General features: G+C 70.3%; 108 protein-coding genes, 3 pseudogenes and 1 riboswitch (1 of these 112 only partly in view). Of the genes and pseudogenes, 61 read left to right on the forward strand and 50 right to left on the reverse strand.

The window, feature by feature from the left end:
* Positions 1 to 71: 71 nt before the first annotated feature.
* From ACLQ28_RS06910 to ACLQ28_RS06930, 5 genes are all read right to left on the reverse strand, one after another.
* Positions 72 to 716, reverse strand: a complete 645-nt coding sequence (locus tag ACLQ28_RS06910) for a response regulator (protein WP_425685366.1) — start codon at positions 714 to 716, stop codon at positions 72 to 74.
* Positions 707 to 1,882: a sensor histidine kinase gene (locus tag ACLQ28_RS06915; protein WP_425685367.1), complete on the reverse strand. Its 1,176-nt coding sequence runs from the start codon at positions 1,880 to 1,882 to the stop codon at positions 707 to 709. The genes ACLQ28_RS06910 and ACLQ28_RS06915 overlap by 10 nt, the downstream gene beginning before the upstream one ends.
* A 230-nt stretch (positions 1,883 to 2,112) precedes the next feature.
* Positions 2,113 to 2,940 carry a DedA family protein gene (locus ACLQ28_RS06920; protein ID WP_425685368.1) on the reverse strand — a complete coding sequence of 276 codons (828 nt, stop codon included), beginning with the start codon at positions 2,938 to 2,940 and terminating at the stop codon, positions 2,113 to 2,115.
* A gap of 140 nt (positions 2,941 to 3,080) precedes the next feature.
* The gene (locus ACLQ28_RS06925; RefSeq protein WP_425685369.1) at positions 3,081 to 3,647 is read right to left on the reverse strand and encodes a GNAT family N-acetyltransferase; all 567 of its coding nucleotides are present in this window, start codon (positions 3,645 to 3,647) and stop codon (positions 3,081 to 3,083) included.
* A 38-nt stretch (positions 3,648 to 3,685) separates the two neighbouring features.
* Positions 3,686 to 4,081, reverse strand: a complete 396-nt coding sequence (locus ACLQ28_RS06930) for a helix-turn-helix domain-containing protein (RefSeq protein WP_425685370.1) — start codon at positions 4,079 to 4,081, stop codon at positions 3,686 to 3,688.
* Between the two features lie 217 nt (positions 4,082 to 4,298).
* Between ACLQ28_RS06930 and ACLQ28_RS06935 the strand changes: the two genes are divergently transcribed.
* The 4 genes and pseudogenes from ACLQ28_RS06935 to ACLQ28_RS06950 all read left to right on the forward strand — a co-directional run bounded on the left by ACLQ28_RS06935 (position 4,299) and on the right by ACLQ28_RS06950 (position 6,569).
* Positions 4,299 to 4,493, forward strand: a complete 195-nt coding sequence (locus ACLQ28_RS06935) for a hypothetical protein (protein ID WP_425685371.1) — start codon at positions 4,299 to 4,301, stop codon at positions 4,491 to 4,493.
* An 11-nt stretch (positions 4,494 to 4,504) separates the two neighbouring features.
* Positions 4,505 to 4,924 (forward strand): annotated as a pseudogene (locus tag ACLQ28_RS06940) (SGNH/GDSL hydrolase family protein); the annotation flags it as partial.
* A 26-nt stretch (positions 4,925 to 4,950) separates the two neighbouring features.
* Positions 4,951 to 5,334 (forward strand): hypothetical protein, encoded by a 384-nt coding sequence (locus ACLQ28_RS06945; RefSeq protein ID WP_425685837.1) that lies wholly within the window; start codon positions 4,951 to 4,953, stop codon positions 5,332 to 5,334.
* Between the two features lie 902 nt (positions 5,335 to 6,236).
* A complete protein-coding gene (locus ACLQ28_RS06950) occupies positions 6,237 to 6,569 on the forward strand; it encodes a hypothetical protein (protein ID WP_357099310.1) in 333 nt (110 codons plus the stop codon).
* Between the two features lie 88 nt (positions 6,570 to 6,657).
* Here the strand turns inward: ACLQ28_RS06950 and ACLQ28_RS06955 are convergent, their stop codons facing one another.
* Together ACLQ28_RS06955 and ACLQ28_RS06960 are read right to left on the reverse strand one after the other, a co-directional pair.
* A complete protein-coding gene (locus tag ACLQ28_RS06955; protein ID WP_357302993.1) occupies positions 6,658 to 7,137 on the reverse strand; it encodes a DUF1772 domain-containing protein in 480 nt (159 codons plus the stop codon).
* Complete coding sequence (locus ACLQ28_RS06960; protein WP_425685372.1) at positions 7,130 to 9,289, reverse strand: MMPL family transporter; 2,160 nt, start codon at positions 9,287 to 9,289, stop codon at positions 7,130 to 7,132. Before ACLQ28_RS06960 ends, ACLQ28_RS06955 begins: the two co-directional genes overlap by 8 nt.
* 125 nt (positions 9,290 to 9,414) lie before the next feature.
* Here ACLQ28_RS06960 and ACLQ28_RS06965 point away from each other — a divergent pair, with 125 nt between their 5' ends.
* Positions 9,415 to 9,867 carry a MarR family winged helix-turn-helix transcriptional regulator gene (locus tag ACLQ28_RS06965; RefSeq protein WP_425685373.1) on the forward strand — a complete coding sequence of 151 codons (453 nt, stop codon included), beginning with the start codon at positions 9,415 to 9,417 and terminating at the stop codon, positions 9,865 to 9,867.
* 56 nt (positions 9,868 to 9,923) lie between these two features.
* On the forward strand, positions 9,924 to 10,508 hold the full coding sequence (locus tag ACLQ28_RS06970) for a DUF4240 domain-containing protein (protein ID WP_357099309.1): 585 nt from the start codon (positions 9,924 to 9,926) through the stop codon (positions 10,506 to 10,508).
* Here ACLQ28_RS06970 and ACLQ28_RS06975 read toward each other — a convergent pair.
* Complete coding sequence (locus ACLQ28_RS06975) at positions 10,499 to 11,116, reverse strand: pyridoxamine 5'-phosphate oxidase family protein (RefSeq protein WP_425685374.1); 618 nt, start codon at positions 11,114 to 11,116, stop codon at positions 10,499 to 10,501. The genes ACLQ28_RS06970 and ACLQ28_RS06975 overlap by 10 nt on opposite strands.
* 168 nt (positions 11,117 to 11,284) lie before the next feature.
* Between ACLQ28_RS06975 and ACLQ28_RS06980 the strand changes: the two genes are divergently transcribed.
* Genes ACLQ28_RS06980 through ACLQ28_RS06990 form a run of 3 tightly spaced genes read left to right on the forward strand, consistent with a single transcriptional unit; the run spans position 11,285 to position 13,454 of the window.
* Positions 11,285 to 11,788 (forward strand): DUF2231 domain-containing protein, encoded by a 504-nt coding sequence (locus tag ACLQ28_RS06980; protein ID WP_425685375.1) that lies wholly within the window; start codon positions 11,285 to 11,287, stop codon positions 11,786 to 11,788.
* The gene (locus tag ACLQ28_RS06985; RefSeq protein ID WP_425685376.1) at positions 11,788 to 12,339 is read left to right on the forward strand and encodes an Hsp20/alpha crystallin family protein; all 552 of its coding nucleotides are present in this window, start codon (positions 11,788 to 11,790) and stop codon (positions 12,337 to 12,339) included. Before ACLQ28_RS06980 ends, ACLQ28_RS06985 begins: the two co-directional genes overlap by 1 nt.
* A gap of 8 nt (positions 12,340 to 12,347) precedes the next feature.
* Positions 12,348 to 13,454 carry a glycosyltransferase family 9 protein gene (locus ACLQ28_RS06990; protein ID WP_425685377.1) on the forward strand — a complete coding sequence of 369 codons (1,107 nt, stop codon included), beginning with the start codon at positions 12,348 to 12,350 and terminating at the stop codon, positions 13,452 to 13,454.
* A 1-nt stretch (position 13,455) separates the two neighbouring features.
* Here the strand turns inward: ACLQ28_RS06990 and ACLQ28_RS06995 are convergent, their stop codons facing one another.
* Positions 13,456 to 14,334 carry a glycosyltransferase family 2 protein gene (locus ACLQ28_RS06995; protein ID WP_425685378.1) on the reverse strand — a complete coding sequence of 293 codons (879 nt, stop codon included), beginning with the start codon at positions 14,332 to 14,334 and terminating at the stop codon, positions 13,456 to 13,458.
* Positions 14,331 to 16,178, reverse strand: coding sequence for a D-glycero-beta-D-manno-heptose 1-phosphate adenylyltransferase (gene rfaE2, locus ACLQ28_RS07000; protein ID WP_425685379.1), 1,848 nt, complete (start codon positions 16,176 to 16,178; stop codon positions 14,331 to 14,333). The genes ACLQ28_RS06995 and rfaE2 overlap by 4 nt, the downstream gene beginning before the upstream one ends.
* A 169-nt stretch (positions 16,179 to 16,347) precedes the next feature.
* Here rfaE2 and ACLQ28_RS07005 point away from each other — a divergent pair, with 169 nt between their 5' ends.
* On the forward strand, positions 16,348 to 16,887 hold the full coding sequence (locus tag ACLQ28_RS07005) for a type 1 glutamine amidotransferase domain-containing protein (protein WP_425685380.1): 540 nt from the start codon (positions 16,348 to 16,350) through the stop codon (positions 16,885 to 16,887).
* A 118-nt stretch (positions 16,888 to 17,005) separates the two neighbouring features.
* Complete coding sequence (locus tag ACLQ28_RS07010) at positions 17,006 to 18,682, forward strand: MDR family MFS transporter (protein ID WP_425685381.1); 1,677 nt, start codon at positions 17,006 to 17,008, stop codon at positions 18,680 to 18,682.
* Positions 18,683 to 18,727: 45 nt separating this feature from the next.
* Here ACLQ28_RS07010 and ACLQ28_RS07015 read toward each other — a convergent pair.
* Positions 18,728 to 18,874: pseudogene (locus ACLQ28_RS07015) on the reverse strand (transcriptional regulator); the annotation flags it as partial.
* Positions 18,875 to 18,927: 53 nt separating this feature from the next.
* Between ACLQ28_RS07015 and ACLQ28_RS07020 the strand changes: the two are divergent.
* Positions 18,928 to 19,044: pseudogene (locus ACLQ28_RS07020) on the forward strand (FAD-dependent oxidoreductase); the annotation flags it as partial.
* 24 nt (positions 19,045 to 19,068) lie between these two features.
* Positions 19,069 to 19,377: a hypothetical protein gene (locus ACLQ28_RS07025; RefSeq protein ID WP_425685382.1), complete on the forward strand. Its 309-nt coding sequence runs from the start codon at positions 19,069 to 19,071 to the stop codon at positions 19,375 to 19,377.
* 177 nt (positions 19,378 to 19,554) lie between these two features.
* Here ACLQ28_RS07025 and ACLQ28_RS07030 read toward each other — a convergent pair whose 3' ends face one another.
* Positions 19,555 to 20,046 carry an NUDIX domain-containing protein gene (locus ACLQ28_RS07030; protein WP_425685383.1) on the reverse strand — a complete coding sequence of 164 codons (492 nt, stop codon included), beginning with the start codon at positions 20,044 to 20,046 and terminating at the stop codon, positions 19,555 to 19,557.
* Between the two features lie 70 nt (positions 20,047 to 20,116).
* On the opposite strand from ACLQ28_RS07030, the gene ACLQ28_RS07035 reads away from it, so the two are divergent.
* Positions 20,117 to 21,751, forward strand: coding sequence for a fatty acid--CoA ligase (locus ACLQ28_RS07035; RefSeq protein WP_425685800.1), 1,635 nt, complete (start codon positions 20,117 to 20,119; stop codon positions 21,749 to 21,751).
* Between the two features lie 183 nt (positions 21,752 to 21,934).
* Here the strand turns inward: ACLQ28_RS07035 and ACLQ28_RS07040 are convergent, their stop codons facing one another.
* From ACLQ28_RS07040 to ACLQ28_RS07065, 6 genes are all read right to left on the reverse strand, one after another.
* Positions 21,935 to 22,945, reverse strand: coding sequence for an NADPH:quinone reductase (locus ACLQ28_RS07040; RefSeq protein WP_425685384.1), 1,011 nt, complete (start codon positions 22,943 to 22,945; stop codon positions 21,935 to 21,937).
* A 28-nt stretch (positions 22,946 to 22,973) separates the two neighbouring features.
* Positions 22,974 to 23,663, reverse strand: coding sequence for an HAD family hydrolase (locus ACLQ28_RS07045; protein WP_425685801.1), 690 nt, complete (start codon positions 23,661 to 23,663; stop codon positions 22,974 to 22,976).
* Positions 23,660 to 24,487: an SCO6745 family protein gene (locus ACLQ28_RS07050; RefSeq protein WP_425685802.1), complete on the reverse strand. Its 828-nt coding sequence runs from the start codon at positions 24,485 to 24,487 to the stop codon at positions 23,660 to 23,662. The genes ACLQ28_RS07045 and ACLQ28_RS07050 overlap by 4 nt, the downstream gene beginning before the upstream one ends.
* A gap of 187 nt (positions 24,488 to 24,674) precedes the next feature.
* Complete coding sequence (locus ACLQ28_RS07055; protein WP_425685803.1) at positions 24,675 to 25,391, reverse strand: FKBP-type peptidyl-prolyl cis-trans isomerase; 717 nt, start codon at positions 25,389 to 25,391, stop codon at positions 24,675 to 24,677.
* A 111-nt stretch (positions 25,392 to 25,502) separates the two neighbouring features.
* Positions 25,503 to 26,141 carry a DUF4241 domain-containing protein gene (locus tag ACLQ28_RS07060; RefSeq protein WP_425685385.1) on the reverse strand — a complete coding sequence of 213 codons (639 nt, stop codon included), beginning with the start codon at positions 26,139 to 26,141 and terminating at the stop codon, positions 25,503 to 25,505.
* 73 nt (positions 26,142 to 26,214) lie between these two features.
* Positions 26,215 to 27,243, reverse strand: a complete 1,029-nt coding sequence (locus ACLQ28_RS07065) for a Ku protein (RefSeq protein ID WP_425685386.1) — start codon at positions 27,241 to 27,243, stop codon at positions 26,215 to 26,217.
* Positions 27,244 to 27,328: 85 nt separating this feature from the next.
* Here ACLQ28_RS07065 and ligD (ACLQ28_RS07070) point away from each other — a divergent pair, with 85 nt between their 5' ends.
* The 4 genes from ligD (ACLQ28_RS07070) to ACLQ28_RS07085 are packed head-to-tail and all read left to right on the forward strand — an operon-like array spanning position 27,329 to position 30,616.
* The gene (gene ligD / locus ACLQ28_RS07070; RefSeq protein ID WP_425685387.1) at positions 27,329 to 28,270 is read left to right on the forward strand and encodes a non-homologous end-joining DNA ligase; all 942 of its coding nucleotides are present in this window, start codon (positions 27,329 to 27,331) and stop codon (positions 28,268 to 28,270) included.
* Positions 28,260 to 29,174 carry a non-homologous end-joining DNA ligase gene (gene ligD / locus ACLQ28_RS07075; RefSeq protein ID WP_425685388.1) on the forward strand — a complete coding sequence of 305 codons (915 nt, stop codon included), beginning with the start codon at positions 28,260 to 28,262 and terminating at the stop codon, positions 29,172 to 29,174. The genes ligD (ACLQ28_RS07070) and ligD (ACLQ28_RS07075) overlap by 11 nt, the downstream gene beginning before the upstream one ends.
* A 33-nt stretch (positions 29,175 to 29,207) precedes the next feature.
* Entirely contained in the window at positions 29,208 to 29,726 is a 519-nt protein-coding gene (locus tag ACLQ28_RS07080; protein ID WP_425685389.1) for a SigE family RNA polymerase sigma factor, read from the forward strand.
* A 5-nt stretch (positions 29,727 to 29,731) separates the two neighbouring features.
* Entirely contained in the window at positions 29,732 to 30,616 is an 885-nt protein-coding gene (locus tag ACLQ28_RS07085) for a hypothetical protein (RefSeq protein WP_425685390.1), read from the forward strand.
* Between the two features lie 340 nt (positions 30,617 to 30,956).
* Here ACLQ28_RS07085 and ACLQ28_RS07090 read toward each other — a convergent pair whose 3' ends face one another.
* Both ACLQ28_RS07090 and ACLQ28_RS07095 read right to left on the reverse strand, forming a co-directional pair.
* Positions 30,957 to 33,263 (reverse strand): esterase-like activity of phytase family protein, encoded by a 2,307-nt coding sequence (locus ACLQ28_RS07090; RefSeq protein ID WP_425685391.1) that lies wholly within the window; start codon positions 33,261 to 33,263, stop codon positions 30,957 to 30,959.
* Between the two features lie 54 nt (positions 33,264 to 33,317).
* Positions 33,318 to 34,373, reverse strand: a complete 1,056-nt coding sequence (locus ACLQ28_RS07095) for a hypothetical protein (protein WP_425685392.1) — start codon at positions 34,371 to 34,373, stop codon at positions 33,318 to 33,320.
* Between the two features lie 145 nt (positions 34,374 to 34,518).
* Between ACLQ28_RS07095 and ACLQ28_RS07100 the strand changes: the two genes are divergently transcribed.
* A complete protein-coding gene (locus tag ACLQ28_RS07100) occupies positions 34,519 to 35,271 on the forward strand; it encodes a TIGR03089 family protein (protein WP_425685393.1) in 753 nt (250 codons plus the stop codon).
* 158 nt (positions 35,272 to 35,429) lie between these two features.
* Entirely contained in the window at positions 35,430 to 36,380 is a 951-nt protein-coding gene (locus ACLQ28_RS07105; protein WP_425685394.1) for a zinc metalloprotease, read from the forward strand.
* A 57-nt stretch (positions 36,381 to 36,437) separates the two neighbouring features.
* Here the strand turns inward: ACLQ28_RS07105 and ACLQ28_RS07110 are convergent, their stop codons facing one another.
* A complete protein-coding gene (locus tag ACLQ28_RS07110; RefSeq protein ID WP_425685395.1) occupies positions 36,438 to 36,695 on the reverse strand; it encodes a hypothetical protein in 258 nt (85 codons plus the stop codon).
* Between the two features lie 482 nt (positions 36,696 to 37,177).
* Here ACLQ28_RS07110 and ACLQ28_RS07115 point away from each other — a divergent pair, with 482 nt between their 5' ends.
* Entirely contained in the window at positions 37,178 to 37,387 is a 210-nt protein-coding gene (locus tag ACLQ28_RS07115) for a winged helix-turn-helix domain-containing protein (RefSeq protein WP_425685804.1), read from the forward strand.
* 255 nt (positions 37,388 to 37,642) lie between these two features.
* On the opposite strand, the gene ACLQ28_RS07120 is transcribed toward ACLQ28_RS07115, so the two are convergent.
* Both ACLQ28_RS07120 and ACLQ28_RS07125 read right to left on the reverse strand, forming a co-directional pair.
* Entirely contained in the window at positions 37,643 to 38,086 is a 444-nt protein-coding gene (locus tag ACLQ28_RS07120; RefSeq protein ID WP_425685396.1) for a type II toxin-antitoxin system HicB family antitoxin, read from the reverse strand.
* Positions 38,087 to 38,101: 15 nt separating this feature from the next.
* Positions 38,102 to 38,239, reverse strand: a complete 138-nt coding sequence (locus ACLQ28_RS07125; protein ID WP_425685397.1) for a type II toxin-antitoxin system HicA family toxin — start codon at positions 38,237 to 38,239, stop codon at positions 38,102 to 38,104.
* Between the two features lie 410 nt (positions 38,240 to 38,649).
* Here ACLQ28_RS07125 and ACLQ28_RS07130 point away from each other — a divergent pair, with 410 nt between their 5' ends.
* Positions 38,650 to 43,635, forward strand: coding sequence for a carbohydrate-binding protein (locus ACLQ28_RS07130; protein ID WP_425685398.1), 4,986 nt, complete (start codon positions 38,650 to 38,652; stop codon positions 43,633 to 43,635).
* A 184-nt stretch (positions 43,636 to 43,819) separates the two neighbouring features.
* Here ACLQ28_RS07130 and ACLQ28_RS07135 read toward each other — a convergent pair whose 3' ends face one another.
* Positions 43,820 to 44,191: a DUF4267 domain-containing protein gene (locus ACLQ28_RS07135; RefSeq protein ID WP_425685399.1), complete on the reverse strand. Its 372-nt coding sequence runs from the start codon at positions 44,189 to 44,191 to the stop codon at positions 43,820 to 43,822.
* A gap of 88 nt (positions 44,192 to 44,279) precedes the next feature.
* Between ACLQ28_RS07135 and ACLQ28_RS07140 the strand changes: the two genes are divergently transcribed.
* Positions 44,280 to 44,852 (forward strand): TetR/AcrR family transcriptional regulator, encoded by a 573-nt coding sequence (locus tag ACLQ28_RS07140; protein WP_425685400.1) that lies wholly within the window; start codon positions 44,280 to 44,282, stop codon positions 44,850 to 44,852.
* 184 nt (positions 44,853 to 45,036) lie between these two features.
* Here the strand turns inward: ACLQ28_RS07140 and ACLQ28_RS07145 are convergent, their stop codons facing one another.
* Positions 45,037 to 46,716: a DNA repair helicase XPB gene (locus tag ACLQ28_RS07145; RefSeq protein WP_387116126.1), complete on the reverse strand. Its 1,680-nt coding sequence runs from the start codon at positions 46,714 to 46,716 to the stop codon at positions 45,037 to 45,039.
* A gap of 172 nt (positions 46,717 to 46,888) precedes the next feature.
* Here ACLQ28_RS07145 and ACLQ28_RS07150 point away from each other — a divergent pair, with 172 nt between their 5' ends.
* Both ACLQ28_RS07150 and ACLQ28_RS07155 read left to right on the forward strand, forming a co-directional pair.
* Complete coding sequence (locus ACLQ28_RS07150) at positions 46,889 to 47,770, forward strand: L,D-transpeptidase family protein (protein ID WP_425685401.1); 882 nt, start codon at positions 46,889 to 46,891, stop codon at positions 47,768 to 47,770.
* Between the two features lie 97 nt (positions 47,771 to 47,867).
* A complete protein-coding gene (locus ACLQ28_RS07155; RefSeq protein ID WP_425685402.1) occupies positions 47,868 to 48,104 on the forward strand; it encodes a hypothetical protein in 237 nt (78 codons plus the stop codon).
* A 47-nt stretch (positions 48,105 to 48,151) separates the two neighbouring features.
* Here the strand turns inward: ACLQ28_RS07155 and ACLQ28_RS07160 are convergent, their stop codons facing one another.
* Positions 48,152 to 50,638 carry a helicase-associated domain-containing protein gene (locus tag ACLQ28_RS07160; RefSeq protein WP_425685403.1) on the reverse strand — a complete coding sequence of 829 codons (2,487 nt, stop codon included), beginning with the start codon at positions 50,636 to 50,638 and terminating at the stop codon, positions 48,152 to 48,154.
* Between the two features lie 84 nt (positions 50,639 to 50,722).
* On the opposite strand from ACLQ28_RS07160, the gene ACLQ28_RS07165 reads away from it, so the two are divergent.
* Both ACLQ28_RS07165 and ACLQ28_RS07170 read left to right on the forward strand, forming a co-directional pair.
* Entirely contained in the window at positions 50,723 to 51,346 is a 624-nt protein-coding gene (locus ACLQ28_RS07165; RefSeq protein ID WP_425685404.1) for an HAD family hydrolase, read from the forward strand.
* Positions 51,347 to 51,373: 27 nt separating this feature from the next.
* Entirely contained in the window at positions 51,374 to 51,760 is a 387-nt protein-coding gene (locus ACLQ28_RS07170) for a cold-shock protein (RefSeq protein WP_425685405.1), read from the forward strand.
* Here ACLQ28_RS07170 and ACLQ28_RS07175 read toward each other — a convergent pair.
* Positions 51,721 to 52,569 carry a 1,4-dihydroxy-6-naphthoate synthase gene (locus ACLQ28_RS07175; protein WP_425685406.1) on the reverse strand — a complete coding sequence of 283 codons (849 nt, stop codon included), beginning with the start codon at positions 52,567 to 52,569 and terminating at the stop codon, positions 51,721 to 51,723. The two genes, ACLQ28_RS07170 and ACLQ28_RS07175, sit on opposite strands and share 40 nt — an antisense overlap.
* Before the next feature lie 622 nt (positions 52,570 to 53,191).
* Here ACLQ28_RS07175 and ACLQ28_RS07180 point away from each other — a divergent pair.
* Positions 53,192 to 54,058, forward strand: coding sequence for a GNAT family N-acetyltransferase (locus tag ACLQ28_RS07180; protein ID WP_425685407.1), 867 nt, complete (start codon positions 53,192 to 53,194; stop codon positions 54,056 to 54,058).
* On the opposite strand, the gene ACLQ28_RS07185 is transcribed toward ACLQ28_RS07180, so the two are convergent.
* Both ACLQ28_RS07185 and ACLQ28_RS07190 read right to left on the reverse strand, forming a co-directional pair.
* Entirely contained in the window at positions 54,059 to 54,709 is a 651-nt protein-coding gene (locus ACLQ28_RS07185) for a futalosine hydrolase (RefSeq protein WP_425685408.1), read from the reverse strand.
* Positions 54,706 to 56,319, reverse strand: coding sequence for an MFS transporter (locus tag ACLQ28_RS07190; RefSeq protein ID WP_425685409.1), 1,614 nt, complete (start codon positions 56,317 to 56,319; stop codon positions 54,706 to 54,708). The genes ACLQ28_RS07185 and ACLQ28_RS07190 overlap by 4 nt, the downstream gene beginning before the upstream one ends.
* An 88-nt stretch (positions 56,320 to 56,407) precedes the next feature.
* Between ACLQ28_RS07190 and ACLQ28_RS07195 the strand changes: the two genes are divergently transcribed.
* Positions 56,408 to 57,247, forward strand: a complete 840-nt coding sequence (locus ACLQ28_RS07195) for a DUF3027 domain-containing protein (protein WP_425685410.1) — start codon at positions 56,408 to 56,410, stop codon at positions 57,245 to 57,247.
* A gap of 38 nt (positions 57,248 to 57,285) precedes the next feature.
* On the opposite strand, the gene ACLQ28_RS07200 is transcribed toward ACLQ28_RS07195, so the two are convergent.
* Complete coding sequence (locus ACLQ28_RS07200; RefSeq protein ID WP_425685411.1) at positions 57,286 to 57,531, reverse strand: DUF2530 domain-containing protein; 246 nt, start codon at positions 57,529 to 57,531, stop codon at positions 57,286 to 57,288.
* 88 nt (positions 57,532 to 57,619) lie between these two features.
* Between ACLQ28_RS07200 and ACLQ28_RS07205 the strand changes: the two genes are divergently transcribed.
* The 5 genes from ACLQ28_RS07205 to thpR all read left to right on the forward strand — a co-directional run bounded on the left by ACLQ28_RS07205 (position 57,620) and on the right by thpR (position 62,271).
* Positions 57,620 to 59,098, forward strand: a complete 1,479-nt coding sequence (locus tag ACLQ28_RS07205) for an NCS2 family permease (RefSeq protein ID WP_425685412.1) — start codon at positions 57,620 to 57,622, stop codon at positions 59,096 to 59,098.
* 115 nt (positions 59,099 to 59,213) lie between these two features.
* A complete protein-coding gene (locus tag ACLQ28_RS07210; RefSeq protein ID WP_425685413.1) occupies positions 59,214 to 59,663 on the forward strand; it encodes a MarR family winged helix-turn-helix transcriptional regulator in 450 nt (149 codons plus the stop codon).
* A gap of 72 nt (positions 59,664 to 59,735) precedes the next feature.
* Positions 59,736 to 61,019, forward strand: coding sequence for an MFS transporter (locus ACLQ28_RS07215; RefSeq protein ID WP_425685414.1), 1,284 nt, complete (start codon positions 59,736 to 59,738; stop codon positions 61,017 to 61,019).
* A gap of 150 nt (positions 61,020 to 61,169) precedes the next feature.
* Positions 61,170 to 61,679: a hypothetical protein gene (locus ACLQ28_RS07220; RefSeq protein WP_425685415.1), complete on the forward strand. Its 510-nt coding sequence runs from the start codon at positions 61,170 to 61,172 to the stop codon at positions 61,677 to 61,679.
* A 7-nt stretch (positions 61,680 to 61,686) separates the two neighbouring features.
* Entirely contained in the window at positions 61,687 to 62,271 is a 585-nt protein-coding gene (gene thpR / locus ACLQ28_RS07225) for an RNA 2',3'-cyclic phosphodiesterase (protein WP_425685416.1), read from the forward strand.
* A 13-nt stretch (positions 62,272 to 62,284) separates the two neighbouring features.
* On the opposite strand, the gene ACLQ28_RS07230 is transcribed toward thpR, so the two are convergent.
* Complete coding sequence (locus tag ACLQ28_RS07230; RefSeq protein ID WP_425685417.1) at positions 62,285 to 63,046, reverse strand: helix-turn-helix domain-containing protein; 762 nt, start codon at positions 63,044 to 63,046, stop codon at positions 62,285 to 62,287.
* Between the two features lie 240 nt (positions 63,047 to 63,286).
* On the opposite strand from ACLQ28_RS07230, the gene ACLQ28_RS07235 reads away from it, so the two are divergent.
* Both ACLQ28_RS07235 and ACLQ28_RS07240 read left to right on the forward strand, forming a co-directional pair.
* Entirely contained in the window at positions 63,287 to 63,952 is a 666-nt protein-coding gene (locus tag ACLQ28_RS07235) for a DUF4097 family beta strand repeat-containing protein (protein ID WP_425685418.1), read from the forward strand.
* A gap of 37 nt (positions 63,953 to 63,989) precedes the next feature.
* Positions 63,990 to 64,820, forward strand: coding sequence for an alpha/beta fold hydrolase (locus ACLQ28_RS07240; RefSeq protein WP_425685419.1), 831 nt, complete (start codon positions 63,990 to 63,992; stop codon positions 64,818 to 64,820).
* 55 nt (positions 64,821 to 64,875) lie between these two features.
* On the opposite strand, the gene sepH is transcribed toward ACLQ28_RS07240, so the two are convergent.
* The 3 genes from sepH to ACLQ28_RS07255 form a co-directional block, all read right to left on the reverse strand.
* Positions 64,876 to 65,955 carry a septation protein SepH gene (sepH, locus tag ACLQ28_RS07245; RefSeq protein ID WP_425685420.1) on the reverse strand — a complete coding sequence of 360 codons (1,080 nt, stop codon included), beginning with the start codon at positions 65,953 to 65,955 and terminating at the stop codon, positions 64,876 to 64,878.
* Positions 65,956 to 66,140: 185 nt separating this feature from the next.
* On the reverse strand, positions 66,141 to 67,268 hold the full coding sequence (gene serC, locus ACLQ28_RS07250) for a phosphoserine transaminase (protein ID WP_425685421.1): 1,128 nt from the start codon (positions 67,266 to 67,268) through the stop codon (positions 66,141 to 66,143).
* A 200-nt stretch (positions 67,269 to 67,468) separates the two neighbouring features.
* The gene (locus ACLQ28_RS07255) at positions 67,469 to 68,575 is read right to left on the reverse strand and encodes a citrate synthase 2 (RefSeq protein ID WP_425685422.1); all 1,107 of its coding nucleotides are present in this window, start codon (positions 68,573 to 68,575) and stop codon (positions 67,469 to 67,471) included.
* A gap of 279 nt (positions 68,576 to 68,854) precedes the next feature.
* Here ACLQ28_RS07255 and pdxH point away from each other — a divergent pair, with 279 nt between their 5' ends.
* The 7 genes from pdxH to ACLQ28_RS07290 all read left to right on the forward strand — a co-directional run bounded on the left by pdxH (position 68,855) and on the right by ACLQ28_RS07290 (position 74,936).
* The gene (gene pdxH / locus ACLQ28_RS07260; protein WP_425685805.1) at positions 68,855 to 69,484 is read left to right on the forward strand and encodes a pyridoxamine 5'-phosphate oxidase; all 630 of its coding nucleotides are present in this window, start codon (positions 68,855 to 68,857) and stop codon (positions 69,482 to 69,484) included.
* Positions 69,481 to 70,779 (forward strand): MFS transporter, encoded by a 1,299-nt coding sequence (locus ACLQ28_RS07265; RefSeq protein ID WP_425685423.1) that lies wholly within the window; start codon positions 69,481 to 69,483, stop codon positions 70,777 to 70,779. The genes pdxH and ACLQ28_RS07265 overlap by 4 nt, the downstream gene beginning before the upstream one ends.
* Before the next feature lie 18 nt (positions 70,780 to 70,797).
* Positions 70,798 to 71,727 carry an aldose 1-epimerase family protein gene (locus tag ACLQ28_RS07270; RefSeq protein WP_425685424.1) on the forward strand — a complete coding sequence of 310 codons (930 nt, stop codon included), beginning with the start codon at positions 70,798 to 70,800 and terminating at the stop codon, positions 71,725 to 71,727.
* Positions 71,727 to 72,329 (forward strand): nitroreductase family protein, encoded by a 603-nt coding sequence (locus tag ACLQ28_RS07275; protein ID WP_425685425.1) that lies wholly within the window; start codon positions 71,727 to 71,729, stop codon positions 72,327 to 72,329. Before ACLQ28_RS07270 ends, ACLQ28_RS07275 begins: the two co-directional genes overlap by 1 nt.
* Positions 72,330 to 72,516: 187 nt before the next feature.
* Entirely contained in the window at positions 72,517 to 72,822 is a 306-nt protein-coding gene (locus tag ACLQ28_RS07280) for a type II toxin-antitoxin system VapB family antitoxin (RefSeq protein ID WP_030329612.1), read from the forward strand.
* A 44-nt stretch (positions 72,823 to 72,866) separates the two neighbouring features.
* A complete protein-coding gene (locus ACLQ28_RS07285; RefSeq protein WP_425685426.1) occupies positions 72,867 to 74,030 on the forward strand; it encodes an acyl-CoA dehydrogenase family protein in 1,164 nt (387 codons plus the stop codon).
* Between the two features lie 99 nt (positions 74,031 to 74,129).
* The gene (locus ACLQ28_RS07290) at positions 74,130 to 74,936 is read left to right on the forward strand and encodes a DUF4230 domain-containing protein (protein ID WP_425685427.1); all 807 of its coding nucleotides are present in this window, start codon (positions 74,130 to 74,132) and stop codon (positions 74,934 to 74,936) included.
* A gap of 193 nt (positions 74,937 to 75,129) precedes the next feature.
* Here ACLQ28_RS07290 and ACLQ28_RS07295 read toward each other — a convergent pair whose 3' ends face one another.
* Positions 75,130 to 75,339 (reverse strand): PspC domain-containing protein, encoded by a 210-nt coding sequence (locus ACLQ28_RS07295; RefSeq protein WP_425685428.1) that lies wholly within the window; start codon positions 75,337 to 75,339, stop codon positions 75,130 to 75,132.
* A 443-nt stretch (positions 75,340 to 75,782) separates the two neighbouring features.
* Here ACLQ28_RS07295 and ACLQ28_RS07300 point away from each other — a divergent pair, with 443 nt between their 5' ends.
* The 9 genes from ACLQ28_RS07300 (at position 75,783) to ACLQ28_RS07340 (ending at position 88,466) form a co-directional block, all read left to right on the forward strand.
* Entirely contained in the window at positions 75,783 to 77,153 is a 1,371-nt protein-coding gene (locus ACLQ28_RS07300; RefSeq protein WP_425685429.1) for an L-serine ammonia-lyase, read from the forward strand.
* A 72-nt stretch (positions 77,154 to 77,225) separates the two neighbouring features.
* A complete protein-coding gene (locus tag ACLQ28_RS07305) occupies positions 77,226 to 78,053 on the forward strand; it encodes an ABC transporter permease (protein ID WP_425685430.1) in 828 nt (275 codons plus the stop codon).
* Between the two features lies 1 nt (position 78,054).
* Entirely contained in the window at positions 78,055 to 78,801 is a 747-nt protein-coding gene (locus ACLQ28_RS07310; RefSeq protein ID WP_425685431.1) for an ABC transporter ATP-binding protein, read from the forward strand.
* Positions 78,798 to 80,756: a DUF5941 domain-containing protein gene (locus ACLQ28_RS07315; RefSeq protein WP_425685432.1), complete on the forward strand. Its 1,959-nt coding sequence runs from the start codon at positions 78,798 to 78,800 to the stop codon at positions 80,754 to 80,756. The genes ACLQ28_RS07310 and ACLQ28_RS07315 overlap by 4 nt, the downstream gene beginning before the upstream one ends.
* A 15-nt stretch (positions 80,757 to 80,771) precedes the next feature.
* Positions 80,772 to 82,982, forward strand: a complete 2,211-nt coding sequence (locus ACLQ28_RS07320) for a bifunctional glycosyltransferase/CDP-glycerol:glycerophosphate glycerophosphotransferase (protein ID WP_425685433.1) — start codon at positions 80,772 to 80,774, stop codon at positions 82,980 to 82,982.
* A gap of 123 nt (positions 82,983 to 83,105) precedes the next feature.
* The gene (locus ACLQ28_RS07325; protein WP_425685806.1) at positions 83,106 to 84,404 is read left to right on the forward strand and encodes an ABC transporter ATP-binding protein; all 1,299 of its coding nucleotides are present in this window, start codon (positions 83,106 to 83,108) and stop codon (positions 84,402 to 84,404) included.
* Between the two features lie 65 nt (positions 84,405 to 84,469).
* Positions 84,470 to 84,997, forward strand: coding sequence for a hypothetical protein (locus ACLQ28_RS07330; RefSeq protein ID WP_425685434.1), 528 nt, complete (start codon positions 84,470 to 84,472; stop codon positions 84,995 to 84,997).
* A 284-nt stretch (positions 84,998 to 85,281) separates the two neighbouring features.
* Positions 85,282 to 86,091 (forward strand): HAD family hydrolase, encoded by an 810-nt coding sequence (locus ACLQ28_RS07335; RefSeq protein ID WP_425685435.1) that lies wholly within the window; start codon positions 85,282 to 85,284, stop codon positions 86,089 to 86,091.
* The gene (locus ACLQ28_RS07340; protein WP_425685436.1) at positions 86,088 to 88,466 is read left to right on the forward strand and encodes a glycoside hydrolase family 65 protein; all 2,379 of its coding nucleotides are present in this window, start codon (positions 86,088 to 86,090) and stop codon (positions 88,464 to 88,466) included. Before ACLQ28_RS07335 ends, ACLQ28_RS07340 begins: the two co-directional genes overlap by 4 nt.
* Positions 88,467 to 88,515: 49 nt before the next feature.
* On the opposite strand, the gene ACLQ28_RS07345 is transcribed toward ACLQ28_RS07340, so the two are convergent.
* A complete protein-coding gene (locus ACLQ28_RS07345) occupies positions 88,516 to 88,695 on the reverse strand; it encodes a hypothetical protein (RefSeq protein WP_204943110.1) in 180 nt (59 codons plus the stop codon).
* 168 nt (positions 88,696 to 88,863) lie between these two features.
* Between ACLQ28_RS07345 and ACLQ28_RS07350 the strand changes: the two genes are divergently transcribed.
* Positions 88,864 to 89,517, forward strand: coding sequence for a dienelactone hydrolase family protein (locus tag ACLQ28_RS07350; protein WP_425685437.1), 654 nt, complete (start codon positions 88,864 to 88,866; stop codon positions 89,515 to 89,517).
* Here ACLQ28_RS07350 and ACLQ28_RS07355 read toward each other — a convergent pair whose 3' ends face one another.
* Entirely contained in the window at positions 89,518 to 90,621 is a 1,104-nt protein-coding gene (locus ACLQ28_RS07355) for an AI-2E family transporter (protein WP_425685438.1), read from the reverse strand.
* On the opposite strand from ACLQ28_RS07355, the gene ACLQ28_RS07360 reads away from it, so the two are divergent.
* Positions 90,620 to 92,095, forward strand: coding sequence for an FUSC family protein (locus tag ACLQ28_RS07360; protein ID WP_425685439.1), 1,476 nt, complete (start codon positions 90,620 to 90,622; stop codon positions 92,093 to 92,095). The two genes, ACLQ28_RS07355 and ACLQ28_RS07360, sit on opposite strands and share 2 nt — an antisense overlap.
* 11 nt (positions 92,096 to 92,106) lie before the next feature.
* Here the strand turns inward: ACLQ28_RS07360 and ACLQ28_RS07365 are convergent, their stop codons facing one another.
* From ACLQ28_RS07365 to eccB, 8 genes are all read right to left on the reverse strand, one after another.
* A complete protein-coding gene (locus ACLQ28_RS07365) occupies positions 92,107 to 92,751 on the reverse strand; it encodes a C39 family peptidase (protein ID WP_425685440.1) in 645 nt (214 codons plus the stop codon).
* A 342-nt stretch (positions 92,752 to 93,093) separates the two neighbouring features.
* Positions 93,094 to 93,501 (reverse strand): pyridoxamine 5'-phosphate oxidase family protein, encoded by a 408-nt coding sequence (locus ACLQ28_RS07370; RefSeq protein WP_425685441.1) that lies wholly within the window; start codon positions 93,499 to 93,501, stop codon positions 93,094 to 93,096.
* 31 nt (positions 93,502 to 93,532) lie between these two features.
* A complete protein-coding gene (locus ACLQ28_RS07375; RefSeq protein ID WP_425685442.1) occupies positions 93,533 to 93,874 on the reverse strand; it encodes a hypothetical protein in 342 nt (113 codons plus the stop codon).
* Positions 93,875 to 93,907: 33 nt separating this feature from the next.
* The gene (locus ACLQ28_RS07380; protein ID WP_425685443.1) at positions 93,908 to 94,705 is read right to left on the reverse strand and encodes a hypothetical protein; all 798 of its coding nucleotides are present in this window, start codon (positions 94,703 to 94,705) and stop codon (positions 93,908 to 93,910) included.
* A gap of 150 nt (positions 94,706 to 94,855) precedes the next feature.
* Positions 94,856 to 95,215, reverse strand: a complete 360-nt coding sequence (locus ACLQ28_RS07385; protein WP_425685444.1) for a hypothetical protein — start codon at positions 95,213 to 95,215, stop codon at positions 94,856 to 94,858.
* 207 nt (positions 95,216 to 95,422) lie between these two features.
* Positions 95,423 to 96,733: a WXG100 family type VII secretion target gene (locus tag ACLQ28_RS07390; protein WP_425685445.1), complete on the reverse strand. Its 1,311-nt coding sequence runs from the start codon at positions 96,731 to 96,733 to the stop codon at positions 95,423 to 95,425.
* Positions 96,726 to 97,094, reverse strand: coding sequence for a hypothetical protein (locus tag ACLQ28_RS07395; protein ID WP_425685446.1), 369 nt, complete (start codon positions 97,092 to 97,094; stop codon positions 96,726 to 96,728). The genes ACLQ28_RS07390 and ACLQ28_RS07395 overlap by 8 nt, the downstream gene beginning before the upstream one ends.
* 88 nt (positions 97,095 to 97,182) lie before the next feature.
* Complete coding sequence (gene eccB, locus ACLQ28_RS07400; protein WP_425685447.1) at positions 97,183 to 98,802, reverse strand: type VII secretion protein EccB; 1,620 nt, start codon at positions 98,800 to 98,802, stop codon at positions 97,183 to 97,185.
* A 269-nt stretch (positions 98,803 to 99,071) separates the two neighbouring features.
* Between eccB and ACLQ28_RS07405 the strand changes: the two genes are divergently transcribed.
* A complete protein-coding gene (locus tag ACLQ28_RS07405) occupies positions 99,072 to 100,151 on the forward strand; it encodes a type VII secretion protein EccE (protein WP_425685448.1) in 1,080 nt (359 codons plus the stop codon).
* 22 nt (positions 100,152 to 100,173) lie between these two features.
* Here ACLQ28_RS07405 and eccD read toward each other — a convergent pair whose 3' ends face one another.
* Complete coding sequence (gene eccD, locus ACLQ28_RS07410; protein ID WP_425685449.1) at positions 100,174 to 101,571, reverse strand: type VII secretion integral membrane protein EccD; 1,398 nt, start codon at positions 101,569 to 101,571, stop codon at positions 100,174 to 100,176.
* A gap of 166 nt (positions 101,572 to 101,737) precedes the next feature.
* Between eccD and eccCa the strand changes: the two genes are divergently transcribed.
* From eccCa to ACLQ28_RS07425, 3 genes are all read left to right on the forward strand, one after another.
* A complete protein-coding gene (gene eccCa / locus ACLQ28_RS07415; RefSeq protein ID WP_425685450.1) occupies positions 101,738 to 105,703 on the forward strand; it encodes a type VII secretion protein EccCa in 3,966 nt (1,321 codons plus the stop codon).
* Positions 105,704 to 105,907: 204 nt separating this feature from the next.
* Positions 105,908 to 106,216 carry a WXG100 family type VII secretion target gene (locus ACLQ28_RS07420; protein ID WP_425685451.1) on the forward strand — a complete coding sequence of 103 codons (309 nt, stop codon included), beginning with the start codon at positions 105,908 to 105,910 and terminating at the stop codon, positions 106,214 to 106,216.
* Between the two features lie 25 nt (positions 106,217 to 106,241).
* Positions 106,242 to 106,529 (forward strand): WXG100 family type VII secretion target, encoded by a 288-nt coding sequence (locus ACLQ28_RS07425; protein ID WP_425685452.1) that lies wholly within the window; start codon positions 106,242 to 106,244, stop codon positions 106,527 to 106,529.
* Positions 106,530 to 106,627: 98 nt separating this feature from the next.
* Here the strand turns inward: ACLQ28_RS07425 and mycP are convergent, their stop codons facing one another.
* Both mycP and ACLQ28_RS07435 read right to left on the reverse strand, forming a co-directional pair.
* Positions 106,628 to 107,869, reverse strand: coding sequence for a type VII secretion-associated serine protease mycosin (gene mycP, locus ACLQ28_RS07430; RefSeq protein WP_425685453.1), 1,242 nt, complete (start codon positions 107,867 to 107,869; stop codon positions 106,628 to 106,630).
* 9 nt (positions 107,870 to 107,878) lie between these two features.
* Positions 107,879 to 108,256 carry a helix-turn-helix transcriptional regulator gene (locus ACLQ28_RS07435; RefSeq protein ID WP_425685454.1) on the reverse strand — a complete coding sequence of 126 codons (378 nt, stop codon included), beginning with the start codon at positions 108,254 to 108,256 and terminating at the stop codon, positions 107,879 to 107,881.
* Between the two features lie 221 nt (positions 108,257 to 108,477).
* Here ACLQ28_RS07435 and ACLQ28_RS07440 point away from each other — a divergent pair, with 221 nt between their 5' ends.
* Positions 108,478 to 109,200: a carbonic anhydrase gene (locus ACLQ28_RS07440; protein ID WP_425685455.1), complete on the forward strand. Its 723-nt coding sequence runs from the start codon at positions 108,478 to 108,480 to the stop codon at positions 109,198 to 109,200.
* Positions 109,201 to 109,255: 55 nt separating this feature from the next.
* On the opposite strand, the gene ACLQ28_RS07445 is transcribed toward ACLQ28_RS07440, so the two are convergent.
* Positions 109,256 to 110,275, reverse strand: coding sequence for a coiled-coil domain-containing protein (locus tag ACLQ28_RS07445; RefSeq protein ID WP_425685456.1), 1,020 nt, complete (start codon positions 110,273 to 110,275; stop codon positions 109,256 to 109,258).
* Between the two features lie 4 nt (positions 110,276 to 110,279).
* A riboswitch (cyclic di-AMP (ydaO/yuaA leader) is annotated at positions 110,280 to 110,410 on the reverse strand.
* A 318-nt stretch (positions 110,411 to 110,728) separates the two neighbouring features.
* Positions 110,729 to 111,025 carry a metal-sensitive transcriptional regulator gene (locus ACLQ28_RS07450; RefSeq protein WP_030329541.1) on the reverse strand — a complete coding sequence of 99 codons (297 nt, stop codon included), beginning with the start codon at positions 111,023 to 111,025 and terminating at the stop codon, positions 110,729 to 110,731.
* A gap of 95 nt (positions 111,026 to 111,120) precedes the next feature.
* Between ACLQ28_RS07450 and ACLQ28_RS07455 the strand changes: the two genes are divergently transcribed.
* Together ACLQ28_RS07455 and ACLQ28_RS07460 are read left to right on the forward strand one after the other, a co-directional pair.
* A complete protein-coding gene (locus tag ACLQ28_RS07455) occupies positions 111,121 to 111,330 on the forward strand; it encodes a heavy-metal-associated domain-containing protein (protein WP_184180969.1) in 210 nt (69 codons plus the stop codon).
* 13 nt (positions 111,331 to 111,343) lie between these two features.
* A protein-coding gene (locus tag ACLQ28_RS07460) for a hypothetical protein (RefSeq protein ID WP_425685457.1) crosses the window boundary here: on the forward strand, positions 111,344 to 112,092 show its 5' portion. Its footprint extends 208 nt past the window's final position; only the first 749 of its 957 coding nucleotides appear in the window; the start codon lies at positions 111,344 to 111,346; the stop codon falls past the right edge of the window.

Genomic DNA, 112,092 nt, shown 5'->3' on the forward strand with positions numbered 1-112,092 from the left:
CCAAACGAGCCCACTACGCTCGCCGCCTCACCCTCGAACTCCAACCATGATCACGAACGGCGGCTGCCGTACTAGGAGCCGAGGTAGTGCAGGATCGCCAGGACTCGGCGGCTGTAGCCGGTCGCGTGGGACAGGTCGAGCTTGTCGAAGATGACGTTGACGTGTTTCTCGACCGCGCTCTGCGACACGTGCAGACGTTCGGCGATGGCGGCGTTGGTGTGCCCCTGAGCCATGTAGTGCAGCACGTCGCGTTCCCGAGGGGTCAGGCGATTGAGCGGGTCGCTGTGGCTCGTGGCGGACATGAGCTGCCGGACGACCTCGGGGTCGAGCGCCGTGGCACCGGCGGCGACGCGGTCGAGCGCGTCGAGGAAGTCTTCGACCTGGGCGACGCGGTCCTTCAGGACGTAGCCGACGCCTTCGGACCGGTCGGCGAGGAGCTTCGCGGCGTAGCGCTTTTCGACGTACTGGGAGAGGACGAGCACGGCGATGTCGGGCCAGCGGCGGCGGATCTCCAGCGCGGCCCGCAGCCCATCGTCGGTGTTGGTGGGCGGCATGCGGACGTCGGTGACGACGACGTCGGGGCTGTGCTGCTCGACGGCGGTGACGAGTTGGTCGGCGTCCGCGACGGCGGCGACCACCCGGTGTCCCTCGTCGGCGAGGAGGCGGGTCAGCCCTTCACGGAGCAGGGTGGAGTCTTCGGCGAGGACTATGCGCACGGCAGCTCCGCCCGGATCGTCGTCGGGCCACCGGCCGGGCTGTCCACGTCAAACTGGCCGTCGAGCGCGGTGACCCGGCGGGCAAGTCCCTGCAGGCCGCTGCCGTGCGGGTCGGCGCCGCCGAGGCCGTCGTCCCGTACGCGCATCTTGATTCTTGCGTCCCGCACCTTGATCTCGATGGTGATCATGCTAGCTCGGGCGTGTTTGGCTGCGTTGGTGAGCGCTTCGCAGGCGACGAAGTACAGCACGGTCTCGATCGGTCGGGCGGGCCGGACCGGTACGTGGTAGGTGATTTTGACGGGGATCGCAGATCGTTGCGCCACCATGCTCAGCACCTCGTCCAGGGTGGTGTGGTCGAGGGCGGAGGGGTACACCCGCCAGGCCACGTCCCGCAGGTCGTCGACGGCGCGTTGGGCGTCCTCGTGTGCCTGCGCGAGAAGTTCGCGCGCCTTGTCGGGGTCGCGGGTGCGACGTGCCCGGCCGAGCAGCATGCCGAGTGCGACGAGGTGTTGCTGCAGCCCGTCGTGGAGGTCGCGTTCGATGCGCTGACGCTCGGCGTCGACCGCGGCGATGACGCCGGCCCGGCTGACGGCCAGTTCGCTGATCCGCCGCTGCAGCGCCTCGCGGGAGTTGGGTTCGAGCAGGCTGCGGGCCAGCCACCGATCCAGCGTGGCCACGCTGACTATCGCTTGCAGGTTCACCAGCAGCAGGGCGGCCCCGATGAGTCCCTGCAGCAGGAAACCGACTGCGGTCATGGTGCCTGCGACGAAGGAGCGCACCACGATGGCGGCGAGTACGGCACCGACCACGAGGAGGCCGGCGGTGAGCAAGCCGAGCGCCGCCGGTAGGAGGCGGGCGGCGAGGTAGCCGAGCACGCGCGGCCCGTTCGCCCGGACCGGGGGCGGGGATGGTTCCGAGGCGATGACGGCCAGGCGGTGCCGCTCCCACTCGGTGATGCGTTGGGCGTACCGGACGATGATGGTGCCGATGCGGCGGCGGGCCGCCGGCGCTGGCGAGACCGCGACCACGACGAGCCCGGCGAGGAGCAGGAACAGCACCTCGGCCGCAGCGGTGAGGACGCCGACCTCCACGCCCGCCACCGGCCGGCCCCACCGGGCCACGGCGTCGATCCACGACCGCCGACCGTGCACCGCGGGTTCTGCCACCAGACCGTCCCTCCATGGCTCATGTCGTCTCGGATCCATCTCGTCTCGGGTCGTTGGCGGCCGGTCAGGAGCACCGCGTGCCCGGCCGCCCACCCCACCTGGCTACCGGTCCCCGACAGTCATGATGACCTGTGTAATGGCCTCCAGCAGCGGTCCAACCCGCACGTCTGCGTCGTTCGCCGCACGCCGTTGGCGGCGCCCCGCCGGTGCGTGGTCCTCAAAACCCGGCGTCACCAGCCATCGTCCGACCGGCGCGGGGTTCCGTACACGTTGCCGCGTACGGCTCGGGCCGGGTTATCGGTCCCGGGTTGCCCGTACGGATCGACAGGTGTGCGCGACCCGTACGGTTCGGACTTGTTCGGTGCCAGCCCGTTGTCCCGCGCCGATCGCCTCCGGCGCATCTTGATCAGGCGGGAGACGACGAAACACCCCACGCCGAGCGCGCAGACCGCGATGACGACGTTCTGGAACGTCCCGACGTACGACTCGACGGAGTGCCAGTTCTCCCCGAGTAGGTAGCCGGCCATCACGAACACGGTGTTCCAGATCAAACTGCCCAACGTGGTGTAGAGCAGAAACGTAGCGATTGGCATTCGCTCCACACCGGCCGGAATGGAGATGAGGCTGCGGAAAATCGGGATCATCCGCCCGAAGAAGACGGTCTTCACCCCGTGCCGGACGAACCATGTCTCCGTCTTGTCGATGTCGCTCAGCTTTATCAGCGGCAGCCGCGCCGCGATCGCGCGGACCCGGTCACGCCCGAGCGCGACGCCGACGTAGTACAGCGCCACCGCGCCCACCACCGAACCGATTGTGGTCCAGATGATCGCGGCGAACAGGCTCATCTTGCCCTGACTGGCGGTGAACCCGGCCAGCGGCAGGATGACCTCGCTCGGGATCGGCGGGAACAGATTCTCCAGCGCGACCGCCAAGCCGGCGCCGGGGGCGCCGAGCCGCTCCACCAGGTCGGTCACCAACCCGACTAGGCCGTCCGACGGCGGATCAGACTCCTGGGCCAACAGGCCAGCGTGCATCGGTACATGCCACAAAGGGATCATGCCGTTAACGCTATGAACTCACTGCGGCCCGGACCATGAGGTCGACCGTCGACCTCAGCAGGCAAACCTCAAGCGCCGGGGTGTGGAAAACCGCACCCCCACCGAACACCTCGCAGTGAGGCCAGACCTCTCGGCGTTCTTCAGGCATCTCTGCGCCGTGCATGCAGATGGCCGTCGAGCGGGAATGCGGGCGGCGCTGCGGGCAGGACTCTGTCGAAGTCGTATCGGCTTTTCTCCGCCACTCGGCACGAGGCCGAGTTGTCCACCTGATGCAGGAGTTCAAGACGCTTCAGCCCAGCCGGCCCCAGAGTGTCGAAGGCCCAGCCGGTGAGAGCTTCCAGAGCGCGCGGCGCCACACCCTTTCCGCGAGCGTGCGCCGCCGTCCAATAGCCCACCTCGGCCGACGGTTTGCCGGGGGCTATGTCCTTCAGGACCACGTTGCCCACCAACTGTCTGTGGGGTGCATCGGGGCTCGTTTCGAGGACCGCGAAGCCAAGCCGGTTTCCCGTCGCCCAGCCCCGCTGCTGGGCCCGCACCCATCGCGTCGCGTCCGCGTCGTTCTCCACCGCGGGGCTCGCCCAGAGCCGCATCGCGGGGTCCTGGCACACCTCGACCAGTGCGGGAACGTCGTCCATGTGCCAGGGGCGAAGCACGAGAGCGGGGGCGGTCGGCGTCGCGACCGTGTGCAGTACGACTGTGTCGTTCACCGGTCGAGCGTAGGGCGGCACCGTCGCCGGACCCGTGGCTACCTCCGACGCGCCAGGTGTTGCAGCGTCGCCCGGATGACTGTCTTCTCCTCCGCGGAGACGCTGGGGTCCATCAGGATGCGCGCGACTGCCCGCAGGTCCGGGTCGGTGCTCGGGTCAGGTGCGGGTGAGGGCGGCGCTCCGTCCCAGCCCAGAATCTGCGAGGCCACCGTTCGCGGGATGCCAAGACCGTCGCAGAACTGCTGGACCTGGGTGCGCTGCGGGTTGGCTATCTCGGCACGTCGCCAACGGTAGATCGTCGAACGACCAATGCCGGTGCGCTGTTCGACATCCTCAATGGACATGGCGCGTTCCCGTACGGCCTCGTCGAGGGCGCGTTTGATGAACCGCGCGAACGCGATGACGCGGGGGTCCTGGCTGGCACTTGCGGGCACTGGCTGATCGTAAGTGCCGTCTATGGGACTCCGTTGCCGGACCCGCATCCAGTGCCACATCTGGCATCCGACTCTCGTCGCGCCGTGGCAGCGCGAAGCCATCCTTGCAAGCTTATACGCGGACTACGCGCGGTCTGGCGGGCTCAAGCGCCACGAACCAAAAGTACGCTCGTTGCCACACTTGGCACTGAGTGGTTGACGCGATACCGTCAGTGCCATGAATGGCAACGACAGTGCCAGATCTGGTTCTCGTCCGCTCTTCGATCGGCTCGCCCGCCTACCGGCCGAGGGCGGCCCCGCTCCACACGGCCGCCTCGGGCTGCCCATCCACCCATCCCCAGCGGGAGTGCCCAGCATCACCGCGACCAACGACGAGCAAGCCGCCGGTTCGGTGGCAGAGGAGGCTCGATGAAACTCCGTCCCATGCTGTTGGGTGCCCTCGCCGTCGCTCTCGTGGCGGTCGGTCAGTCTGTCCCCACGGGCGCACCCGTCGCCGCCCAGGCCGCAGCCGCCGCCTGTCCCGTGCCGGGGCGTCCCACGCTGAAGATTCTGACCGTGGGCGATTCGATCACCGCGGGCGCGACGATGGCCGGATCGTCCAGCGCCGGCTACCGCGCTGAGCTGGGGCGCCTGCTCGACCAGAGCTGCGTACCCCATCAGTTCGTCGTCGCGGCCGTCGGCGGCGTGACCTGCAACTACTGGTCGTCGCGGATGGCGGGCCTGGTCACCACGCATCGACCTGACCTCATCCTGCTGAACTGCGGGACCAACAACAACCTGTCGAACGCCACCGCGGCCCAGATCGCCGCCTTCGAGGGCACCTACCGGGCGCTCTTCGACACTGCGCTGGATCTGGACCGGACGTCATCATGTACCCGTCCTGGGTGCAGTACAGCTCCGGGCATGGCACCACCGGCTGTACGACCCCACCGGGCCCGAGTCCCGCCTGGCTCCCGGCGAGTGAAGCCAAGGTCAATGACGCGATCTATCGCAGCATGTTGGTCATCGACGAGTACGGCGACCGCGTACCAACCTGGATCGACTACCAGTCCATCCCCGAGGGGTATCTGGACCAGTGCGGCGTGCATCCCACGCCGGGCGGTTACGACGTGATGGGCCGGCTGGCCTTCAACACCATCGCTCCTCGGCTGGGCGTCGGGCCGGCGCCGCTGCCGTGCGGGTTGGTGGGCCGTCGGCCGGGCTTCTCGGTCGGTCAGTGGGTGCCCTGCGCAACGATGAACCTCAACCCGTGAGGACCGTCCGCTCACTGCGGTGATCCGACGCGCGCCACTGGGGCAGCGACCCTCTCCTGCCGGCTCTGCCCATCCTGGGTGGGGCCGGCTTCGTCGTCGGCGGGTGGGTGCAACCGGCCCTTCGGGTCAGTGCAACCAGCCCTTGGAGAAAGGCGTGTGTCCGTGAAGTGGGCTCGCTTCAGCTCGATGGGTGCGAGATCATGTTCGTCTGCCGATCTCTCCGCCGGCTCACCCCCGGCAGGTCAGCGCGGCAGCCCGAAACCGTTCGTGGATCGGGACGACGCCTACCGGGGGGAGGCTGCGTGTGGCGCAAGCAGGGCATCGCCCGCACCGCGCTCCCCTGTATGGCATCGTCGCAGCGGCCTGGTGCGCCCGCGGTGCCTCCATCTCGGGTGATGCACCCGACGGCGTCGGGCGTGATCGACTCAATATCGCCGAGGTTGCGGTATCCCGCTTCACGGATACCGCAACCTCGGCGAAGCGGAGTGGATCACGCTCGGACGCCCACTCTGCGGGAGCGCCAGGCCGCCGGTTTGTTCTGTCTGGGGCGTTTCGTCCGGTGGTTGGGGTCACCCTGGCGGTGGAATCGGGGCGGCAGGTCGGCCGCCGTCGAACGGTCTGATGCCGAGGGCAGGCGGCACGGCGACCGCGCCGCCCACACGTCGAGCGTCCTGGCTGCCGTGTTCGTCCCGTCCTTTGGCCAACGTCTCCATCAACTGCTGCCCCGCTCCGACGTCCCGCAGGTGGCATGACCGGTCCTGGGCTCCCACCCGGCCTGATCTGGCTCACCCGCCACCCGACGGGTGGCGTGACCGATGCCAGCCGCCCGGTGCGCGCCCGGTTGGAGGTGACCCGACCGCAGATCTCCTCGTACCGCCGCCCCAGCCCAGATCGGAGCCATCGTGGAAACTCGCACTCAGTCAAAGACCGCGAATGTCATCATCGCCGTCGCAGGATTGTGCTGGCTGGCCACCGTGCTGGTCGCCGCGATCGATTGGAATGGCGCGGTGTCCGGCCGTGCCTTCGCCGTCGGCGCAATCGCCGCAGCCGTCTCGGTCGCCGCTCTGATCGTCAACAGCCGGCAGTTGGCCGGTGGCATCAAGGTCGTGGTCGTTTCGGTGGCCCGGGCGCCGCAGCAGGCGTACTGGCGTGGCTATCAGGACCGCGGCATCGACAGTCGGCCCGGTGGTGGTGGCGACGACGACACCCCTGACCTGATGAGCGTCGGCTACTGATCCCGCCCCACCGGACGCGGTGTCTGGCGCCCGGTGGACGGATCGGCGAAGTCTCCGGGGTGCGACTCTGCGCCGTGGGTCATCGAATTCAGGTGTTCATCTGCGTCGCGATCGTGCGTGTCTTGTCGACGAGGACGATCAGCAGTACGAACGCGGCGACTGCGGCGGCGGTGCGGATGTTGTGGTAGAGCTCCCAGCGGTGGAGAAGCTCGGCGTGGTCGGGTGGCAGCGAGCTCGCCGACCACGTCTTGATCCTCCCGTTGATGGGCACGTTGCCGAGGCGGGTGACGAGCAGCGAGGTGAGCGCCAACAAGCCCGCTCCGACGGCGTACCAGCGGGTGGGGGTGCGCAGGGTTATTGCGAGCCAGGAGCAGGTGAGCAGGCTGATCGCCATTAGGGCCTGCATGACGATGCCGTTCATGTGCATCAGGGCCGTGCGGAACTGCAGGTGGACGTCGAGCGGAACCGCCTTGAAGGTAGGCACGATGGAGAACAGGGCGTAGGTGAAGGCTCCGGCGAGCAGCCCGGTGGACAAAAGGGCAAGCGCTTGAGCGAGGCGCCTAGGCACTGGTCACTCCTGTCTGCTGAATTCGCGGTTGGGCGTCGGGCGTGGGTGGTCTCAGGAGGAAGCGGGCCGCTGAGGTCGGAAACCACCAGCTGGCCCGGCCGAGGAGGGCGACAAGGGCTGGGGTGAGCACTCCTCGTACCAGGGTGGCGTCGATGGCGATGCCGGCGGCGAGGGCGGTCGCGAGGATCTTGACGTCGGTTACCGGAATGGTGGCCAGCGCCGTGAATGCGAGGAAGAGGATGAGTGCGGCCGAGGTGACGAGCCGGCCGGTACGGCTGATGCCGGTCACAACGGCGGACACGGTTGCTTTCGGTTGGTGTTGCTGGAGCAGGCCCGTGTGGACTTCGCGGATGCGGTGCAGGATAAATACCTCGTAGTCCATGGACAGGCCGAAGAGGAACGCGAAGACGGCCATCGGGACCCAGATGGTGATCGCGCCGGTGGCCGGGGTGTTGAACAGTGTTTGGCTGCCGTATCCCTTCTGCCAGATGAGCACGACCACGCCGTACGCAGCGCTGGTGGACAGGATGGTGAGGGCCAGTGCCTTGAGGGGCAGCAGTATCGAGCGGAGGCTGCGGGCGAGCACGACAAAGGTGAGCAGGGCGACCACGAGCAGGACGACGGGCAGGGAGCCATAAACCGCGTCGACGAAGTCGGCGTCCAGCGGCGGCCCGCCCCCCGCCTCCGCGCCGTCCTGTGCCTGCACGGTGGTGACGATCGCGGCGACGGTTCGTCGTCCGCGATCGTCGGCCGGGTCGTGAAGGGTCCAGGCGTCGATGAGCCGGTATCCGTTGCCCGACCAGGAGTCGGGGGTGACGACGGCGGCTACGCCGGGCAGGGCTCGTAGCCGGTTGGCGACAGCGGTCGTGTCGCCCTGGACAAGCACCTCGACCGGGCGGGCGATGCCCGCGCCGAACCCGGCACGTACCAGTTCGGCGTACGCGGCGGCCGGCGGCCCGCCGTGGCCGAGCGTGCCGATGTCTGGCTGGCCGAGTCGTATTGCCAGTGCCGGGCCGGCCAATGCCATCAGCAGGGCGCCGCTGACCAGCGCGCTGAGGAGGGGACGTCGAGTCGTGCCGCGAGCGATACGGGTCCACAACCCGCTGTCGGGGTGGTGTCTGCGGCGTGGCTGGTCGAGCCAGCGTCCCCAGGAATACAGCAGAACGGGCAATAGGGTCAGGGCGACCGCCACGCTCACCAGCGGAATCAGCAGCCCCGCGTATCCGATGCTGCGCAGAAACGGGACCGGCAGGACGATCAGTGCGGCCAGGGAGATAGCGACCGTGATGCCGCTGAGTGCGACGGCCCGTCCCGCACTCGCCGCAGCCCGCACGATGGCGTTCGTCCGCTGTTGCGGATCGGTGTCGTCCAGCCCGGCGCGCTCTTCCCGCCAGCGGGTGACGACCAGCAGCGTGTAGTCGATGGCGATACCCAACCCGATGAGCGCGACCAGGTATTGAACGATGAACGACACGTCGGTCACGCCGGTCAGCAGACGCACCAACAGGAACGTGGTCGGAATCGTCACCGCAGCCATGAGTAGCGGTACGACGGCCAGACCGCTGGCGAACACGGCCACGAGGACGATCAGTGCGCCGACGGCCCCGATCAGCGTTTCCACGATGGGGCTGCGGGCCGCGCCGCTTTCACGGCCGGACAGCACGGGCAGCCCGGTCAACTTGACCGGTTCACCGGCGATCGTGGTGTTCGCGATCGCTTGTTGGATGCCCGGCAGGGCGGCCGTATAGGGGGCGGGGCCGGCCACCGCCCGCGGATAGATCAGCGCAACTGTCGTCCGCCCGTCCCTGGAGAGTAGGGCGGGCGCGTCGGAGTAGGAGGCGCTGCGGCCTTCGCTGGGCGTGGCCCGGGCGACCACCTCGTTCCATTGGCCGGCGTACGGTGCCGAGTCGACGCGGACACCCTCCGGCACGGTGACCGTCAGCAGCAGCGGGGCACTCCTTCCGCCGGTGCCGCCGAAGCGTTCGCTGATCACGTCGTTGGCGAGTTGCGCGGGTTGCCCCGGCAGGCGCGACTCGCTGCTGAGCCGCTCGATCGTGCCGGCAACGGTGACGCCACCGGTGACCATCAGGATCAGCCAGACAACCACTACCTGTGAGCGGTGTGACAGCACCCACCGCGTCAGCATCTCCATCGGCACCCTCTCTGTTCGCGTGCGGTCCGGCCATGCCGGTCGCTCCATCGCGACCACACCGTAGCAAATACTCTCTATGGAGAAATTCTCTGGAGAGAGTGTCTAATATGAGTAGACTCATGCCCGTGCGGGATTCGGACAGTGTCGGCACCGATATCGGGCGCCTGTTGGCCATGGCGCACAAGCGCGCCACCAGCACGTTCGCCCACGCGCTTCGAGCTCTGGATCTCGACGGTCGGCTGTTCGGGGTGATGAGTACGCTCGCGCGCGTAGGGCCCGCGACGCAGGCGCGACTGATCGTCGAGCTACGCAGTGACAAATCGGTGATGTTGCGTGCTGTTGACGATCTTGAACGGCTCGGTTTGACCACGCGCGAACCAGTCCCGGAGGACCGCAGAGCGCGGGTCGTCACACTCACCGACGCTGGTCGGCAACGACTCGTCGCGGCTACCGAGATCGCCCATCAGGTCTCTGAAGACCTGTTCGGCTGGATGAGCGCCGCCGAGCAGAAGGTTCTGCGTGACCTGCTTGAACGGTTCGTCGATCAGGAGCCCGCCGGCCGGCCGGCCGAAGACTGATCGGTGCTCGAACCGGCAGCGCGGAAAACGTCGGTCGTGCTGGCTACGGTCTGGCGGTGACCGTGCCGATCGATGCCGCTGGAACGTTGCCCACCCCGGCCGAGGAGGCCCGGTTCTGGGCGCTCATCGAGTCGGCGTGGGCCGAGGTCGGCCCACAGCCGTTGGCGCTGCGGCGGGCACTCATCGAGGGTGACCCCGACGGCAGTGGGGACGACAATGCCGAGTTGTACGCGATCGAGGCCTGGCTGGATCCGCTGCTGGATCGCCTCAGACGTCTCAGCGTCGAGCTGTCCGCCCAGGAGTTGACCGACCTCGATCGGGTGGTGGAGCGCAAGCTGCACGACATCGACCGGGAAGACATCCATGAGGTGACCGACGGCTCTGACGACGGCTTCCTCTACTGCCGGGGCTTCATCGTCGCCCTTGGTCGGGAGTACTACGAGTCGGTTCGCGCCGATCCTGCCCGCGCCCTGATCGACGCCGAGTGCGAGGCCCTCTGCTACTTTTTCGCCCACCTGCACAACGAGCTGTTCGGCACCTGGCCGGAGACCGGCTCCGGCATCTCCCGGGAGTCGTGCAGCAATCCCGTCGGCTGGTCGGACTGGGCAGGCCGAGACGTCGAGGAGCGGGATCAGGCGTAGATGCTCTTGACGTACTCCGGGCCGTAGTGCCGTTCCAGGTCTTCCAGGCTCTCCACCGGCGCCTCGACCTCCTTGATCAGGCGTGCTCGGGACGGCAGCAGCTCCGGCTGCCAGGTCTCCGGCTTCCACAGCGCGGCCCGGAGGAACGCCTTCGCACAGTGGTAGAAGATCTGCTCGATCTCCACCACCACGGCGAGCACCGGCCGGTGCCCCTTGACCACCATGTCGTCGAACCATGATGCGTCGCTCACCAGGCGGGCACGCCCGTTGATCCGAAGGGTGTCGGTCCGCCCGGGAATCAGGAAGAGCAACCCGACGTGCGGGTTGTCGAGGATGTTGCGGTAGCCGTCGGCCCGCTTGTTGCCCGGCCGTTCGGGCAGCGCGATGGTCGTGTCGTCCAGCACCAGGGCGAACCCGGCCGGGTCGCCCTTGGGTGAGACGTCGCAGCTGCCGTCCGCGCCGGCAGTGGCCATCAGGCAGAACGGCGAGGCGGCAAGCCAATCCCGGTCCCGTTCGTGCAGGCGGGGGCGGTCCTTGTTGGCGGCCCGCGCGTGTGGCACCCCGAGCAGGTTGCGCAGCTCCTCGTGTGTGGTGATCTCCACCGTCACGTTGATCCTCCCTCAACCGTTGACCCGGTGGCGGGCACCACCATTCGTGAGCCTAATCCGCGGTGACCAGCGCGAGGTTTGTGCCTGGTTCGTCGGGGGTACGGCCCTCTCGACGCGCCCGCCGAAACGAGACCGTTGTGCAGGACGCCGACCAGTGGAGGCCGGGACATGGAGAGCCGACTCAAGGTGCTGGGTCATCCAGTCCATCCGATGCTTGTCATGTTCCCGGTGGCCCTGCTGGCAACGGCGGTGCTGTTCGACGTGGTCGACACCGTCGGTGGTCCCGATTTCCTCGGCGAGGTCGCGTACTGGAACATCACGGTCGGCCTGATCGGCGGCCTCCTCGCGGCGGCGGCCGGCTCCTTCGACCTGCTCGCGATCCCGACCGGCACCCGCGCCAAGCGGGTAGGTCTGCTGCACGCGGGTGCCAACGTCGCGGTGATCCTGCTCTTCGCCGCCGTGTGGGCCGTCCGGCTCAACGCGGACTCCCGGGCCGCCGGCGGCGCACTTGTCGCCATCGAGGTGGTCGCCCTGGCGATCCTCGGCATCAGCTCCTGGCTCGGCGGTGAGCTGGTCGACCGGCTGGGCGTGGGAGTGGACGAGGACGCCGGCCTGGACGCGCCCAGCTCACTACGGCCGCCCACGGCCACCCGGCGGATCGGAGAGGTGTGATGAGCGAGCAGCAGGCCGGCGGCTTCGGCCGGGGTTGGCGGGGCGGCCGGCAGCAGGGCTGGGACCCGATGGGGGAGCTGCAGTCGCTGCGCGCCGAGCTGAGCCGCCTGGTCGGTGGTCGGGCCGGGGCGTCCGACGTCGAGTTGACCGAGACCACCGATGGCTGGGAGGTCGTCGTCCGGCTGCCCGGGGTGGCACCGGAGGAGGTGGCCGTCGAGCTGGACGATCGCGAGTTGTGCGTGCGGGCCCGCTCCGAGGCTGAGGTCAACGCCGACCAGGGCATCCCCGGTGGTTTCGAGACCCGCGGCTTCGAATACCGCATCAACCTGCCGTCTCGGGTCGACCCGGAGGCCATCGACGCGGTCATGGACCACGGCCTGCTCCGGGTCCGGTTGCCCCGGGCGACCCGGCCCACGCCGCGCACCATCACCGTCGGCCGCACCGGGCCGCGCTCCGGCGACCTCTCCACTGGTACGCCGATGCCGGCCGATCCTGCCGCGGACCGGGAGTTGCACCGCCCGGACACCGTCGGCGAGATCGACCGACAGTAGCGGGCGGCGTGGTCACTGCGTCCGTGCTCGGCCCGATCGCCGAGCGCCTTCCCGACGTGCAGCGGATCGCTGTGCTGCGCGCCAACGCGCTCGGCGACTTCTTGTTCGTCCTGCCTGCGCTTGACGCGTTGCGTGCCGCGTACCCCTCGGCGGAGATCGTGCTGCTCGGCGCGCCGTGGCACGCGAAGCTCTGGCGCGACCGGCCCGGCCCGGTGGACCGGGTGCTGGTGGTGCCGCCGGCGCCCGGCATTCGAACGCCGGAAGCGGGCGAGCCGGAGTCGTCGATGGACGACTTCCTGGCCGCAGCCTCCGGTGAGGGCTTCGACCTGGCGGTGCAGATCCACGGTGGTGGTGCCAACTCCAACCCGCTGATCAGTCGCCTTGGCGCCCGGGTGACCATCGGCCTGCGCGCCGAAGACGCGCCGCCGCTGGACCGCTGGGTCCGCTACGTCTACTACCAGCACGAGGTGATCCGCTACCTGGAGGTGGTGGCCCTGGTGGGAGCGCCGGCGACCACCATCGTGCCGACGCTTACGGTGACCGACGCCGACCGGGCCGAGGCGGCCCAGGTGCTCGGCCCGGCGGGCCGCCCCCGGGTGGCGCTGCATCCGGGTGCCTCCGACACCCGCCGCCGCTGGCCCGCCGAGCGCTTCGCCGAGCTGGCCCGTGAGCTGCACGGTGACGGCTTCGAGGTGCTGGTCACCGGCACGCCCTCCGAGCAGGAGGTGGTTGACCGGGTGGTCGCTGCGGCGGGGGTGCCGGTCCGACCGCAGGTGGGCACGCTCAGCCTCGGCGGGCTGGTTGGTTGCTACGCCGACTGTGCGCTGGTCGTCTCCAACGACACCGGCCCACTGCATCTCGCCGCTGCGGTCGGCGCGTCGACGGTGGGCATCTTCTGGGTCGGCAACCTGATCAACACGGCCAACCCGTTGCGGGGTCGGCACCGGCCGATCTGCTCCTGGACCGTGCACTGCCCAGTCTGTGGGGTGGACTGCACGCCGGGCATCTACCCGCACCGGCCCGGCGACGGCGAGTGCCCGCACCGGGACTCGTTCGTCACCGACGTGCCGGTTGTCGAGGTGCTGGAAGCCGCCCGGGAGCTGCTCACCCCGTAGTTCAGGCCGGCTGCGGGCTGTCCTCGTCGGCGAGGACGACCTCCCAGGCCTCCACGTCCCGGTCGGTGACCGTCGTGGGGGACTCCAGGTGGTACGCGCCGCTGGGCAGGATGCCCGCCCCGCCAAAGCGGGCCAGCACCGCGAGCTGCGCGGCCACGTCCTCGCCCTGGTGCTTCTCCTGCAACCGACGCCAGAAGTCGAAGCCACCAGCGTCGACGAGCTTGGCCCGGTCGTAGAGCACGCACCCACCGATCCAGGAAACCCTGTACGCCCGCCACGCGCCCGGCGGCAGCGCCAGGTGCTCGGTGATGTGCAGCAGGTTTGCCGCCGAGTGGATCCGGGCGCGATTCCACTCCGGGGTGTCGGGTCGGATCCGCTCGGGTGTGGGCGGACCTGTCCACTCCTCGTAGTGCCCGTGCGATTCCGGCCGCACGTCGTCGGTGTAGGAGAGCCCGTGCACGCCGTTGCCGACGAAGCCGCAGCCCAGCTCACCGATCGCCGTGACCAGCCGGTGCAGCGCCCCGGGTTCCAGCCAGACATCGTCGTCGAGGCTGAGGACGTACCGGGCGGTCGAGGCGGCGAGCAGGTACGCCCGGTGCTCGGCCAACCCTCGTCGGGGCAGCCGGCGGGTCAGCAGCACCGGGTGACCCCGACCGCGCAGCACCCGGACCAGGGTGGCGGCGGCGGGATGCGCGTACGCCGGCTCGCCGTCGGACTGGTCGCTGACGACGACCCCGAAGCCGGGCACCCCGTCCTGAGCGGCGAGCCCGCCCAGGGTGACCGCCAGCTCGGCGGGCCGGTTCCGGGTCGGAATCAGCACGTCGACCAGCCGGTCGGTCCGGAACTTCTCCGGGGTGCCGAGGTCGAGAGGGCGGTTCACGACGTCTGGGTGCGGGAGCTGAGCGACGGGTCGGGTGCCCGGTCCGCTGTTTGTGGAGACGGGTCCTGGCTGTGTGACCGGATCCGCTCGATGATCGCCGAGGTGGATCGGTCCGGCACGTAGCCCAGGGTGTGCACCTGGCCGCCCAACCGGCGCACCAGCGGCGCCTCCGGCACCAGCTCCGGCGGGTAGTCCCCGCCCTTGACGTAGATGTCCGGCCGGACCGCCTCGATCAGGGCGGCGGGCGAGTCCTCCTCGAAGACCACCACGTGGTCCACGCAGGCGAGCGCGGCGAGCAGGGCGCCCCGGTCTTCGACCGGGTTGACCGGCCGGTCCGGGCCCTTCAGTCGGCGTACGCTGTCGTCCGAGTTGACCGCCACGATGAGCAGGTCACCCAACGCGCGGGCCTGCTCCAGATAGCGCACGTGCCCCCGGTGCAACACGTCGAAGCAACCGTTTGTGAACACCACCGACCGTCCCGCCTCGCGGTACTCGGCGACGATCGCGTCCAACTCGTCACTGCCGACCAACGCGGGGTGGCTCATGGTCCGGGTCGGCTGGTCGAGTGCGGTGAGCAGGTCCTCTCGCCGGCACACGCAGGTGCCGGTGTCGGAGACGGTGATGGTGGCCGCCAACTGGGCGAGTTGGGCGGCGGTGGGCAGCGGCGCGTCAGCGGCCAGGGCCAAGGTCATCGCCGCCAGGTACGCGTCGCCCGCGCCCACGGCGTGGCTCGCCGGGACCGGGGTGCTGTGGCTGCGTCGTGGCTCCCCGTCGGCGCCGCCGACCACCGCGCCCTCGGTGTCCAGGGTTACCGCGACCACATCGGCGCCGGTGTGCGCGCGCAGCTCGGCCAGGCGCGACTCGGCCAGGACGGCCCGGTCGACCCCCTCCCCTGCCCGGGTGTTCACGGTGACGCCGGTGCCGGTGACGCTGAGCCCGTCGCCGGTGAGGGCCACCCGGCCCTCACTTGGGGTTGGCTCACCGATCGGCCCCGGCCGATCGGCTCCTGACGGCTCCAGGGCCGGCCGGTCGATGGCGGCGTCGGCGCGTACCCCGCCCGGGGCCGCGCCCACTGTCAATTCGGATGGGCCGTCGGCCGGGTCGTCGTGGGGGTGTTCCAGGTGCAGTTCGGTCCCGGCAGCCGGTCGGGTCGCGCCGCCGGCACGGGCCAGTAGTCGGGTCGCCTCGGCGAAGCTGGGCGTGACCACGGTCGGCGCGAGGCCCCGCCAGTCAGCCAGGTCGTGGGCGTCCAGCGCGACCGTGGCGTACCGCTCGCGTTGCTCGACCAGCCACGCGCGGACCGGCGCGGGCAGCGCGCCCAGACCGTAGTCGCAGACCACCAGGGTGGGCGCTTCCCCGCCGGCGGCGGCACGGAGCTCCTCGGTGGCGCAGTTCAGGGCGGTGAGCAGCCGCGTCACGCCCTCCGGGTCGAGTGCGTCGTCCGGGTCGCCGGAGTCCTCGCGCAGCAGGATCTGATTGCCGGCCAGCATGCGCCGCTTCACCGGGGTGGGCCGTCCGGGCTGGTTGACCGTACGGTCCCAAACGCCTGCGCGGTCCAGACAGTCGTGCAGTTCGTCGCCGGCCACGTCAGCGCCGACCGGTGCCACAAGCACCGCCCGGCCGCCGAGGGCGGCGACGTTTACCGCGGTGTTCGCGGCCCCACCGGCGGCGGAGATCCGCCGGCGCAGGGTGAGGACCGGGGCGGGTGCCTCCCTGCAGAGCCGGTCTGAGTCGGCGAACCGCCAGTCGTCCAACATGGCGTCACCGACGATCAGGACTGGGCGTCCGAGCCAGCTCTCCACGACGGTGGCGAGCCGGCGCTGTTCCGCTGCTGCTCCTGCCATGCCTCCTCGGGTCCCCAGCGACTCCCGGGCCAAACCTGGCGGCCACCGTTGCCCGCGGCCTGACCTGGGCGTTGTCGGCAAGGTGGGCTTCGTTACGCGGTCGGTTTGTTTTGGGCGTTCGGGGGTCGGGAAGGGAAATGAGGTACCCCCGGAGAGGAGATGTACCGACATGGCAACGACATTGCAGGGCAAGCGGATCGCCTTCCTGGCCGCCGACGGCGTCGAGGAGGTCGAGTACGTCCAGCCGCGCGAGGCGGTCGAGAAGGCTGGCGCGACGGCCGAGCTGGTTTCGCTCAAGCCTGGTTCCATCCAGTCCTTCAACCATCTGGATCAGTCGAAGACGTACGACGTGGAGGTGACGGTCGAGAAGGCGGACGTGGGCGGTTACGACGCGTTGGTGCTGCCTGGCGGCGTCGCGAATCCGGACTTTCTGCGCAGCGACCCGGAAGCGGTGCGGTTCGTGCGGGCGTTCTTCGAGGCGGGGAAGCCCGTTGGGGTGATCTGTCACGGCCCGTGGACGCTGATCGAGGCGGACGTGGTGCGTGGTCGGCGGATCACCTCCTGGCCCAGCCTGCGGACCGACCTGACCAACGCCGGCGCAACCTGGGTCGACGAGGAGTGCGTCACCGACGGAAATCTGACCAGCAGCCGCAACCCGGACGACCTCCCCGCGTTCTGCCAGAGAATCACCGAAACCTTCAAGGCCTGACCCGCCACACCCTGTTGATCAAGGAGTTGGCGGCAGAACTCGCCGCTGACTCCATGATCAACAGGGTTATTTTGTTCGGTCCGGCGCATGTTCTGCGGCTCGCGGGATAGAAGGGCACATGACCACCGAAGCCTCCACCGCGCCGGTGCTGAATCGTCAGCAGATCCGGCTGCTCATGCTCGGCCTGATGACCGGCATGCTGTTGGCCGCACTCGACCAGACCATCGTCGGTACGGCTCTGCCGACCATCGTTGGCGAACTGGGCGGGATCAACCACTACTCGTGGGTGGTTACCGCGTACCTGCTCGCCTCGACCGCGTCGACGCCGCTGTACGGCAAGATGGCCGACCTGTACGGGCGCCGACCTGTCTTCCTCTTCTCGATCGGCACGTTCCTGGTCGGGTCGTTGCTGGCTGGGCTGTCGCAGAACATGACCCAGCTGATCGTCACCCGGGGAATCCAGGGCATCGGCGCCGGTGGTCTGCTGACGCTGGCGTTCACCATCATCTCGGACGTGGTGTCACCCCGGGAGCGTGGTCGCTACCAGGGCCTGTTCGGCGCGGTCTTCGGGATCTCGTCGGTGGCCGGGCCGCTGGTCGGTGGTTACTTCGCGGAGACCGACTGGCGGTGGATCTTCTACATCAACGTGCCGCTGGCGATCCTGGCCATCGTGGTCTGCTATCACGTGATGCGGCTGATCCCGTTCGAACGCCGGGACCACTCGATCGACTGGCTCGGTGCCGGCCTGCTGGTCGCCGGGGTGAGCTGCCTGCTGCTCGCGCTGAGCTGGGGCGGCAACGAGTACCCCTGGGGCTCCGGGGTGATCATCGGCCTCATCGTCGCGGGTGCGGTGCTCGCCGTGCTGTTCGTGCTCCAGGAGGCCCGGGTCGCCGAGCCCATCCTGCCGCTGCGGTTGTTCCGCAGCGCCACGTTCGCGCTCGCCAACTCGGCCGGCTTCGTGCTCGGTCTGGTGATGTTCGGGTCGATCATCTTCATCCCGCTGTACCTGCAGATCGTCAAGGGCGCCTCGCCGACCCGAAGCGGTCTGCTGATGCTGCCGATGATGGCCGGCATCATCATCACCTCGATCCTCACCGGTCGGGCGATGAGCCGGATCGGCCGCTACAAGTGGTTCCCGGTGGCCGGGGCGGTGACCCTGGTGGTGGGCATGCTGCTCTTCACCCGGCTGCACGTGGGCACCTCGCTCTGGCTGGCGTTCGGCTTCATGGCGATCATCGGCATCGGCCTGGGTCTGTGCATGCAGTCGCTGGTCCTCGCCGTGCAGAACGCGGTCTCCGTCCGGGACCTGGGCGCGGGCACCTCCTCGGCGACCTTCTTCCGGTCGCTGGGTGGTTCGTTCGGGGTGGCGATCCTCGGCACCCTGCTCTCCACTCGGCTCAACTCGCAGCTGGCCGATCGGCTGCCCGGCGCGATCGCCCAGCTTCCGCCGGAGCAACAGGCGGCTGTCGCGGCCAGCGGCGGCACGAACATCTCGATCAACGACCCGGCGACGATCATGGCGCTGCCCGGTGCGGTCCGGGCCGCCATCCAGGAATCGTTCGTCGAGTCACTGCACCTGGTCTTCCTGACCGCCGGCCTGGTCGCCATCGTGGCGGTGCTTGTCACTCTGGCCCTGCCCAACAACACCCTGCGCGGTGCGGGCCCGCAGGGTGCCACCGGCGGTGCCGACCCGCTGGGCGGTAAGGCTCCGGCGGCGGGCGGCAAGCCGCTGTCGGGTCAATCCAAGGAGGAGGCCGCCGCCGAGATGGAGGCCCAGTCCCAGACGATGATCTGACCGCGAGGTCGGCGACCGCCTCGGACCTGTCCGGGGCGGTCGGTGTCATCCGACCACGAGGCGTAGCGGTTGGCTGTTGAGGCGGTCGAGCGCGGCGGAGGTCGCCGCGTCGGCCGGCAGGTGGACGAGCAGGCGCTGGTCGTCGTCCGCGGGGAGTTCGAGGGTCTCGTACGCGAGCCGGAGCATGCCCGCCTCGGGATGCCTTCACCGTCACCACCACCGACGGCGACGAGATCACCGCCGACATCTGGTTCCGCGCCTATGGTCTGCGCATCAACAGCGACTACCTCGTCGACGGCCGGCTCACCACACTCACCCGGCAGGGGCAGGTCCCGGTCACCGAAACCCTCAACGTCCGCGGCGGGCCCGACCAGATCCACGACCACGTGTACGCGATCGGCGACCTCACCGATGTCGCCGAGGACAAGATGGCCGCGTACGCGTTGCAGCACGCCGAGGTCGTGGTGCGAAACATCACCGCGCAACTGCGCGGCGAGCAGTTCGCGGCCACCTACCAGCCCGTGCCGTACCCGATGATTCTGGTCCCACTCGGGTCACGTCACGGGGTTGGCCAGATGCCCACGCCCGACGGTCCGGCGGTCGTGCCTGCCGCGACGGTCGCCGAGTACAAGGGTGCGGACCTGTTCACCGGCCGCTTCACCCAGCAGTTCGGCCCCGCAGCGGCCCGCACCTAGGGATCTGCGGCGGTCGAGGCCTGCTGACCGCCCTTGGGCGGGCCGCGCCCGCTTGATCGACTCGACATCGGCGATGTGGGGGTGTCCGAGCGCGGGGATGCCCCCACATCGGCGATCTGGTGTCGATCAAGCGCCCGGCCCGAGCGTCGTGCGGGGCCGGTCGCCCCGGGGCCGCCCCTACTTGAGGATCAGCCGGTTGGTCTGCTCGAAGACGTCCAGGTCGGCAAGCGTCTCGGCGACCGAGGCGGAGAGTGGGGTGGGAAACCGGTCGCGGGGGAAGAAGCCGGCATCGGTGGTCTCGTCGGTGACCCGGGTGAGCTGCCCGTCCCACTCCTCCACCTTGAACGCCGTCGTGAAGACCTGGTACGTGTGCCCGTACATGTTGGTGCTCGTCCGGTCCGGGCCGGTGTAGAGGGCGAACGCGCAGACCCGCAGCGCGCGCAGCCCGGTCTCCTCGCGGACCTCGCGTACCGCGCAGTCGGCGATCGACTCGCCCAGCTCCATCGCCCCGGCCGGCATGGCCCACTGGCCGTTGTCCGAGCGTTGGATCAGCAGGATGCGTCCAGCGTTGTCGCTGACCACGGCGCGGGCGCCGACGAACATCAGCGTCCGGTCCCCGGCGAGCGCGCGCAACTGCCCCACGTACGAGTCGGCCCAGGAGATGCTCACCTGCGACAATTTACGGGGGTTCCCAACGTGTGACCGCCGACATAGCTTGTTACCCATGCGTAGCACGATGATGGACGCCCCTCTGCAGGTCTCCCGGATCCTCGAACACGGCGCAGGGGTGCACGGCACGGCCGAGGTGGTCACCTGGACCGGCGCCGAGCCCCGCCGGATGACGTACGCCGAGGTTGGCCGCGCCGCCGCCCGGCTGGCACACGCGCTGCGCGACGAGTGTGGGGTGACCGGCGACGAGCGGGTCGCCACCTTCATGTGGAACAACAACGAGCACCTCGTGGCCTACTTCGCGGTGCCGAGCATGGGCGCGGTGCTGCACACGCTCAACATCCGCCTCTTTCCCGATCAGGTCGTCTACATCGCCAACCACGCCGAGGACCGGGTGGTGCTTGTCGACAGCACACTCATCCCGCTGCTGGCCCGGGTGATCGGTGAGCTGACCACGCTGCGGCACGTGGTGGTGGTCGGTGGCGGCGACCCGGCCCCGCTGGTGGCGGCAGCCGGCGACCGGGTCACCGTGCACCACTGGGACGCGCTGCTCGCCGACCGGCCCGAGGCGTACGACTGGCCCGAGGTGGACGAGCGCGACGCCGCAGCGCTCTGCTACACCTCGGGCACGACCGGCAACCCGAAGGGTGTGGCCTACTCGCACCGGTCCATCTACCTGCACTCGTTGCAGATCTGCATGCCGGAGGGTTTCGGTCTCGGGCCGACCGACCGGGAGTTGGCAATCGTGCCGATGTTCCACGCCATGTCGTGGGGTCTGCCGTACGCGGCCTTCCTCTCCGGCGCGTCGCTGATCATGCCGGACCGATTCCTCCAGGCGGCGCCGATCGCCGAGATGATCGCCGCCGAGCGGCCCACGCTGGCCGGGGCGGTGCCGACCATCTGGACCGACCTGTTGGCCTACCTGGACACCCACGAGGTGGACACCTCCTCGCTGACCGAGGTGATCGTGGGCGGGTCGGCCTGCCCGCCGGCGCTGATGCACGCGTTCGACGAGCGGCACGGCATCGACGTCATCCACGCCTGGGGGATGACCGAGATGTCTCCGCTGGGGTCGGTCTCGCGTCCGCCCGCCGGTGCGACCGGGGAGCAGGCGTGGCGGTACCGCTACACGCAGGGCCGGGTGCCGGCGGGTGTGCAGGCGCGGATCGTTGGCCCGTCGGGGGAGCCGTTGCCCGCCGACGGCAAGTCCGTGGGCGAGTTGGAGGTCCGTGGGCCGTGGGTGACCGCCCGGTACGTCGGTGACGACGCCCCGGACAAGGAGAAGTTCCGCGACGGCTGGCTGCGCACCGGCGACGTGGGCACCCTCTCGACGGATGGCTACATCACGCTGACCGACCGCGCCAAGGACGTGATCAAGTCCGGGGGTGAGTGGATCTCGTCGGTGGAGTTGGAGAACGCGCTGATGGCCCACCCGGCGGTGCTGGAGGCGTGCGTGGTGGGTGTGCCGGACGAGCGGTGGGACGAGCGGCCGCTTGCCACCGTGGTCGTACGGGAGGGCGCCTCGGTGACCGCAGAGGAGCTGCGGGACTTCCTGGCCGGCGCGGTCGCTCGCTGGCAGTTGCCGGAGCGCTGGGCGTTCATCGACACCGTGCCGAAGACCAGCGTGGGCAAGTTCGACAAGAAGGTCGTCCGTTCGCGGTACGCCGAGGGCGAGCTGACTGTCCGGGAGCTGACCGCCCCGTAACGTTTTTCCCGGCGTTGTCGCCTGTTGGGCGGGAGTAATCCCAAACCCTCCCCAGGGGCGGCCCCGGCGTTCGCACCGCGCCGGGGCCGCCCGCTCCACACGGGTTTACCCCGCACCGTCATTGTTGCGAAAGTTATTCGCCTCTGTCCTGCTGACGGGGAAATCGGGCGGTCAGCGACCCGATCAGGCGTTGCTGGTGGTGATGAGCACCTTGCCCACCGTCGAGTCCTCCACCGCCTGGTGTGCGGCGGCCGTCTCGGCCAGCGGGTAGTAGTGCAGCGGCAGGCCGGCGTCCGCGCCGACGCGGATGGCGCCCTGATTGGCCGCCGCCGCCACGTCCTTCACGCCCTGCGCCTTGGCTGCCTTCGGCTGCGTGTAGACCAGCACGAACTGCCACCGGGCGTTCGGCGCCATCATCGCCCGGATCGGGATGCTCACCTCGCCCCCGCCGTCGTCGGCGTACATGCAGACCGCGCCGCCGTGCCGCAGCACCTGTACGTCGATCGAGGCGTTGCGGGCGGGGGAGACCTCGACGATCGTGTGCACCCCGTCGGGGGCGATCTTGCGGACCTCCTCGACCACGTCCTGGTCCCGGTAGTTGATGACATACGAAGCGCCCGCCGATGCCGCGAGCTGCGCCTTCTCCGCGCTGCTCACCGTCGCGATCACCGTGGCGTCAGCCCAACTGGCGAGCTGGATCGCGGCGTTGCCCACCGCACCCGCACCGCCCTGCACCAGCACGGTGTGGTCGGCCAGCGCGCCGGCGCGCAGCGTGTCCGGCATGAACTCGCCAGCGGTCAGACAGCGGTGCGCGGTGAGGAACGGGATGCCCAGGGCGGCCCCCACCTCGAACGACGCGCTACCGAGGCGTACCGCCTGCCGGACCGGCACCAGCGTGTATTCCGCACTGGTGCCCCACGGCCGCTGCCAGGCCGCCTCCCAGATCCAGACGCGCTCGCCGATCAGGTCCGGGTCGACCCCCTCGCCGACTGCCTCGACCACCCCCGCGCCGTCCTGCCCGGGAATCTGCCAGCCCTTCGGAGGGGAGTTGCGGCGGGACTTCCAGTCGGTCGGGTTCACCCCGGAGACCGCCATCCGCACCAGCACCTCGCCGGCACCCGGCTCCGGCACCGGCCGGTCGACCAGATCGAGCACCGAAGGGTCGCCGTTGCGCTCGTACACGATGGCCTTCATCCGTGGTCTCTACCCGGCTCGGCCCGCGTCAACCCAGCCCGCCCACCAGCTCGGGGGTCAGCTCACCGATCGCGCCCAGCGTCACCACGGCCAACCGTGCGGCATCCGGGTCGAGAGGATACGAACCGTGCGGCACCGCCACCACCCGCATTCCCGCCGCCGCGGCCGAGCGCACCCCGTTGGAGGAGTCCTCCACGGCCACGCAGCGGGCCGGCTCGACGCCGAGGCGCTGCGCGACGTTCAGATACACGTCCGGCGCGGGCTTGCCCCGCTCGGTCTGCTCGGTGGAGAGGGTCGCATCGAACGCGTCGGTCAGGCCGGTGGCGGCCAGCGCCGCCTCGATCAGCCGGGTCGGCGACGAGCTGGCCAACCCCAGCGGCCACCGCGCGGCAAGCCGGCGCACGACCTCATCGGCGCCCCCGATCAACGGTACGTGGGCCCGGTAACGCCGGGTCATCTCCTCGACCACCTCGTCGGCGACCTGTGCCGCGGTGCGGTCAACGCCCAGCTCACCGCTGAGGTAATGGGCCCACTCGCCGGTGCTCATCCCCATCAGGCGGCGTTGCGTGTCCGGCTGCCACGTCCCGCCGTGCGCCGCCACGTACGCCCGGCGGACCTCCTCCCACACCGGCTCGGAATCCACGATCACGCCGTCCAGGTCGAAGACCACCGCATCTGCCACGGGCCCATCCTGCCCGACCGGTGGGTGTCCGGTCAGTCGGGCAGGGCGGGCAGCCCGATCGGGCTCTCCGGCGGGAGCGCCGCATGGCAGGACCGGGCAATCGGCTCCAGCAGCTCGCGTAGCCGGTCGGTGCCGTCCTGGCCGAGTGCCTCCCACGGGTGCGCGGCAGCCCCGTCGGTGGCGTCCTCGACGGCCTGGAACTCGGCCCGGCCCTGCTCGGTGGTCGTGCCGTCCCCGGTCAACCAGCCCCGGTGCGTCAGCCGCTCGCGGGCGGTGTGCCACTGCTCCTCGGACCAGCCCCGGCCGAGCAGGTACTCCGCTGGCGTGCCGTCCAACGCCGCCCGCCAGGCCAGCGTCTCCACCGGGTCCAGCCCGGCGGCCACCAGTGCCGCCACGTGCCCGTCGCCTCGGTGCTCGCGCAACGTGGTAGCTGCCTGCCAGAGTCGAGCGAGGGGATATTCGCCGGCTGGAAGCGCGGCGTTGACCGCGCTGAGCACCCGGCCGGCCGTCTGGGCCGCCGAGGCAGCCTGCGCCAACAGGTCGGCGGCCTCCGCCAGGTGCGTCTCCGGCAGCTCGTAGGTCAGCTCGGCGAGCGCCTGCACCGCGCCGGTCAGGCGGGCGCGCAGCACCTCCGGTGGGGTGGCCAACCGCCACACCGCCGGCAGCGCGCGGGCCACCATCGGCGGTGCGAAGTTGAAGAAGGCGGCGATCACCGGGGCGGCCTCGGTGGCACCCAGCGGCGCGGCTCGGCCGGCGAAGTAACCCCGCCAGTAGCCGCGCAGCCCCACCGCCTCGTATGCGGCGCGGGCCCGGGGGTGGAAGTAGGTGACGGCGTGCACCGCCTCGTAGTGCGCCCACATCAAACGGGCGGTCCGCCCAGGCTGGTCCAGCGCCGTCACATGCACCTCCGCGTCGGTCCCGGATGCTCACCCCGGGAGGCGAACCGCCCGGGGTGACGCCGAACCTACTGCCGGTGGGTGACGGGCCGGAAGCCCCATGTGAACAACTCCATCGCGGCCCGGCGAGAACCGGGGCGATCCGGACAAATCACTGGGCGGCGAGGACGTCCACCACGAAGCGCAGCGGACCCTCGGGAGCACCCTTGGCGGCGGCGTCCTTGCCGTACGCCAGCTCCGACGGGATGTCGAGCAGCACCCGGCTGCCCACGGTCACGCCGACCAGACCCTGGTCCCAACCGGGAATGACCTGGCCGACGCCGATCGGGAAGGAGGCCGGCTGGCCTGAGCTCCAGGAGGAGTCGAACTCCTTGCCGTCCTTGTAGAACACGCCCAGGTAGTTGGTGGTGATGGTCTGACCCTTCTGCACCGCCGGGCCGGTCCCCTTGATCAGCGGGGTGACCGTGAGCTTCTTCAGCTCACCCTTGCCCGCCTCGACCGTCGGCTTGCTGCCCAGCGCCGGGTCAGCGCCTGCCGGCAGCTGCGGGGCGGGCGGCGCGCCAGCCTCGTCGGGGGCAGCCGGGGCGGAGGCGGACGGGGTCGCGTCGGCCTGGGTCTTGGGCTTGTCGTCGCCCCCGCCGATCGCCACGAAGACGCCGATCAGCACCGCGGCCACGGCGACGGCCGCGAGGCTGCTGATCGCCGCGTTGCGCTTCCGCCTCCGGTCGGCCGCCTTCTTCTCCGCCAGCTGGGCGGCCAGCCGGCGGCCCGACTTGGTCGCCGGGCTCTGGTCCTGGCCTGCCGACCGGTTCTGCTGCGTCCGCTCGCTCACGTCGTCGACTCCCTGCTGCGAAGGTGTGGCCGGCACCTGGTGCCGGGGGGAAAGCCGACGCACACGGTACCCGCACCGCCGCCCCCTGTGCCTGCTGCGGACCCGCCAAATCGCCCAGGACGGCAGTACCGAGGCCGGCGCAGGCGGTTATTCCGGGATCACCATGAAGTCCGTCACGAACGAGGTGACCCGCCCATCGGCGGTACGCCCGATCCAGGTGCCGTAGCAGCCGTCGCCCCAGCCGGTGGCCACGGTGACCACGTTGGCACCGCTGGCCTCGTCCAATACAGCGGTGATCAGCCCCGGGACCGGCGACGCCGGCAGCTCGGCCGGAATGAAGACCTCCTCGACCTGGCCTTCGTCCCAGCCTTCCAGGGCGGCGAGCGCCGTCGGGTCGGCGAGGGTGCCGGCGCCTGCGTCCACCCCGTACCCGAAGTAGTCGTCCGCGCCGAGAGTGGCGACGTCCTGGTCGCCAGCGACAGCCAGCTCCCAGCGGGTGGTCGGCTCGTCGGAGACCACCAGCTCCAGCGCGGCCACCCGCCGGTCCACCTCGGCGTCCTCGCGGAGCACCACGGCCACCCAGGCGCGGGCGGGATGCCGCCCCGGCGGCACGGTCACCGTGTACGGCTCGGCCTCCGGGCAGACCAACGGGTCACACCCGACCACCCGGCCGGTCGGCAGCACGACATCGCCCACCGGGTGAACCTCGATCAGGTACGCGCCGTGCTCGTCGGTGAAGCGGGCACCGGGCGTCAGCAACCGGTCCAGATCAGGGGTGTACGGCATGAGGGCTCCTCCGGTGACCAGCGGCCGGCGGAGCCTACCCGGCCCGGCGGACACCGGCGCGGCTGCCGTACGGTCAGGCGCTCTTGCGGGGTGCGGTCTTGCGCGCGGCCGTCTTCTTCGCCGGCTCGGCCTTCTTCGCGGGGGTCTTCTTGGCGGCTGTCTTCTTCGCCGGCTCGGCTGTCTTCTTGTCGGCCGTCTTCTTCGCCGCGGTCTTCTTCGCCGGTGCCTTGGCGGCTTTCTTCTCGGCAGCCTTCTGCGCCGACCGGGCCGACGAGATGGGCGTCGGCTCACCGCCACCGCCACCACCGCGGGCGGGTTGCTCGCCACGGGCAGTCTTGGCACGCTCCACCGAGGCCTTCAACGCGGCCATCAGGTCCACTGCGGCAGCCGGCGCCTCCTCGGCCTCCTCGGGTTGGACGACCTCCCGACCTTCCACCTTGGCGTCGATGACCTCCTGCAACGCCGCCCGGTAGTCGTCGGTGAAGACGTCCGGCTCGAACTCACCGGTCATCGAGTCGATCAGCGAGCTGGCCATCGCAAGCTCCGGCGGGCGCACCTTGAGATCCTCGTCGAGGAAACCAAAATCCGGGGTACGGATCTCGTCCGGCCAGAGCATGGTGTTGAGCAGCAGCACACCCTCGCGGACCCGGAGCGTGGCGAGCTGCTCCCGCTGGCGCAGCGCCACCTTGACGATGGCCACCCGCTCGGAGTCGATCAGCGCGTCGCGTAGCAGCACGTACGGCTTGGTCGCCGTGCCCTCCGGCTCAAGAAAATACGCCTTGTTGTAGAGGATCGGGTCGACCTGCTCGGCCGGAACGAACTCCAGCACGTCGATCGCGCGCGAGCTGGTCAGCGGCAGGTCGGCGAAATCCTCGTCGGTGAGGATCACCATCTCCCCGCCGCCGATGTCGTAGCCCTTGGCGATGTCGTCGTAGGTGACCTCTTCGCCGCAGACCGAGCAGGTGCGCTTGTAGCGGATGCGGCCGCCATCCTCACGGTGCACCTGGTGGAACCGAATGTCCTTCTCCTCGGTCGCGGAGTAGAGCTTCACCCCGATCGAGACGAGCCCGAACGACACGGCTCCCTTCCAGATGGCACGCATCCTGCGCTCCCTTCGCTGGTATCGACCATGCTCGCATTCAAAAGAACCTGACGCGAGGTGTTCGGCCTGCTACTACAGTCGGGTCGTGCCCGGCGCGCCGATCAAGCCGATGCTCGCGATGACCGGGCCGCTCCCGGCGGGTGACGGCTGGGCGTACGAGTTCAAGTGGGACGGGGTCCGTGCGCTCGCCGACATCTCCGGCGGTAGCCAGCACCTGTACGCCCGCTCCGGCGTGGAGATCACCGCCGCGTACCCGGAGTTGGCCGCCCTGTCCGAGCAGGTCGACGACGCGCTGCTGGACGGCGAGGTGGTGTTGTTGGGGGAGGGCGGGCAGCCGTCGTTCACGGCGTTGGCCGAGCGGATGCACGTGCGGGACCGGAACAAGGCGGCCCGGTTGGCCGCGGTCATGCCAGTCACGTACATGATCTTTGACTTGCTCCGGTTGAACGGCGACGACCTGACCAGCTGGTCGTACGGGCGCCGCCGCGAGGCTCTGGAAGGGCTCGCGCTCGGCGGCGCCCGGTGGGCGGTGCCTCCGATGTTCGCCGACGGCCCGGCCACCTACGACGCGGCCGGCGAGCACGGGCTGGAGGGCGTGATGGCCAAGCGCGTCGGCGCCGTCTACCGCCCGGGGGTGCGCTCTTCCGACTGGGTGAAGGTCAAGCTGGAGGTGACCGGCGACTTCGTCATCGGCGGCTGGCGGCCGGGCGCACGCCGAATCGGTGGGTTGCTGGTCGGGGTGCCCGGCCCGGACGGCCGACTGATCTACCGGGGTCGGGTGGGCGGTGGGATCAGCGCCGCCATCGAGCGGCAACTCCTCGCCGAGCTGGAGCCGCTGCGTTCCGGCGTGTCACCGTTCGCGCCGGGTGTGCCGCGCGAGGATGCCCGGAGCGCCATCTGGGTAAGCCCCCGGGTGGTGGTGGAGGTGAAGTACGGCCAACGCACCCCCGACGGCCGGCTGCGCTTCCCCCGGGTGCTGCGGTTGCGCCCGGACAAGCCTCCCGAGGAGGTCGACGATGCCGGCTGAGCGGCTACGGGTGGACGTCGAGGGTCGCCCGCTGGAGCTGTCCAACCTGGACAAGGTGCTCTATCCGGCGGCCGGCTTCACCAAGGGTGAGGTGATCGACTACTACACCCGGATCTCGCCGGTGCTGCTGCCACACCTGCGCGATCGGCCGGTCACCCGGATTCGCTTCCCCAACGGGGTGGACGACAAGTCGTTCTTCGAGAAGAACGCGCCGGCCGCGACCCCGGATTGGGTGCGCGTGGAAAACCTGCCCGCCCCCGGGTCGACCAAGGGCCGGGAGACCATCGACTATGTGGTCGCCGACGACCTGCCCACCCTGGTGTGGCTGGCCAACCTGGCCGCGCTGGAGCTGCACACACCGCAGTGGAAGGTCGGCGAGCGCCCGGACATGCTGGTGGTCGACCTGGACCCGGGGCCGCCGGCCGGGCTCGCCGAGTGTTGCCCGGTGGCGGTGCTGATGCGCGACCGCCTCGCTCTCGACGGGATCGACTCGTACCCGAAGACGTCGGGCAAGAAGGGCATGCAGCTCTGCTGCCCGATCGCCGGCACCCAGTCATCCGATGACGTCTCCGCGTACGCCCGGCGGATCGCGCAGGAGTTGGAGCAGGCTCACCCGAAGCTGATCGTGTCGAAGATGGCGAAGAACCTGCGCCCGGGCAAGGTCTTCATCGACTGGAGTCAGAACAACGCGGCGAAGACCACAGTGGCGCCGTACTCGCTGCGTGCCCAGTCGGTGCCGTCTGTGTCGACGCCGCTGACCTGGGACGAGGTCGAGGCCGGCGTCCGCGGTCGGAAGCCGGCCGTCCGCCAGTTCACCGCCGCCGAGGTCCTGGCCCGCGTCGAGGAGTACGACGACCTGCTCGCCCCACTGCTCGACGGCGGCCCGGAACTGCCTTCGGACTGACAACCTTTAGTGACCTCGCGGCGTGTAAGGCGCGTGACCGACCAACAGAAACCACTTTCCGCGGCGGACCGGTCCTACGTCGCCTTCGTCGAGGTGGCGTGGCAGCGACATATTCGGCTGGCCATGCTGCTCAGCGGCGACCGGTGGCGGGCCGAGGAACTACTCCAGGACAGCCTGGTCAAGGTCTACGAGCGGTGGCGGCGGCTGTCCCGACTCGGCGACCCGCACGCCTACCTACGCCGGGCCCTGGTCAACAACCACACCTCGGCTTGGCGGCGGCGTCGCCGCGAAAGTCTCTTCGCGGATGTCCCCGACCGGGCGACCCCGGCTGACGGGGTTGGCCCGGATGCCGTTGTCCTGCGCCGGGCGCTGATGTCGCTGCCGGCGAGGCAGCGGGCGGTGGTGGTGCTCCGCCACTACGAGGACCTGAGCGAGCGCGAGGTCGCCCAGGTGCTCGGCTGCTCGCTCGGCACCGTCAAGAGCCAGAACGCCCGAGCACTGGGCACGCTCCGCCGCCTCCTTGAGGAATCCTTCGACTCGGTAAGCAGGTGATAGTCATGAACAACATCGATGACCGTCTCGTCCAAGGGCTGCACGACATCGTCGACGGCGAAACGGACTCCGCACCCCCGGTGGGCGCGCTGATCGAGCGTGGCCGACGGGGCCGCCGACGCCGGAGCACCGCTCTGGTCGGTACGACGTGCGCGCTGCTGGCGCTGGGCGTCGGCACCGCCCTGGCCCTGCCGACGAACTCCCCGTCGAGCAGTCCCGGCGTCACCACCGAAGCCGCGCGGCCGGCGTCGGTCCCGCCGGCGATGCGGCTGGTCTCGGCCGCCACCGCCAGCGAGAACATCAGTTACCGGATGCGGCTCACCAACTCCGGCCCGGGCGGGCTGACCTACGAGGGCGCGTTCGACCCGAGGACCGCGACCGGCTACGTCCGCGCGCCGCAGGACGACTCGGTGATGACCGAGCTGCTGATCAACGGCACCCGGTACGAGGGTGGGGAACGACCGCTGGGCAATCTGCCGGCGGACAAGGGCCTGGGTGAGACGTACGGCCGCTACGGGCAGTACCCGGGGACGTACGACCGGCTCTCCTTCTACGTGGGTGGGGACGGGGTCCTGGGTGCCGCCGAGCCCGACCCGGCGGCCCTGTTCGCCGCGCTGAAGCGGCAGAACGCGAGCGTCACCGAGACCCCGGACGGCACGCTGCACTTCACGTACACCACGACCGAAAAGGATGGGTCGAGCAGCACGGCCGGCGACGTCACGCTGAACGACGACGGCCGGATCGCCAAGGTGGCGTTCACGTTCACCTGGCAGTCGACGCTGAAGGGCCGGCTCGACACCGGGACGGTCAGCTCGACTCTCGAACTGTTCGACTACGGCCTCGACGTGACGGTCAAGCGTCCGACCGACGTCGTGATGGTCAAGGAGTAGATCCGCGAGGCCCGGCATCTGCGTAATCGTGGTTACGGATGGTGTCTGGACGGTTCGTCGACGTATGTCGCGGAGCGTGATTGTCCTCGGCGACCTCGTGGGACTGCTCGACCCCTTTGCTCTGCTTCAATGGAGGAAACACCAGGTTTCACCTGCTGTTTTTGCGCATTGTTCGAGGCTCGGCGGCCAGAGCGCTCTCACGGAGCGTGCGTGTTTCCTCTGTTGAAGCAGAGCAAAGGGAGTGTGGGAGTGTGGTGCCTCCTGGTGCCTGGTCACCTTGCGTGACCGGCCCGGCGCCCGCCTGCGGATGGTGGGCGCCGGGCAGTCGACGGTTGTCGGGTCAGCGGTGCCCGAAGACCTTCGCGCTGGAGCCGAGGCGCAGAAGCACCGTCTCGCCGGTCGCGTCCTGGACCGCGTCGTTGTCGGTCATCGCGTACACCTCGCCGTTGCCGGCCACGGTCAGACCCTCCAACTTTTCCTGGGTCCAGCCGTTGGTGGCGCGCAGCGCGGGCAGCACGTCGACTGCGAGGGTCTTCGGCAGCACCGTCAGCGGGCCGGTCGCAGCGGCACCCGGCAGCGGCACCGTGTAGATCCGCTTGACCGTGGCAGCCGGGCCGTTCAGCTTGTCCCGCTCGATGACCGCGAGCCGGTCGCCGACCACGGTGATCTCGGAGAGGCCCATCCAGTCACCGGGCACGGTGGTGGCGCCCAACTGGTAACCGAACCAGCTCCAGGTGCCCGCCGTGACGTCGTACCGACCGAGTCGGACGATTCCGGCCGGGTCGGTGCTCAGCTCCCGCTGCACGGCCACCCAGACGATCTCCCGACCCTGCCGGTCGGTGGTCGCGGTGACCCCCTCCAGACCCTGCTTGGCAAGGCCGGCGGCAACCTCGGCGGGCAGCGCGACGGTCTGCCGGGTCACCCCGGCGGCGTCGAGCCGGACCAGCTTGTTATCGGCACCCTTGGCACCCTCGACCGCGAGCCAGAAGCCACCCTGCGGGCGGGCGAAGATGCCCTCCGCGTCGTACCCGACCGGCACGCCGGTCGCGTCCTTCACCGGCAGCGCACCGGTGATCACGGCGGGGGTCCGCTTCGCGTCGATGGTCAGGATGCGGGTCTGGCTGTACGCCGCGTCGGTGACGCTGTAGAGCTGGTCCCGCTTGCCCGGCACCGCGCTCAGCGCGCCGAGGGCACCCCAACCGATCGGCGTACCGGCCCGGTCGGTGCCAGAGACGATGCTCGGGTACGCGGGCGTGCCCTTGCCGAGTTGGAAGAGCGACACCGAGGCCCGGACGTTGACTGAGGCGTCGTCCTCCTCGCTGGAGACCGCGAGCAACCCGCGTGACGGGATGGGCAGCAGCCCTTCCGGCCCGTTGGTGGTCGGCAGGATCTGCTTGAACACTGGCGCCGAGGGGCGGCTGAGGTCGTAGACGGCGACGAAGTTGCTGCGCTCCGAGCCGACGAACGCGTACCGCACGCCGTCGTACTCGGCGACGGCCACGCCCTCCGGCTCGGTGCCCTTCTTGCCGGCGCGGTCCTCGTTGTGCAGGCCGTACGTGACGGCGAGACGCTCGAAGGTGTTACCGGCGTCCCAGGCGACGCGCCCGGTACGGCTGTCGAAGACCGACCAGCCGCGGGTGCCGCCGTGCCAGTCGCCCTCGTTGGCCGTGGTCAGGTAGCGGTCGTCGACCCAGGCCACCGCGTCCGGCTCGCGCGGCACGTCAGTGATGCTGCCGGTCAGGTCGATGACACCGTCCTTCACGGTGTCGATCCCGCTGACCGTGGCCGTGCCGGCGCTGAACACCTTGGTGATCCGGCCGGTGGGCAGGTCGATCAGGGCGACGCCGTTGTTCTCCTGGAGAGTCACGGCCAACTGGTTGTGGCTGTTGATCGAGACGTACTCCGGCTCCGGGTCGGTCGGCGCGGCGAGACCGGCCTGGACCAGAGCGGGTAGCGCGCTGCCGTTGGCGCCGGTCAGCGCGACAGGCCGCAACCGCCAACCGGCCGGGGACTTGCCGGTCAGGTCGACGATCTGCACGAAGCCGGCGGGTGCCTGGGGCAGGTCGCCCTCCTCGCCGCCGGGCGGGGTGGCCTCCTCGTCGCGCTCGTTCTCGATGGCGATCGCGGCGTACCGCTTGTCCTTGCTGATCGCGATCGAGTCGGGCTGACCACTGAGGTCGAAGCTGGCGACCCGCCTGCGGCTGGCCAGCTCGATCACGTCGAGTCGACCGGACGGCTCGGTGTAGCTGCTGCTGGTGTTCACCACCACCAGCACGTACTTGCCGACCACGGCGACCGAGGTGGGCTCGTCCTCGGCGTTTCCGAGCTGTGCCAGTGAGAGTGTGCCGAGGCCACGCGGCCGGTCGGCACGGGAGATGTCCAGGAAACCGATGCGCCGGGCCAGCGCATCGGTGTGGATCAGGGTGCGGCCGTCCTCGCTGACCGCCGAGATCTCGGCGACCGTCGGGGTCGCCGGGTCCTCACCGGCCGGACGGTTCTGGAACACCGGGTACGTGGCGACCCGGTCGAAGGCGAGCGACTTGGCTGGGTGGTGGTGCCCGCCGGCAGACGCGGGGGCGGCCCCGGTCAGGCTGGCGGCAGCGACACCGGCTGCGGTGAGCGCGGTGAATGCTCTTCTGAGTGTCAAGGACTTCCTCCGTTAGGTCGTACCCGCACGGAGGCTGACACCTGTGGGGGAGCGTCAGCTTGCGCCGACATGAACACTCGGCGAAGCGCGGCCCAGCCGCCACCAGGCACCGCCGACCAGGGCGACCGTGATGAGGGTGACTGCGATGTCGCCGGCCAGGGCCGCCGCCGGGGAGGCCGGAGAATACGGCGGCACGACGTACGCGAACGCGGCAGCGATGGCCAGGCTCGCCGCGCCGGCAGCGAGTACGTGCCGCTGTCCCCAACCGCTACGGGACGACAGGTACGCGATCAGTCCTCCTGCGGCAGCCGCGAGCGCCAGCGCGATGGCCACCCCTGACCAGCCAGACGTCAGGTCGGTGCCGAATCGGACGAGGACCACCACCAGACCCACCCAGAGCGGGTGCGGCACCCGGCGGGCCCGGCGCGGGTGGGGGCGGCGCCAGCGGGGCAGCAGCGCGGTCGCGATGAGGGCGAGGACCAGCACTGCGGCGAAGGTCAGCTGGAGCGGGCTGGCCATGAAGTCCTTCCGGCCGCTGCTGTCGGAGAAGATCAGCAGGCTGCCGAGCAGGTAGATCAGACTGACCACGAGGAGACCGGGTCGGCCCAGCCACGGCCGGAGCCGACGGTCCGCCCCGAGGAACGACTCGATCAGCACGATCGGGGCGCAGATCGTCAGCACGATGTGGTTGCCCACGTAGTCGAAGGCCTGGCGGAGGCTGAACTCGAGCCCCGGCACCAGAGTCGCCTCGGCGGCGGCACGGGTGTCGGCGTACTGCGTGTCGTCCAGGAAGTCGGGGTTGAACAGCGACTGGTCGACCAGACCGGCCTGGAGTACGCCGAATGCGGCGGCGAGCAGCACGATCGTCGGCCAACCCGCGCCGAGGTGGCGGGCGGTCTCCCGGATCAGGATCGCCGCGCCGCCGTACATCGGGCCCAGGATGAGCAGCACCGGGAGGAAGTCGTTGATGGCGAAGCCACCCCATGAGCACTCTGCCGCCCACGGCGCGAGCAGCAGTAACGCGATCACCGGCAGAAGTCGGCGGCGCAGCGGAAGGCGATCGGCGGTCGCGGTTCGGTCGGCGGTCGCGGGGTGGGGCTCGGACGGCATGGGCTCTCTCCTCGGCGGCGCTTCGGGGGTCACCTCGTACCGTGCGTGGGCCAGCCGGCCAGCCGCTACGGCCATCGGACGACGAGGGGAGCGACCAAAGTCGTTGAGTAGGGTGGTGCCGACGTCGCACTCAGGGAGCGTGGAGATGCAGCCAACCGTCACGGCCGAGCTGGTGGCCCAACCCGCCGACGCCGAGCAGCCCCTGCTCAGTTACCGCGACGAGGCGACCGGCGAGCGCGTCGACCTCACCGCACAGCAGGTCGGCTCCTGGGCGGCGCGCAGCGCGAGCCTGCTGCGCGACGGCTGCGGGCTCGGCCCGGGCAGCCGCGTAGCGGTGTTGCTGCCGCCGCATTGGCGTACCGCCGTGGTGTTGTTGGGCGCGTGGGCCTCGGGCCTGGCGGTGTCGTTCCGGCCTCGCGCCACCGCGGGCCTGCCCGTGCTGGAGCCGGGCGGCGATCGGCCGTTCGACGCGGTCTTCGTGACACCGGAGCGGCAGGACGACTGGCTGGAGGACGTGCCGGACGCTACGCACCGCTACCTCGTCGGCACCGGCCCCGGGCGACTCGCCGACGTGCCGTTGGGCTGGCTCGACTGGTCCGCCGAGGTGCTCCGTTACGCCGAGGCGACGCCCGACCACTCCGCGATCCGCCCGTCGGATCCGGCCAGCGCGGACGGCACGACCTACGGCCAGTGGGGTGCGCTCGCCCAGGAGGTCGCTGCGATGCTGGGCCTGCGCGCCGGGGATCGACTGCTGGTCGACGCCGCCGAGCACGAGCAGCCGCTGAAGTGGCTGCTCGCGCCGCTGTCGGCTGGCGCGTCCGTGGTCATCAGCGCCAACCTCGACCCGGCGCAGCGAGACGCCATCGTCGCCGCCGAGCGGGTCACTCGCGCCCTCTGACCGGGCCGGACGGGCTGAAACAGCGCCTGTCGACCCTGTTCCGTTACATCGGCATCTGCCCTGCTCAGAGGGTCTTTTGTCGATGCCGTCGGCATGTTCTCATACCCGAACGACGACGTCATCGACCGCGCACCGCTCCCTCACTGAAAGGTGCACCGATGCACAGGAGATCGACCTTCCGACTGGCGGTCCTCACCGCCACCGCCGCCACGTTCCTGGCCTCCGGGGCGCTCGCCACGGCCGCCCCCGTGACCGCCTCCCCGGGTGCCGCGGCGTGCGACCCGGGCACCGCGGCGCACAGCGCCGCCCGGGCCGCCGAGGGCGCCACCGCTCAGGAACCGGAGCTGTACTCCAAGAACGAGGCGAACGCCTACGGCGTGATCAAGGATGCGCCCCGTCTGCCCAACGGCAGCGTCACCGTGCCGACCGTCTTCCACATGGTCTCCGACCACCCCCTCACCCCCGCCGAGACGACCAGGTGGAACACCCTGATCGCGGCACAGATGACGGTGCTCAACGACTCGTACGCGGGCCGTACGGCAGCCAACGCCTCGAACACCCCGTTCCGGTTCTCGCTCGTCGACACCACGTGGACGGTGAACAGCGCCTGGTACACGGTCGAGCCGGGCAAGAACGAGCGGGACATGAAGAAGGCGCTGTACACCGGCGACTCTCGCACCCTGAACGTGTACGCCGCCAACATTGGCGGCGGGCTGCTCGGCTGGGCGTACTTCCCGAAGGGCTACAACAACGGCCGTGACTACATCGACGGCGTGGTGATGCTCGACGAGTCGATGCCGGGCGGCACGGCCGGCAAGTACGCCCTCGGCGACACGCTGACGCACGAGGTCGGGCACTGGCTGATGCTGGAGCACACCTTCGCGCACGGCTGCTCCGCGTCCGGCGACTTCGTCGCGGACACCCCCCGCGAGGCGGCCCCGCAGTTCGACTGCCCGGTGGGTGCGGACACCTGCACCGCGCCCGGGCTGGACCCGATCCACAACTTCATGGACTACACGCAGGACTCCTGCATGGACATGTTCACCCCGGGTCAGGCGGACCGGATGAGCGACGCCTGGGTGGCCTTCCGCGCTGGCGGCGCCGGCTGACGCAAGCCGTGTCGAGGGCTGGCGGGCTGTGCCCGGCCAGCCCTCTTCCGTTCCTCCTCACGGCCGGTTCAGCCGGGGCGAGCAGGGCGCGGTGTGGTCGGCGGGCAGGGCACACCGGGCCCCGCCGGGCAGTCGCCGGTCGCAGAAGACCCAGTGGCGTACGCCCTGCTGGTCCTCGGCCGACACGGTCACCCCGCCCGGCTCGACGCGGGCGCTGAGCCGGGCCAGCACCCGGGCGGCGGTCCGGGCGAGGATCCGGGCCCGGAGCAGATCGGGTGCGGTGACCGGCAGGTGGATAACCCAACGCTTGGTCATCGGTAGCGGTGGTTCGCCGACTGGGCGCTCTGGGGCTTGTTCTGGCTTGCTACTGCCGTCGGTGGTCGATCCTCGCGTCGGCTCACCAGTCGGCGGATCAGGTCGCGCACGGGGGACCGCCCTTCGTCGGGTCGCGTCGAAGTGGAGGGGGCGGTCTCCGCCGGTTGCGGTCGGCGGAGACCGCCCGCCCTGCCACCACAGCCTCGATCGGCCGTACGGCGGCAGGACCGCGCCGGGGGAGCGCGGAGGGTGGTGTCTCGGCGGCGATGCGAGACCGGTACGAGAGGCGCCAACCGACCGCAGCAGCACCGCATCACCGAGAGTGACGCTATTGCCACCGAGTTACCTATGTCAAGCATGTCTTCGAGTCAGCTACCCACTTATGTCACTCGTGCTACATGTGTTGCCTGCGTCGAAACGGGTGATCAATACTGGGTGGGCCAACCGACTGCAAGGGGCCCCGCGTGCCTATTCCACCCACGATGGACGAGCTGCTCGACGCTCTCATGAGGAAGATCAAGGACGGGACGTACCCGCCTGGGTCGCAGCTTCCTTCTGGGCGGGCGCTGGCGGATGCGTACGACGTCTCGCAGTCGACGATCAGCCGGGCGGTGGCGCGGCTGCGGGAGCAGGGTGTGCTGGTCGGGCGTCCGGGGCGCGGCGTCTTCGTCGCCGAGTCCAACCAGCGCTGATCCCACTCGTCGGTTTTCGGGGCGCTCTCAGCTGTGTCCCAGCCTGCGGCGGGCCTGGAGGTCCGCGGTGAACCGGAAGATCGGCGCGGGCAGCAGGTGCACCTCGTCGTAGACGACCAGGCCCCAGTCGCGGGCACCGAACAGGTCCAGGTGGGCGAACGCGCCGCCGCGCCGCGAGGGGCAGCACGACGACGCCCGATCCGGATGCTGGGGCGCGCTAGCTTGGGAGTCGTTCCGGTGCCGGAGATCGCCGCATCAAGCGGCGGCGATCTCGTGGTCCTGCTTCAGCGCGGCTTTCCCGCCTTTGCTGATCTTGTCTGCACTGCCGGCCGCAGCCTTCTTCGGTGCCAGCTGTGACACTCGCTGCGGGGAGAGGCCAAGAAGCGCGCCCGCGTCGCGGACGGTGTAGCCCTTTGCCAGTAGTGCTCGTGCGGCGGTGACAGTCGCCTCTTCGGCGGACTCTTCGGCCTTGCGCAGGGCGCTGCGGGCCTTGCGGGCGCGGGTCACCTCTTGCGGCAGGTCGGGCTGCACGTCGACGTCGAAGCTGTGCGGGTCGACGTCGAGCATGAGGGCGATGGCTTCACGTGCCATCCCTTCGACCTGGTCGAGGCGGCGAGCTTGGGAGAAGACGCCCTTGATCTCCGGCACGCTGATCGCCCACCAAGCGCCGGAGCGTACGCATCTGGCGGTGTATTTCATCGACGATGCCCCCTCTCACCTCAAGCCCAGGCTGCGCAGGATACCCCGGGCAGTGATTTCGTTGATCTCCTTGTGTCGAGGTATGACGACGTTCTGCGGGCCGTATCTGTAAATCGTGTGGCTGCCACCCTCGCGGACCTTTTCGAAGGTCACACCCTCGTCGGCAGCCGCTTTGCTGATCTTGTTGATCAGGTCAACCCGCTTCTCAGGTCGGCAGCGCGTGAGGCAGGCACTTGCGCCGGTTGCGCATCAGTCGACTGTCGGCAGCTTCGGGCCGAGGACGTCGTTGGTGCCGTCTGAGCGCTCGGGCAGCTCGTGGCCGCTGGAATTGCAGTTGATCAGCTAATTGTTCACCCGTACAGCGCCCGCCTCTCATCAGGCTTGGCTGGCGAGTTTGTCAAGAGTCGGCAGGGTCATCGAACGGCTGCGCCCGCCGGCGTGCCACAACACCTGTGGACGGCGGTGCTGGCATTCCCAAGCGCTCGTCGGCCCCGTGGTGTCGTGGCGAGTTCTCTCGCGTCGGTGGGTTCACCTTGACCTGTCGACTAAGGAGAAACCCCACCATGACGCACGAAACACGTGCGCGTAGGGCGCGAACACGCGGACTCCTGTCCGCCGTGGCGCTCGTCCTCATCGCCGGGCCGGCGACGGCCTTCGGCCCCACACTGGCAGGAGCGCAGACGGTCCCGACCAGCGGTAACGCACCGCTGATCAACCTGACCGGCGGGCAGAACCTCGAAGGCAAGGTCGACGTCGTCATCGAGCCGGTCACGGAGAACGACTCCGTGACGACCCTCGCCGTCGACGGCGACAAGATCGGTGCCGACAAGACCGCCGGCACCGCCCACTTCGCCTTCGAGATGGGTGGCAACGGCACCGAGGCCCGCTACCGCAACTACGTCACCGTCAACGCCCACACCGCCGAGGCGGACCGCGTCTACCTCCCGGACATTCCCGGCGGGCAGGTCGGCACCCTCGACTTCCCGGGTGACTGGCTACAGCCGGGGGCGAACACCGTTACCGTCCACACCGGAGCCAACTGGGTCGACTCGACCACCAAGACCGCCGTTGGCTACGAGGAGTTGCCCAACGGCGAGGGTGGCCGCTGCCCCAACTACGACGACTACGCACTGAGCAGCATCAGCCTCAGCCTGCTCGGCGTGGTCGCCGACGGCGAGCAGAACCTGTTCAGCTACAGCTTCGGTGACGGCACCTGCGGCAGTTCGGCGAAGCTGCTCAACCAGGACCTGACCTTCGTCATCTCCGGTGAGCCGGGCGGCACGTCCGGTCTGCGTACCGACCTCGACACCACCAAGCTCGCCAACGGTACGCACACCGTCAGCGCGACGACCCAGTCGGGCGCGAAGACCTCCGTCACCGTCGACGTCAACAACGCCCCCGCCGGTGCGGCGGCGGTGACCCCCGGAGACGGTGCCCGCGTACGCGGCACCCAGCCGGTGATCGCCGCGCTGCCCGACGGCGGCAAGGAGCACGTCGAGTCGCTCGCCATCGACGACAAGCCCGCCGAGAACGCGGAGACGTTGGCGGCTGGCACCGCCACCCTCGGCCTCACCATCGAGGCCGGCAACTCGGTCGAGGCGCGCTACCACAACTACGCGCTGGTCAACGGGCACCGGGTCGACCTCGGTGGCGACTACGGCGCCACCGGAGCGGAGGACGCCAAGCTGGCGTTCCCGACCCGTTTCCTGCACCTCGGTGACAACGTCGTCGAGGTCCGGACCGGCGACTACAACGGCACGGTGAGCGGCGCGACCTGCGCCAACCACGACGACTTCAAGCTCACCCGGGCGGCGACGAGCCTCACGCTGAGCACCGCTGGCACGGTGACGGCCGGCACCACGTACCTCGTCACCACCAGCGGCACGACCGTGACGAAGGCCGAGACGACCGACGCCTCGCTGGCGTTGGGCGACGCGACCTGCGCGGCCAACAAGGACGCCGAGTTCCACTTCACCATCGATGGCGCGCCGACGACCCGTACGGTCGACACGCTCGGCAGCGGGGGTGACGCGCACCTGAAGGTGTTCGTCGGTGGCAACGGCAGCGACAACGGCTACGACAACAAGGTGCTGATCAACGGCATCCCGCTGGAGATCGGCATGTGGGAGAAGGAGGTCGCCGACCTCGCCTTCCCGAACGAGTGGCTGGTGCCGGGCGTCAACGCCATCGAGTTCGTCGCCGGCAACGACCACGGCAGCGCCAAGCCGGGTGGCTGCGACAACTTCGACGACTTCACCCTGCGGGACTTCCAGTTGCTGCCGACCGGCGCGAAGGCGACCCAGCTGACCCGGTCGATCGCGCAGACGACTGTCACCATCGGCTCGGGGAGCTACCCGGCCGGTTCCCAGGTCACCACGTACATCGGTGACGGCACCTGTGGCAGCAGCTACAACTCGGTGCTGACCAAGATGGTCCTGTTCGATGTCACCGCCGAGGACGGCTCGGCGTTGCCGGCGCTGGGCAAGCGCGCGGACGTCGACACGACGACGATCGCGGACGGCGCCCACACCATCAAGGCGGTCGTCGGGGACAAGACCTCGACGCGGCGCTTCACCACCGACAACACCGCACCGGAGATCGAGAGCAGTGTCCCGGCGGCCGGGCAGCGGCTGACCTCGACCGTCGCGCTCAACATCAAGATCAAGGACGCCACCGGCCTGGCCGGTACGCCCGCGATCACGCTCGACGGCGCGGCCGTCAAGCAGGGTGACCAGATCGGCCACGGCCTGCCGGCCGGGGAACACACGATCACGTTGACGGCGACCGACTCGCTCGGCAACACCGCCACCCGCGAGGTGCGTTTCAGCAGCGCGAGCATCCCGGACGTCCCGACCGAGCTCAATTCGACAGTCAAGGGCACCGACCCGCTCTCGGCGGAACTCTCCGCCCGGATCCCCGGTGCCGAGGGTGTCGGGCTGACCGCCACCTTCACCAAGGCGGACGTGGTCCTGCCGACCGAGGGCTACCAGGGTGCGGCGGCCGACGTGCCGACCACGCTCGACGTCCAGCACGACAAGAGCGTCGACGTCACCTCGCTGCGTCCGCTCGACGGCGCGACGATCGACACCGCGTCCAGCCGCGCGGTGGTCTTCCAGCGGTACGACCTGCCGCTGGGGGCGACCAAGCAGGAGCCGACGCTGCGCTGGTCGGGCACCATCGACCCGGCGCGGATTGTGGCGCTGCGGGCGTGGAACCCGGCCACCAAGAAGTGGGTCGTGCTGACCAGTTCGCGGGGGCAGACCGGGCAGGACACGGTCCTGACCGCGCAGGTGGAGGCCGGCTACCGTGACGGCGGGACAGTCCACGTGCTGGTCACCGGCGAAGACCCGTTCGCGGACGACCTGTCCCCGCACGACGCGTCGGCGCAGAACGACAAGGACCGCTTCGAGGATCCTGCCTCGTACGACTTCTCGTTGGCGCACTTCACGGACACCCAGTACATCACCGAGGGTGCGGCCGGCGGCACGTACGACGACTTCGACGGCAAGGCCGAGCCCACGGACGTCGAGACGGTCGAGGAGCAGGCGATCTGGTCGGCCGCGTACCGCGACCAGATGCAGTGGATCGCCGACAACGCGGCCAGCCGCAAGATCGCGTACGCCGCGCACACCGGTGACGTGATCGAGAACGACTACTACGACCCACTGGCCACCAACCCGGACGGTTCGTTGAAGCGGCCCGGTCTGCACGAGCAGGTGGAGAAGGAACTGGCGACCGCATCCGGTTTCCAGAAGATCCTCGACGACAACGGCGTCGTCAACCAGGTCATCGCGGGTAACCACGACGACCAACTGGGTGCCGAGACGGGCCCGACGTCCCGGTTCAGCCGGACCTTCAGCGCCGACCGGTACTACGGGACGGCGAAGTCCTGGCCGAAGGGCACCGAATACCACGCGTGGGACGAGGTGACCAAGGCTGACGGATCGGTCACGCCGGGTAAGGACAACCAGAACAACTACCTGCTCTTCTCCGCTGGTGGTCTGGACTTCGTCGCGGTCGGCCTGTCGTACGGTGTGACACCGGCGGAAGCCAAGTGGGCTGACTCGATCTTCAAGCGGTACAAGGACCGCAACGGGATCCTGCTCTCCCACGACTACCTGAAGCCGTCGGCCAACCCCGACGGTCGCGGGGCGGACTTCTCCGCGCCGGACGGCTCGCCGCTCTTCAAGCAGGTCGTCGAGACAAACGCGAACGTCTTCCTGGTCCTCGCCGGTCACGAGCACGGCGTCGGCACCAACCTGAAGTCGAAGATCGGCGTCACCGTCAGCCACGACGTCGTCGAGCTGCTCGCGGACTACCAGTTCTACACGGTCACCGCCGGGGAACTCTGGCCGAATCAGGTCGCCGCCGACGGCACCATCGACGTCAACGGTGACGGCAAGGCAGACCACAAGGCCACCGACCGGTTGCAGTTCGGCGCGAGCTTCCTGCGCCTGCTGCAGTTCGACGTGGACCGGGCCGAGATGCACATCGACACGTACTCGCCGTTGCTGAAGAACTTCGGGGCGACCGAGTACGACATCCGCCAGGACGGCAGCCAGCCCAAGCCGCGGTACAACGGCTCGGAGGACAACCTGACGCTGCCGGTGGACCTCACCACCCGCAAGACGTCGTTCACGACCGACTCGCTCGCCGCGTACGTGCCGTCGGGCACGGTCGGCACCGACGAGGTCACCTCGAACGGTGTCGCCACGACGACCTGGGACAAGCTCCTGCCGGGCACCTCGTACGGCTGGATCGTCTCCGCGAAGAGCGCCGACGGTGGCGAGGCGGTGGCCCAGCCGGCCGTCTTCGCAACCGCCAAGCAGGTCCCGACGATGACTGTCACCGCAGCCCCGACCAACTGGGGCACTGCGGCGACGGTGACCGTGCAGGTCGCGGCCGGCAGCACGCCGGTCACCGGTGCGGTGGAGTTGCGCGAGGGTACGACCATCCGCGGTTCGTCCACGGTGACCAACGGTGCCGCGACGTTCACCCTTCCGGTGGGCCTCGCGGGCGGCCAGCACGCGCTGACCGCGTCGTACCCGGGCGATGAGCACCTGACCCCGGTGGAGGCCACCGCCACCCTGACGGTGAACCTGCCGGCGGAATGGAACTCGTCGACGGTCTACAACGACGGGGACCGGGCCACCTACCAGGGCAAGGTCTTCCGGGCTTCCTGGTACACGAAGAACCAGAAGCCGGGTGCGGACCCCAACGGTGCGTGGCAGGAAATCGCCATGACCGAGGACGGCACCTCGATCTGGACCGCGTCGCGTGTCTTCAACGCCGGTGAGTTCGCCATGTACGACGGCAAGAAGTGGCGGGCGCAGTGGTACACCCGCAACCAGAAGCCGGGCGACCGCAACGGCTCCTGGGAGGAGATCGCCCCGACCCCGCCGGACAACAGCCCGGCGGCCTGGACGCTCACGAAGGTGTACAACGCCGGTGACCGGGTGTCCTTCAAGGGTCATGTCTACGAGGCGAAGTGGTGGACTCGTGGCCAGGAGCCGGGTGACAAGTTCGGCCCCTGGAAGCTGATCAAGTAATCAGGTTTGCGTAACGCCGGCCCGGGACCGATTCGGTCCCGGGCCGGTGGCGTCCGTTCATCCGCCTCGCGCTTGATCGACTCCGTATCGCCGATGTGGCGGCATCCATGTGCTCGGACACCGCCACATCCCCGAGATGGAGTGGATCAAGGGCTCGGTCGGGCGCGGCAGGCGGTTCCGGTCGTCACAGGGCGAAGAGCAGGGCGGCATCGAGGAGGACGACGACCGCCGTGGCGAAGTGGATGCCGAAGGCGACGGCCTTCGTTCCGCCGTTCCGCAGCACGACGACGGTGTCACCCAGCGGGTTGAGCGCGACGATCAGCATGAACCACGCCACGGCGTCGGCGGTGGTGAAAGCGATCAGGGCGAGGCCGAGCAGCCCGTAGCTGAGATCGCGCAGGCCCTTGACCGTGAGGTACGCCGGGTCTCCGTCCGGCCGGGCCGGCACGCCGTACCCGGCGGCGGCGGCCTGCGGCGCCAGCAGGAACCGCGCACCAATGGAGACGACGAAGAGGCTGAGCACGACGGCGAGCCCGTAGGCGAGGGATGACAACATGGTCCGCTCCAATTTCTAGCGCTGCTAGATGCAAGAGCGACGCTAGCAGAACGGCGGCAGGATCGCTAGCGATGCTAGTATTGCTGTCATGTCGACTCAGGCGCGCCGGGAGCGCGAGCGGGCGGAACGCGAACGAGCGATCGTCGCCGCAGCACGTGACCTGGCCTTGGCCGAAGGCTGGGACGCTGTGACCACCCGGCGGCTCGCCGCCGAGATCGAGTACAGCCAGCCCGTCCTCTACAGCCACTTCAAGGGCAAGGACGCCATCATGGCGGCGGTCGCCGTCGAGGGCTTCGCCGAACTGGCTGCCGCGGTCGCCTCGGCCCGCGCGTCGGCCAGCGGCCCCCGGGAGGCGGTTGCCGACGTCGCGGCTGCCTACACCACGTTCGCCCAGCAGCAGCCCGCGCTCTACGACGCGATGTTCACCCTCGCCGTGGACCTGCCGTTCGCCAGCCAGGATGTCCCGACCGACCTGGCCCGGGGCTTCGCCGAGTTGGCCGAGACCGTGTGCCCGTTCGCCGGGGAGCACGATCTGGAGGCGCTCACCGAGACCTTCTGGAGCGGCCTGCACGGGCTGGTCACGCTGATGCGCAGCGGCCGACTCCGCCGCGCCGACCATGATCGCCGACTGGCAGTGCTGGTGGACCGCTTCTCCCGTTGAGCATTGCCGTCACGGCCGACCGAGTCGTCGCGGCTGGCGGCCGGGTTCACCGATCCTGACCAGAGGTCGACTCCATGTCGGCGACATTGCGGTATCGAGGTGCCCTGGATGCCGCAACATCGCCGATATGGAGTCGATCAAGGACCGCGGGGATCAAAGACTGCGGGGACCAAGGACCGCGGGGTCAGTCGAAGGACGGCAGGGACGGGCCGAGCACGTCGTCGGCGTCGACGATCGTGTACGCGTACCCCTGCTCGGCGAGGAAGCGCTGCCGGTGCGCCGCGTACTCCGTGTCGATCGTGTCCCGGGACACCACCGTGTAGAAGTGCGCCTGCCGGCCGTCCGCCTTCGGCCGGAGCACCCGACCCAACCGCTGCGCCTCCTCCTGCCGCGACCCGAACGTCCCCGACACCTGGATCGCCACCGCCGCCTCGGGCAGATCGATGGAGAAGTTACCCACCTTGGAGATCACCAGAGTGCGGATCTCACCGGTGCGGAACGCATCGAAGAGCCGCTCCCGCTCCTTGTTGGTGGTCGAGCCCTGGATGATCGGCGCGTCGAGGTATTCGCCGAGCTGATGCAACTGGTCGATGTACGCGCCGATCACCAGCACCTGGTCGTCCGGGTGACGGTCGACAAGCGCCTTCACCACCGGCAGCTTCGTGCGGGCGGTCGCCGCCATCCGGTAACGCTCCTCGGCCTCCGCCGTCGCGTACGACATCCGCTCCGCGTCGGTAAGCGTCACCCGAACCTCGGTGCACTCGGCCGGGGCGATCCAGCCCTGCGACTCGATGTCCTTCCACGGCGCGTCGTACCGCTTCGGGCCGATCAGGCTGAACACGTCACCCTCGCGGCCGTCCTCGCGTACCAGCGTCGCCGTGAGGCCCAGCCGGCGGCGGGCCTGGAGGTCCGCGGTGAACCGGAAGATCGGCGCGGGCAGCAGGTGCACCTCGTCATAGACGACCAGGCCCCAGTCGCGGGCCCCGAACAGGTCCAGGTGCGTGAACGCGCCGCCGCGCCGCGAGGTGAGCACCTGGTACGTCGCAATGGTGACCGGGCGGATCTCCTTGCGCTCTCCGGAGTATTCCCCGATCTCCTCCTCCGTCAGCGACGTGCGAGCGATCAGCTCCCGCTTCCACTGCCGGCCAGCGACGGTGTTCGTGACCAGGATCAGCGTGGTCGCCTTCGCCTCGGCCATCGCCGCCGCGCCGACCAGAGTCTTGCCGGCGCCGCAGGGCAGCACCACCACACCCGACCCGCCGGCCCAGAACGCCTCGACAGCCTCCCGCTGGTACGACCGCAGCGTCCACGGCTTGCGCCCGTCCTTGCCGGCCTCGGCCAGCTCGATCGGGTGCGCCTCACCGTCGACGTAACCGGCCAGGTCCTCCGCAGGCCAGCCCAGCTTGAGCAGTGCCTGCTTGAGTCGGCCGCGCTCGGACGGATGCACCCGGATGGTGTCGTCGTCGATCTTGTCGCCGAGCATCCCGGCGAGCTTCTTGCTCTTGGCCACCTCGATCAACACCAGCCGGTCCAGTGCGCGTAGCACCAGCCCGTACGCCGGGTCGTTGGCGAGCTGGAGCCGGCCGTACCGGTCCATCGTCTCGGCCACGTCCACCAGCAGCGCGTGCGGCACCGGATAACGGGAGTACTTGAGCAACGAGTCGACCACACCCTCCGCGTCGTGCCCCGCCGCCCGGGCGTTCCACAGGCCCAGCGGGGTCAGCCGATAGGTGTGCACGTGCTCCGGCGAGCGCTCCAACTCGGCGAACGGCGCGATCGCCATCCGGCAGGCCTGCGCGTCGGGGTGGTCGATCTCCAGCAGCAGGGTCTTGTCCGACTGCACGATCAGTGGTCCACCGCTCACGCCAGCGTCCTCTCCTCGGTTGGCCGTACGGCCGGGGCAGGTCGCATACCCGCCGCTGGCCGACCATCCAGTGTTGCACGGTGTGGGATGTCCGAAGAAAGATGCTCACCGGCCGCAACCGTGACGGCACTCACGAACGTCTAGTAAGGGGACGATTGCCAGGGGAGGCTCCATGAGGCGTGTTCGGATCACTTCCCGGTTGGTTGCCCTGGTGGTGGTTGTGCTGGTCGGCGCCGGTGCGTGCGCGTTCGATCCGCAGTCCGGCGGGAGTGGTGGCGGGGGAGCCGCCCCAGCCGGTGCGGAACAGGTAACGGGGGCGAGCGACACGCCCGGGCCGGACCAGCGCGGCCGGCCAACGCCGGCCGCGCCCACAACCGCCACCACCAAGCCGACGCCGACGTCGAAGCCCACCCGCAGCGCCACGCCGAAACCGACCCCCAGCACCGGTACGCAGACGGTCGCCGGGTGCCCGCAGGGCCAGCACCAGCGCGAGGTGGAGACCTACCTGGCCCGGTTGGGCGGGTTCGGGGCCGTGACCGTGGACGGTCGGCAGTCCGCCGCCGACTGCGCCGCAATCAAGAAGTTCCAGAAGAGGTACGGCATTCGCCCCGTCGAGGGTCGCGCCGGACCCACCACGTACGACGTGGCCAAGCGCCTCGCCACCACCGACCCGGCCCGTTGCAAGGCCGGCACGGGCACCACGTTCTGCGTGGACCTGACCCGGCAGACCGTCTGGGCGGTCCGCGGCGGCAAGGTGATCATGCCCCCGACGGTGACCCGCACCGGAATGTCCGGCTACCGCACCCCCGCCGGCACGTTCACCGTCAACTTCCGCAACCCCAAGGAATGGTCCGACCCGTACGAGGTGTGGCTGCCGTACTGGCAGCACTTCACCCAGGGGATGGGCTTCCACGAGACCACCACCTACCTGCACGACAAGTCGATCGGCTCGCACGGCTGCGTCAACCTGCTGCACGCCGACGCCGTCCGCATGTGGGAGCTGGGGAAGGTCGGCACCCGGGTGGTACTGATCGGCCGCCGCCCCGGCACCTGACCGACACGGAGCGAATCGCGGGGGATAACCCCTGTCCGACCGGTCTTGCGAGTGTCACCCTGGGAGTCCAGGGCCGGACCGGGCGGGGAGGCTGGGCATGACGGTCGACCGTGACGTGATCGCAGAGCATGAGCAAATACCACCCGACGAGGTGTCCCGCGCGACCGTGATCGCCTACGCCGTCGCCGCGTCGCTCCTCGTCGGGTGGTTCCTCTTCGGCTGGCTGGTGCTGCGGCAGGGCTTCATCGACTCGGTCGGGGAGTCCGCCGGCGCCGGGTTCGGGCTGTTGCTGGTCATCTCGGTGGTCGGCACCGTACGCCGCAGCCGCCGCTGACCGACAGCATCCCGCACGGCATTGCCCGTCAGTTCCGGGAGGATCGTTCAGTCCGCCAGCACCGCCGCGGTGATCCGGTGCAGCGCGAACGTGTGCAGCATCTCGGTCCGTTCGTCCTCGGCGCGTAGGTAGCCGGCACCGATCGAGACCGGCTTGACCAGCCGCGACGCGGTTGCCCCGTGTGCGTCGACGTAACCGACCCAGACCAGCGCCTTGTCGCGCACCGCCTGCTGGAGCACCGCGAGGGCCTCGCTGTGCGTGTGCGCCGGCACCGGGCCACCGCCCAGCCCCGCCGCACCGCCGCGGACCACCGCCGGTGCCCGTCGGGCCGCCCGTGCCGCCGCGTCACCTCGTCGAATGTGCTCCACCACCCCGAGCAGCCGGGGCATGGGCAGCTTCGGGGCGGCCAGCGGATCGAGCGTCCGGGTGGTCACCGACACCCGGGCCGGTGCCCGCCGGATCCGTGGCCGGGCCAGCACCGCGCTGCCCGTGCCGTCCTCCTGCACCGGGGCGAACCCGGCGTCGCGGAGCGCGCCCAGCAACCGACCAACCTGGTATTGCGTACACAGCACCGTCGGCGCGAGTCGGCGTAGTGCCAACGACTCCAACCGACGGTCGGCCAGCACCTCGCTGAGCAGAGTCTCGTCGTCGCTGCGCAGGTACGCCCCGGCCAACCCGACCCGCAGCCCGCCGTGCTTACGGGCCACGTCGTCAACCAGGTAGGTGAGCCCCTGCGGCACCGGGGTACGCGACCGTCGCCGGAACACGTCGTGCAGATCGTCGGCGGTGTAGCCGGAGTCCAGTGCTCGCCGGACGCTCGCCGTGGTGACCCGGTGCACGCTGGCTCCGCCGGCCGATTCGAGTTCGGTCATCGCCTCCAACTCGGCGGCGAGCGCCGGCTCGGGTGGGCCGGGCACCACCACGGTCAGGTCGGCCTGCACCAGGAAATGGTCGACCGGGGCAGGCAGCAGTGCGTCCAGCGCTCGGGCGGCGCTGGACGGGTCTCCGCTCTCGACGTCGGCGTGCACGCCCAGCGGGTCGCCGCCGCCCCGCTCGTCGGTCGACGTCAGGTCACCGAGCAGCAGCCGACCGTACGAGGTGAGCGCCCCCAGCCCGGTGACGCCGAGTTGTGCGGCCTCCGCCAGCACCTCCCGGTGGGCTGCGTCTCGGCCCCGGCTGCGTCGCGGCGCCCGCCAGTCCAGCAGGTCCTGCACTTCCTCCGGTGTGGGCGCGGTCGCCGGCTCCAGGTCGGCGAGCACGCCGAGCACCGCTCGCCGGGTGGCCGGCACGCTGGCCCGTTCGGCCTCGGCGGAGAGCGCGGTGATCGGCCGGTCCCGGTCGTCTCGGCGGCCGACCAGCCCCACTTGCCGGGTCATGGTCAGCCAGGCTCGGGCGAGCTGCTCCCACCGCTGGGCCAGCGAGGCGGCCCGCCACACCTCGTACCCGCCGGTCGGCAGCACCTGCTGGTCCGCCCCGTACCGGCTGGTGGTCACGCCGGGCATCTCCAGCTCACCGGCGAGCCCCGCCGCGTACGCCACCTCGAGCAGCAGCGCCGCGGTCGGTTCGTCCAGCCCGGCGGTACGCGCCAACCGGCGCAGGTCCCGCACACCGATGCCGCCAGAGCGCAGCACCGGCGCGGGTTCGTCGGCGAGTTGCTCCAGCAGCCCTTCGGTGTGACGGACCACCTCCATCGTCTGTCCAGCTCCAGCCGAGTCGACCGCCTTCGGCTCGCGCGGCGCGGCAGCCACCGGTGGCCTGCTGGTGCGCAACGGCCCGAGCGGCCCGCTGTCGCGGCGCAGCAGCAGGCCAACCTCGCGGGGCAACTCCACCGTGCCGCTGGTCGTCGACGAGCCGGTCGTCACGGGGACCAGCAGCCGGTTGTCGACGAGCCAGCGCACCGGGGAGCCGGTCGGGGCGCCACCGTTGGTCGGGTCGGAGAGCACCGGGTCCTCCGCACCGAGCGGCGGTGCCTGCAACGCGCCCGGGGGCACGCTGCCCACCGGTGGGCCAGCCGCCAACCGGTCCAGGATCGCGCGGGCTGAGGGTGGGGCGGCGAGCAGCGTCCGTCGTAGCTTCGCCGGGTCCGCGCAGAGCGCGGCCGTGCGCGGGTCCAGCTCTGCGGCTGGTCGGCCGAGCCCAGCGGGGTACGGGGCGACTTCGTCGACGGCGGGCACCACCTGCAGCGCGTGCTCCGGGCCGTACAGCAGGAAGAGCGCGCGCAGCCGACCCACGGCGGCTCGGATGGCCGTCGGTGCCGGCGGGCGCGGCCCGGCGGTCGCCATCGCAAGTACGGCGTCGGTGGCCGTGGTGCCGTCGTCCGGGCTTCGGGTGAGGCGGGCCGCGTCGAGGATCTGGAGGGTGAACTGGTCCAGCCCGTCCAGGGCGCGCGCCACCGACACCCGGGACTGGGCCCGGATGGCCAGGGCGGAGACGTCGGCTGGCACGGGCACGACGAGGTCGGGCCGCAGCTGGAGGAGCGCGGCCAGTGACTCGTCGGGCAGCGACCGCAGGTGGTCGGCGAGTGAGGTGGTCATCGTCTTTCCACGCTAGCCCGGCACCGGGCCATCGCGCCCCTCGGACGTCCGGCCGACCAGGAGTCGCCGGGTAGGTTTCTTGACATGCCCGCACTGACCGTCGGATTCGACCTCGACATGACCCTGGTTGACTCCCGCCCCGGCATCGCTGCGACCTACCGGGCGTTGACCGCGAGGACCGGTGTGCCGGTGGATGCCGAGCTGGCGGTGTCCCGTCTCGGCCCGCCGCTGCGCACCGAGGTCGCGCACTGGTTTCCGGCGGAGCAGGTCGAGTCGGCGGTACGCGTGTACCGCGAGCTGTACCCGGCGTACGCGATCACGCCGACGGTTCCGCTGCCTGGCGCGCGGGAGGCCATCGACGCGATCCGCGCTCGGGGCGGACGTGTGCTCGTCGTCACTTCCAAGATCGGGCGGCTGGCCCGGCTGCACCTGGACCACCTCGGCCTCACGGTCGATGAGTTGGCCGGTGACCTGTTCGCCGAGCAGAAGGCGACCGCCCTGCGGGAGTTCGACGCGACCCACTACGTCGGTGACCACGTGGCCGACATGGTGGCGGCGGTGACCGCCGGTGTGCCCGGCATCGGGGTCGCGACCGGCCCGTGCTCCCCGGCTGAGCTGCGGGCGGCCGGGGCGGACGTGGTGCTGGATGATCTCACCGAATTCCCGGCGGCGCTCGACGGCATGATCCAGCTAGCCTTGGAGCAGTAGCGGCTCAAGTGAAGCAGGGGTTTTCAGGTGCCTACGGGTCGAGTGAAGTGGTACGACACGGCCAAGGGATACGGCTTCGTCACCAGTGACGAAGGCGGCGACGTGTTCCTGCCCAAAGCGGCGTTGCCGGCAGGTGTCACCGACCTCAAGGGTGGCCAGCGGGTCGACTTCAGTCTGGTGGACAGCCGCCGGGGCGCGCAGGCCATGGGAGTCAAGCTCCTGGACGCGCCCACGTCGATGGCGGAGTTGCGCCGTCGGCCAGCCGAGGAACTGCACGGCCTGATCGAAGACATGATCAAGGTGCTGGAGGCGAAGGTCCAGCCGGACCTGCGCCGGGGTCGGTACCCGGACAAGAAGACCGCCCAGAAGATCGCTCAGCTGGTCCACGCCGTCGCGAACGAGCTGGAGGTCTGAGGCACCAGCCCTGCGGTGGCGGCGCGGTCAAGCAGTGCCGTCACCGCGGCGAACCCGGCCTCGCCCAGGTCAGCGGTGAACTCGTTGACGTAGAGGCCGATGTGCCGGTCCACCACGTCGAGTTCCATCTCCTGGGCGTGCGCCAGCACGTACTCTCGGCTCGCCGCCGGGTCCGCCCAGGCTTGCCGGACCGACTCGCGGACCCATCCGGCCGCGGCCTCCGGGTCCACCGCGCCACGTCGGGCCAGGATCGCGCCGAGGGGGATGGGCAGGCCGGTGTCGGCCTCCCACCACTCGCCGAGGTCGACCAGGGCGCTCAGGCCGTGCCGGTGATAGGTGAACCGGGCCTCGTGGATGACCAACCCAGCGTCGTAACGGCCGGCTGCGACGCCCGGCATGATCTCGTGGAACGGGACCACCTCGATCCGGGCCGGCGGCCGGCCGGCCGACCAGAGCCGGAACAGCAGGTACGCGGTGGTCCGGTCGCCCGGCACCGCCACCGTGGCGCCGGTCAGGTCGGTGCGGTCCGGCCCGCCGTCGCGGTCGCCCCGGGTGAGCACGAGAGGGCCGCAGCCGCGGCCGAGCGCGCCACCGCAGGGCAGCAGGTGGTAGTCGTCGAGCAGCCACGGCAACGCCGCGAAGCTCACCTTCACCAGGTCGAACGCGCCCCGCTCGGCCGCCGTGTTGGTCACGTCCACGTCGGCGTACGTCACCTCGATCGGGGGCGCACCGGGCACCCGCCCGTGCACCAGGGCGTGAAAGACGAACGTGTCGTTGGGGCAGGGCGAGATCGCCAGAGAGAGCGCCACGCCCCCACGTTAGCCCCGCCCCCGCCCCGATCAGTCGCCGCGGTCTCGCAGCTGTGATCTGCCGGGCACCCGCCGCCTGCCCGCCGCCGCCTGCCCGCCGCCGCCTGTCCGCCGCCGCCTGCCCGCCGCCGCCTGCCCGCGAGCCATCGTCGGGGCTGGGTCGTCTCTGCTGCTCCCTGTAGAGCTGCCCCGTCTGTGGGGCACGATGTCGGCGGTGACGGTCGTCGAATCGTCGGCCCACTCATCGGCGGGTCGCAGGACAGGCATCGACGGGTCGCAGGACAGGCATCGACGGGTCGCAGGACAGGCAACGACGGGTCGCAGGACAGGCAACGGCGGGTCGCAGGACAGGCATCGGCGGGTCGCAGGACAGGCAACGCCTCGGGCCTCTCCGACCGTCGGGGCGAGGGGCGCCCGCGGGTCCGCCAGGTGGCCTGGGCATCTGTCCGGGTGCTGGGCACTGCCGTGCGGCTAGGTGCACCCGTGTCGTGCCCCACTGACGGGGCAGCTCTACAGGCGCTGACGAAGGGATGTACACAGCGGCGGAGACACTATCCACAGGGTTGTCCACAGGTGGACGAGTGCTGTTGACGGCGCGAGCTGAGCGGAAAACCATGGACGGGTGGCTGCCGACAAGGGTGCAATCGACGTGGCGGCAACCCTGCGGGATCTTCGTCGACGTGCCGACCTGAGCCAGCGCGAGTTGGCCGAGAGGTCCGGGGTCCCGAAGAGCACGTTGGCCCGGATCGAGGCGGGGCAGGGTGCCGGGCCGGCGTTCCGCACGGTGGAGCGGCTGGTCCGTGCGGCCGGTGGTGAGGTCGTTCTCAAACTCCCCGGCGCCTGCTCCTCTGCGGCGGCCGACGAGTCACCGCAGGCGCCTGACAACGAACTGCGGGACGAGTTGCGGGACGAGTTGCGGGACGAGGCCGGTCGCCGCTACCCAGCGCACCTCGACGTCCGTCGAGTCCTGACTCTCAAGGACTGGCCGGCCGCCTGGTGGGTGCACTCCTACACCCTTCCGCAGCGGTTGTGGCCGGTACGCGTCCCGGAGCTGACCTATGACCTCGATCGAGCACGACGTGACGAGCGGCGGTTGCGGGACCAGACACGGGCCCAGGTGCGGTTTCGGCGCGCGTTCGAAGGGCTGCCGGCCACCTCGTGGCGTTTTCTCGCCGAGGTGCCCGGGGCCGGGCCGGTCGGTGAGCTGAGGGCCCATGAGCGAAGCCTGGATCTCCTCCTCGGCGAGGATTGGGGCGACCGGCGTGAGTTGGTGTTGGAGAGCATCGTCGTTGCTCCCGGCCTACGGACCCTGGGCGTGGGCCGTCAGCTGATCGAGCTGTTGGCCCGGGAGATGGCAACCGCCGACATCCGGACCACCCGCGCGATAGCCGACGGCGGCAACGTCGAGTTTCTGCTCGCCTGCGGGTTCGAGCTACAGACGGGTCGACCGTCGGCGCTCACGCTCGAAGTCCGTCCGCCACGGCCATAGTCAGCGCAGTGCCGGGGCCGCTGCGGTCAGCGCGGTGAGAGCTTCGCGCAGCCGCCACGCGTTGCGGTCACGGGGGCCGATCGGGTTGGAGATGGTGCGTAGCTCGGCGAAGGGCACCCCGGCCTGCGCCGCGGCGACCGCCACCCCGTACCCCTCCATGGCCTCGGCGACCGCCTCCGGATGCCGTCGGCGCAGCTCCTCGGTGCTGGCGGCGGTGCCGGTGACCGTGCTGACCGTGAGCACCGGGCCGGTCGTGGCCGCCGGGAGGGCCGCCCGCAGCGCCGCCAGCAGCCCCGAGTCGGCCTGCAGCACACTGCCGGTGCCGAGCAGTGCGAGCGGCATGCCCAACTCGTCGACGGGGATGAAACCGTCCGGTGACTCGGCGCCCAGATCGGCGGCGATGCTGGCGGTGCCGAGCACCGTGTCGCCGACCTCCGCCCGCCCGGTGAAGCCGCCGGCGACGCCGGCGCTGACCACCGCGCGGTACGGGCGTCCCGCAGCCTCGGCCAGCACCAACAGCCGGGCGGTGGCGGCGCCCGCGACGGCCGGGCCCACGCCGACCGGGGCGACGGTCACGGCGGCGTCGGTCAGCCCGGCACGGACCGCGTCCGCCTCGGCTGGCACAGCCGTCACCACCAACAGGCCGGTCACGAGAGTGAGCCGGGGGATTCGCGGCGGGTCTCGTCGTCGGCACCGCTACCCGGGCCACCGACGGCCGAGGACGGTCGATAGATGTGGTAACCCGGCGGGGTCAGGCCCGGGTCTTCATGCTGCGCCGAGCTGGTCTGGGCCGGCGCTGGCGAGGTGGGCGCGGGGTCTGCGGGCTCGTCCGCCGGCTCGTCGCTCAGGTCGTCGTCGGTCAGTTCGTCGTCGCCGAGCGGCCGGCCGGCCAGCTTCTCGCCGCGCAGCCGGGCGGCGACCAGCACACCCCGGATCGCGGCCACAATGCCGACCCCGGCGGCGACGGCGATGCCCATCCGACCGTTGAACGGGACCAACCCGAGGCCGCCGCCGACAACGAAGGCGAGCATCAACACCGTCTCGGAATGGGCGAAGGAACTGGCTCGCAGGCGTTCTGGGATCCGCTCCTGGATCGAGGCGTCCACGGCCAGCTTCGCTATCCCGCTGACCAACGCGGCGACCAGGCAGAGCAGCGCGACCATCAGGAGCGAGAACTGGATGACGGCGAGCACCGCCACCCCAGCGACGATGATCATGCTGCTGGACTGGATGGCGGTCGGCCGGTGGATGCGTAGTCGGGTGCCGATGGCGGTGGCCAGGAAACTGCCGACCGCGAGCGCGGCACCGACCAGCCCCAACGCCCACTCGGCACCCAGATCCCGGCCGAACACCACGGTGGTCAGATCGCCCTTCTTGATCGCGAAGGCGAGGAAGAGCAGCAGGAAGCCGTACACCGCACGTAGGGTCGCGGCGCCGATCAGGGTGGCGATCACCAGCCGGCCAGCCGGACGACCCCGGCCCAGCGGACGATCGCCGCCGCGGCGGCCCAGCGCGCGCAGCGCTCGGGGGACCCGCTCCGGTGGCTCCGAGTCGGCCTTCGGCGGCAACCGCAGGGAGATCACCATGCCGATCAGGAAGATCACCGACGCGACGCGCAGCGGCCACTGCGGCCCGAACCAGAACGCGGCCAACCCGATCGGCGCCACCAGCGCGCCCGCGACCGTGCCGTAGACACTGGCCCGGGCGCCCACCTGGGAGAGGCCGAGGCCTTCCGGCAACAACCGGGGCACCGCCGCGGAACGGGCCACGCCGTACGCCCGGGACAGCGCGAGCACCCCGAACGCGGCCGGATAGAGCCCGAAGCCGTGGATGTAGTCGGAGATCAACCAGGCCAGGAACGCGCGGCCGAGCATCGTGGCGGCCAGGGCGTACCGCCGGCCGTGCCGGAAGTGGTCCAGCAGCGGGCCCACCACGGGAGCGAGCATCGCGAACGGCACCATGGTCACCAGCAGGTAGAGCGCAACCTTGCTGCGGGCCTCGCCCAGCGGCACGTTGAAGAAGATCGTCCCGGCCAGGCCGATGGCGATGAGAGTGTCACCGGCACAGGAGACCGCGTGCAGGTCGAACAGGCGAACCATGCCGACCTCGCCGCCGGCGCCCCTGGTCCGGGCTCGCCCGGCCCGGCGGGTCACCCAGCGGCCGCTGCCCACCGAACCGCGCAGCAGCAGACGAACGGCGCGAATGCTGGTGCCGACGGTCCGCCCGAGGACGGATCGCCCGGAGCGGGAGTACGACGGCATGTGCACCATCCTCGCCCATCTGATCCGGGTACGCCGCACCACTGCGGGGAAAGGTTCCCCGGGAGTCCCTGTCACCCCTGCGGGGCGCATGGGGAACAATGGTGAAGTGACCAGGCCCGCCTCCACCCGCGCCGCCCGTCTCGACCAGGTCTGCGCCGCCGCCGTCGAGGTGGCCCGCGCTGGCATAACCGAGGTGGACGCTGACGACGTCGGCGACCACCTGCAGGTCGTGGCCGAAGGTGAACGGCTGGTCACCCACTACTTTGAGTGCCGCCTCGCCGGCTACCGCGGCTGGCGGTGGGCTGTCACCGTCACCCGGGTGTCGCGCAGCAAGACGGTCACCATCTGCGAGACGGTGTTGCTGCCCGGCCCGGACGCGCTGCTCGCGCCCGGCTGGCTGCCCTGGCAGGAGCGGCTCAAGCCGGGCGATCTCGGTCCGGGCGATCTGCTGCCGACCTCACCGGACGACGATCGGCTGGTCCCCGGTTACCTGCTCTCCGACGACCCGGCGGTCGAGGAGACGGCATGGGAGTTGGGCCTCGGGCGAGCGCGCGTGCTCTCCCGGGAGGGCCGTGTCGAGGCGGCGCAGCGCTGGTATGACGGCGATCATGGCCCTGCCGCGCCCATCTCCACCGCAGCGCCGGCCGCTGCCCGTTGCGGCACCTGCGGCTTCTACCTGCCACTTGCTGGTGCGATGCGGCAGGCCTTCGGGGCGTGCGGCAACTTCTACGCCCCGGACGACGGCCGGGTGGTGAGCGCCGACCACGGTTGCGGTGCCCACTCCGAGACGCTGATCGAAGCGGCCGAGACCGCGGTCGAAGAGCTACCCACTGTGTACGACGACAGTGCGGTGGAGGCCATGTCGGTCAGCCGCGCCCCGGGCTCGGTGGAGACAGCCGAGCCAGCGGAGCCCTACGGGCACTCCTGATCGTGCGCGCCGGGGTGCCCCCCGGTGCAGTGGTCAGGTCAGTTTGCGCGGCGGCGGCGTCGGTTGGCGTCGTGCCGCATCATCACGGCGAGGCCCGGGAAGCCCCACAGGAAACCGGCAAGGCAGGTCCAGAGCCAGTTCTGGTGACCGTGGTCGGTCAGCCAACCCCGGAAGAAGACCAGCAGGACCAGCCCGACCACCGCCCAGGCGATCAACCCGGCGAGGGCGAACGGCACCATCGGCGGGTCCAGTGGTGCGGGCCGCGGTGGCTGCTCGTCAGGCATCCGGCAAGCGTACGCGATCTGCTTTCCCTGCCCGTGAGCGATCTGGGACGATGCCCGCGACAACTGGAAGATCACCTGCGAGGACCTGATGGCAGTAGCGCCGCCCGATAACGGCACCCCTCCCACCTCTGCTCACCCGCGTAACGGCTTCGACCGGTTCTTCGAGATCTCTGCCCGTGGCTCGACGTTGAGCCGCGAGGTACGCGGAGGCCTGGCGACCTTCTTCACGATGGCGTACATCGTGGTGCTCAACCCGCTGATCCTGGGTGGTGCTGTCGACGGTGACGGCAAGACCCTGCCGATTCCCGCGCTGGCTGCCGCGACCGCGCTGGTCGCTGGCCTGATGACCATCCTGATGGGTGTGGTCGGCCGGTTCCCGTTGGCGCTCGCCGCCGGTCTGGGCGTCAACGCGCTGGTCGCGTACGAGATTGCTCCCGAGATGACCTGGGCCGACGCGATGGGCCTGGTCGTGATCGAGGGTGTGATCATCGCGGTGCTGGTGCTGACCGGTTTGCGGACTGCGGTGTTCCGCGCGGTGCCGACCCAGTTGAAGACCGCGATCGGGGTCGGTATCGGTCTGTTCCTGACCATCATCGGCCTGGTGGACGCCGGCTTCGTCCGGCGGATCCCGGACGCCGCCAACACCACGGTCCCGGTGGGCCTGGGCATCGGCGGCAAGCTGGTGAGCTGGCCGATGTTGGTCTTCGTGGTGGGTCTGCTGCTCACCCTGGTGCTGGTGGTTCGCCGGGTGCGGGGCGCGATCCTGATCGGCATCCTCGCCTCGACCGTGCTGGCGGTGATCGTGGAGGCGATCGGCAATATCGGCCCGTCGTTCGTCAACGGTCAGCCCAACCCGAAGGGCTGGTCGCTGAACGTGCCGGAGCTGCCGAAAACGGTGGTAGACCTGCCGGACCTGTCGCTGCTCGGCAAGTTCAACGTGCTCGACTCGTGGGGTCGGGCCGGCTGGCTGGTAGTGCTGATGTTCGTCTTCACGCTGTTGGTCACGGACTTCTTCGACACCATGGGCACGATGGTGGCGGTCGGCCAGGAGGGCGGCCTGCTCGACGAGCGGGGCACCCCGCCGCGGGCCAAGGAGATCCTGCTGGTCGACTCGATCGCCGCGGCGGCCGGTGGCGCGGCCAGCACCTCCAGCAGTACGTCGTACATCGAGAGTGCTGCCGGTGTCGCGGAGGGTGCCCGAACCGGCGTGGCCAACCTGGTCACCGGGGTGCTCTTCCTGTTGGCGATGTTCCTTGCGCCGTTGGTGGTGATCGTGCCGTTCGAGGCGGCCTCGACGGCCCTGGTGGTGGTTGGTTTCCTGATGATGACCGCGGTGCGGACGATCGACTGGTCCGACTACGAGATCGCCATCCCGGCGTTCCTCATGATCGTGCTGATGCCGTTCACCTACTCGATCTCCAATGGGATCGGTGCCGGCCTGATCACCTTCGTCGTGGTCAAGCTGGCTCGGGGTAAGGCCCGGGAGGTCCACCCGTTGCTGTACGGGGTGGCCGCGCTGTTCGTGCTGTACTTCCTGCGTGGGCCCATCGAGTCTTTGGTGCTCTGACGGGTGTCGGGGCGGGGGATCGATCCGGATTCCCCGCCCGTAACATCATGAATCCTCTCGTGAGCCTGGTCATAACTGATGTCGTTAGCCAAGCTCATTAGTTAAGCTAACTACTGTGACGGAGCGGACGGTGACGGCGAAACGCGTGCCACCGGCGCAGCTGGCCCCCCAGCTGCGTGATGCGATCACCCGACTCAACCGGCGGGTCCGCCAGGCCCGACCGGTTGGCGACCTTACGGTCACCCAGGTCTCTGCGCTCACCAGCCTGCGGCTGGCGGGCACGATGACGCCCCGGGAGCTGGCCGATGTCGAACGGGTGCAGCCGCCGACGATGACCAAGATCGTCGGGAAGTTGGAGGACCGTGGCCTTGTGCGGCGGACACCCCATCCGACCGACGGCCGGCAGGTCATCCTCGCGGCGACCGAGGGAGCGCAGGCCGTGCTCGACCAGTTCGAGCGGGCCCGCGACGAGTGGCTGGCCCACCGGCTGGCCGCGCTGGACGAGGACGACCGGGAGACCCTGCAGAGGGCCGCCGAGATCCTTCAGCAGCTCGCTCGCGACTGAGCCGCACCCGCGCCACCGGGTCCGTGCCGTCACCTGTCGATGACGCGTACGTCCGGAGGAGGCGCACCAAGAGTGCAGGCGAAGCTGAGCACGATGTTCCAGTCCCTACAGGTCCGCAACTACCGCCTTTTCGCATCCGGACAGCTGATCAAGTTGCTCGGTGTCTGGATGATGTACATCGCCCAGGACTGGCTCGTCCTCGATCTCTCCAACAATTCGGCCACCGCGCTCGGTGTGGTCACCGCCTGCCAGTTCACCCCGGTGCTGCTGCTCACGCTGCTCTCCGGCCGGCTCGCCGACCGGTACGACAAGCGGGTGCTGCTCTTCGCCGCCAACGCCTTCTGGAGCTTGCTGGCGCTCGGCATGTCCCTGCTGGTCCTCACCGACATGGTGCAGCTCTGGCACGTCTTCGCCTTCGCCGCGCTGCTCGGCACGGCCAACGCCGTGGAGACCCCGGTCCGGCAGGCGTTCGTCTCCGAACTCGTCGGTACGCCCCTGCTGCCCAACGCGCTGTCGCTGAACGCCGCCGTGTTCAACTCCGCGCGGGTCGTCGGCCCGGCCATCGCCGGCCTGGCCATCGCCGCGTTCGACGTCGGCCCGGTCTTCCTCTTCACCGCTGTCAGCTCCATCGCGCCCCTGGTAAACGTGGTCCGGATGCGGACGTCCGAGCTGGAACGCGACGCCTTGCTGCCGCGCGACGAGCGGGCGTCCACGCGGGTCATCGACGGGCTGCGGTACGTGTGGCGCCGCCCCGACCTGCTGTTGCCGATGGCGGTCATGTCGGTGATCGGCATGTCGCTCTTCAACTTCCAGCTCACCCTGGCCGCGCTCGCGAAGACTGTCTTCAACACCGGCGCTGCCTCCTTCGGCCTGTTCAGCACCGCACTGGCCGTCGGCGCGCTCGGCGGGGCGCTCAGCGGCACCGGTCGGCGTAGCCGCCCGTCGATCTGGCTGGTGCTGGGTGCGGCGATCGCCTGCGCCAGCTTCGGCACCCTCGTCGGTCTCGCCTCGGCGTACTGGCTGGTCGTGGTGCTGCTGGTGCCTACCGGCTTCTTCATGGTCTTCTTCGCCCAGGCCGCCAACCAGCGGGTCCAGTTGGGCGTGGACGCCGCCTTCCGGGGCCGGGTGATGTCCCTGTGGGTGCTGGTCTTCCTGGGCACCAACCCGGTCGGCGCGCCGCTGATCGGCTGGGTCGCGGAGCACTACGGTGCCGGTGCCAGCATCTGGATGGGCGCGCTGATCTCGCTGGCGGCCGCGCTGATCGCCCTCACCTGGCAGCTGCGCCGATCCGGCGCCCGGGTGCGCTTCCGGATCCTCCCGATGCCCCGCTTCTACGTAACCCCCACCGACTGCTGAGGTGAGTTCAGGGGCCCCTTCCGATCGGACATTGCGCCGGAGGGGCCCCTTTTTCGCAGCCGGCAGGGCCGGGGCGAGTCTCGTTGGACGGATTGCGCGGATGCGGCCAAACCGCTGGCGGGGTGGCACGGCGGGGCTTAGCGTCGATACGTGGGAGTCGGACGCGCGCTGATGCTGGCCCTGGCGTTCCTTGCCGTGGCCACTCTGCCGGCGGCAATCGCCCTGCTCTTCTGTTATGACGAGATCCTCGACCGGGTGGTTTGCGGCTGGTCCGAATGGCGTGAGCGCAGACGGGAAAAACGCACCATCGCTCGGCTCGACCGGGCCATCGAGGCCGACGCGCTGACCCGCGACATCGACCTCAGCGACTTTGATCGCATCGACCGTCGGCCCCTGGAACAGCTCGCCGCCGACCTGCGCCGCCTCGGCGGCCAACGGCTCGGCGGCACCGGCCGGCCGATGGTCTGGCATGAGGCGCTGCTCCAGGCGTACGACGACAGACTTCGGCTGGCTTGCCGTGCACTCGGCATCACCGAGCACCTCGCCGAGTTGGAGGGCGTCGACCAGGAGATCGAGCGGGTCCGCGTGGAGGGCGTGCTGCACGCCGCCGGGCTGGCCCTGCCTGCGGCCCGGGCCGGGCACCGGCAACGGCACCACTGAGCGACGGTTGCGGCTCTTCGTCGCGGTCTGCCCGCCCCCCGAGCCGGTCGACCACCTCGGCGCGCAGGTCGCGCGACTACGGGTTTCCGCAGCGGCTGCCGCCGGCGTCAACGTCCGGCTCGCCGATCCGGCCCAACTGCACGTCACCCTGGCCTTTCTCGGCGACGTCGAGGCGGCCCGGCTGGTCGAGGTGGTGAGCGCGCTCAGGCTGGCCGCCGAGCGGTTCCGCGACGGCCGGAACGCCCTGCCCCGGTTCAGTCTCGGTGGCGGTGGTCGGTTCGGTCAGGGTCGGTCCACTGTGCTCTGGGTGGGCCTGCGAGGCGAGGTCGAGGCACTGCACGTGCTCGCCGGGCTGGTCCGGTCCCGGTTGCGGCAGACCCGGCTGCCGTGCGACGACGCCAGGCCGTTCCGCCCGCACCTGACCGTGGCCCGGCCCGGTGATCGGATGGACCTGGCCGACATCGAGGCGGACCAGGCCGACCTGGACGACTACCAGGGACCGGAGTGGCCGGCGATCGAGCTGCTGCTGATGAGCAGCCACCTCGACTCGCGACCATCGCGCTACGACCGGCTCGCCGCCTGGCCGCTCTGACCCGGCACTCTCGTCAGGGCGTCCCCGGCTGGTCCTGGTGCGGGCTCGGCTGGGCAGTGGCCGCCGCGGGTCTGCTGTGCAGGACCTCGCGGGCCTGTTCGGCGGCGCGGACGATGCTCTCGCTGATGAAGTCGAGGAAGCGGGCGATGTTCTCCAGGCGGGCGGCGGCCGGGGTGTGCGGGCCGAGGAGGGCGACGCCCTGCCGCGCGGTCTCGACGAGTTGGTCGTTGGCTCGGGCGCTGGCGATCGTGGCCTGGTAGAAGAGTTCGTCGTCGACGACGTAGCGGTCACGGCGGCGTTCGTCGCGCTCGCGGCGAACCAGGCTCTGACCCTCCAGGAAGGTGATCGCCTTGGAGATGGACGCTGGGCTGACCTGGAGGCGCTGAGCGAGCTCGGACGCGGTGAGTCTGCTCGAGTCGGTGGTGAACAGGCAGGTCAACACGCGGGCCGCCATCTTGCTCAGACCCGACGCCATGAGGACGGTGGTGAACGCCTCCTCGTATTCGGCCAGGGCCTCGGCGTCACGGCCTTGGGGCTGTGCGACTGACTCCGTCGTGCGGGAGGAGGCCGACCTGCGTCGGTGGGCGCGGCGTTCGGTGGCGCGGTGGGCCAGGTCGGCGCGGTAGGCCAGGGGGCCGCCGTTGCGCATCACCTCGCGGGTGATCGTCGAGGTGGGACGGTCGAGTCGTCGGGCGATCTCCGCGTAGGGGAGGTCGTCGACCAGCCCCAGCGCGATCTGCTGGCGCTCCTGCTGGGTGAGTCTGCCTCCCGGCATCGTGATCTCCCTGGTGGTCCTTCGTGGGCGGCCCGTGGCGCCTCCACCATAGCGTTCACTTCTGGCCCATTGCAACACTGGCCCGCGGGGAGCGTTGCGTTACTTCTCGGGCAGTTGCAACAGTTGTGAGGATTCTAGCTGGGAAAACGTTCTGGTAACGCAACGCACTTGTTGCCGGGGTGTAGAAAGCAACGTAGCGTTTCCGATATCAGAAACGCTGTACGAGCACGGGAGAGCATGATGAAGACGTTCGACACCCCCGCCCCCATCTCCGCCGTCCTGAACATCCCCTCCGGTCGCATCCAGTTCATCGCCGCGGACCGCGTCGACACGACGGTCGAGGTGCTGCCGACCGACCCCTCCAAGAGCCGCGACACCAGGGCCGCCGAGCAGACCACCGTCGCGTACTCCGACGGGGTCCTGCGGATCGCGGCCGCGACACCCGGCAACCCGCTCGTCGGTCCCTCCGGATCCGTGCAGGTCACCGTCCGGTTGCCTGCCGACTCCCGCGTCGAGGCCAAGGCCGCCAGCGCCGAGCTGCGTGGTGTCGGGCGTCTCGGCGACGTCACCTTCGACGGCGCGTACCGCCAGATCAAGATCGACGAGGCGGCGAGCGTGCGCCTCACCGCGATCGACGGCGACGTGGAGGTCGGGCGGCTCACCGGTCCCGCGGAGATCAGCACCGCGAGGGGCGACATCCGGATCGCCGAAGCCGTGCGCGGTGCCGTCGTGCTGACCACTCAGTCCGGCGACATCTCGGTCGGCGCCGCCGCAGGCGTGTCGGCCGCACTGGACGCCGGCACCGGCCACGGCCGGGTCAGCAACGCCCTCAAAAACGACGGCACCACCGCACTCGACATCCGCGCCACCACCTCCCACGGCGACATCACCGCCCGCAGCCTCTGATCCCGACCGAACGCCCGACGCGACCAGGAGTGCAGACATGCCAATGAACAACGATTCCGCGACGAGTGCGTCCTGGACCGGCATGGTGCCGGTCGACGACACGGCCCTGGCCGTCACCGACACCGGCGGTCCCGGGGTCCCCGTGGTCTACCTCAACGGCCAGTTCGCCACCCAGGGGTACTGGCGGCGGGTCATCGCCGAACTGGGCACCGGGTGGCGGCACATCACCTACGACGAGCGGGCTCGCGGCAGGAAGTCGAAGCGCTCAACGGACTATTCCTTCGAGGCGGCCGTCCGGGATGTCGATGCCGTCCTCGCGGCCCGGGGCGTGCACCGCGCGCTCGTGGTGGGCTGGTCCTACGGAGCGGTTGTCGGGGCGCACTGGGCCAGCCGCAACCCGGAGCGCGCCCTGGGCGCGGTCCTGGTCGACGGCGCGTTCCCGCACGACTGGCTCGACGAAGCCATGGCGCAACGGATCCGCAAGATGTTCCGACGGATGAACCTCTTCATGCCGCTGCTGCGCCCGACCGGTCTGACCCCTCGGATGAACGCCGACCAGATGGCCGACAGCAACATCGAGCTCGGCCAGCTCTCCCGCGAGCGCGAACTGGGCCCCGTGCTGGACACCATCACGGTGCCGGTGCGGTACGTGGTCGCCTCGGGGACGTCCCTGGGGAGCCGCGGTGACGAGCAGGAACAGATCCGCGCCAGCCTCGACGCGGTGATCGCCCGGAACCCGCACATCCGGATCGGGGCGAAGGTCGCCAGCAACCACGGTGCGATCCTCAAGAAGGACTTCCCGGCCGTCGCCGAGGCCGTACGCGAGGTCGCCGGCCTCGACCGCGAGGACGCCGAAGACCGTCGATGAGGCTCACGTGTTTCGTGTTGGCGGGTGGCAAACCGCCACCCGTCAACACGAAGCGTCAGGAGGACTCGCGTGCGGCCGGACCGCTGCCGAAGAGCACGTCGTCCCAGCTCGGCAGGCGCTTGCGCGGCTTGCCGTTGGCATCGGTGGTCTCGCCGCCCGCGGCGGCCGCGGCGCCCGTCCGGCGGGGCCGCAGCACCGCCAGCGACGGCACGGCCGGCACCTCCTTGGGTGCGTCCGAGTCGTCGTCGAAGGCCGACCCCTGGCCGCCGCCGAGCAGCGCGGCGGCACCCCCGCCGACCGGCCGCTGCCGGGGCGCGTCCGACCCGCCAAGAGCAGCAGGGGTACGTGGCTCAAGGCCACGACCCGACGAGGCTCCGAGTGGGCGGTCCAGTGAGGCGAGCAGCGCGTCGCGTCCGGCCCGGATCGGGTCCCGGCCAGGGCGCGGATGCTCGGACGCCGCCGGCAACCCGTGCCCACCACGACTCGGCTCACCGCGCGACGGACCGGGCAGGCCGTGCCCGCCCCGCTCCGGTGCCGGCTCCTGGCCGAGGATCGGCGTGGGCCGCTCGGCGCACAGGTATTGCGCCATGTCGTCGTGCGGGGCAACCGACTGTCGGGCCTTGTCGAGATCCCAGATGGCCTGCGCGGTCGCCTTGCCGGACGGCCAGGTGGCGATGATCCGCCAGGTGCCGTCGTCCCGCCGGTACGCGTCCCAGGAGATCTTTTCGGTGTCGATGCCGTGCTGGCTCAGCCGACCGTTGACCACCTCGGCGAGCGGGGTGGGCTTCTCCGCGCCCTTGAGGCGGGTGCGGCGGGCGTGCTGGGCGAGCATTGCCCGCTCCTGAAGGACCGGGCCGGCGTAGCGCAGCACCCGGTCGACCGGCACCCCGGCGATCCGGGCGACATCCTCAGCGGACTCGCCGGAGCGGATGCGGGCCTGAATGTCCCGAGGAGACAGTGAAGGGATCGGGTCGGCTGCGGCCGGCGCCGCCACGAGCGGCGGTGCGCCGGGCTCGGCGTGCAACGCCCCCGAAATCCGGTCGTCGATCGGCAGGGCGAGCAGTCGCCCAACCTCGTCAGCGAGAACCAGGGCATGGCCGTCCTCGGAGAGGGCGACGAAGCGTACTGGGCGCATAGCGTTGCCTCCGTCCCGCTTCGCTGGCCGCACGCCACGAGTCGGCCACCCAGGCGTCTCGGACCACCGTACGCGCATCTGCCTCGGGGTGGGGGAAGTGACACCCCGCATGTCGTGACTGAGCTGCAACGATGATCACGGTCGGTGTCCGTGGAGGCCCCAACGGACACCGACCGTGACGAACCTCAGAGTCGCTCGACCACGTAGTCGATGGACGCGGTCAGCGCCTCGACATCCGCCGGCTCGACGGCCGGGAAGAGCGCCATCCGCAACTGGTTGCGACCGAGCTTGCGGTACGGCTCGGTGTCCACGATGCCGTTGGCGCGCAGCGCCTTCGCGATCGCGGTGGCGTCCACGCCGTCGGCGAAGTCGATCGTGGCGACCACGTTGGAGCGCAGCGCCGGGTCACTGACGAACGGGCTTGCCACGCTGGACCGCTCCGCCCAGCCGTACACCGTGGCGGCGCTCTCGGCGGTGCGCTTGGCCGCCCAGGTCAGGCCACCCTGCGCGTTCATCCAGTCGGTCTGCTCAGCGGCCAGGAAGATGGTGGCCAGCGCCGGGGTGTTGTAGGTCTGCTCCAGCCGCGAGTTGTCGATCGCGGTGACCAGGTCGAGGAAGGCGGGGATGTAGCGCCCCGAAGCCTTGATCTCGGCGGCGCGCTCCAGCGCGGCCGGTGACATCAGAGCCAGCCAGAGGCCGCCGTCGGAGCCGAAGCACTTCTGCGGAGCGAAGTAGTAGACGTCGGTCTCGCCGACGTTGACATCCAGGCCCCCCGCGCCGGAGGTCGCGTCGACGAGCAGCAGCGCGCCCTCGTCCGCCCCGGCCACCCGGCTGATCGGGACAGCCACACCGGTCGAGGTCTCGTTCTGGGGCGTCGCGTACGCGTCCACGCCGGACTCGGCGATCAGGGTCGGCGCGCTGCCCGCGTCGGCCTTGCGGACGGTCGGCTCGCCCAGGAAGGGCGCGTCCTTGACCGACTTGGCGAACTTGGCGCCGAACTCGCCGAAGCTGGCGAACTGGGCCCGGTCGCGGATGAGGCCGAAGGTGGCGACCTCCCAGAACGCGGTGGTGCCGCCGTTGCCGATCACGACCTCGTAGCCCTCGGGCAGCGAGAAGAACTCCGCGATGCCAGAGCGCAACCGGGCCACCTGGTCGCGGACCGTCTTCTGCCGGTGCGAGGTGCCCAGGTAACTGGTGGCAACCTCGGCAAGTGCGGACACTGCCGCGGGGCGGACCTTGGACGGGCCGCAGCCGAAGCGTCCGTCGGCGGGCTTGATCTCATCGGGAATCCGGATGGTCGGTGCGTCAGCCACGGTCTTGAATGTCCTTCCGCAAGGGCGAGGTGGGCCCGGCGACACTGCCGGCCCTCATCCTTGCACTCGGACCCATCGGTGGCAGCCGGGCCCCCGAGGGCTGGGCTGAGTCCTTCGCCACACCTCGCCGACTGCCAGCGCACAGCAAAAGGGGCCCCTGCGCAACGCCAGACGTTGCGCAGGGGCCCCTTCCATACCGATCAGACGCCGTGCGGGATGGCGGCCCAACCTTCGACGTCGGACGGCTTGCGGGTCTCCGGGCCGATGTAGCGGGCGGACGGGCGGACCAGCCGCTGCAGCCGCTTCTGCTCCAGGATGTGCGCGCTCCAGCCGCCCATCCGTGCGCAGGTGAACATCGAGGTGAACATGTGCGCCGGCACCTCGGCGAAGTCCAGGACGACGGCCGACCAGAACTCGACGTTGGTGGCCAGCACCCGATCCGGGCGGCGGGCCTGCAACTCGGCAAGTGCGGCCTTCTCCAGCGCCTCGGCGATCTCGAAGCGCGGCGCGCCCAGCTCCTTGGCCGTACGCCGGAGCACTCGGGCGCGCGGGTCCTCGGCCCGGTAGACGCGGTGGCCGAAGCCCATCAGCCGCTCGCCGCGATCGAGCACGCCCTTGACGTAGCCCTCCGCGTCGCCGCTGCGCTCCACCGCCTCCAGCATGCTGAGCACCCGGGAGGGGGCACCGCCGTGCAGCGGGCCGGAGAGGGCGCCGATGCCGGAGGAGATGCAGGCAGCCGCGTCCGCTCCGGTGGAGGCGACGATGCGAGCGGTGAAGGTGGACGCGTTCAGGCCGTGCTCGGCGGCCGAGATGAAGTACGCGTCGACGGCCTTGACGTGCCGCGGGTCGGGCTCGCCGCGCCAACGCTTCATGAACCGCTCGACGATGGTCTGCGCCTTGTCGATCTCCTTCTGCGGCACCGCCGGCAGGCCGAGGCCCCGGGCGGACTGGGCGACGAAGGAGAGCGCGGTCACGGAGACCCGGGCGAGGTCCTCGCGGGCCTGCTCATCGGAGATGTCCAGCAGCTGGTCGAGCCCCCAGTAAGGCGCCAGCATGGCGACCGCGGACTGCACGTCGACGCGGATGTCACCGGAGTGCACCGGCACCGGAAACGGCTCCGCCGGCGGCAGGCCGGGCCCGAACCGGCCGTCGACCAGTAGTGCCCAGACGTTGCCGAACGACACCTGGCCGATCAGATCCTCGATGTCGACGCCGCGATAGCGCAGCGCGCCGCCCTCACGGTCAGGTTCGGCGATCTCGGTCTCGAAGGCGACAACGCCCTCCAGCCCGGGTTTGAAATCGGCCATCTGGCTCTCCTGGATCTGGTCGGTGCGCCCGCTCGGCTCATCCGGCCCGGTCGGCCGAGCGCCTTAGGCGACCCTCAGGGATGTGTTCGGAACATACTGCCTGCTGAGTAAGGGATACGCGACCCGCTGCGACTGTGCTGCACGCGACATCTCCGGACGCGCATTCTCGGCGTCACTCGGTGAGACTGGGCGGTGCGCTCTGGCCAGCGCGGGAGGGCGTTGGCCAGGTCGCCGAGAAGGAGTGGGGACGTGACGGGCAACACACCCGCCCCGGCCGCGATGCGTAACGAGTACGCCGCGGACCTGGGCCTGACCCAGGCTGACCTGGCCGGCGACTGGCACACCCAGTTCGACCGCTGGTTCGCCGACGCGGCGGCTTTCGGGCTACCCGAACCCAACGCGATGGTGGTGGGCACCGCGGACTCGGCCGGACGGCCGAGCGGACGGACGGTGCTGCTGAAGGGGTACGACCCGGAGGGTTTCGTCTTCTTCACCAACCACCTGTCGCGCAAGGGTGTCGAGGCGTCCGCCAACCCGTACGCCAGCCTCGTCTTTCCGTGGTTCGCCATGCAGCGTCAGGTGGTGGTCGCCGGCCGGGTCGCGCACGTCGACCGCGCGACGAGTGAGGCGTACTTCACCAGTCGCCCGCGCGGCTCCCAACTGGGTGCCTGGGCCAGCCCACAGTCGCAGGTGGTGCCGGACCGCTCGGTGCTGGAGGAGCGCTACCAGGAGGTGACCCAGCGGTTCGCCGACGAGGCGGAGATCCCGACCCCGCCGCACTGGGGCGGGTTGCGGGTCCAACCCGAATCGGTGGAGTTCTGGCAGGGTCGGGCCGGCCGGTTGCACGACCGGCTCCGCTTCCGCCGCCTCGACGAGGGTGGCTGGATCGTCGAGCGGCTGGCGCCGTGACGGGTGTGCAGGAGGCTCGGCCGCGCGGAGCGCGCCGCTGGGCGATCGACGTACGTCCGCTGGGAGTGCCCGCGTACCGGCGGCTCTGGCTCGGCAACACCGTGGCGATGTTCGGTTTCCAATTTACGGCCGTAGCGGTCCCGGTGGAGATGTACGCCCTGACCCGGGACTCGTTCTGGGTGGGCCTGCTGGGCGTGGCGGCCTTCGTACCGCTGCTGATCTTCGGGCTCTGGGGTGGTGCGGTCGCCGATGCCCGCGACCGCCGTGCCGTGCTGCTCGGCGGGTCGGTGCTGCTCTGGGCGTCCACCCTCGGGCTGCTCGCCCAGGCGTTGCTGAACGTTGGCAGCCCGGTGCTGCTGTTGGCGTTGATGGCGCTGCAGTCGGTGGCGTTCGCGATCACCGCGCCAGCCCGCAGCGCCATGCTGCCGCGACTGGTGCCGGACGACCTGGTGCCGGCTGCCAGCACGCTCAACTACACGACCTTCACCGCAGCCTCGGTCGCCGGCCCGCTCGTCGCCGGCTTGATTCTCTCCGCCTCACCGGACACCACTGTCGTCCTGCCCATCGCGTACGGGGTGGACGCGGTGCTGTTCACCGCGATGCTCTGGGCGGCGCTGCGCTTGCCCGCGCTGCCGCCCGAGCCGACCGCCGACGGTCAGGTCCGCCGTGCCGGTCTGGCCAGCGTGGTCGATGGGATCCGCTACCTGGCCACCACCCCCGTACTCCTGCTGTCCTTCGGGGTGGATCTGATCGCGATGATCCTCGCCATGCCGCGGGCGCTCTTCCCGGAGATCGCGCACGAGCGGTTCGGTGGCGGTGGAGCGGTCGGCCTGCTCTACAGCGCCATCGCGATCGGCTCGATGATTGGTGGGCTGACCTCCGGCTGGATCGGCCGGCTCCGCAGGCAGGGGCTCGGCCTGGTGCTCGCGGTGGTCGCCTGGGGCATCGCGATCGCCGCGGCGGGGTTGGCCCACCAGCTGTGGCTGATGGTCCTGCTGCTCGCCGTGGCCGGTGCCGCCGACCTGGTGAGCGCGGTGCTGCGCCAGTCGATGTTGCTGGTCTACGCGCCGGACCGGATGCGCGGCCGGCTCCAGGGCGTCAACACGGTCGTGGTGGCGGGTGGCCCGCGTCTGGGCGATCTGCGGGCCGGGACCATGGCCGCCGGGTTCGGTGGCGGCGTGGCCTGGGTGGCCGGTGGGCTCGCCTCGGCGGTGCTCGTGGTGGTGCTCGCGGTCGCGTTCCCGGCACTGCTTCGCTACCGGGCGGCGACGGCGTCGAGCGGCGACCGGACGTGACCGGTTAGGGTCGCCGACATGGAAAGCCCCGATCAGCGCCCCTTCTCCGGCGCCCAGTGGACCATCTCCGCCGCCGGCCACGAGGCCGTCATCGTGGAGGTGGGCGGTGGGCTTCGGACGTACCGGCACGATGGTGTCGACCTGGTCGACGGGTTCGAGACCGACGAGGTCTGCCCCGGCTGCGCCGGGCAGGTGCTGGCGCCCTGGCCGAACCGGATCCGCGATGGCCGCTACTCGTTCGGGGAGCGGGCGCACCAGCTCCCGCTGACCGAGCCGGAGCGGCACGTGGCCATCCACGGGCTGGTCAACTGGGTTCCGTGGCGTCTGTTGGAGCAGTCGGAGGACGCGGTGACGGTCGGCTACGACCTTCCGCCGCAGCCCGGCTACCCGTGGCCGTTGCGGTTGCTCAGCCGGTGGAGCGTCAGTGCGGACGGGCTGCGTGCCGAGCACGAGGTGACCAACATCGGCGGGGAGGCGGCGCCGTTCGGCTTCTCCGTGCACCCGTACCTGCAACTGCCGGGCGTCGCGGTCGACGACCTGGTCATGCGGCTGCCGACCCGTACCCGGCTGTTGGTGGACGGCCGGTTGCTGCCGGTCGGTGCGACCCCGGTGGCCGGCACCGAGTACGACTGGACCAGCCCGCGCCGGATCGGTCCCGCTGAGCTGGACCTCTGCTTCGGTGACGTGATCCGCGACGCCGACGGTGGCTCGTCGGTGAGCCTGTCCGGGCCGGACGACGCGGTCGGGGTGAGCATCTGGGCGGATGCCGAATTCGGCTGGTGGCAGGTGTTCACCGGCGATGCGCTCATCGGTGAGCGGCACCGCCGCTCGGTGGCGATCGAGCCGATGACCTGCCCCCCGGACGCGTTCCGTTCGGGCAGGGACGTGCTCACGCTCAAGCCCGGCACGACCTGGCGGGGTGCCTGGGGCATCCGGCCCGGGGCCTGATGGAGTTCGCCGAGGTCGTCCGGCGTCGGCGGATGGTGCGCAACTACGACCCGGACCGCCCGGTCCCGCCCGACGTGGTGGAGCGACTGCTCGACCACGCGGTCCGTGCCCCGTCGGCCGGGTTCGCCCAGGGTTGGGGCTTCCTGGTGCTGGAGGAGCCGGCCGACCGGGAGCGGTTCTGGGCCGCCGCCACACCGGATGGCGGTGGACGGGAGCGCTGGCTGGCGGGGATGCGCCGGGCACCTCTGATCGTGGTGCCACACGCGAACGAGTCGGCCTATCTGCAGCGTTACGCCGAGCCGGACAAGGGTTGGACGGATCGGTCGACCGATCGCTGGCCGGTGCCGTACTGGCACGTGGATACCGGCTTCGCGGCGCTGCTGATGCTGCTCACCGCTGTGGACGAGGGGCTGGGGGCGTGTTTCTTCGGCATTGCGCCACAGCGGCTCGCCACCTACCGGGACGCGTTCGGCGTGCCGGCGGAGTACCAGCCCATTGGAGCCGTCACAATCGGTTACCGGGCGCCTGACCATCGGTCACCTTCGCTGCGCCGTGGGCGTCGTGGAGTGGACGAGGTGGTGCGGCGCGGCCGGTGGAGCTGAGTACGACGTCCCGTTCGTCCGGTTGAGGATCGGACGAGCGGTAGCGAAACTGACATCAGGGAGCAGAACGCAGCGTGCGCTGGGCGGCTAGGCTGGCACGGTCATCGGTGCCGCGACGCGCGGTGCCCGCCGCGGCCCGGCTCGGCGCTGTCGGTCGGCCCGGCCACGGGGAGGGGAGCGTGCCGTCGTGATCTTCAGAGCGGTCCGGGACGGGCGTCCCTACCCGGAGCACAACCTGACCCTCAAGCAGTGGGCGGAGATTCCGCCCCGCCCGCTGCGCCTGGATCAGATGATCACCACTAAGCGTGAGTTGGCGCTCGACAAGCTTCTCGCCGAGGATTCCACCTTCTACGGTGACCTCTTCCCGCACGTCGTGCAGTGGAACGGCGGGCTCTACCTGGAGGACGGGCTGCACCGGGCATTGCGTGCCGCTCTCCAGCAGCGCAACCAGATCCACGCGCGGGTGCTGGTGCTCTCCGAGCCGATCGAGTGACGAGCCCTTCTTTCGCGCGCTGAACCTTCGTTAGGGTGGCGTCCATGACCGCTCCGCTCGACCTCCTCGACCTGGACCCGTCGCTCAGCGAGGAGGAGCGGCAGATCCGCGACGTCGTCCGCCAACTCCTTGACGACCGGGTACGGCCGCACGTCGCCGACTGGTACGAGGACGGCCGGGTGCCCGCCCGAGAGTTGGCCCGCGAGTTCGGCAAGCTCGGTCTGCTCGGCATGCACCTGACCGGCTACGGCTGCGCCGGCGCCTCCGCCGTCGCGTACGGGCTGGCCTGCCAGGAGTTGGAAGCCAGCGACTCCGGCGTCCGTTCCCTGGTCTCGGTGCAGGGCTCGCTCGCCATGTTCGCCATCTGGCGCTACGGCAGCGAGGAGCAGAAGCAACGCTGGCTGCCGTCGATGGCCACCGGTGAGGCGATCGGCTGCTTCGGCCTGACCGAACCGGACCACGGCTCCGACCCTGCCTCGATGGCCACCAGGGCCCGCCGCGACGGCGACGACTGGGTGCTCACCGGCGGAAAGATGTGGATCACCAACGCGCCGATCGCCGACGTCGCGGTGATCTGGGCGCGTACCGACGAAGGCGTACGAGGCTTCCTCGTCCCGATGGACGAGCCCGGTGTCACGGCCCGGGAGATCCGCCGCAAGATGTCGCTGCGCGCATCGGTGACCGGCGAGATCGTGCTCGACGACGTCCGGCTCCCGGCCGACGCCCAACTACCCGAGGCGATCGGGCTCAAAGCGCCGCTGAGCTGCCTCACCGAGGCCAGGTACGGCATCGTCTGGGGCGCGGTCGGCGCCGCCCGTGACTGTCTGGAAACCACCCTGGCGTACGCCACCACCCGCACCCAGTTCGGTCGCCCGCTGGCGGGCTTCCAGCTCACCCAGGCGAAGCTCGCCGACATGGCCGTCGAGTTGGTGAAGGGTCAACTGCTCGCGCTGCACCTGGGCCGGTTGGCCGACGCCCACCGGCTGCGGCCCGATCAGGTCAGCGTGGGCAAGCTGAACAACGTGCGGGAGGCCCTCGCCATCGCCCGGCAGTGCCGCACCATCCTCGGTGCCAACGGCGTTTCCGGTGAATACCCGGTGATGAGGCACGCCAACAACCTGGAGAGCGTGCTGACCTACGAGGGCACCTCCGAAATCCACCAACTCGTCGTCGGGCAGCGGCTCACTGGGTTGTCCGCGTTCGCCTGACCTGCGCATTTACGTTTATCGCCCGCTCAACGCGCGGCTGTCGTACGGGGGCCGTACCGTCATTGACAGAGGACGTGTCTGACGAGGACGGTGAGCGTGATGGCCCGCGATGCTGGCGTCAACGAGCCCACGAGGGAGTTCCCCGGTTACCCGACCGGTGACGATCTCAAGGAGCGGTCGGCCGCGACACTCGAGCCGACCACGAATACACCGGGTGGCTCCGGAGGATCTGACGGCCCCGTCGGCCCGGCGACCGGTGGCGGTGGTGCGGGCGCCCGTGGCCTACTCCTGCTGCTCGGCGCTGCCGCGCTGGCCGTGGTCGTGCTGCTGGGCATTCAGGCGACCGGCTTCCTGCCGGATTTCCGCAACCCGTTCGCCAAGGAGCAGACCGACCGCAGCCAGCCGCCGCTGCTGAAGTCGATCCAGGACCTCAGCCGCTACGTGGCCGCCGAGGGCAACTTCCAGGTCGTGGTCGACACCCAGAACGACCGGCGCAACGTTCCAGATTTCCTGCTCAACGAGCGCACCCTGTTCGTCGGGGCCGGCAGTGTCGAGGCGTACGTCGACTTCACCAAGATTGGTGAGGGTGCCGTCGTCCAGTCCGCCGACGGCAAGTCCGTCGAGATCAAGTTGCCCGCGCCGCAGCTCGGCGAGACCAACCTGGACATGGAGAAGAGCTACGTCTTCGCGGAGGAGCGGGGTCTGCTCAACCGGCTTGGTGACCTGGTCGGCAACGACCCCAACCGGCAGCAGCAGATCTATCTGCTCGCGGAGGACCGGATCACCACCGCCGCCCGGGACAGCGGGCTCTCCGCCCGCGCCGAGGAAAACACTCGCAAGATGCTGGAGGGGCTGCTGCGCTCCCTCGGCTACCAGCAGATCACGGTCACCTACACGGCCGCCTGAGCTGCCACACCCCGTAACGCCGAAGCGCCCGCTCCGACTGTCGTCGCATGATCTACACGAGGTCGGCGATGTGGGGGTATCGCGGTGCTCGGATACCCCCATGTCGCCGATGTGGAGTGGATCATGGCGGGATCGGCACCTGTTCGGTGCCGCCTTGAAGGGGCCGCCTTGAAGGGCTGGTGCCGACGGAGGATCAGTGCTGGGTGGAGGCCAGGTAGCGGTCCTCGTTCGGCATCAGGACCCACAGCACGACGTAGACGATCACCTGGGTGCCGGGCAGCAGCAGGGACAGCAGGAACAGAAGCCGGACCATGAACGGCGAGGTGTTGAACCGGCGGGCCAGGCCGGCGCAGACACCGGCGATCATGCGCCCCTCGCGGGGCCGGACCAGTTTGCGACTCATCGTCGTACTCCCACTCTGCGGCGGTGCGCCGCGTCTGCAATCCACGGTAGACAGGGGTGGCCAGCTCGCCCTCGGTCTCGAGGAGGATCGGCAACTCGTGGACCCGTAGGTGCTTTACCCGGGCCGCCCCTCCCTGACGCCCCTGGAGAAAGCCAAAGCCGGAGCCGGTCAAGATCGTGCTTGAGCCTGGATGTAGTGGCCTCGGGGGCGGCGGAGACCACCGGGACCTGGATCGAGCGTGATCTTCTGGTAGCGGGAAGACGGCGGTCAGGTGCCCGCCTTCGAGCGGAGGGCTGGGCGCTGATCTGGGCGGGTAGGCTGGCTGATCGGGCACCCACACCCCCGGGTGACCGGCACCACACAGCCACGAGCGGGGCCGCCAGACCGGTGGCCACGACCGGGTCGGATCCCGTACGCCGGGCCGACGGCGAGGAAGCGCAGCCATGATCAGTGTTTTCGACCTCTTCAGCGTCGGCATCGGGCCGTCCAGCTCGCACACGGTGGGGCCGATGCGGGCCGCGCGCACGTTCGTTGCCGGGCTCAAGGCCGACGGGCTGCTCACCGACACCGCGCGGGTGCAGGCTGAGCTGTTCGGCTCGCTGGGTGCCACCGGGCACGGCCACGGCAGCGGCCCGGCGGTGCTGCTCGGGTTGGCGGGCGAGTCGCCGGAGACCGTCGACACGGACACCGTCGGCCCTCGGGTCGAGCGGATCCGGGCCGAGCGGCGGATCAACATCCTCGACGCGCACGAGATCGACTTTGACCCGGATCGGGACCTGACGCTGCACCGCCGCCGGTCGCTGCCGTACCACCCGAACGGGATGACCTTCGCGGCCTACGACCGGGCCGGCGCCGAGCTGCGCAGCCGCACCTACTACTCAGTCGGTGGCGGTTTCGTGGTGGACGAGGCGGCGGCGGGCGCAGACCGGATCAAGCCGGACAGCACGGTAGTGCGGTACCCCTTCCTGACCGGGGCGCAACTGCTGGAGCAGACCACCGCCACCGGCCTGTCGATCAGCGAGGTGATGCTGGCCAACGAGCGTTCCTGGCGCAGCGAGGCGGACATTCGGGCCGGTCTGCTGGAGATCTGGCGGGTCATGCAGGAGTGCGTGCAGGCCGGTTGCGAGCGGGACGGCGTACTCCCTGGTGGGTTGAAGGTTCGGCGGCGTGCGGCGGAGCTGCGGCGCGGCCTGGAGGCGGACGCCGGGACGACCGACCCGCTGCACGCGATGGACTGGGTGACGCTGTTCGCTCTCGCGGTCAACGAGGAGAACGCGGCGGGCGGCCGGGTGGTCACCGCGCCGACCAACGGCGCTGCGGGGATCATTCCGGCGGTGCTGCACTACTACACCCGGTTCGTGCCGAGCGCCGATGACGACGGCGTCGTGCGGTTCCTGCTGGCGGCCGGTGCGATCGGCGTGCTGTTCAAGGAGAACGCGTCGATCTCCGGCGCGGAGGTCGGCTGCCAGGGTGAGGTTGGGTCGGCGTGCTCGATGGCGGCGGCGGGGCTGGCCGAGGCGCTCGGTGGCACCCCGGAGCAGGTGGAGAACGCGGCCGAGATCGGGATGGAGCACAACCTCGGGTTGACCTGTGACCCGGTGGGTGGCCTGGTGCAGATCCCCTGCATCGAGCGGAACGCGGTGGCTAGCATCAAGGCGATCACGGCCGCACGGCTGGCGCTGCGCGGCGATGGCGTGCACGCGGTGTCGCTGGACAAGGTCATCAAGACCATGCGGGAGACGGGCGCCGACATGAAGGTCAAATACAAGGAGACGGCGCGTGGCGGTCTGGCCGTCAATGTGATCGAGTGCTGAGTCCAGCCGATTCGGGGCATTCGTTCACCGACTGCTAACCTGTCGTCCGTTTCAGGAGGCGGGAGGCTCGCGGTGACCTCTGGCGTCGCGGCCCTGTGGTCGCACCGTAACTCGCTGCGCATCCTGGTCAGGCGGGACCTGGCGGTCAAGTACCAGCAGTCGGTGCTTGGCTACTTCTGGTCGTTGATCGAGCCGCTCGGCATGGGTGCCATCTACTGGTTCGTGTTCGGGGTGCTCTACTCCTCCGACACCGGTCGGCACCTCGGCGAGGCGGCCGGGTCCTACCCGCTGTTCCTGATCACCGGAATCTTCGCCTGGATGTGGACCAGTTCGGCGCTGAGCGAGGCGACCAACGCGCTGACCGGCCAGTCCCGGCTGATCACCACGATGAACGTGCCGCGTCAGGTCTTCCCGATCGGCCGGGTCACCGGCCGGTTCGCCGAGTACGCTGCCGGCCTGCCGATCCTGATCGCCATCGCGGTGATCTACGCGGTGCACGGTCGGATCCATCCGGGCTGGTCGCTGCTGTCCCTGCCGCTCGCGGTCGCACTGCAGTTGGTCCTGTTGACCGGGATCGCCCTGCTGCTGTCCGCGTGGAACGTGCTGATGCGCGACGTGGAACGGTTCATGCGGCTGATCATCCGGGTGCTGTTCTACGCCACGCCGATCATCTATCCGCTCAGCCTGGTCCGGGAGTCCGACCTGCCCGGCTGGCTGAAGGTGGTGTACGAGTTGAACCCGCTGGTCGGGATCTTCCAGCTGCACCATGCGATCTGGTACCCGGATGAGTTCCCGGACGCCCGGCTGCTCGCCACCACGGCCGTCGGCAGCCTGCTGGTGTTGGCCGTCGGCTGGTGGTCGTTCCGCCGGTTGGAACCTGCCGTGCTCAAGGAACTTTGAGATGGCCGCGCCGATCATCGAGGCCGACGGACTGGGCATCCGGTTCGTCCGCAACCGTCGCCGCCAACTGCGGCTGCGGGAATTGTTCATCCACCGGGGTGGACGGGGTGCCCTGCCGGGCCAGTTCTGGCCGCTGCGCGACGTGTCGTTCACCGCCGAGCCCGGCGAGACCATCGGTGTGATCGGCCGCAACGGCACCGGCAAGAGCACCCTGCTGCGGCTGATCGCCGGGGTGCTCATCCCGGACGAGGGCACCATCCGGGTGCACGGTGCGGTGGCACCGTTGCTGGAGTTGTCCGCCGGTTTCTCCAACGACCTGACCGGGCGGGAGAACCTGCACCTGGTCGGTGGGCTGCACGGGCTGTCGACGAGCTATCTGAAGGGCCACTTCGACGAGATCGTCGAGTTCGCCGGTGAGCAGGTGGAGCGGGCCATCGACACGTCGGTGCGGCACTACTCGTCGGGGATGAAGGTGCGGCTGGGCTTCGCCATCATCTCGCACCTGCCGCATCCGATTCTGCTGATGGACGAGGTGACCGCGGTCGGAGACGCGGAGTTCCGCAAGAAGTGCTACGCAACGATTGATCGTCTGCTCGGGGAGGGGCGCACGCTGGTGCTGGTGTCACACAACGAAAAGGACCTGACCCGGTTCTGCCGTCGGGGGTTGTACCTCGACGCGGGCCGGTTGACGCTCGACGGCACGATCGCCGAGGCACTCGACGCGTACCACGCCGCGGTCCCGCGGTGACGCTCGCGATCGTGCTCGCCGCCGGGACGCCCGCGGCGGGCCTGACCACCGCGACCGGCGAGCCGCTGGCCGATCGCCTGGCCGCACAGTTGCGCCGGGCCGGGGCGGACGAGGTGCGCTTCGCCGCGAACCTGGACGAGTTGACCGCGCTTGTCGACACCGCCACCGCCCCCGTGCTGATCACCGGCACCGACCTGGTCGCGCACACCGCCGTACTGCGGCACCTGGCCACCAGCCCGGTGGGGCCCACGGTGGCGCTGGTGCTCGGCGACCCGCCGGTGTCCGGGCGGAGCGCCGTGCGGGAGGAACGCGGCCAGGTGGTCGACGCCGGCGCGGCGGCCGCCCTCGACGGGGACGTCACGGGCGTGTTCGGCGGTGCGTTGCGGGTCGGTGTGGACGACCTGCCGACCCTCTCCGCCGCCGCGCGGGCGGCGGGCACCCCCGGGCCCGCAGTGGACCGGCTCTTCGCGGGTCTCGCGGCGCTCGGCACTCTGATCTTCGCCCAGCGGGTACGCCTGCTCGTCGCGCATCGGGTCGAGGACGCGGCCGGGCTAGCCGCTGCCGAGGCGGCGGTGGCCGCCGTCGATGAGGACCGGGCCGAGCTGCGGCTGTCGGTGAAGGAGAAGGACGACTTCTTCACCACCTACTTCGTCAGCACCTGGTCGCCGCAGGTGGTGCGGTTGTCGGCCCGGCTCCGGCTCACCCCGACCGGGGTGACGGCGATCTCGGTGCTCTTCGCGCTGGCGGCGGCGGTGCTGTTCGGGGTCGGCGGGCGACCCGCCCTGGTCAGCGGTGCGGTGCTGCTCTATCTCGGCTTCGTGCTGGACTGCGTGGACGGCCAGTTGGCCCGCTACACCCGACACTTCAGCGCGTGGGGCGGCTGGCTGGACACGATGGCCGACCGCGCCAAGGAATACCTGGTCTACGCCGGGCTGGGCTTCGGGGTGAGCCACGCCGGGCTGGGTAACGGGTGGGCGCTGGCGATCGCCGCGATGACGTTGCAGACCGTCCGGCACATGACCGACACCTGGTACGGGGTGCTGCACGACGAGGCGGCCCGTCGACCGCGTACGGCGACGGGTGCTGGCGGCGGGATCGGTGACCGGCTCAACGCGGCGTCGACCCGGGTGCAGGCCGACACCGGCTCGGTGTCGTACTGGCTGAAGCGGACCGTCGTCTTCCCGATCGGCGAGCGGTGGGCGCTGATCGCGCTGACCGTGGCGCTGTTCAATCCACTGGTCAGCCTGATCGCGGTGCTGGTCTGGGGTGCGTTGGCGTTCGCGTACACCGGGGCTCTGCGGACGCTGCGCGCCCGCTGGATGTGGGTGCCGGTGCTGGACACGGTCGATGCCACCCTGCACCGCGACGACGGGCCGTTGGCCCGCCGGCTGCCGGTGGTCCGCCCGATGGGGCCACTCACCCTGGCGGTGATCGCCGCGCTCGGCCCGGCGGTGCTGCTGGTCGCGGCGCTGCTGAGCGACGCGCCCGACGGGCTGCGCTGGGCGGTGCCGTTGGTGCTGCTGGTGCTGCTGGTCGGCGGCCTGGGTGCCGGGGCGGCGCACAACGGGCCGCTGGACTGGCTGGTGCCTGCGGCGTTGCGAGCCGCCGAGTACCTGTTCGCCATCGCGGTCGGGGTGGTTGGTGACGTGCCAGGTTGGCTGATCTTCGGGTACGTCTTCGTGCTCACCGTGCACCACTACGACCTGACCGCCCGGCTGGAGAAACGGCAGGCGGCACCACCTCTGCACGTGGCCACGCTGGGCTGGGACGGGCGTTGCGCTCTGCTGGCCCTCGCGGTGATTGTCGGCGCGGCAGGTGTTGGGCTGGCTACACTCGGTGCGTACCTTCTCGTGGTTTTCGTGGTGAGCGTCGTCCTGGCCTGGTTCGTCCGACCGGCCCGTAGCGCGCGGGCTTCGGTCGCGCCGGTGGGCGCTGGAGGTGCCGCGCCACGCTGACGGAGGGACGGCCGGATGACCCTGATCAGTTTCGTGGTACCGGCCTTCCGGGTGCAGGGATACCTGCGCGAATGCCTGGACTCGATCCTCGGCCAGCCGGAGACCGACATCGAGTTGATCGCCGTCGACGACTGCTCGCCGGACGCCAGCGGCGACATCATCGACGAGTACGCGGCCCGCGACCAGCGGGTCCGCTCGGTCCGGCTGCCGGAGAACGTTGGCCTCGGTCCAGCCCGCAACATCGGGCTGGACCGGGCCGTCGGCGAGTACGTGTGGTTCCTCGACGGCGACGACTGGCTGGCCCCGGAGTGCCTGACGGAGGTCGCCGAGCGGTTGCGCGGCACCCACCCGGACGTGCTGCTGGTCGACCACGTCCGCACCCACTGGAACGACACCGCCACCCGCAGTGCCATGGCTGAGGTGTTCCCGGAGTCACCCGGCGTGGGCACCTTCCGGCTGCGGGACCGGCCGGAGGCGATGCGGCTGCTGCACACCGCGTGGAACCGGCTGGTCCGCCGGGAGTTCCTGGTCGACTTGGGGCTGCGCTTCGCGCCCGGCTGGTACGAGGATGTCTCGTTCAGTTACCCGGTGCTGATGGCGGCGCAGCGGATCGGCGTACTGGATCGGGTCTGCGTCAACTATCGGCAACGCCGCGCCGGCGCGATCACCCGGACCCGGGGGGACCGGCACTTCGAGGTCTTCCCCCAGTGGCACCGGGTCTTCCACCTGATGGATTCGTGGGGGTCGACGACGGACGCCCTGCGGCCGGCGGTCTTCGAGCGGATGATCTGGCACTACCTGACCGTGCTCGGCAACGGCCAGCGGATCGCCCCCGGGTTGCGGCCGGCGTTCTTCGCGCAGATCACCGCCGACTACGAACGCTGGCTGCCGCCGGGTGGCTATCCGGTGCCGGACGGGGTGGAGGGAATCAAGCACCGGCTCGTCGCCTCCGGCCGGTGGCGCACCTTCAGCGCGTTGCGGGCCGCCAGCCGGGCCCGCGACACCGCCCGCAGGAAGGCCCGCGCCGCCCGGCGTCGCGTTGGCCCGGTCGCTCGGCGCGGCGCCCGGCTGACCCGCGACGGCATGCTGCGCGAGTACTACCGGGCGGAGCTGCGTCGGCCGATCGATCCGATGCTCGCGGTGTACGCCGCCTACTGGTACCGGGGGTACTCCTGCAACCCGGCGGCGATCTACGAGGTCGCCCGCCAGTTGGCACCGGGGGTGCGCGGGGTGTGGATCGTGCGTCGGGACCGGGTGGACACCGTGCCGGACGGGGTGGAGTACGTCGTCGCCGGCACCCCGGCGTACTTCCGGGTGCTCGCCCGCGCCCGGTGGTTGGTCAACAACGTCAACTTTCCGGACTTCGTCCGGAAGCGACCCGAGCAGGTGCACCTGCAGACCCACCACGGCACACCGGTCAAGGTGATGGGCCTGGACCAGCAGCGCTACCCGATCGGCGCGGGCCGGATGAACTTCGCCGGGCTGCTGCGCCGGGTGGACCGCTGGGATTACAGCGTCAGCGCGAACAGCTTCACCACCCAGATGTGGGATCGGGCGTACCCGGCCACGTACACGACCCTGGAGGTGGGCTACCCGCGCAACGATCGCCTGGTCACAGCCGGGCCGGAGGAGGTACGCCGGCTACGCGCGGAGTTCGGCCTGGACCCCGACGAGCAGGTCGTGTTGTACGCCCCGACGCACCGCGAGCACCTCCCCGGCTACCGGCCGCCGTTCGACCCGGACCAGTTCGTGCGGGCGCTGGGTGACTCGGGCCGGCTGCTGATGCGCAGCCACTACTTCCACGATCGTGACCGACGTCCCGGCCAGCCGAAGGACTGGGAGCGGGTGCGCGATGTCAGCGGCTACCAGCGGGTGGAGGATCTCTACCTGATGGCGGACGTATTGGTCACGGACTACTCGTCGGCGATGTTCGACTATGCGGTGCTGGACCGGCCGATCGTGCTCTACACCCCGGACTGGGAGGCGTACCGGCTGGCCCGGGGTGTCTACTTCGATGTGACATCCGAGCCGCCGGGCGCGGTGGCCACCACTTTCGCCGATCTGCTCGACCTGTTCCGCACCGACGCCGTGCGCTCGGAAGCGGCAGCCAAGGCCCGCGAGCACTTTCGAGGCCGGTTCTGCACATTGGACGACGGGCGTGCGGCGGAGCGGGTGGTGCGCCAGGTGTTCTTGGGCGAGCCGAGCGAGCGGTCGTCGCGCTGCTGATCGTCCTGTTGTCGTTTAATGGCAGCGTCATTTTCCGAACATAAGACGTTTACCCGATGTGCTAAACCGATGATCCTGGTCACAGTCTTCTGGGGTTCGGCTGACGCGCTGGGGGGGAAGACGGTGAGCACCGTCACGCTCAAGGATGTGACCAAGGTTTTCCGGGATGGCACGCTGGCCGTCGACAGCATCAACCTGGATGTGAACGACGGCGAGTTCATGGTGCTGCTTGGGCCGTCCGGCTGCGGCAAGTCCACCGTGCTCCGGATGATCGCGGGGTTGGAGGAGCCGACCACGGGTGCGGTCATGCTCGACGGGGAGTTGGCGAACGACCTGCCTCCACGGGATCGCAAGATCGCTATGGTCTTCCAGGATTTCGCGCTCTACCCGCACATGACTGTCGGCGACAACATCGCCTTTCCGCTGCGGCTGGCCGGGGTGGAGCCGGAACCGCGGGGTGAGCGGGTCGGCGACGTGGCCAGCGCGCTGGGCATCGGTGACGTGTTGGCCCGCAAGCCGGGTCAGCTCTCCGGTGGGCAGCGTCAGCGGGTGGCGATGGGCCGGGCGATCGTCCGCAGGCCCGGCCTGTTCCTCATGGACGAACCCCTGTCCAACCTCGACAGCGGCCTCCGCGCCGAGCTGCGTGCGGAGATCTCGGGTCTGACCCGGGAGCTGGGCGTCACCACCGTCTACGTCACCCACGACCAGGCCGAGGCGCTCACCATGGCCGACCGGGTGGCCATCATGCGTCGTGGCGTGCTCCAGGACGTGGGCACACCCACCCAGGTGTACGGCCGGCCAGCGACGCTCTACGTGGCCGCCTTCCTGGGCAGCCCGCGGATGAACCTGCTGGAGGCGTCGGTCTACGTTCACCTCGACCGGTACGTCACGCTCAACCTCGGTGAGCAGTCGCTCTACCTGCCCTGGAACGACATTCGCAGTCGGGCGGTCGCCCATTACCACGGTGAGCGGATCGTGGTCGGCATGCGAGCGGAGGCGCTCACCCCGGTCGCCCCGGACAGCCCCGGCGACGTGCTGCGCGGGCGGATCCGCTACCTGGAGCACCACGGGCACGAGTCGCTGGCGTTTCTCGACATCGGTGCGACCGCGATCATGGTCGACGAGATGGGTGCGCCGCTCGAACCACCGCCGGTGGGCCAGCGTGGTCTGCGTCGGTTCGGCTCGGTGATGCAGCGACTCACCGGCAAGCCGGTGGAGCCGCAGGATGTCCCCAGCGGCGGCACCCAGACCAGCGTGCTTCCCGATCCGGGCCGGCACCACCGCCGCCCGGCGGAGCTGGCGGTGCGACTGGCACCGTACCCGGCGGTCAGTGCCGGTCACTCGCTCGCCGTCTCGGTCCGGATGGACGCGCTGCACTTCTTCGACGAGCGTGGCGCCCGGATCGATGTGGGCTGGCGCTGACGACTCGCCGAAGCGGGGGTGGCGGGCGCGCCACCTGGTGTCCTGCCGTCTGCCAACAGTCCACAGTGACAAATCACCGAGACAACGGCCTCCTCGCCCCGGCGGCCGTGCCGGCCCAGGCCCAGGTCGACGCTCCGGTCCAGGCCGTGCCGGCTGCCGTGCCCGCCGGCTCGGTGCCGGCTGCCGTGCCGGTCGCCGGTGAGGGTGCCGAGCCGGTGCCCGTACCGGCTGCAGCGGCGGTGGCCGCGTCGGCTTCGAATGGTGCGGCCACCCCCGCGCAGGCCCCGGCTCCCGTTCCGGCGCAGTGGGCCGGACACCCGGCTGGCCAACCGGCCGGCCACGCGTTCCCGCCCGGTTACCCGGTGGCGCAGCGCCCGTGGGGCACGCCGCCAGTGCGACGGGGCGAGCCGACGCAGCGTCCGGCCAGCATGACCCTGCTCTACATCTGGATCCTGCTCTTCGGCTTCGTCGGCACCCAGCTGGCATGGACGCTGCGCCCGTTCTTCGGCGACCCGGGCCAGGATTTCGCCTTCTTCCGCAGCATCGACGGCAACTTCTACGCGGAGATCCTGCGGACGATCGCCAACCTCTGAGCATCGGCAATGAGGCGGAGGTCAGCATGATCGACACCATGTCGCCGATCTAGGGGTATCCCGCGCCAGGAATGCCGCAATGTCGGCGACATGGAGTGGATCATCTCCCGGGCCAGGCTATTCGTAGCCAAGCCATGTCGCGCCGCCTTGGGTGGTTTGTCTGGTTTGGGATGCCGGGCCCGGCCCGCGCCCGTCGCGTGCGTGGTCATTGTCCCGTCTGGGGTGTTCCGGCCTAACTGGCGGAAACGGGTTTACGGGCCCGGCAGGGTGGATAGATTCGTACCGTGCTGGGCCTACCTGGTCACGTGACCGCCTGTCTCTTCGATCTGGACGGTGTGCTGACGCAGACCGCCCGAGTGCACAACGCCGCCTGGACGCGGACGTTCGACGACTTTCTCCGGCAGCGCGCCGCGGCCTCCGGCGAACCGTTCCAACCCTTCGATCCCGGTCCGGACTACAACCGCTACGTCGACGGTCGGCCCCGTGCCGACGGCGTCCGGTCGTTCCTCGCCTCCCGCAAAATCGTGCTGCCCGAAGGCACCCCGGACGACCCGCCGGAGGCCGAAACCGTCAACGGCCTGGGCAACCGCAAGAACGTCCTGCTGCTACAGCGCCTGCGCGACTCCGGCGTCGAGGTCTACCCAGGGTCGGTGCACTACCTGAAGGCGGCAACGGCCGCCGGGCTACGCCGAGCCGTGGTGACCGCGAGCGCCAACGGGGCTGAGGTGGTCGCCGCAGCAGGGCTGGCATCACTGCTGGAAGCCCGGGTCGACGGGCTGGTCGCCCGGGATCAGGGGCTGCGGGGAAAACCGCACCCCGACACCTTCCTCGCTGGGGCCAAGCTGCTCGGCGTCGACCCGGCGCAAGCCGCCGTCTTCGAGGACGCGCTCTCCGGGGTGGCTGCCGGCCGAGCCGGTGGCTTCGGTTACGTGATCGGCGTCGACCGGGTCGGGCAGGCTGACGAGTTGCTCGCGCACGGTGCCGACCGCGTGGTGAAGGACCTCGCTGACCTGCTCGACATCGCCGAGCCGTTGACTCCGGCAGCCCGCAACTCTGCCGCGCACCACTCGGCCGCGGAACGGGACCCCGCGTGATCCGGGAGCGGGCCTATCCGGTCGAGCCGTGGCACATCCGCGAGACCCGGCTCGACATGGACGTGCTGGCGCAGTCGGAGTCGGTCTTCGCGCTCTCCAACGGGCACGTCGGGCTGCGGGGCAATCTCGACGAGGGTGAACCCCACGGCCTGCCCGGCACCTATCTCAACTCGTTCTACGAGTTGCGTCCGCTGCCGTACGCGGAGGCGGGTTACGGCTTCCCCGAGTCCGGGCAGACCATCGTCAACGTCACCAACGGCAAACTGATCCGCCTGCTCGTCGACGACGAACCGCTCGACGTGCGCTACGGGGAATTGCTGGCCCACGAGCGGATCCTCGACCTGCGGGCCGGCACCCTGCACCGAGAGCTGCACTGGCGCTCGCCCGCCGGCCGGGAGGTCAAGGTCCGCAGCACCCGCCTGGTCTCGTTCACCCAGCGGTCGGTCGCCGCCATCAGCTACGAGGTGGAGGCCGTCGACGGCCCGCTGCGGCTGATCGTGCAGTCCGAGTTGGTGGCCAACGAGTCGCTGCCCGCGCAGAGCAAGGACCCTCGGGTCGCGGCGGTGCTCGAGTCACCCTTGCAGGCCGAGGAGGAGCTGACCACGCCGGATGGTGGCCAGCTGATCCACCGCACCAAGGTCTCCGGGCTGCGGGTCGCCGCCGCGATGGAGCACGAGGTGCACGGCCCGGACCGCACCACAATCGAATCCGAGGGGTACCAGGACTGGGTGCGCACGACGATCGCCTGCGTGCTCAAACCCGGCGAGAAGCTGCGGGTGATCAAGTATCTGACGTACAGCTGGTCGAGCCGGCGGTCGCTTCCTGCCCTGCGCGACCAGGTGGGTGCGGCGCTGGCCGGTGCCCGGCTGGACGGCTGGGAGGGGCTGCACCGGGAGCAGCGCAACTACCTCGACGCGTTCTGGGACGCCGCCGACGTGTTGGTCGAGGGCGACCCCGAAGTGCAGCAGGCGGTCCGATTCGGTCTCTTTCACGTCCTCCAGGCCGGCGCCCGGGCCGAACAACGGCCGATCTCGGCGAAAGGGCTGACCGGCCCCGGCTACGACGGGCACGCATTCTGGGACACCGAGATGTTCGTCCTGCCGGTGCTCACGTACACCCAGCCGAGTGCGGTGCGCAGCGCCTTGCAGTGGCGGCACGGCACGCTGGACTCGGCGAGGGAACGCGCCGAAACGCTCAACCTCAGCGGTGCGGCGTTCCCCTGGCGGACCATCGAGGGGCCGGAATCCTCCGGGTACTGGCCGGCCGGCACAGCCGCCTTCCACATCGCCGCCGACATCGCCGACGCCAGCCGCCGCTACGTGATGGTCACCGGCGACACCCTGTTCGAGCGGGAGGTCGGGCTCGAGTTGCTGGTGGAGACCGCCCGGCTGTGGCGCTCGATAGGCCACCACGACCGGCACGGGCAGTTCCACATCGACGGCGTCACCGGCCCGGATGAGTACACCGCCGTTAAGAACGACAACATCTACACAAACCTGATGGCCCAGCGGAACCTGCTCGCTGCCGCCGACGTGGTGATGCGCTACCGGGACGAGGCGTTCCACCTCGGGGTCACCGACGAGGAGGCAGCGAGCTGGCGCGACGCCGCCACCTCCATGCACGTCCCGTACGACGAGGAGCTCGACGTCCACCAGCAGGTGGAGGGCTTCACCCGCCTCCAGGAGTGGGACTTCCCGCACACGCCAGCGGAAAAGTACCCGCTGCTGCTGCACTACCCCTACTTCGAGCTGTACCGCAAGCAGGTGGTCAAACAGGCCGACCTGGTCCTCGCCATGCACTGGCGGGGGGACGCGTTCACCCCCGAGCAGAAGGTGCGCAACTTCCTCTACTACGAGCGCCGCACCGTACGCGACTCGTCGTTGTCGGCCTGCACCCAGGCCGTGCTCGCCGCCGAGGTGGGCCACCCGGAGTTGGCACACACCTACCTGCGCGAGGCCGCGCTGATGGACCTGCACGACCTCAACGAGAACACCCGCGACGGGGTGCACATGGCGTCGCTGGCCGGCGCGTGGCTCGCCCTGGTCGGTGGGCTCGGCGGTCTGCGGGACCACGACGGCGAGCTGTCCTTCGCGCCCCGCCTCTCCAGCCGACTCAACCGACTGGAGTTCTCCCTGCAGTGGCGAGGGCTGTCGTTGCGGGTGGATGTCCGGCCGCACCAGACGACGTACTCGCTGCGTCATGGCGGCCCGGATGATGTGGTGGAGCTGCGCCACCACGACCAGGTGCTGCGGGTCACCTGCGACGAGCCGGTGACGGTGCCGGTGCCGCCGGCTGAGCCGTCCGGCCCGCTGCCTGAGCAGCCACCGGGCAGGTCACCGCTGCTGCGGTTGCCCGAGCGCATGAACAACGAGTGACGGTCGGGGCGGGAGTGCTCCCGCCCCGACCGCCAGCGCCTACGTCACGTCAGATGGGTTCGCCGGTCGACGGCCGCCCAATCGCGTCCCGGGGCGCCATCGCCCGGGGATCGTCGGGCAGGCGGGCCTCAACGGCCCGGTCCCCGAAGTCCTTGTTGCGCTCGACGTCCTGTTCGCGCCGGTTCCGCTCGTCCATCTGCTGCTGTCGGGACGTCTGTTGCTTGGCCATGGCGATCCTCGCGATCCGTCGGGGCGCGGTGCGCCGACACGGTCTGCGGTCGCTCGTCGCGTACCCGAAGGTCCTTTCCACAAACGCGGCCCGCAGCGGGGCCGCTCGGGTGCGTGCGGTCCGGTGGGCGGGGTACCCGGGCCGCAGGCGAGCACGTGGAGGTGGGGCATGGACGAGCAACGCAGCACGGTGACCATCCCGGTGGGGGAGGCTCAACTCCCCGCCGACCTGATGGTGCCCGCCCAACCGGTCGGTGTGGTGCTCTTCTCGCACGGCAGCGGCAGCTCCCGGCACAGCCCTCGCAACGTGGCGGTGGCTCGTTCGCTGAACGATCGAGGGCTCGCGACGGTGCTGGTGGATCTGCTCAGCCCGATCGAGGACGAGGTGGACGCCCGCACTGCCGAGCTGCGGTTCGACATCGGGCTGCTGGCCAGTCGGCTGGCCGGGATAGTCGACTGGTTGGCGGTCGAGCGTCCCGCCGGTGCCGTTCCGATCGGCTTGTTCGGGGCCAGCACGGGGGCCGCCGCCGCACTGGTCGCGGCTGCGTCCCGCGCGGACCGGGTGGGTGCCGTGGTCAGCCGGGGCGGTCGGCCGGACCTGTCCGGAGACGCGCTGACCCAGGTGCGTACCCCGACGTTGCTGCTGGTGGGCGGCTTGGACGAGGAAGTGATCACGCTCAACAAGCGGGCGCTGGCCGAGCTGGGTGAGGTTGGCGAGCTGCGGGTTGTCCCCGGTGCCACTCATCTGTTCGAGGAACCCGGCACGCTGGAGCAGGTCGCCGACGAGGCCGGTACCTGGTTCACCACCCACCTCAGTCGATGATCAGTTTGGCGATGTGAGGGTCGAGGCGGAGCGGCGCTGTTGGACGGTGTCGATGACACGCCAGAGGACTGCGGTGATGGGGACGCTGACGAAGGCGCCTGCTATCCCCGCGATCAGCGTGCCCGCGGTGACCGCCACCAGGATCACCGCCGGGTGCAGTCTGACCTGTCGTTTCATGATCAGTGGCTCCAGCAGGTTGCCCTCGATCTGCTGCACGGCGATCACCGCGGCAAGGGTGAGCAGTGCGGTGGTGGGGCCGTTCGCAGCCAGTGCCACCAGCACCGCCACCGCGCCGGCCACCGTCGCCCCGATGATCGGCACGAAACCGCCGAGGAAGGTGATCAGTGCTAGTGGCAGGGCGAGCGGCACTCGCAGCACCACCAGGGCCAAGCCGATGCCGAGCGCGTCGATGGCGGCGATCAACATGGTGCCTCGGCTGTACGCACCCAACGTCTGCCAACCGGCTCGGCCAGCCTCGGCCAGCACGGGCTGATTCGGGCCGGACACCCGCGACAGCACCCAGTGCCACATCGACCGGCCGTCCTTGAGCAGGAAGAAGAGCAGCACCAGAGCGAGCAGCGCGGAGCCGAAAACCTCGGTCGCGGTCCGGGCACCGGCCACCGGGTCCGGAGAGCTGCCACTCAGCCCCTGCCGAGCCTGGTCGACCAGCCGGTCCAACTGTGCGTCGGTGACCGGCAGCGTGGACGTCACGAAGTCCCGGCTGCGTTCGACCCCCTGCGTCAACTCCTGGCTGAGCTGGTCGAACTGACTGGCGGTCAGGTTCCACACCAAGGCGCCGACGCCGACCAGGATGCCGAGCAGCAGCAGTACGGTGCACAGCGCGGCAAGTGCCGCAGGCAGACGCAGCCGGCGCAGCAGCAGTAGCACCGGGTCGAGCAGCGCAGTGAGGAAGATCGTGGCGGCCAGCGCGATGGCCAGCGGCGCCAGCAGGACGGCGATCCGGCCCAGCAAATAGAACCCGGCGACGATCACCACCAGGCAGGCGCTCCACAACACCGCGGTCCGGACCAGCCAGGGCAGCGCCTCCCACGTCTGGCGCGGTCCGGGGCCGCCTGTCGCCGCTCCGGGTTCCTCTGCCGCCATGTTGGTCCTCCTCGATCTCGGCGAGTCGGTACCCACCCGGGCGCTCGCCGACACCCCCGTCGTGGGTTCAACGATGTTCGTGGTGCCTGCGGTGGCGGTGATGCCGGACCGGCAGGATTGTCCTGCCGTCGCCGGGGTAACCGCCGCCATGGCCGACGACCGCTCACCCGCCGACCGCGAGCAGTCGCGGCTCGACGAGGCCGCCGAGCGGAGCAGCCGGGCCGTCCAACGGGTGCGACACCGCAGCGGAGAGGCTGGACGGATCCGGGCAAGGCAGTGGGAGGTCACCCTGGTGATCTCCCTCCAGGCCGGGCTGGCTGCGGCGATCGCCGCCCTGCTCGCCAAGAATCTGCTCGGCCCCGGGTCGCACGTCTTCGCTCCCGCCGCCGCCGTCGGTACGATCGCCACCGCCATCGGGCAGCGGGCCCGACGCACCTTCGCGCTGTTGGCCGGAGTGGCCCTGGGCATCGTCATCGGCGACGCGCTGCGTTACGTCCTCGGCTCGGGCCCGTGGCAGACCGGCGTGGTGGTCGCGCTGGCCATTGCCGCTGCGTTGCTGGTGGCCGGTAAGGGCGGTCCGCTTGTTGGTCAGGCCGGCGGTACCGCCGTGCTGATCGCCACGCTGGCCCCGATGGACCGCGGCCTGGAGGTGCCCCGGATCTTCGATGCGCTCGTCGGTGGGGCGGTCGGCCTGGTGGTGGTCGCGCTGCTGTTACCGGTCAACCCGATTCGAGTGCTGGACCGGGCCGCAGCGCCGATCTACACGACTCTCTGCGAGCAGCTCGACGAGTTGGCGCATGCGATCCGGGCACGCGACGTCGACCGGACGATGGGCGTCCTGGAGCGGTTCCGTGGCACCGAGGACGACCTGAGTCGGCTGCACGATGCGCTCAGCGGGGCGGAGGAGGTGGTGACGATCGCTCCGGTCCGCTGGCACCGCCGCGAGCAGTACCACCGGTACGCCCGCAGCGCGGATCACCTCGAGCGGTTGCTGCTGGACAGCCGCGCCATGGCCCGCTGGTCGACGACCGCTCTGCAGTACGACGAGCCGCTCCCGCCGGAACTGCCGGACTCGATCAGCCGGTTGGGTCAGGCGGTGGCGGAGATGCGTAGGGAGCGCAAGTACGGTGACGACCCCTCGCGTACCCGCCGGTTGGTCGAGCAGTGCGCCGAGTTGGCCGGGCGGACCTCCGCGAGTGGGGTCGATTCGTTCGGCGAGTCGCTCGTCACCGGGCTACGTACTGCGGCCAGCGACCTGCTCCGGGCATGCGGGCTCGAACCCGACGAGGCCAATCGGATCGTGCGTCGGGCGGCCGGGGCCGGCGAGGCCGCGGTCCACCCGCCGGTCCGGCGACAAATGAACCGGGTCCGGCCGACGCGAGGCGCCCGAGCTCGTCGAAGCGCGCACCGGGCCTCCCGCAGGCGCAACGAGGGCCGGGCCGGCCTTCCCGCAAGGGAAAGACCGGCCCGGTGAACCATCGGAGGTCAGGCGGAGTAGCCGCGCTCGGCGATCCAGTTGGCGACCTTGGGCAGGCTCACCCAGTACTCGCCCAGCGCCGGGTCGGCCGGGTCGGCGACCCGGATGGTGTCGCCACCGTCGCGGTAGCCGACGAGGGTCAGGTAGTGGCCGCCCTCGTACGAGTGCGGGTTGCCGTCGGTGTCGACCGTCGTGCCCTTGATGTTGGCGACCACCGGTCGGCCGGCGTCCACCGCGGCGAGCACGTCCCGACGCAGCTGCTCGACCTGATCGGGACGGGCCACCGAGTCACGAATTTCGGTGGTCCGGTACTTGCCGCCGGTCAGTTCGTTCAGCACTCGCGTGGTGTCCAGGGCCGAGGGCGTACCCGCCTCGGTGGTGCCCAACAGCTTGGCCACCGCGTCCTGGGAGAGCGCCTTGCCCTGGGCCGACAGGGCGATTCGCGTCGCGGCCGGGCCGCAGTAGTAGAAGTTCGGCTGAGCTTGGTAGTCGATGTCGAGGATCCGCTCGGCGGTCCGGTTGGTCTGGCTCGACGAGGTCGGGGCAGCCTGCACCGGGGCGGCCTGCGCGGCTACCGCCGGGCCGAGGGCGCAACCACCGGCGACCAGTAGGCCGACAACGGACAAACCGCTCTTCTGGACGATCGGGTTCATGATCGAGTCTCCGTTCAGGGGGTTGGCGCCTCCGACTGGCGGAGGGCGGCAGCACCGGGAATGGCGCTCGGTCAGCACAGGGGCGACGACCAGCGGCCGGTCTCGGCCGTGGGCGTACCGGGTTGACAACGGCTCTGCACCGGCAGGCATTCCGCCGGCTGCGGCTACGGGCGTCGCGATCAGGTGTAACGGCCGCCGGCGGGGCGGGATTCCGCTAACCTTTCGCCGCCGGTTTCAGGTCGGTCACACGAGCGCGGGTCAGAGACGGCCGGGCCGATATGCCTCAGAGGCGCACTTACCGGTATGCGACGACCGTCCGGCAAAGCCCGTGCAGGCAGGGGGTCAGAGGCTCCCGAGCAGCCCGGTCACGGTGATCTCGATGACGACCCGTTCCGGGTTCGGCCGTGGGGTCCGATAACGCTCGGCGTAGCGGCGCTCCGCCTCCGCGACGGCAGCCCGATCCGTCCGAACGACCGCCCGGCCCTCGATGGTCAGCCAGCGGCGGCCATCCACGTGGCACACGGCCACCGCCGCGCCCGCCGCGCCGGCGGCGGCCACCTGGCGGGCCTTGCGAGAGTCGCCGGAGGTGATGACCCGGGCCAGTCCGGCCGTCGGATCGAGGGTCACCCCGACCGGTACGACGTGCGGGGTGCCGTCGGCACGCAGAGTTGTCAGCGTCGCGAGGTGCCGTTCTGCGCAGAAGGCGACAACACGCTCATCGCGCACATCCAACCGATGATCGCCCGCCATGCCCGTCCCCTGTTCACCGAACCGACCTCGATCATGGCACGCGGCGACGGACGCGGCCCCGGCCCGGCTGGGCATCCGGCTGATCGGGCAGCTGGCTGCCGCTCGCCCGGCGCTGTTGCACCAGCCGGGTGAGGTAGATCAGCGCGGCGGCCAGGACACCCATGTCATCCAGATAGATCGGATCCGGGAGCACGTCCACCGGGAAGATCGTGTAGATCAGCGCCCCGTAGAAGGCGACCTTGCCGCCGGCGCCGAGCCCGGTCAGCAGCCGTCGCGTACGCACCACCCGCACCGCCAACACCACGGCACCGACCAGCGTGGCGATCGCCAGGATGCCGGCGATCACCACGAGGACCCACGCCTGTCGGGACATGCCGTCACGCTAACCCACCCGACGCCGCGCGGCTCAGAACGCGGGCACCGTCGCGCGCCCTCGGGCGATGACCTTGTTCTCCCGGGTCTGCTCGACCGACGGCCGGGCAACCTCGCTGAGCGGCAGCACCGACGCCGACTCCTCGACCCGTCGCCCAGTGGCAGCGTGGGCTTCCTCGCGCAGACTCCGGGCCGCCGCCATGGCCAACTCCGCCGCCCGCCACGCAACCTGCTCCTGCTCGCGAGCAGCGGCGTGCCTGGCCGCCAGATTGTCCCGAATCGCCCGCTGCAGCACCAGTTCCTGCTCGACCGGGTGCAACCGCGGATCCCAGCCGTCACGGTGCGCGAAGACCTCGCTGAGCTGCTCCACCGACAGCTCCCGCCGCCAGTACGCATCCAGCGCGGCACGGTGCAGGTAGCGCTCGCGATCCACGTACTCGGCGGGAGTTTGGGCGGTGCGCGGCAGGGGCATCGAGGCCGCCGCGCCGAGCCGCCGGACGGCTGCCTCGGCCGCCTCGTACGCCTGCCAGGCTGCCTCGACCGCCTCCTGCGCGGTCACCCACTCCGCCCGACGGCGCTGCGCGGTGGTGGTCGCTCGCGCTGCGGCCACCGCAACCTCCTGCGCGTAGCGGCTCTGCTCCCGTTCCTCGTGCGCCTGTTCGAGTTGACTCGGCATGGCCGCGCGGCGGATCCGGGCGCCCGGATCGAGGCGGAGCCGGCCGGGTCGCAGCAGGAGAACGGAGACAGCGACCCCGACCACCCCGAGCAGGCTCAGCCAGATGACGGCAGCCCGGGACAGGTCAGGCAGGACGGTGGAGAGGATGGATTGCATGATCAGCACCTCGCGGTCGAAGCGGGTATCGACGGGGGCAAGTGAGGCCTGACAGCACCGGTCGGCCGGATGACGGGACGTCTCGTCGGGGCGACTCAGGTGCGGCGACGAATTACCCGGGACCAGGCCCCGGGAATCGCCGGGCCTAGATCAGCGGGTGGGTGGGCCGCGCCGCGCAGGAACGCCGCGGCCGGGATCGATGGCCGGCGCGTGCCCCGGGCCCTCCGCGATCGGACCGGCAACCGCAGCGGTGTCGACCGTGCCAGCCGGCCGGGCGGTAACGGGCTGGCTGGCACGCTCGGTGGCCGGCGCAGCATCGGGGCGGACAGTGGCAACCCGGCTGCTCACGGCGCTGGGCCGTAGCTGCGTCGGGGCCGGCGGTGAGGTCGCGGCGAGAGCGCCGCCGAGGCCGACCGCGAGCACCAGCGCGGTGACCGCCAGCCGGGTCAGCTCACGCAGTGACCGCAGCACAGCCCAGCGGGCTGGGCGGACAGGCGCTGCGGACGTCACCTGACCAACCTATCGCCCACCTCGCCGTGCCGCAGTACGGCGACGGCCCGGTCTGGCGTGACAGCCGCCACCCTGCACATTGTGGACGCGTTGATGGACGAGGCTCGGGACGGACCGTGCCCCGGCCGGATCTGGACCGGGCCGGGGCACGACGCCTCGTTCGTGTGGCACCGCCGCTGGCGAAGGCTCGCACGCGGCGGATCGTGGTCAGTCGCCGCTGCCGAGCACCGGTGGCGCGGCGTTCCCGCCGTCCCGCCACACCATCTCGTCCTCGGTCAGCCAGGTCATCCGCTCATCGGAATCGTCGTCCTGAGATTGACCTTTCCCGCCGAGGACCCCAGCGTTGCCGCCCGCCCCGCGGCCAGAGCCCGGGCGGGTGTTGCCACCGGTCGTGGCTGCCCGGCCGCCGCTCCCGCCGCGCTGGCCGTCCATGCTGCGCCCGACCCCGCTGGCGGAGCGACCTTCAGCCGGGGGAGCACCACCGGCCGGACGAGCCGACGTGGTGGGCGTGCTGCCGCCCGAACCGGCGAGCGCCGCGGTGCGCAGCACCCCACCGGCCGGTGCGCCGCTTTGCGCGCCGAAGAGCAGGCCGGGGCCTGTGCCGCCGCCAGCGGGCACCGTGGTCGGCCCGGACACGCCCAACCCGGCAGCACCACCAATGAGCAGCCCGCCGCCGATCAGCGGATCCGCACCGGCGAGGGACGTGCCGCCGGCAACGTAGTCGCTGCCAGCACCGCCCGGGCCGATGGCGATGGCCGGCGTAGCGCCGGTGCCCGAGCCGTCGTGGCCAGGCACCAAGTTGTCACCGATGACCGGCGGCGGCGGGGCGGCGTGACCGGGTTTCGCAATGGTCATGTCGCCGGTGTGTGCGGTGACATGGGTGCTGTTGGGCCCGGCGCTCGCCTTGGCAACGGCCGAAACACTCTGCGGCGTGTTCCGTTCGTTGCTGACGCTGCTCGGAGTGTCCGGATCGGGAAGGGGCGGATCGACCAACCGGTCGTAGGCGGAGATCTCGTAACTGCTGGCCAACTCGGCCACCAGGTTCACCATCCGCTGGTGGGCCTTCTCCTGCTCCTGCTTGTCCTGCTGGTGACCCATGATGCCCATGACCACCGCGCCAGGCAGACCAAAGGTGGTGGCACCCTTGATCGCGCCGCCGATCGCCTTGTCGTTGTCGTCGGTCTCCTCTGGGCTCTCGGCCTGCTTGTGGGCGGTGCGCAGATGGTCGGCCATCATGGTCAGCCCCTGCTTGATGCCGGCCATCCCTTCGCCCACCGCGTCGCTGTGGGCGACGATCAGGCTGAGCCGCCGATGGAACTCCCGACCTGCCGAACCCGTCCAGGTGTTGCCGAGCTTTTCGAGGTCGCCGTGCAACTCACGGCCGAGACCGTCCAGGATTCCCTTGAGCTCGGCCCACTGGGTGGCAACGCCGTCGATCTGCTCCGGCTTGCCTGCCATCACGCCGTCGTACAGCTCCTGATGGCTTTTGCCCTGGTAGCGCTGGGTGTATTCAGACACGCCCGTCCTCCTTCGGCTGCAACGCCCGATCGACCCCGTTCAGCGCCGCGGTGACGTCCGTGGCGTTGGCGGCGTTACGCGCCTCGGCGGTGCGGTAGTTGGTCAGGATCGTGTTGGTCGCCTGCTGAGCCGCCAGCACCGCCTGCCGGATCCGTTCGGCCTGGTCGACATAGGACTGATGCACCTCGCTGTAGCGACGTGCCTGGTCGGTGGCGTCGAAGAACGAGCCCAATGCCGGAGGGCGGCACTGCATCTCGGTGTTGAGCTTGCGCAGCACCGACTCGGCCTGGCTTAGCCGAGATGCCAGGTGCTGGTGGAAGTCCTCTAGGGACAGCAGGTCGACTTCCGTACGCCCGGTCATGGCAACATCCCCGTCGTTCTGGTTGACAGCCGTCAGCAGTATTCAGATTAGTCCACCGCGGCCACTCCGGGCGACCCGTCAGACCTGCTCAGCTGTCGGCACCTGTCGATTCCATGGGCATCCCGCCGCCCGCCCCTCCGCTCGGCGGGGCGGCAGACGTTGGGGCGACAGCCGGTGGAGTCTTCGACGGCGATGCCGACGGCGGTGGAGTCTTCGTCGGCGATGCCGACGGCGGTGGAGTCTTCGACGGCGATGCCGACGACGGTGGGGCAGCCGACGGTGGTGCGGCCGGGGCCGGCACGTCGGCTGCGAAGACCGCCAACGCGTCCTCGTGAGCCAGGGTGGGTCCGGTCGGGATCAGTGCGAGAAGCGAGCCGGGCACCGCCAGCGGGGTGACCCCGCCGTAGCCGAGCACGGCCAGCGTCTCCGCCGAGCCGAGCGGATACCGAATGCCCTGCGGGCTGATCAGGTAGATCGTCGACCCGGCGGCACCGGACCCGCTGGTCCCGGCACCGGGCGAGGCCTGCGCGATGACACCCTTTCCGCCGGGCAGCAGCACCGCCTCGGCGGTGCGCACGGCGTCCCGCTTGGTCTGGCGCACCGGCACCAGGCCCGGATCGGTCGCGGTCAGCTCGGCGGGCGCCCGGTCGAACACCTCCAGGGTGGTGACCGGCGGGCCGCCCGCGGTGCCTGCCCGATACGTCGCGCAGAGCGTCGTCTGACCCGACCTGGCCGGGTAGAGGGAAGGCCTCGTCGCCGGCAGCCCTTCCTCGTCCACCCGCTGCTCGACATAGAACTCGCCAGCCTGATCCGGCGTGATGTCGGTGATCTGGCCACCGCCACGGACCATCAGCAGAGCAGTGATCTCACTGATTGAGACGAGACCTTCCCGGGTCAGTACGTAGTGCCGCCCGGCGGCTCTGAACACCTGACCGATGGTGGACGGCCGGCCCGCCACGTTCCGGGTGCTGCTCTCACCCTCGCCACGCAGCGACGGCTTGCGCAGCGGTGGCCCGGCCGGTATGGCGTTGAGCAGTTGCTGTCCGACCCGCAGCTGCGTGGCGTCGGGCATCTGCAGCGCCGTGATCGTCTGGTCACCGTCGGGCACCTGGAGTCGGGCGTTGTTGGTGAGCAGGTACCTCTGCTCGTCCACCACGACCAGCACCGCACGGTCGCCCAGCGGCACGCCGCCGGGCAGCGCCCGGTCGATCACCAGCCGAGTGCTGGAATGCTCGGGGTCGACCGGGTCGGGCACGTCGCAGACCGACCAGGGCAGCCCGGTCAGCGACTTGCGGTCCGGCAGAGCGTCCGGTGCCCCGACGATGCCGAGGGTGAGCCCGCGGGGGCGGTCACGCAGTGACGCCTGCGACATCGTCCGCACCTCGGCAGCGGGATCGTTCAGGATCAGGCGAGCCGACGTGAAGTTGAGCGTCGGATGCAACTGCCCGCTCATGAACACGTACGTCGCGCCGGTCTCCCGTTCAATGACCAGGCTCTGGTCCGTCAGGGGCGCGGCGTTGCCGGTCAACTGGCCGTACGCACCTACCCCGCCGAGCACGATGGCGGCGGTGATGACACTGCCGAAGACAGCCATGCCGAGCCGTCGCATCGGCAGGTTGGTGGTCTCCGGGTCGCCCGACAGCAAAGCGGAGACGATCCGGCGGGTGACGAAGCGGTACGCCTGCACCTGATCGCGGCGGGTCCGCATGACTTACCTCCGGCGGGGTGGATCCGCGACGATCAGGTCGGAGCGCCGTCGCGGGTTTCCCTACGATAAGGGGCCGACGGTGTTTGCTTGTGACCACCGCTCGTGGCCGGCACCGGACCGACCCGGTGCAGAGCCGTACCGTGCAGGAGGGACAGTCAGCGATGACGCAGGTTCAGGCGCGACCCGCCCGAGCGGCCACGGACCAGACCGACGTTGCGACGCGGTCGACGCCGCCGACCGACCGACCCGGCCGTGGACGGGTTGGTCCCATGTTGGTGGGGCAAGTCGTCGTGCTGGAGTTGTGCGCGGTCGGCGTCTGGGCCGCGTCGGCCGGGCCCAGCTGGCTGCTCGCCGCGATGGGTGGCGTTGCGGTGCTGATCGTCGCGGCCACCTTCGCTCGCCGAGGCGGCCGTTGGTGGTTCGAGGACCTGCTGCTGCGCCGACGGATGCGGCGACGCGGCGAACGCGCGGCAGCCGCGCTGGGTGGCGGCACGGCTACCGACCCGCGGCTGGCGGCGCTCGCCCCCGAGCTGAGCATCATCGAGTTGACCGACCGTGGCACCCGGCTGGGCATCGGACAGGACGACCAGGGCTGGTTCGCCGCGGTCGCGCTGCAGGCTGCAAGCGGTGCGACGGTCGGTTCGGTGAGCGCCGCCACGGTCGACCGCGTGCTACAGGTGCTCGGGGAGTTCAGCGCCCCGGTCTCCCGGACCCAGGTCGTCGCACACACCATGGTCTGGTATCCGGCACCCGGTGCCCCGCCTGCGGCGCACCGGACCGTCTGGGTGGCGCTGCGGCTCACCATCCGCGACGCCCGGGTGGAGGCGGTGAGCCGGGGCGGCGGGCTCCCCGGTGTGCACCGGACCGTGGCTGCCGGGATCGGTCGGCTGGGTAAGGCGCTCACCTCCGCGGGCCTGGCTTACCGGCCGCTGGGCCGTGAGGAGTTGCGCACGGCCATCGTCTCGGCCGCCGGGTTGGACCTGGGGCCGGAGGCACCCGCGGAAACCTGGCGAGGGCTGCGCGGCGGCGGCTGGACCCACCGTTGCATGGTTCTGCGAGGCCGTTCGGACGTGCCGCTCGGCCCGCTCGTGGACGCGATCACCGCGACCTCGGCGCCGTCGCACACGGTGGCCGCCACGGTATCGGGGGATGGCCGGGTTGCGGCGCCGCTGCTGCGGGTCGCGGCGACGGACAACCACGTCGAGGCGCTGGTCAAGGTGGTCCGAGACGTCGCGCAACGGACGGGCTCGGCCACTCGACCCATGGACGGTCAGCACGGTCCGGGCGTCTATGCCACCGCGCCGGTCGCATCGGCGCTTGGCGAGTCCACCCGAACGCAACCGCGCTGACCGGCGCGACGGCGGCGGGCGGTCAGGGCCGGAGGTTGACGATCCAGCCGTAGATGCCACAAACCCAGAAGGCGAGCGGCACCAGCGCGACGATCAGCATGATCTCGGCGATGTCGAGCAGTCGGCCCCAGACCGGCGAGATGCGCTTGCCGGCGACGGTCAGACCGTAGATCAGGCTGACCACGCCGGCCAGCACCAGCCCGCCGAGGATCAGACCGAGCCGGACCGGCAGTGACCCGCCGCCGAAGGCGCTCGCGGCCGCCAGACCCAGCCCCACGGTGCCGGTCAGCAGCACGGGGGTGCGCTGGGCGCGGCCCAGGAGCGGTCGGGCCCGCAGCAGCGACAGCACGGCCAGCACCAGGCACAGCAGCACCGCCGGCATGCTCCCGTCCAGGGCCAGCACGAGCTGCGCCCCCAGCACCAACACCGAGACGGTCCACAGCAGACCGGTCATGAACTGGTCGGCGCGTTCACTGCGCTGGAGCACCTGCCGGCCGTCCACCGACTCGCTGTCGGTCTTCAGGTCGTCCGGACCGGTCGGGATCGACGGCACCGGCAACCGCGCCAGCCGGTAGGCCGCCATCGGCAGCGCCGGCACCATGCCGAACGCGACAGCCGCCACCACCGCCGCCGAGGCCGGCGCGTCGAGGCCGAAGACCAGGCAGAGCAGCGCACCCAACCCGGTCGCGGCACCCACCCCGATCGCGGCGAAGAAGAGGGGGTACCGGTCGCCGACCGCCAGCACGGCCACCGCACCGGCGACCACGGCGGCGGTCGCCGCGAGAAGGACGTGCGGGCCGGCCAGCCCGGTCAGCGGTCGGTCGCCGGCGAGCAGCAACAGGCCGCCGGTGGCGGCATGCACCAGGCCGACCATGGCCAGCAGCGCGCCGGTGCGACTGTCGGCGGCGGCCCGGGACAGCACCGCCGCGCCAACCAGCAGCGTCACCGCGACCAGCAGGGCCGCCAGCGCGCCGGGCAGGTGTGGCGGCCCGGCGAAGAGCGCGGCCAGCGCGCCGGCGCCGAGCGCCGACGCGGCGAAGACCACCGCGAAGGACCGGGTCGCGGCGACCTGCCAGGCGCCGGGGCGTTGGTTGGTCGCGGTGGCGACGGCATCCACCACGTCGTCGAAGACGATCTCCGGCGCTGCCGCGGACCGGGGGTTGAAGTAGAGCACTTCACCGTCACGGACGCTGAGCTGCGCGGCGGTACGCCCACCGTCCAGGGGTGCACCGCCAAGGCGGGACAGAGCCCACCCGCCGTGCCGCGCACCCTCGTCGGCCATGTCCTCGCCGGCGTAGCGCAGCAGGGTGGGGAGCAGGTCGGCCATCGGTACGTCCGATGGCAGCGCCAAGTCCATTCGAGTACGCGGGGCCACGATGGTGATTCGGCTCAAACCACCGGTCGCCGTCTTCGTCGCCACAGTGGCCTCCAGGTGTGCGTCTGTGATCGGCTGGCCGCGAAACCACGCTCCGGGTCCACCGCGCCCAGGGCAGATTACCTACGATGACGGGCACGTACGATGCCCACCCGCGGGCTCCTGTCCGCGACGGCACGTCATCAGGGCCGCTTCTGGGGAGGAGACAGCCGTGAGCACGGTGGTGTTCCGCCGGCTTCCGCGTCAGCCGGGACCGGCTTTACCGCGCGGTGAGGTGCTGCTGGAGTCGCCTCCTGAGCTGCCCGAGCCGACGCCCCGCGGGATGGGGCAGCTGCTCATGATCCTGCCGATGTTCTGCGGGGTCGGCGCGATGGCGTTCCTCTACGCCGGCAAGGGCGGCGGCATGATGACGTACGTCGCTGGTGGTCTCTTCGGCGTCTCGATGCTCGGCATGGCGATCGGTTCGCTGGCCAACAACGGCGGCAAGGACAAGGCCGAGCTGAACGCCGACCGGCGCGACTACATGCGCTACCTGGCCCAGATGCGTAAGCGCACCCGGCGTGCCGCGGAGCAGCAGCGGGCGGCGATGGCCTGGCGGCACCCGGAGCCCGACGCACTCTGGTCGATCGCGGCATCCCGGCGGCTCTGGGAGCGGCGGATCACCGAGGACGACTTCGGCGAGACCAGGATCGCGCTCGGCCCGCAGCGACTGGCGGTGGAGATCGTTCCGCCGGAGACGAAGCCGGTGGAAGACCTGGAGCCGATGAGCGCCATCGCGCTTCGTCGGTTCGTCCGCGCACACTCCACCGTGCCCGAGTTGCCAACGGCGCTGTCGGTGCGCGCGTTCAGCCGGGTGGTGCTGCGCGGCGACCGCGCACCCGTGCTCGACCTGACCCGGGCGGCGCTCGGGCAGCTGGCGACCTTCCACGCCCCGGACGACCTCATGGTCGTGGTGGTCGCCGCGCCCGATCGGCAGTCGTCCTGGGGCTGGGTGAAGTGGCTGCCACACGCCCACCACAGTGGCCGTACGGACGCCGCCGGTGCCCGCCGTCTGGTCTTCGCCAGTCTGGCCGAAGCCGAGGCGTCGCTCGCCGGTGAGCTGGGTGGACGACCTCGGTTCGCGCCGGAGGCCAAGCCGTTGACCACCGCACCGCACCTGGTTGTGGTGATCGACGGTGGCGAGATCTCACCGACCTGCCAGCTGGTGGGTCCGGGGCTGCTCGGCACCACGGTGATCGACCTCTCCGGGACGGTGCCGCGCGATGCCGGTCGCTGGCTGCTCTGCCTCGACGTGGCTGACGGAAGCTCACTCGACCTGGTCCGGGGCAGCTCGTCGTCGCCGCTGGGTCGCCCCGACCAACTCAGCGCCGAGGCAGCCGAGGGCCTGGCCCGGCAGATCGCCCCCTACCGGCTCTCCCAGCAGCAGACCAGCAACGAGGAGCCGCTGTCCCGCAGCATGGAACTGCCGGACCTGCTCGGTGTGGGTGACGCCGCGACGGTGGACGTGCAGAGCACCTGGCGCCCGCGCGGTCACCGGGACCGGCTGCGTATCCCGCTCGGTGTCGGACCGGACGGCAACGTGGTCGAGCTGGACTTCAAGGAGTCGGCGCACGAGGGCATGGGCCCGCATGGTCTGGTGATCGGTGCTACCGGGTCTGGCAAGAGCGAACTGCTCCGTACGGTGGTGGCCGCGTTGGCGGTGACTCACTCGTCGGAGGAGCTGAACTTCGTCCTGGTGGACTTCAAGGGTGGCGCGACGTTCGCCTCGCTGGAGGCGCTGCCGCACACCAGCGCGGTGATCACCAACCTGGCCGACGAGTTGCCGCTGGTCGACCGGATGCGCGACGCGCTTGCTGGCGAGATGGTGCGCCGGCAGGAGCTGCTGCGGGCGGCCGGCAACTATGTCTCCCGCTTCGAGTACGAGAAGGCCCGGGCGGCCGGTGAGCCGCTGGCCCCGATGCCCAGCCTGTTGATCATCTGTGACGAGTTCAGCGAGTTGCTCGCCGCCAAGCCCGACTTCATCGACCTGTTCGTGATGATCGGCCGGTTGGGTCGGTCGCTGGGCGTGCACCTGCTGCTGGCCAGCCAACGGCTCGAAGAGGGCAAGCTGCGTGGCCTGGACACCCACCTGTCGTACCGGATCGGTCTGCGTACCTTCTCCGCGGTGGAGAGCCGGATCGTGCTCGGCGTACCGGACGCGTACGAGCTGCCGAACGCGCCGGGTCACGGCTACCTGAAGACGGACACCAGCACGATGCTGCGGTTCCGGGCCGCGTACGTGTCAGGGGTCTACCGGGCGCCGGGCCAGCAGGCCGCAACGTCGCAGGCGCTGGTGCAGCGTCGGATCGTGCCGTACGGCCTCGACTTCATCGCGGCGCAGGTCCCGCAGGTGCCGGTGGACACCGCTCCGGAGCCCGAGCAGCCGGCCGACGGCAAGGCCGTGGCGATGCTCGACGTGCTGATCGATCAGCTCAAGGGTCGGGGCCGTCCAGCCCACCAGGTGTGGCTCCCGCCGCTGTCCGACCCGCCGGGTCTGGGCGAGCTGCTCGGCCCACTGGCGGTCGACCCGACCTACGGGCTGTGCACCGCGTCCTGGCCTGGGCGTGGGCGGCTCACCGTGCCGGTCGGGGTGGTGGACCGCCCGTACGAGCAGCGCCGTGACCCGATGATGGTCGAGCTGGCCGGGGCCGGCGGCAACGTGGTCATCGTCGGCCGGTCGATGAGTGGCAAGAGCACGATGCTTCGTACGATGCTCGCCTCGCTGGCGCTCACCCACACGCCACGCGAGGTGCAGTTCTTCTGCCTGGACTTCGGTGGAGGCGCGCTGCGCAGCCTGGAGCGTCTGCCGCACATGGCCGGGGTGGCCGGTCGGCGCGACGTCGAGGCGGTACGCCGGACGGTGGCTGAGGTGGTCGCCGTCCTGGACGACCGGGAGGCGCGCTTCGCCCAGCACGGCATCGACTCGGTGGCCAGTTACCGTCGTCGCCGAGCGGCCGGTGAGTTCGCCGATGACCCGTTCGGTGACCTGTTCCTGGTGGTGGACGGTTGGAACACGCTGCGCCAGGAGTACGAGGAGCTGGAGCAGACCATCACCACGCTGGCCAACCGGGGCCTTGGCTTCGGCGTGCACGTGGTGCTCACCGCTGTGCGGTGGGCGGAGATCCGGATCAACATGCGTGATCTGCTCGGCACCAAGCTGGAGCTGCGCCTCGGTGATGCGTCGGAGTCCGAGATCGACCGCCGGGCGGCGACGAACGTGCCGGAGAAGTCGCCCGGCCGCGGTCTGACCCGGGACAAGCTGCACTTCCTCACTGCTATCTCGCGACTCGATGGCCGTCGGGACATCGAGGACCTGAGCGAGGCGTCGGTGTCCCTGGCCGGGCATGTGGCGGCGAACTGGCCGGGCCGTCCGGCGCCGAAGGTGCGGCTGCTGCCGCGCCGGATGTCGGTGGCCGAGCTGGCCCGGATCATCGACCGGTCGGCACCTGGTCTGCCGGTTGGTGTCAACGAGTCGGCGCTCGCGCCGGTCTACCTGGATCTGGTCAACGAGCCGCACCTGACGGTCTTTGGCGATGCCGAGTGTGGCAAGACCAACATGCTGCGCCTGATCGCCCGGGGCATCACCGAGCGGTACACGCCAGCCCAGGCCCGGCTGGTGATCGCCGACTACCGGCGTGGCCTGCTGGGGGCGGTGGAGGGCGACCACCTGCTCGACTACGCCCCGTCGAATCAGGCGTTCGCCCAGGGGCTCGGTTCGATTCGCAGCGCGTTGAACAACCGGTTGCCCGGCCCGGACGTGACCACTGCCCAGTTGCGCGATCGCAGCTGGTGGAAGGGTCCGGACCTGTACATCCTGGTGGACGACTACGACCTGGTGGCGTCCGGTGGCAGCAACCCGCTCAGCGCCCTGCACGAGTTGTTGCCGCAGGCACGCGACATCGGTCTGCACCTGATCATCACGCGTCGGGTCGGTGGTGTGTCCCGGGCGCTCTACGAGCCGGTGCTGCAGCGACTGCGTGAGCTGGACTCGCCGGGTCTGCTGATGTCCGGAAACCGGGAGGAGGGCGCGGTCTTCGGCACGTTGCGACCGAGCCCACAGCCGCCCGGCCGGGGCACGCTGGTCCGCCGACGAGATGGCCAGCAACTGATCCAGACCGCGTGGTCCGAGCCGTCCTGAGCGGAGTAGGCGTTCGGTGGTGGTGGCGGACCGTCTCGGCCCGATTCGCCACTATCCATCGAACGCCGCCGGCCAGGGCTGCGAAGGCTCGACTGGTTCGGCTACGGTCTTAACTGGAGTGTCCGTCGGTGGGGTGTTGGTGCCTTGCCGCGGGGGAGGGGTGCGGCGAAGCCGCCACCACAACATGACGGAAGGGTGTGAAGCATGGCGTTCGAGGTCGAAGCTGCGACTCTACATACCGCCGCGAGTGACGTGCGGTCCACGCGCAGCGAGGTCGACGGCGAGCTCAAGAAGCTGTGGAACGTGGTCGACGACCTGGCCATGGCGTGGAAGGGCCAGGCGTCCACGGGCTTCCAGTCGCTGATGTCGCGCTGGAACGAGGACACCGTCAAACTGCTGACGGCGATGGACAGCATCGCTGACCTGCTCGACCAGTCGGGTACGACGCACCAGGTCAACGACGAAGAGCAGCAGCAGATGCTGGACAAGTTCCACTCTGCTCTCAACCCGTGATCCGCAGTCAGCAGAGGAGGAAATCGTGACGATCAAAGTTGACTACGCTGTCCTCGAGAGCAGCAACCAGCAGATGCAGTCCATCTCGAAGACCATCGACGAAAAGCTCGACGGGCTGCGGTCGATGCTGTCCAAGCTCCAGTGGGACGGCGAGGACCGGGTTGCCTACGAGCAGCACCAGGCAAAGTGGGACACGGCGGTCCGGGACATCAACCGGATCCTGAACGAGATCGGCGGTGCCGTCGGCATCGCCCGCGAAAACTACGTCAGCACCGAGATGAGCAACTCCAAGGTGTGGGGTGGCGGCGCCTGATCAGCACAGCTGAGCAGGCTGAGGCATTCGCCGATGCGGCTCCGGTCCGGTTCACCCGGGCCGGAGCCGCATTGTGTTTGGCGTCGGCGCAGCAGCGGTCAGCCGGCAGCCGGTGAGTCGGTGCGGCGGCCAGGGCGCCAGCCGCGCTGGCGGCCTCGGGCCACGATCGGTCGTGCGATCAGCAGCAGCACGGTGAGCAGCCCACCGACCGCAGCCGCCCAGATGGCCGCAGGGCGTTGCCAACTCAGTGGGTCGTCGCGTACGACGGGTGCCGGGATCGCGCTGGCAGGGGGGTTCGCCCGGGTGCCCAGCAGGCTCGACACCGCCCGGTACGGGTTGACGACGCCGTAACCGATGTCGCCGTTGTGGCCTTCCGGGGGGTTGTCGGCTGTGCGCTCCAGCCGCTCGGCGACCTGCTGCGGGTTGAGGTTCGGGTAGGCGGACCGGACCAGTGCGGCCACTCCCGAGACGTACGCGGCCGCAAAGCTGGTGCCACCGTTCGGTTCGGCGCGGTAGCCGGACCCCCGGGGTGCCGGCCCAATGATGTTCAACCCTGGTGCGGCGATGTCGACGTAGTCGCCGCTGATCGAGGTGCCGACGTGACCGCCCTGCTCGTCGACCCCGCCGACAGCGATCACCCCGGGGTACGCGGCTGGGTACCCCGGCCTGTTCTGACTGTCCTCCGTCCGGTTGCCGGCGGCAGCGACCAGCACCACCCGCTTGGCCAGCGCACGCTCGACGGCCGCCGTCAGTTCGGGGAGGGGAATTGTCGTCAGGGACAGGTTGATCACGTCGGCGCCCTGCTCGACCGCCCAGTCGATGGCGGCGGCGATCTGCACGGGTAGTTGCAGGTCGTTAGTGTCCTTGAGGTCCGGCAGGACCCGGATCGGCAGGATGCGGGCAGCCGGGGCGACGCCGCTGAACGGGACGCCCGTGCCTTCCCGGCCGGCGATGATGCCGGCGATCATCGTGCCGTGCCCGATCAGGTCGCACTGGCCATGGTTGGGCGGCAGGTCGCTGAAGTCGCGGCCCTCGAGCACCTGGCCCGCGAGTAGTGGGTGAACCGCGGAGACCCCGGAGTCGATCACTGCCACCGTCATTCCAGCACCGCGCGACAGCGGCCACGCCGAGGACGGCTCCAGCCGGCGCAGCCCCCAGGGCATTGCTGCCAGGCCCTCCTCGCCGGCTGGGCCGCACGTGGGCGGTGCCGCCCGCGCCGGGGCGGGTGCCACCAGGGCGGCGCCGAGCAGAGCCGCCAGGGCTCCACTGAGGACGCTGCGGGTGGCACGGCCGGTACGGCGGAACATGGGGGTCGCGCTCAACGGCGGGCATTCGCGCACCCGCAGAGATTACCGCTGTGACCGGTCGGGCGGGCGGCCCGGCGATGAGGTCAGGCCCGGGGGGCTCATCTCGGTGGCGGGTGTTTCGGCGAACAGCGCGAGCAGGGCACCGACCTGACGGTCGGCCTCGGCGGGGTGCCGGAACCGGCCGGACGGGTTGAGGGTGTATTCGTTGCGCCGCCCGACGCGGGTGCGATGCAGGTAACCGCCCGCCTCCAGGTCGGCGACGATTGCCTGCGCGGCCCGTTCGGTCACGCCGACCTCGGCCGCGACGTCGCGCAGCCGGGCGGTGGGGTCGCGGGCGATGGCCAGCAGAACGTGCCCGTGGTTGGTGAGGAACGTCCAGTTCCGCCCGCCTCCGGTGCCGCCCGTCGCAGTGCTCGCCATCGTCTGACCGCCTCTTTCGGATGTCTGCCCTCGGGAGTCTCGTCCGCCCTGCCCTCGGTGTGTCGCCCAGGGTCGACCCGGGGTCAACGTATGAAATCTAAATCACGCATCCCTTGACGCATCTTACGGTGCGTGTGACGGTGGAGCCGGGCCAGCGCCCGCCGCCAGCCCGGCTGAAGAGCCGGTTGACCAGGTCAGATGCGTGAAGACGAGGTGCGGGGATGAGTCGTCCCGGAACGCCCGGCGGGCAGCCGGGTCCGCAGCGGACCACCGACTGGACGTCCGCAACCAGCGAGCCGGCCCGGGCGTACGCCGAGCTGATCGCTGGAAACCGGCGCTTCGTCAGCGGTGCCCCACGCCACCCCAACCAGGACGCCGGGCACCGGGCTGCCGTGGCCGGCGGGCAGCACCCCTTCGCGGTGATCGTCGGCTGCTCCGACTCCCGCCTGGCCGCCGAGATCATCTTTGACCGGGGCCTCGGCGACCTGTTCGTGGTCCGCACGGCCGGGCACACCGCCGGCCCGGAGGTGCTCGGCAGCGTGGAGTACGCGGTGACCGTGCTCGGCACTCCGCTGGTGGTGGTGCTCGGCCACGACTCCTGCGGCGCGGTCCAGGCGGCGCGGGAGTCCGCCGCGACCGGCACTCAACCTCGTGGGCACCTGCGTGCGGTGGTCGACGCCGTGCTGCCCAGCCTGCGCCGGGCCGAGGCGGAGGGCGTCGACGACATCGACGGCATCGTCGACATCCACATCGCGCAGACCGTTGAAACGCTGCTCGGGCAGTCACCTGTGCTGGCCGAGGAGGTGGCACAGGGGCGCTGCGCGGTGGTGGGTGTGTCGTATCAGCTCGCCGCCGGAGTGGTGCGCCCGGTGGCCGCCGTGCCGGCCGGCATCGCGACGCTCGACGTGCCCAGCGAGTCGACCGACCCGGCGGCCGCCGCCTGACGCGACGAGGGCCGCTCCGCGACGCGGAACGGCCCTCGACGGAGGATCCTGCCGGTCAGAGCAGGGACATGTGCACGTGGTCGGTGTGGTTCGACGGCCCGCTGTACGACTTCCAGCCGGTCGCCGGGAACCAGATCTGTCGGTTCCAGATCACGTAGTAGATGCCGAGTCGGTCGGCGTTACGGATGAGGAACGCGGCGACGTTGTTGCCGTACTTCCGGGTGTCCTCGTTGTGCCACGGGGCGAATCCGCTCTTCTGCAGCGACCAGTCGCAGGCGCGGCCCTTCGGGTGCTCCCACGGCCCGCCGGAGCGGTAGCAGCCGACGAACCGGTTGAAGCCGGCCCGCTTGACCTCCTTGTACGCGTGCAGCGTGCGGGGCGTGATGCATCCGGAGGTGGTGGGGTCATCCTCGCTGCACGACTGGGCCTTCCACTCACCGTCGGCGCTGCGCCCCGGGCCGATCTTGGCGACCGGCGAGGTGGCGTCCACCAGGCCGCCGGTGAAACCCTTCCCGCCGACGAGGGCGAGCGCCTTGTCCGCCTCACTCTTCCGCTTCGCCATCAGGGCGGTCTGCTTCTGCTGCTCGCGGACCTCGGTGTCGAGGGCAAGCTTGGCCTGCTCGGCGCGGGACTTCACCGCATTGACCTGGGAGAGCTTCTGCTCATTCACCATGTTCATCTCGTCGAGCGCTGCGGCCCGTTCGACGAACGTGTCGGGAGCGTCGCTCTCGAGCAGCATCGCGAGGGCGCCCATCCGACCGGTTCGGTACGACTGGGCGGCGATCTGCCCGACCTGTGGGGCCAGCGCGTCCAGCTCGGCCTTGGCCCGGTCGACCTCCAACGCCAGCTCCAGCTGCCGCTTCTTGGATTTGTCCAGTCTGGACTTGGCGGCGGAGTAGTCGCGGTTGGCCTGCTCGATGACGTCGGTGATCAGCTGGGGCTCGTTGTCCTCCTCGTGCCCGGACGGTGTGGGGGTCGTCGGGGCGGCGTTGGCCGGGAGGGGGCCAGCGAGCACGGTCAGTGCGGCGATCACGGCCACCACGGGTGTCAGCCAGCGGCGTAGGGGTGCCGTCACAATGTTCCCTTCCGTCGACCGCCGACCGGGTTAGCTGACGGGTTCGGGGCGGAAGTGGCCCCTGCCGCTGACGCGGATTCACCCCACGTACCTGGGTCCCCGGTTCGCCGGTTGGCGATTGGGCGGTGGCACCGCAGGCGCCGCTTCGCGCCTTCATCGGTAACCGGCAGCGAGGTTACCCGAGAGTCGACCGGCTGAGCTACGCCTGGATGCCGACCAAAAGTGTCTTTTCGTCATAGCGTTGCGTGACCAGTGACGCGGTTCTCAGGTTTGTTGCTGATCTGGTCACGCTGAGCAGTGTCGCCATGCCGTATCCGTGCTCCCGATCGATTCCGGCCACCGTTTCGTGGCGGAGGATGGGGGCGGGGTTCGCGTCTGATCCGGCTCGTCGGAGCGATCCGTTCGCGGTGCGATGAGTGCGGCCAGTGCCTCCGCGCGGTCCGGCTGGGGCCGTCAGCCGCGCTTCATCAGCCGGCCGACCGCCGCCATCATCTCGGTGGCCATCTCGTCGGCCCGACCCTCGGCCGCTCCCTCGTGCATGCAGTGCCGGGCGTGCCCGTCGAGCAGCCCCAGCGCCACCTTGTCGAGTGCGGCCTGGATCGCGGAGATCTGGGTCAGCACGTCGATGCAGTAGCGGTCGTCGTCGACCATCTTCTCGATGCCGCGGACCTGCCCCTCGACTCGGCGGAGCCGCGCGAGCAGCTGGTCCTTGCTGGCGGTGTACCCGCGGATCGGGGTGGGAGCGGTCATGGCGCCAGGATAACCTACCCCTGGGGGGTATGGTAACGTGCACTTCTGACGGGATACCCCCACCGGGTACCGGTACCGAAAAGGGAGACGATCCAATGGTCAACACGACGTACCAGGTGCAGGGCATGACCTGTGGGCACTGCGTCAGCGCGGTGAGCGCCGAGGTGGGCGCCATCGCGGGCGTGCGTGACGTCCAGGTCGACCTCGCGGCCGGCCGGGTCACCGTCAGCAGCGACCAACCGCTGGACGTGCAGGTCGTCCGGGCCGCCGTCGACGAGGCCGGTTACGACCTCGTGGACGCGTGAGCGGAGGGCCGGCATGCGCACGGTGACGAGACTGGCCGGGTTCGCCGTCGGCCTCGCGGCGGTGTTCAGCGCGACCTACGGGATCGGCCGGGTGGTCGACCGCACCCCGGTCGTCGAGGGCAGGCACGACGCCCATGCCCCCCAAGCGACGGGAGCAGACGACGACGCGGTCGACCGGCTCCCCGGCGGCCTGCTCGTCTCCGACCGCGGTTACACCCTCGACCCCGTCGATGCCCAGCCCGACGAGTTCGCCTTCCGGATCACCGGCCCGGACGGCCACCCGGTGACCCGGTACGACGTGGCACACGACAAGCGGATGCACCTGATCGTCGCCCGGCGAGACCTCTCCGGTTTCCGTCATGTGCACCCCGAGCTGGCCCCGGACGGCACCTGGCGGGTCGAGACCCCGCTGGCCGGCGCGGGGCAGTGGCGGGCGTTCGCCGACTTCACCCCCACCGGGGGAGAGCCGCTGACCCTCGGCGTGGACGTGACCATCCCCGGCGAGCTGACCGAACGGCCGTTGCCCGCCCCGGCGACCACCACCACCGTCGACGGCTACACGGTCACCCTGACCGGCGCGCCGCAGCCCGGCCACACGTCACCGCTCACCCTCACCGTCAGCCGAGACGGGCAGCCGGTCACCGACCTGGAGCCCTACCTCGGCGCGTACGGGCACCTGGTGGCGTTGCGCCGGGGCGATCTGGCGTACCTGCATGTGCACCCGGACGGGACGCCTGGCGACGGGCGGACCCGCCCCGGCCC

Origin of the sequence: Micromonospora sp. DT201 (assembly GCF_049841575.1) — a bacterium.
Classification (GTDB): domain Bacteria; phylum Actinomycetota; class Actinomycetes; order Mycobacteriales; family Micromonosporaceae; genus Micromonospora.

Coding starts and splice junctions, on each gene's coding strand:
- ACLQ28_RS06920 (WP_425685368.1), bottom strand. CDS start 2,940: ATGATCCCTTTGTGGCATGTACCGATGCACGCTGGCCTGTTGGCCCAG.
- ACLQ28_RS06935 (WP_425685371.1), top strand. CDS start 4,299: ATGAATGGCAACGACAGTGCCAGATCTGGTTCTCGTCCGCTCTTCGAT.
- ACLQ28_RS06945 (WP_425685837.1), top strand. CDS start 4,951: ATGTACCCGTCCTGGGTGCAGTACAGCTCCGGGCATGGCACCACCGGC.
- ACLQ28_RS06960 (WP_425685372.1), bottom strand. CDS start 9,289: ATGGAGATGCTGACGCGGTGGGTGCTGTCACACCGCTCACAGGTAGTG.
- ACLQ28_RS06980 (WP_425685375.1), top strand. CDS start 11,285: ATGGAGAGCCGACTCAAGGTGCTGGGTCATCCAGTCCATCCGATGCTT.
- ACLQ28_RS06985 (WP_425685376.1), top strand. CDS start 11,788: ATGAGCGAGCAGCAGGCCGGCGGCTTCGGCCGGGGTTGGCGGGGCGGC.
- rfaE2 (WP_425685379.1), bottom strand. CDS start 16,178: ATGGCAGGAGCAGCAGCGGAACAGCGCCGGCTCGCCACCGTCGTGGAG.
- ACLQ28_RS07005 (WP_425685380.1), top strand. CDS start 16,348: ATGGCAACGACATTGCAGGGCAAGCGGATCGCCTTCCTGGCCGCCGAC.
- ACLQ28_RS07010 (WP_425685381.1), top strand. CDS start 17,006: ATGACCACCGAAGCCTCCACCGCGCCGGTGCTGAATCGTCAGCAGATC.
- ACLQ28_RS07035 (WP_425685800.1), top strand. CDS start 20,117: ATGGACGCCCCTCTGCAGGTCTCCCGGATCCTCGAACACGGCGCAGGG.
- ACLQ28_RS07040 (WP_425685384.1), bottom strand. CDS start 22,945: ATGAAGGCCATCGTGTACGAGCGCAACGGCGACCCTTCGGTGCTCGAT.
- ACLQ28_RS07050 (WP_425685802.1), bottom strand. CDS start 24,487: ATGTGGGCGCACTACGAGGCGGTGCACGCCGTCACCTACTTCCACCCC.
- ACLQ28_RS07060 (WP_425685385.1), bottom strand. CDS start 26,141: ATGCCGTACACCCCTGATCTGGACCGGTTGCTGACGCCCGGTGCCCGC.
- ACLQ28_RS07065 (WP_425685386.1), bottom strand. CDS start 27,243: ATGCGTGCCATCTGGAAGGGAGCCGTGTCGTTCGGGCTCGTCTCGATC.
- ligD (WP_425685388.1), top strand. CDS start 28,260: ATGCCGGCTGAGCGGCTACGGGTGGACGTCGAGGGTCGCCCGCTGGAG.
- ACLQ28_RS07085 (WP_425685390.1), top strand. CDS start 29,732: ATGAACAACATCGATGACCGTCTCGTCCAAGGGCTGCACGACATCGTC.
- ACLQ28_RS07095 (WP_425685392.1), bottom strand. CDS start 34,373: ATGCCGTCCGAGCCCCACCCCGCGACCGCCGACCGAACCGCGACCGCC.
- ACLQ28_RS07100 (WP_425685393.1), top strand. CDS start 34,519: ATGCAGCCAACCGTCACGGCCGAGCTGGTGGCCCAACCCGCCGACGCC.
- ACLQ28_RS07105 (WP_425685394.1), top strand. CDS start 35,430: ATGCACAGGAGATCGACCTTCCGACTGGCGGTCCTCACCGCCACCGCC.
- ACLQ28_RS07110 (WP_425685395.1), bottom strand. CDS start 36,695: ATGACCAAGCGTTGGGTTATCCACCTGCCGGTCACCGCACCCGATCTG.
- ACLQ28_RS07115 (WP_425685804.1), top strand. CDS start 37,178: ATGGACGAGCTGCTCGACGCTCTCATGAGGAAGATCAAGGACGGGACG.
- ACLQ28_RS07120 (WP_425685396.1), bottom strand. CDS start 38,086: ATGAAATACACCGCCAGATGCGTACGCTCCGGCGCTTGGTGGGCGATC.
- ACLQ28_RS07130 (WP_425685398.1), top strand. CDS start 38,650: ATGACGCACGAAACACGTGCGCGTAGGGCGCGAACACGCGGACTCCTG.
- ACLQ28_RS07135 (WP_425685399.1), bottom strand. CDS start 44,191: ATGTTGTCATCCCTCGCCTACGGGCTCGCCGTCGTGCTCAGCCTCTTC.
- ACLQ28_RS07140 (WP_425685400.1), top strand. CDS start 44,280: ATGTCGACTCAGGCGCGCCGGGAGCGCGAGCGGGCGGAACGCGAACGA.
- ACLQ28_RS07150 (WP_425685401.1), top strand. CDS start 46,889: ATGAGGCGTGTTCGGATCACTTCCCGGTTGGTTGCCCTGGTGGTGGTT.
- ACLQ28_RS07155 (WP_425685402.1), top strand. CDS start 47,868: ATGACGGTCGACCGTGACGTGATCGCAGAGCATGAGCAAATACCACCC.
- ACLQ28_RS07160 (WP_425685403.1), bottom strand. CDS start 50,638: ATGACCACCTCACTCGCCGACCACCTGCGGTCGCTGCCCGACGAGTCA.
- ACLQ28_RS07165 (WP_425685404.1), top strand. CDS start 50,723: ATGCCCGCACTGACCGTCGGATTCGACCTCGACATGACCCTGGTTGAC.
- ACLQ28_RS07190 (WP_425685409.1), bottom strand. CDS start 56,319: ATGCCGTCGTACTCCCGCTCCGGGCGATCCGTCCTCGGGCGGACCGTC.
- ACLQ28_RS07195 (WP_425685410.1), top strand. CDS start 56,408: ATGGGGAACAATGGTGAAGTGACCAGGCCCGCCTCCACCCGCGCCGCC.
- ACLQ28_RS07200 (WP_425685411.1), bottom strand. CDS start 57,531: ATGCCTGACGAGCAGCCACCGCGGCCCGCACCACTGGACCCGCCGATG.
- ACLQ28_RS07205 (WP_425685412.1), top strand. CDS start 57,620: ATGGCAGTAGCGCCGCCCGATAACGGCACCCCTCCCACCTCTGCTCAC.
- ACLQ28_RS07230 (WP_425685417.1), bottom strand. CDS start 63,046: ATGCCGGGAGGCAGACTCACCCAGCAGGAGCGCCAGCAGATCGCGCTG.
- ACLQ28_RS07235 (WP_425685418.1), top strand. CDS start 63,287: ATGAAGACGTTCGACACCCCCGCCCCCATCTCCGCCGTCCTGAACATC.
- ACLQ28_RS07240 (WP_425685419.1), top strand. CDS start 63,990: ATGCCAATGAACAACGATTCCGCGACGAGTGCGTCCTGGACCGGCATG.
- sepH (WP_425685420.1), bottom strand. CDS start 65,955: ATGCGCCCAGTACGCTTCGTCGCCCTCTCCGAGGACGGCCATGCCCTG.
- ACLQ28_RS07255 (WP_425685422.1), bottom strand. CDS start 68,575: ATGGCCGATTTCAAACCCGGGCTGGAGGGCGTTGTCGCCTTCGAGACC.
- pdxH (WP_425685805.1), top strand. CDS start 68,855: ATGCGTAACGAGTACGCCGCGGACCTGGGCCTGACCCAGGCTGACCTG.
- ACLQ28_RS07270 (WP_425685424.1), top strand. CDS start 70,798: ATGGAAAGCCCCGATCAGCGCCCCTTCTCCGGCGCCCAGTGGACCATC.
- ACLQ28_RS07275 (WP_425685425.1), top strand. CDS start 71,727: ATGGAGTTCGCCGAGGTCGTCCGGCGTCGGCGGATGGTGCGCAACTAC.
- ACLQ28_RS07285 (WP_425685426.1), top strand. CDS start 72,867: ATGACCGCTCCGCTCGACCTCCTCGACCTGGACCCGTCGCTCAGCGAG.
- ACLQ28_RS07290 (WP_425685427.1), top strand. CDS start 74,130: ATGGCCCGCGATGCTGGCGTCAACGAGCCCACGAGGGAGTTCCCCGGT.
- ACLQ28_RS07295 (WP_425685428.1), bottom strand. CDS start 75,339: ATGAGTCGCAAACTGGTCCGGCCCCGCGAGGGGCGCATGATCGCCGGT.
- ACLQ28_RS07300 (WP_425685429.1), top strand. CDS start 75,783: ATGATCAGTGTTTTCGACCTCTTCAGCGTCGGCATCGGGCCGTCCAGC.
- ACLQ28_RS07310 (WP_425685431.1), top strand. CDS start 78,055: ATGGCCGCGCCGATCATCGAGGCCGACGGACTGGGCATCCGGTTCGTC.
- ACLQ28_RS07320 (WP_425685433.1), top strand. CDS start 80,772: ATGACCCTGATCAGTTTCGTGGTACCGGCCTTCCGGGTGCAGGGATAC.
- ACLQ28_RS07345 (WP_204943110.1), bottom strand. CDS start 88,695: ATGGCCAAGCAACAGACGTCCCGACAGCAGCAGATGGACGAGCGGAAC.
- ACLQ28_RS07350 (WP_425685437.1), top strand. CDS start 88,864: ATGGACGAGCAACGCAGCACGGTGACCATCCCGGTGGGGGAGGCTCAA.
- ACLQ28_RS07360 (WP_425685439.1), top strand. CDS start 90,620: ATGTTGGTCCTCCTCGATCTCGGCGAGTCGGTACCCACCCGGGCGCTC.
- ACLQ28_RS07355 (WP_425685438.1), bottom strand. CDS start 90,621: ATGGCGGCAGAGGAACCCGGAGCGGCGACAGGCGGCCCCGGACCGCGC.
- ACLQ28_RS07365 (WP_425685440.1), bottom strand. CDS start 92,751: ATGAACCCGATCGTCCAGAAGAGCGGTTTGTCCGTTGTCGGCCTACTG.
- ACLQ28_RS07370 (WP_425685441.1), bottom strand. CDS start 93,501: ATGGCGGGCGATCATCGGTTGGATGTGCGCGATGAGCGTGTTGTCGCC.
- ACLQ28_RS07375 (WP_425685442.1), bottom strand. CDS start 93,874: ATGTCCCGACAGGCGTGGGTCCTCGTGGTGATCGCCGGCATCCTGGCG.
- ACLQ28_RS07380 (WP_425685443.1), bottom strand. CDS start 94,705: ATGCAATCCATCCTCTCCACCGTCCTGCCTGACCTGTCCCGGGCTGCC.
- ACLQ28_RS07395 (WP_425685446.1), bottom strand. CDS start 97,094: ATGACCGGGCGTACGGAAGTCGACCTGCTGTCCCTAGAGGACTTCCAC.
- eccB (WP_425685447.1), bottom strand. CDS start 98,802: ATGCGGACCCGCCGCGATCAGGTGCAGGCGTACCGCTTCGTCACCCGC.
- ACLQ28_RS07405 (WP_425685448.1), top strand. CDS start 99,072: ATGTTGGTGGGGCAAGTCGTCGTGCTGGAGTTGTGCGCGGTCGGCGTC.
- ACLQ28_RS07420 (WP_425685451.1), top strand. CDS start 105,908: ATGGCGTTCGAGGTCGAAGCTGCGACTCTACATACCGCCGCGAGTGAC.
- ACLQ28_RS07435 (WP_425685454.1), bottom strand. CDS start 108,256: ATGGCGAGCACTGCGACGGGCGGCACCGGAGGCGGGCGGAACTGGACG.
- ACLQ28_RS07440 (WP_425685455.1), top strand. CDS start 108,478: ATGAGTCGTCCCGGAACGCCCGGCGGGCAGCCGGGTCCGCAGCGGACC.
- ACLQ28_RS07450 (WP_030329541.1), bottom strand. CDS start 111,025: ATGACCGCTCCCACCCCGATCCGCGGGTACACCGCCAGCAAGGACCAG.
- ACLQ28_RS07455 (WP_184180969.1), top strand. CDS start 111,121: ATGGTCAACACGACGTACCAGGTGCAGGGCATGACCTGTGGGCACTGC.